This window comes from Vandammella animalimorsus (assembly GCF_002285285.1).
Taxonomy (GTDB): Bacteria; Pseudomonadota; Gammaproteobacteria; order Burkholderiales; family Burkholderiaceae_C; genus Lampropedia; species Lampropedia animalimorsus.
The window spans coordinates 634143-748941 of record NZ_NSJF01000001.1; the positions used below are offsets into that span (position 1 = coordinate 634143).

At 65.7% G+C, this 114799-nt stretch carries 95 protein-coding genes, 1 other RNA gene and 2 pseudogenes (1 of these 98 running past the window's edge); 56 read left to right on the forward strand and 42 right to left on the reverse strand.

Annotated elements, in window-relative coordinates; all coding sequences use genetic code 11:
• From CK620_RS02685 to CK620_RS02715, 8 genes are all read left to right on the forward strand, one after another.
• Positions 1 to 119, forward strand: partial view of a glycosyltransferase family 2 protein gene (locus CK620_RS02685; protein ID WP_095549122.1) — the 3' portion only. 877 nt of this gene lie to the left of the window's left edge; the window shows 119 of its 996 coding nt (coding positions 878-996); the start codon falls outside the window, past its left edge; the stop codon is at positions 117 to 119.
• Positions 120 to 221: 102 nt separating this feature from the next.
• Positions 222 to 395, forward strand: a complete 174-nt coding sequence (locus tag CK620_RS13985; protein ID WP_179290550.1) for a hypothetical protein — start codon at positions 222 to 224, stop codon at positions 393 to 395.
• A 246-nt stretch (positions 396 to 641) separates the two neighbouring features.
• On the forward strand, positions 642 to 2729 hold the full coding sequence (locus CK620_RS02690) for a DUF1800 domain-containing protein (protein WP_095548960.1): 2088 nt from the start codon (positions 642 to 644) through the stop codon (positions 2727 to 2729).
• A gap of 15 nt (positions 2730 to 2744) precedes the next feature.
• Positions 2745 to 4166, forward strand: a complete 1422-nt coding sequence (locus tag CK620_RS02695) for a DUF1501 domain-containing protein (RefSeq protein WP_095548961.1) — start codon at positions 2745 to 2747, stop codon at positions 4164 to 4166.
• Positions 4167 to 4370: 204 nt separating this feature from the next.
• Complete coding sequence (locus tag CK620_RS02700) at positions 4371 to 6524, forward strand: DUF1800 domain-containing protein (RefSeq protein WP_179290551.1); 2154 nt, start codon at positions 4371 to 4373, stop codon at positions 6522 to 6524.
• 19 nt (positions 6525 to 6543) lie between these two features.
• Positions 6544 to 7953 carry a DUF1501 domain-containing protein gene (locus CK620_RS02705; protein WP_095548963.1) on the forward strand — a complete coding sequence of 470 codons (1410 nt, stop codon included), beginning with the start codon at positions 6544 to 6546 and terminating at the stop codon, positions 7951 to 7953.
• Between the two features lie 213 nt (positions 7954 to 8166).
• Entirely contained in the window at positions 8167 to 10326 is a 2160-nt protein-coding gene (locus CK620_RS02710; RefSeq protein ID WP_179290552.1) for a DUF1800 domain-containing protein, read from the forward strand.
• An 11-nt stretch (positions 10327 to 10337) separates the two neighbouring features.
• Complete coding sequence (locus CK620_RS02715) at positions 10338 to 11750, forward strand: DUF1501 domain-containing protein (protein ID WP_095543500.1); 1413 nt, start codon at positions 10338 to 10340, stop codon at positions 11748 to 11750.
• A 248-nt stretch (positions 11751 to 11998) separates the two neighbouring features.
• Here CK620_RS02715 and CK620_RS13990 read toward each other — a convergent pair whose 3' ends face one another.
• Entirely contained in the window at positions 11999 to 12400 is a 402-nt protein-coding gene (locus CK620_RS13990) for a hypothetical protein (protein ID WP_179290553.1), read from the reverse strand.
• Between the two features lie 38 nt (positions 12401 to 12438).
• On the opposite strand from CK620_RS13990, the gene CK620_RS13995 reads away from it, so the two are divergent.
• From CK620_RS13995 to CK620_RS02750, 5 genes are all read left to right on the forward strand, one after another.
• The gene (locus CK620_RS13995; protein ID WP_095548965.1) at positions 12439 to 13701 is read left to right on the forward strand and encodes a WD40 repeat domain-containing protein; all 1263 of its coding nucleotides are present in this window, start codon (positions 12439 to 12441) and stop codon (positions 13699 to 13701) included.
• A gap of 432 nt (positions 13702 to 14133) precedes the next feature.
• Positions 14134 to 15261: an MlaE family ABC transporter permease gene (locus tag CK620_RS02735; protein WP_238945922.1), complete on the forward strand. Its 1128-nt coding sequence runs from the start codon at positions 14134 to 14136 to the stop codon at positions 15259 to 15261.
• An 11-nt stretch (positions 15262 to 15272) separates the two neighbouring features.
• A complete protein-coding gene (locus CK620_RS02740; RefSeq protein WP_095549123.1) occupies positions 15273 to 16121 on the forward strand; it encodes an ABC transporter ATP-binding protein in 849 nt (282 codons plus the stop codon).
• An 11-nt stretch (positions 16122 to 16132) separates the two neighbouring features.
• Entirely contained in the window at positions 16133 to 17101 is a 969-nt protein-coding gene (locus CK620_RS02745) for an MlaD family protein (protein WP_095543498.1), read from the forward strand.
• 96 nt (positions 17102 to 17197) lie between these two features.
• Positions 17198 to 17932 carry an ABC-type transport auxiliary lipoprotein family protein gene (locus CK620_RS02750; protein ID WP_238945921.1) on the forward strand — a complete coding sequence of 245 codons (735 nt, stop codon included), beginning with the start codon at positions 17198 to 17200 and terminating at the stop codon, positions 17930 to 17932.
• Between the two features lie 168 nt (positions 17933 to 18100).
• On the opposite strand, the gene CK620_RS02755 is transcribed toward CK620_RS02750, so the two are convergent.
• Both CK620_RS02755 and CK620_RS02760 read right to left on the reverse strand, forming a co-directional pair.
• Positions 18101 to 20074 (reverse strand): beta-galactosidase, encoded by a 1974-nt coding sequence (locus CK620_RS02755; protein WP_095548966.1) that lies wholly within the window; start codon positions 20072 to 20074, stop codon positions 18101 to 18103.
• A gap of 115 nt (positions 20075 to 20189) precedes the next feature.
• Positions 20190 to 21122, reverse strand: a complete 933-nt coding sequence (locus CK620_RS02760) for a 23S rRNA (adenine(2030)-N(6))-methyltransferase RlmJ (protein WP_095548967.1) — start codon at positions 21120 to 21122, stop codon at positions 20190 to 20192.
• Positions 21123 to 21218: 96 nt separating this feature from the next.
• On the opposite strand from CK620_RS02760, the gene CK620_RS02765 reads away from it, so the two are divergent.
• Positions 21219 to 21557: a hypothetical protein gene (locus tag CK620_RS02765; protein ID WP_095548968.1), complete on the forward strand. Its 339-nt coding sequence runs from the start codon at positions 21219 to 21221 to the stop codon at positions 21555 to 21557.
• On the opposite strand, the gene dusA is transcribed toward CK620_RS02765, so the two are convergent.
• The 3 genes from dusA to CK620_RS02780 form a co-directional block, all read right to left on the reverse strand.
• A complete protein-coding gene (dusA, locus tag CK620_RS02770) occupies positions 21548 to 22585 on the reverse strand; it encodes a tRNA dihydrouridine(20/20a) synthase DusA (RefSeq protein WP_238945985.1) in 1038 nt (345 codons plus the stop codon). The genes CK620_RS02765 and dusA overlap by 10 nt on opposite strands.
• Positions 22586 to 22646: 61 nt before the next feature.
• Complete coding sequence (locus CK620_RS02775; RefSeq protein ID WP_238945986.1) at positions 22647 to 23273, reverse strand: hypothetical protein; 627 nt, start codon at positions 23271 to 23273, stop codon at positions 22647 to 22649.
• Positions 23270 to 25270, reverse strand: coding sequence for a DNA topoisomerase IV subunit B (locus CK620_RS02780; protein WP_238945987.1), 2001 nt, complete (start codon positions 25268 to 25270; stop codon positions 23270 to 23272). Before CK620_RS02780 ends, CK620_RS02775 begins: the two co-directional genes overlap by 4 nt.
• Before the next feature lie 337 nt (positions 25271 to 25607).
• Between CK620_RS02780 and asd the strand changes: the two genes are divergently transcribed.
• Together asd and CK620_RS02795 are read left to right on the forward strand one after the other, a co-directional pair.
• Positions 25608 to 26738, forward strand: a complete 1131-nt coding sequence (asd, locus tag CK620_RS02790) for an aspartate-semialdehyde dehydrogenase (RefSeq protein ID WP_095548973.1) — start codon at positions 25608 to 25610, stop codon at positions 26736 to 26738.
• A gap of 309 nt (positions 26739 to 27047) precedes the next feature.
• Positions 27048 to 27554 carry an outer membrane lipoprotein gene (locus CK620_RS02795; RefSeq protein ID WP_095541966.1) on the forward strand — a complete coding sequence of 169 codons (507 nt, stop codon included), beginning with the start codon at positions 27048 to 27050 and terminating at the stop codon, positions 27552 to 27554.
• 105 nt (positions 27555 to 27659) lie between these two features.
• On the opposite strand, the gene CK620_RS02800 is transcribed toward CK620_RS02795, so the two are convergent.
• The 9 genes from CK620_RS02800 to CK620_RS02840 form a co-directional block, all read right to left on the reverse strand.
• The gene (locus CK620_RS02800) at positions 27660 to 28526 is read right to left on the reverse strand and encodes a uroporphyrinogen-III synthase (RefSeq protein ID WP_179290554.1); all 867 of its coding nucleotides are present in this window, start codon (positions 28524 to 28526) and stop codon (positions 27660 to 27662) included.
• A 252-nt stretch (positions 28527 to 28778) separates the two neighbouring features.
• Positions 28779 to 28874: signal recognition particle sRNA small type (ffs, locus tag CK620_RS02805), an RNA gene on the reverse strand.
• A 101-nt stretch (positions 28875 to 28975) separates the two neighbouring features.
• Positions 28976 to 29770: an ABC transporter ATP-binding protein gene (locus tag CK620_RS02810; protein WP_095541968.1), complete on the reverse strand. Its 795-nt coding sequence runs from the start codon at positions 29768 to 29770 to the stop codon at positions 28976 to 28978.
• 23 nt (positions 29771 to 29793) lie between these two features.
• Complete coding sequence (locus CK620_RS02815; protein WP_095541969.1) at positions 29794 to 30681, reverse strand: ABC transporter permease; 888 nt, start codon at positions 30679 to 30681, stop codon at positions 29794 to 29796.
• 207 nt (positions 30682 to 30888) lie between these two features.
• Entirely contained in the window at positions 30889 to 31890 is a 1002-nt protein-coding gene (locus CK620_RS02820) for an ABC transporter substrate-binding protein (protein WP_238945008.1), read from the reverse strand.
• Between the two features lie 300 nt (positions 31891 to 32190).
• Positions 32191 to 32940, reverse strand: coding sequence for a DUF3108 domain-containing protein (locus CK620_RS02825; protein ID WP_179290555.1), 750 nt, complete (start codon positions 32938 to 32940; stop codon positions 32191 to 32193).
• 110 nt (positions 32941 to 33050) lie between these two features.
• Positions 33051 to 34130: an MlaD family protein gene (locus CK620_RS02830; RefSeq protein WP_143325886.1), complete on the reverse strand. Its 1080-nt coding sequence runs from the start codon at positions 34128 to 34130 to the stop codon at positions 33051 to 33053.
• 111 nt (positions 34131 to 34241) lie between these two features.
• Positions 34242 to 34991, reverse strand: coding sequence for an ABC transporter permease (locus CK620_RS02835; protein ID WP_179290556.1), 750 nt, complete (start codon positions 34989 to 34991; stop codon positions 34242 to 34244).
• Between the two features lie 382 nt (positions 34992 to 35373).
• Positions 35374 to 36060, reverse strand: coding sequence for an RNA pyrophosphohydrolase (locus CK620_RS02840; protein ID WP_420894199.1), 687 nt, complete (start codon positions 36058 to 36060; stop codon positions 35374 to 35376).
• Positions 36061 to 36229: 169 nt separating this feature from the next.
• Here CK620_RS02840 and CK620_RS02845 point away from each other — a divergent pair, with 169 nt between their 5' ends.
• Positions 36230 to 37987, forward strand: a complete 1758-nt coding sequence (locus tag CK620_RS02845; protein ID WP_095548977.1) for a proline--tRNA ligase — start codon at positions 36230 to 36232, stop codon at positions 37985 to 37987.
• 178 nt (positions 37988 to 38165) lie between these two features.
• Complete coding sequence (locus tag CK620_RS02850) at positions 38166 to 38861, forward strand: lytic transglycosylase domain-containing protein (RefSeq protein ID WP_420894200.1); 696 nt, start codon at positions 38166 to 38168, stop codon at positions 38859 to 38861.
• 153 nt (positions 38862 to 39014) lie between these two features.
• Here CK620_RS02850 and paeA read toward each other — a convergent pair whose 3' ends face one another.
• Positions 39015 to 40358: a polyamine export protein PaeA gene (paeA, locus tag CK620_RS02855; RefSeq protein ID WP_095548979.1), complete on the reverse strand. Its 1344-nt coding sequence runs from the start codon at positions 40356 to 40358 to the stop codon at positions 39015 to 39017.
• A 112-nt stretch (positions 40359 to 40470) separates the two neighbouring features.
• A complete protein-coding gene (locus CK620_RS02860; RefSeq protein WP_095548980.1) occupies positions 40471 to 42333 on the reverse strand; it encodes a DEAD/DEAH box helicase in 1863 nt (620 codons plus the stop codon).
• A gap of 335 nt (positions 42334 to 42668) precedes the next feature.
• Here CK620_RS02860 and ettA point away from each other — a divergent pair, with 335 nt between their 5' ends.
• A complete protein-coding gene (gene ettA / locus CK620_RS02865; RefSeq protein WP_095538659.1) occupies positions 42669 to 44330 on the forward strand; it encodes an energy-dependent translational throttle protein EttA in 1662 nt (553 codons plus the stop codon).
• A gap of 167 nt (positions 44331 to 44497) precedes the next feature.
• Positions 44498 to 46606 carry a DUF1631 family protein gene (locus tag CK620_RS02870; protein ID WP_095548981.1) on the forward strand — a complete coding sequence of 703 codons (2109 nt, stop codon included), beginning with the start codon at positions 44498 to 44500 and terminating at the stop codon, positions 46604 to 46606.
• 71 nt (positions 46607 to 46677) lie between these two features.
• On the opposite strand, the gene xth is transcribed toward CK620_RS02870, so the two are convergent.
• The 6 genes from xth to CK620_RS02900 all read right to left on the reverse strand — a co-directional run bounded on the left by xth (position 46678) and on the right by CK620_RS02900 (position 53183).
• A complete protein-coding gene (gene xth, locus CK620_RS02875) occupies positions 46678 to 47478 on the reverse strand; it encodes an exodeoxyribonuclease III (protein ID WP_095549125.1) in 801 nt (266 codons plus the stop codon).
• 88 nt (positions 47479 to 47566) lie between these two features.
• Positions 47567 to 47848: an oxidative damage protection protein gene (locus CK620_RS02880; protein WP_095542026.1), complete on the reverse strand. Its 282-nt coding sequence runs from the start codon at positions 47846 to 47848 to the stop codon at positions 47567 to 47569.
• A 108-nt stretch (positions 47849 to 47956) separates the two neighbouring features.
• Positions 47957 to 48472, reverse strand: coding sequence for a hypothetical protein (locus CK620_RS02885; protein WP_095548982.1), 516 nt, complete (start codon positions 48470 to 48472; stop codon positions 47957 to 47959).
• 493 nt (positions 48473 to 48965) lie between these two features.
• On the reverse strand, positions 48966 to 49826 hold the full coding sequence (gene folD / locus CK620_RS02890) for a bifunctional methylenetetrahydrofolate dehydrogenase/methenyltetrahydrofolate cyclohydrolase FolD (RefSeq protein ID WP_095548983.1): 861 nt from the start codon (positions 49824 to 49826) through the stop codon (positions 48966 to 48968).
• An 87-nt stretch (positions 49827 to 49913) separates the two neighbouring features.
• A complete protein-coding gene (locus tag CK620_RS02895; protein ID WP_095548984.1) occupies positions 49914 to 50534 on the reverse strand; it encodes a response regulator transcription factor in 621 nt (206 codons plus the stop codon).
• A gap of 117 nt (positions 50535 to 50651) precedes the next feature.
• Entirely contained in the window at positions 50652 to 53183 is a 2532-nt protein-coding gene (locus CK620_RS02900; protein WP_143325890.1) for a PAS domain-containing sensor histidine kinase, read from the reverse strand.
• A 390-nt stretch (positions 53184 to 53573) separates the two neighbouring features.
• On the opposite strand from CK620_RS02900, the gene aceE reads away from it, so the two are divergent.
• The 6 genes from aceE (at position 53574) to CK620_RS02930 (ending at position 62675) form a co-directional block, all read left to right on the forward strand.
• Positions 53574 to 56309 carry a pyruvate dehydrogenase (acetyl-transferring), homodimeric type gene (gene aceE, locus CK620_RS02905; protein ID WP_420894195.1) on the forward strand — a complete coding sequence of 912 codons (2736 nt, stop codon included), beginning with the start codon at positions 53574 to 53576 and terminating at the stop codon, positions 56307 to 56309.
• Positions 56310 to 56332: 23 nt separating this feature from the next.
• The gene (gene aceF, locus CK620_RS02910) at positions 56333 to 58033 is read left to right on the forward strand and encodes a dihydrolipoyllysine-residue acetyltransferase (protein WP_095548987.1); all 1701 of its coding nucleotides are present in this window, start codon (positions 56333 to 56335) and stop codon (positions 58031 to 58033) included.
• A gap of 65 nt (positions 58034 to 58098) precedes the next feature.
• The gene (locus CK620_RS02915; protein ID WP_095548988.1) at positions 58099 to 59007 is read left to right on the forward strand and encodes a glutamate racemase; all 909 of its coding nucleotides are present in this window, start codon (positions 58099 to 58101) and stop codon (positions 59005 to 59007) included.
• Between the two features lie 24 nt (positions 59008 to 59031).
• Positions 59032 to 60924 (forward strand): dihydrolipoyl dehydrogenase, encoded by a 1893-nt coding sequence (gene lpdA, locus CK620_RS02920; RefSeq protein WP_095548989.1) that lies wholly within the window; start codon positions 59032 to 59034, stop codon positions 60922 to 60924.
• Positions 60925 to 60998: 74 nt separating this feature from the next.
• Positions 60999 to 62321: a hypothetical protein gene (locus CK620_RS02925; RefSeq protein WP_095548990.1), complete on the forward strand. Its 1323-nt coding sequence runs from the start codon at positions 60999 to 61001 to the stop codon at positions 62319 to 62321.
• 126 nt (positions 62322 to 62447) lie between these two features.
• Positions 62448 to 62675: a YlcI/YnfO family protein gene (locus tag CK620_RS02930; RefSeq protein ID WP_095549126.1), complete on the forward strand. Its 228-nt coding sequence runs from the start codon at positions 62448 to 62450 to the stop codon at positions 62673 to 62675.
• 79 nt (positions 62676 to 62754) lie between these two features.
• Here the strand turns inward: CK620_RS02930 and CK620_RS02935 are convergent, their stop codons facing one another.
• The 5 genes from CK620_RS02935 to hemW all read right to left on the reverse strand — a co-directional run bounded on the left by CK620_RS02935 (position 62755) and on the right by hemW (position 68113).
• Positions 62755 to 63942, reverse strand: coding sequence for a pyridoxal phosphate-dependent aminotransferase (locus CK620_RS02935; RefSeq protein WP_095548991.1), 1188 nt, complete (start codon positions 63940 to 63942; stop codon positions 62755 to 62757).
• Between the two features lie 54 nt (positions 63943 to 63996).
• Positions 63997 to 65322, reverse strand: a complete 1326-nt coding sequence (gene hisD, locus CK620_RS02940; protein WP_095548992.1) for a histidinol dehydrogenase — start codon at positions 65320 to 65322, stop codon at positions 63997 to 63999.
• 138 nt (positions 65323 to 65460) lie between these two features.
• Entirely contained in the window at positions 65461 to 66117 is a 657-nt protein-coding gene (hisG, locus tag CK620_RS02945) for an ATP phosphoribosyltransferase (protein WP_095548993.1), read from the reverse strand.
• 142 nt (positions 66118 to 66259) lie between these two features.
• On the reverse strand, positions 66260 to 66829 hold the full coding sequence (locus CK620_RS02950; RefSeq protein WP_143325892.1) for a hypothetical protein: 570 nt from the start codon (positions 66827 to 66829) through the stop codon (positions 66260 to 66262).
• 63 nt (positions 66830 to 66892) lie between these two features.
• The gene (gene hemW / locus CK620_RS02955; RefSeq protein WP_095548995.1) at positions 66893 to 68113 is read right to left on the reverse strand and encodes a radical SAM family heme chaperone HemW; all 1221 of its coding nucleotides are present in this window, start codon (positions 68111 to 68113) and stop codon (positions 66893 to 66895) included.
• A 335-nt stretch (positions 68114 to 68448) separates the two neighbouring features.
• Between hemW and CK620_RS02960 the strand changes: the two genes are divergently transcribed.
• From CK620_RS02960 to CK620_RS02975, 4 genes are all read left to right on the forward strand, one after another.
• A complete protein-coding gene (locus CK620_RS02960) occupies positions 68449 to 69348 on the forward strand; it encodes a DMT family transporter (RefSeq protein WP_095548996.1) in 900 nt (299 codons plus the stop codon).
• A gap of 472 nt (positions 69349 to 69820) precedes the next feature.
• A complete protein-coding gene (rho, locus tag CK620_RS02965; protein ID WP_095541994.1) occupies positions 69821 to 71083 on the forward strand; it encodes a transcription termination factor Rho in 1263 nt (420 codons plus the stop codon).
• 84 nt (positions 71084 to 71167) lie between these two features.
• Positions 71168 to 72514 carry a uroporphyrinogen-III C-methyltransferase gene (locus CK620_RS02970; protein WP_095548997.1) on the forward strand — a complete coding sequence of 449 codons (1347 nt, stop codon included), beginning with the start codon at positions 71168 to 71170 and terminating at the stop codon, positions 72512 to 72514.
• Positions 72514 to 73125 carry a heme biosynthesis HemY N-terminal domain-containing protein gene (locus CK620_RS02975; protein WP_095548998.1) on the forward strand — a complete coding sequence of 204 codons (612 nt, stop codon included), beginning with the start codon at positions 72514 to 72516 and terminating at the stop codon, positions 73123 to 73125. Before CK620_RS02970 ends, CK620_RS02975 begins: the two co-directional genes overlap by 1 nt.
• Positions 73126 to 73219: 94 nt before the next feature.
• On the opposite strand, the gene rarD is transcribed toward CK620_RS02975, so the two are convergent.
• Positions 73220 to 74086 (reverse strand): EamA family transporter RarD, encoded by an 867-nt coding sequence (rarD, locus tag CK620_RS02980; RefSeq protein WP_095549127.1) that lies wholly within the window; start codon positions 74084 to 74086, stop codon positions 73220 to 73222.
• Positions 74087 to 74370: 284 nt separating this feature from the next.
• Here rarD and CK620_RS02985 point away from each other — a divergent pair, with 284 nt between their 5' ends.
• From CK620_RS02985 to CK620_RS03025, 9 genes are all read left to right on the forward strand, one after another.
• On the forward strand, positions 74371 to 75585 hold the full coding sequence (locus CK620_RS02985; protein ID WP_095548999.1) for an ATP phosphoribosyltransferase regulatory subunit: 1215 nt from the start codon (positions 74371 to 74373) through the stop codon (positions 75583 to 75585).
• Positions 75586 to 75705: 120 nt separating this feature from the next.
• Positions 75706 to 77130 carry an adenylosuccinate synthase gene (locus tag CK620_RS02990; RefSeq protein ID WP_095549000.1) on the forward strand — a complete coding sequence of 475 codons (1425 nt, stop codon included), beginning with the start codon at positions 75706 to 75708 and terminating at the stop codon, positions 77128 to 77130.
• A 50-nt stretch (positions 77131 to 77180) separates the two neighbouring features.
• Complete coding sequence (locus CK620_RS02995; protein WP_095541999.1) at positions 77181 to 77702, forward strand: phosphoribosyltransferase; 522 nt, start codon at positions 77181 to 77183, stop codon at positions 77700 to 77702.
• A 396-nt stretch (positions 77703 to 78098) separates the two neighbouring features.
• Positions 78099 to 79010 carry a LysR family transcriptional regulator gene (locus CK620_RS03000; RefSeq protein ID WP_095549001.1) on the forward strand — a complete coding sequence of 304 codons (912 nt, stop codon included), beginning with the start codon at positions 78099 to 78101 and terminating at the stop codon, positions 79008 to 79010.
• Between the two features lie 296 nt (positions 79011 to 79306).
• Entirely contained in the window at positions 79307 to 80350 is a 1044-nt protein-coding gene (locus CK620_RS03005; protein ID WP_095549002.1) for a TRAP transporter substrate-binding protein, read from the forward strand.
• An 18-nt stretch (positions 80351 to 80368) separates the two neighbouring features.
• Complete coding sequence (locus CK620_RS03010) at positions 80369 to 81016, forward strand: TRAP transporter small permease subunit (protein ID WP_095542002.1); 648 nt, start codon at positions 80369 to 80371, stop codon at positions 81014 to 81016.
• Positions 81013 to 82296 (forward strand): TRAP transporter large permease, encoded by a 1284-nt coding sequence (locus tag CK620_RS03015; protein WP_095542003.1) that lies wholly within the window; start codon positions 81013 to 81015, stop codon positions 82294 to 82296. The genes CK620_RS03010 and CK620_RS03015 overlap by 4 nt, the downstream gene beginning before the upstream one ends.
• Positions 82297 to 82305: 9 nt before the next feature.
• Positions 82306 to 82995: a DUF2848 domain-containing protein gene (locus CK620_RS03020; protein ID WP_095549003.1), complete on the forward strand. Its 690-nt coding sequence runs from the start codon at positions 82306 to 82308 to the stop codon at positions 82993 to 82995.
• Between the two features lie 38 nt (positions 82996 to 83033).
• Positions 83034 to 84404 (forward strand): amidase, encoded by a 1371-nt coding sequence (locus CK620_RS03025; protein WP_095549004.1) that lies wholly within the window; start codon positions 83034 to 83036, stop codon positions 84402 to 84404.
• A gap of 143 nt (positions 84405 to 84547) precedes the next feature.
• On the opposite strand, the gene CK620_RS03030 is transcribed toward CK620_RS03025, so the two are convergent.
• From CK620_RS03030 to CK620_RS03045, 4 genes are read right to left on the reverse strand one after another with little or no spacing between them, the layout of a single operon-like run.
• Positions 84548 to 85000 (reverse strand): GNAT family N-acetyltransferase, encoded by a 453-nt coding sequence (locus tag CK620_RS03030; protein WP_095549005.1) that lies wholly within the window; start codon positions 84998 to 85000, stop codon positions 84548 to 84550.
• Positions 85001 to 85048: 48 nt separating this feature from the next.
• On the reverse strand, positions 85049 to 85936 hold the full coding sequence (rapZ, locus tag CK620_RS03035; protein ID WP_095543525.1) for an RNase adapter RapZ: 888 nt from the start codon (positions 85934 to 85936) through the stop codon (positions 85049 to 85051).
• 48 nt (positions 85937 to 85984) lie between these two features.
• Positions 85985 to 87754 (reverse strand): DNA repair protein RecN, encoded by a 1770-nt coding sequence (gene recN / locus CK620_RS03040; RefSeq protein WP_095549006.1) that lies wholly within the window; start codon positions 87752 to 87754, stop codon positions 85985 to 85987.
• Complete coding sequence (locus CK620_RS03045; protein ID WP_095543523.1) at positions 87754 to 88650, reverse strand: NAD kinase; 897 nt, start codon at positions 88648 to 88650, stop codon at positions 87754 to 87756. Before CK620_RS03045 ends, recN begins: the two co-directional genes overlap by 1 nt.
• 471 nt (positions 88651 to 89121) lie before the next feature.
• Here CK620_RS03045 and CK620_RS03050 point away from each other — a divergent pair, with 471 nt between their 5' ends.
• From CK620_RS03050 to CK620_RS03060, 3 genes are all read left to right on the forward strand, one after another.
• Positions 89122 to 89370: a helix-turn-helix domain-containing protein gene (locus CK620_RS03050; protein ID WP_095543522.1), complete on the forward strand. Its 249-nt coding sequence runs from the start codon at positions 89122 to 89124 to the stop codon at positions 89368 to 89370.
• Between the two features lie 229 nt (positions 89371 to 89599).
• The gene (locus CK620_RS03055; RefSeq protein WP_238945989.1) at positions 89600 to 91165 is read left to right on the forward strand and encodes an acyl-CoA synthetase; all 1566 of its coding nucleotides are present in this window, start codon (positions 89600 to 89602) and stop codon (positions 91163 to 91165) included.
• A gap of 24 nt (positions 91166 to 91189) precedes the next feature.
• Positions 91190 to 91948 (forward strand): metallophosphoesterase family protein, encoded by a 759-nt coding sequence (locus tag CK620_RS03060; protein WP_095549007.1) that lies wholly within the window; start codon positions 91190 to 91192, stop codon positions 91946 to 91948.
• A gap of 163 nt (positions 91949 to 92111) precedes the next feature.
• Here CK620_RS03060 and CK620_RS03065 read toward each other — a convergent pair whose 3' ends face one another.
• Positions 92112 to 92357 (reverse strand): glycine zipper 2TM domain-containing protein, encoded by a 246-nt coding sequence (locus CK620_RS03065; protein WP_095538689.1) that lies wholly within the window; start codon positions 92355 to 92357, stop codon positions 92112 to 92114.
• A 399-nt stretch (positions 92358 to 92756) separates the two neighbouring features.
• Between CK620_RS03065 and CK620_RS03070 the strand changes: the two genes are divergently transcribed.
• The 5 genes from CK620_RS03070 to CK620_RS03090 all read left to right on the forward strand — a co-directional run bounded on the left by CK620_RS03070 (position 92757) and on the right by CK620_RS03090 (position 97336).
• A complete protein-coding gene (locus tag CK620_RS03070; RefSeq protein ID WP_095543528.1) occupies positions 92757 to 93758 on the forward strand; it encodes a TRAP transporter substrate-binding protein in 1002 nt (333 codons plus the stop codon).
• A 183-nt stretch (positions 93759 to 93941) separates the two neighbouring features.
• Entirely contained in the window at positions 93942 to 94442 is a 501-nt protein-coding gene (locus CK620_RS03075; protein WP_095543520.1) for a TRAP transporter small permease, read from the forward strand.
• Positions 94443 to 94495: 53 nt separating this feature from the next.
• The gene (locus CK620_RS03080; RefSeq protein ID WP_095543519.1) at positions 94496 to 95767 is read left to right on the forward strand and encodes a TRAP transporter large permease; all 1272 of its coding nucleotides are present in this window, start codon (positions 94496 to 94498) and stop codon (positions 95765 to 95767) included.
• A 62-nt stretch (positions 95768 to 95829) separates the two neighbouring features.
• Positions 95830 to 96582: a leucyl/phenylalanyl-tRNA--protein transferase gene (aat, locus tag CK620_RS03085; RefSeq protein WP_095549008.1), complete on the forward strand. Its 753-nt coding sequence runs from the start codon at positions 95830 to 95832 to the stop codon at positions 96580 to 96582.
• Between the two features lie 22 nt (positions 96583 to 96604).
• Positions 96605 to 97336 carry an arginyltransferase gene (locus CK620_RS03090; protein ID WP_095549009.1) on the forward strand — a complete coding sequence of 244 codons (732 nt, stop codon included), beginning with the start codon at positions 96605 to 96607 and terminating at the stop codon, positions 97334 to 97336.
• Positions 97337 to 97396: 60 nt separating this feature from the next.
• Here the strand turns inward: CK620_RS03090 and CK620_RS03095 are convergent, their stop codons facing one another.
• Positions 97397 to 98221 carry an alpha/beta fold hydrolase gene (locus CK620_RS03095; protein ID WP_095549010.1) on the reverse strand — a complete coding sequence of 275 codons (825 nt, stop codon included), beginning with the start codon at positions 98219 to 98221 and terminating at the stop codon, positions 97397 to 97399.
• Between the two features lie 27 nt (positions 98222 to 98248).
• On the reverse strand, positions 98249 to 99550 hold the full coding sequence (locus tag CK620_RS03100) for an O-acetylhomoserine aminocarboxypropyltransferase (protein ID WP_095549011.1): 1302 nt from the start codon (positions 99548 to 99550) through the stop codon (positions 98249 to 98251).
• A gap of 217 nt (positions 99551 to 99767) precedes the next feature.
• Between CK620_RS03100 and CK620_RS03105 the strand changes: the two genes are divergently transcribed.
• From CK620_RS03105 to CK620_RS03130, 6 genes are all read left to right on the forward strand, one after another.
• On the forward strand, positions 99768 to 100217 hold the full coding sequence (locus tag CK620_RS03105) for a CBS domain-containing protein (protein ID WP_095539047.1): 450 nt from the start codon (positions 99768 to 99770) through the stop codon (positions 100215 to 100217).
• 103 nt (positions 100218 to 100320) lie between these two features.
• Positions 100321 to 101202 carry a sn-glycerol-3-phosphate ABC transporter permease UgpA gene (ugpA, locus tag CK620_RS03110; RefSeq protein WP_095543514.1) on the forward strand — a complete coding sequence of 294 codons (882 nt, stop codon included), beginning with the start codon at positions 100321 to 100323 and terminating at the stop codon, positions 101200 to 101202.
• A 10-nt stretch (positions 101203 to 101212) separates the two neighbouring features.
• Positions 101213 to 102064, forward strand: a complete 852-nt coding sequence (ugpE, locus tag CK620_RS03115) for a sn-glycerol-3-phosphate ABC transporter permease UgpE (RefSeq protein ID WP_095543526.1) — start codon at positions 101213 to 101215, stop codon at positions 102062 to 102064.
• 58 nt (positions 102065 to 102122) lie between these two features.
• A complete protein-coding gene (locus tag CK620_RS03120) occupies positions 102123 to 102773 on the forward strand; it encodes a glutathione S-transferase family protein (RefSeq protein WP_095538699.1) in 651 nt (216 codons plus the stop codon).
• 32 nt (positions 102774 to 102805) lie between these two features.
• Positions 102806 to 103504 carry a fumarylacetoacetate hydrolase family protein gene (locus CK620_RS03125; protein WP_095549012.1) on the forward strand — a complete coding sequence of 233 codons (699 nt, stop codon included), beginning with the start codon at positions 102806 to 102808 and terminating at the stop codon, positions 103502 to 103504.
• Between the two features lie 8 nt (positions 103505 to 103512).
• Positions 103513 to 104064: an NUDIX hydrolase gene (locus CK620_RS03130; protein WP_095549013.1), complete on the forward strand. Its 552-nt coding sequence runs from the start codon at positions 103513 to 103515 to the stop codon at positions 104062 to 104064.
• A 72-nt stretch (positions 104065 to 104136) separates the two neighbouring features.
• Here CK620_RS03130 and CK620_RS03135 read toward each other — a convergent pair whose 3' ends face one another.
• From CK620_RS03135 to CK620_RS03150, 4 genes and pseudogenes are all read right to left on the reverse strand, one after another.
• Positions 104137 to 104748: a DUF4130 domain-containing protein gene (locus CK620_RS03135; RefSeq protein ID WP_095549014.1), complete on the reverse strand. Its 612-nt coding sequence runs from the start codon at positions 104746 to 104748 to the stop codon at positions 104137 to 104139.
• Positions 104745 to 105650, reverse strand: a pseudogene (locus tag CK620_RS03140) (putative DNA modification/repair radical SAM protein); the annotation flags it as partial. The pseudogene CK620_RS03140 and the gene CK620_RS03135, both read right to left, overlap by 4 nt.
• A 271-nt stretch (positions 105651 to 105921) precedes the next feature.
• A pseudogene (locus CK620_RS03145) lies at positions 105922 to 106274 on the reverse strand (putative DNA modification/repair radical SAM protein); the annotation flags it as partial.
• A gap of 192 nt (positions 106275 to 106466) precedes the next feature.
• Positions 106467 to 106967, reverse strand: coding sequence for a flavodoxin domain-containing protein (locus tag CK620_RS03150; RefSeq protein WP_095549015.1), 501 nt, complete (start codon positions 106965 to 106967; stop codon positions 106467 to 106469).
• 180 nt (positions 106968 to 107147) lie between these two features.
• Between CK620_RS03150 and CK620_RS03155 the strand changes: the two genes are divergently transcribed.
• Both CK620_RS03155 and CK620_RS03160 read left to right on the forward strand, forming a co-directional pair.
• Entirely contained in the window at positions 107148 to 107399 is a 252-nt protein-coding gene (locus CK620_RS03155) for a phosphopantetheine-binding protein (RefSeq protein WP_095543507.1), read from the forward strand.
• Between the two features lie 12 nt (positions 107400 to 107411).
• Entirely contained in the window at positions 107412 to 111599 is a 4188-nt protein-coding gene (locus CK620_RS03160; protein ID WP_095549016.1) for a non-ribosomal peptide synthetase, read from the forward strand.
• 103 nt (positions 111600 to 111702) lie between these two features.
• Here the strand turns inward: CK620_RS03160 and CK620_RS03165 are convergent, their stop codons facing one another.
• Together CK620_RS03165 and CK620_RS03170 are read right to left on the reverse strand one after the other, a co-directional pair.
• The gene (locus CK620_RS03165; RefSeq protein ID WP_095549129.1) at positions 111703 to 112242 is read right to left on the reverse strand and encodes an HIT family protein; all 540 of its coding nucleotides are present in this window, start codon (positions 112240 to 112242) and stop codon (positions 111703 to 111705) included.
• Complete coding sequence (locus CK620_RS03170; protein WP_095549017.1) at positions 112235 to 113698, reverse strand: AlbA family DNA-binding domain-containing protein; 1464 nt, start codon at positions 113696 to 113698, stop codon at positions 112235 to 112237. The genes CK620_RS03165 and CK620_RS03170 overlap by 8 nt, the downstream gene beginning before the upstream one ends.
• A gap of 213 nt (positions 113699 to 113911) precedes the next feature.
• Here CK620_RS03170 and CK620_RS03175 point away from each other — a divergent pair, with 213 nt between their 5' ends.
• Entirely contained in the window at positions 113912 to 114691 is a 780-nt protein-coding gene (locus tag CK620_RS03175) for an IclR family transcriptional regulator (protein WP_095549130.1), read from the forward strand.
• Positions 114692 to 114799 lie beyond the last annotated feature (108 nt).

Consider the following 114799-nt stretch of genomic DNA (forward strand, 5'->3'; position numbering starts at 1 on the left):
GCGGCACGGTGATGCTGGCCGGCTTGACGGTGATGGTTGGCGTGCAATGCCTGATTGCCTTCTTGCACTACGACGTCAGCAACGTGCCCACGCAACCCATTGCCGACGCGCTGGAGTGAGCGCTCGGTTGAGAAGCTCTCCAAAGTCTCGGCGCGAGCGGGCAAGAAACGGTCTGGGGTGTGCTGCAAGGCACCACAGCATCTTGAACACATTTCGCAGTCATGGCTTGGGGCCATGGCGAGGTTGGCAAGGCCACAAGCCGCCCAAACCCGATTGACTGCCCGCGGTACAGAGTTTTTGAACAGGTTCTGAGGGGGGCGCTGCCTGCCCAGCAGGCGCTGCACGACAAAGAAACAAAGAAAAAAGCTCAAATTCAACCTTTAATTGACATTTGACTTGCTTGCTTCTGTTACAAATCCATTGGGCTGTTCAGAGAGAAATGTGGATGAGGTCGTCGGCGTGAGGCGCTGCACCAAACCCCGAAAAAGAATCCGGCAGCCCAAGGTCGGGCTTGATGGCAAGGCGGTTGCGCTTTGCAATCTTTGTGTACCTGCCGTGCCTGCCAGCCTGTTGAGGAGTGGGTGGTTTGCAAGCGATGTCCAAGGCTTGCGGCCATACCGTTAAGAAGAAGAGGGTTTGTCATGACCATTGCATCATCCCCACCGCCGGAGAAAGGGGCGCAAGCCGCGCCTGCCGCGCCGCAAAGCGCGCCCAATGCCACAGCGGCACAGGCCACGGCATTGCCACCGGCGCCACAGCCCCCATCCCAAACCCTGCCTTCGCTGGGCATGCTGCTGGGCCTGGGCTCGGCCATGGCTTCGCACACCCTGCGCAGCTCCAGCGGGCTGGCTGCCATGGTGGCCTTTACGCTGGCCGCCTGCGGCGGCGGTGGCGACGATGCGGCCCCGCCCGCGCCAGGCATACCGCCTGCGCCTGGCCCCAACCCTGGGCCCACGCCCGCTCCGGCACCAGGCGGCTCGCCGCAAAACCCGCCGGTGCCCGGCCCGCCGCCAGACCCGAACCGCCCGCCCGCACCCATTCCCCCGGCCCCGGCACCCACGCCTTCGCCCGCGCCTACGCCATCGCCAACTCCAGGCCCAGCGCCCGCACCAGCGCCGACCCCTGGCCCGGCTCCAGCCCCAGGCCCGGTGCCTTCGCCAGCGCCATCTCCGTCACCATCCGTGCAGCGGCCCCAGACGCCTGCCCAGGCGGCCTCGTTCATTCTGCGCTGCCAGCACTACGTGACGGAAAAGGACATCGAGGACGTGCAGCGCATGGGCTACGAGCCTTGGCTGGATGCGCAGCTGGCTGCGCCGCAAAAAGAAGTCACCGGCTGGCAGTGGAGCATCAACGAGAAGCTCAACACCCTGGAGACCATCAACTACCAGGATGTGCCCTACATGATGTGGTACATGCTGATGAACCCCATCGACGGGGTGCGCAAGCGGGTGGCGCTGGCCTTGTCGGAGATCTTCGTGGTTTCCACGGTCGAGTTGCGGGGCGAGTCGTCCCAGTTCAAGGTGGCGGCGTATTGGGACTTGCTGATGCGCAATGCCTTTGGCAGCTACCGCACGCTGTTGACCGATGTTTCGCTCAGCCCGGCCATGGGCGTGTACCTGAGCAGCCGCGGCAACCGCCGCGCCAATCCGCGCACGGGCCGCATCCCCGATGAGAACTACGCGCGCGAGGTGATGCAGTTGTTCTCCATCGGCCTGTACGAGCTCAACCAGGACGGCAGCCTGAAGCTGGCAGGCGGCAAGCCGATTGAGACCTACACGCAGGAGACCGTGAGCAACATGGCGCGCGTCTTCACCGGCTGGGACTACGACATGACGGGCCACATAAAGGGCACGAACCCGCTGCGCGAGCGCAACCCCATGGCCCTCAGGCCTGAATTGCACTCGCCCGAGGACGTGACGCTGTTTGGCCAGACCATGGCCGGCTCCGAGCCGGCGCGGCGCAAGCTCGACTGGGCGCTGGATTTGCTGTTCAACCACCCCAACGTTGGCCCCTTCATCGGCCGGCAGCTGATCCAGCGCCTGGTGACCAGCCATCCCAGCCCGCAGTACGTCTCGCGCGTGGCGGCGGCCTTTGCCAACAACGGCCGCGGCGTGCGCGGCGACATGAAGGCCGTGCTCAAGGCCGTGCTGTTGGACCCGGAAGTCATGGCTGTCACGCAAGGGCAGGCGTTGCCCAATGACTTTGGCAAGCTGCGCGAGCCCATGCTGCGCATCGCCCAATGGGGCGCGACCTTCAAGGCGCGCAAGAAGGCCGGCTCGACCTCGCGGCTGTCTTTCCCATTGCCTCTTTTCATGCAGGAGATTGGTCAGCACCCGCTCAACAGCCCGTCGGTGTTCAATTTCTTCCGCCCCGGCTATGTGCCGCCGCAAACGGCCATGGCCGCACGGGGCATGACGGCGCCGGAGTTCCAGATCCTGGACGAATACACCGTGGCCAGCTACATCAATGTGGTCTCGGAATTGGTGCGCGATTTCAGGCAGGTGGTGGGCGATTACAGCCGCGAGATGCCCATGGCCGACGAACCCTCGCGCCTGGTGGCGCACCTGAACCTCATGCTCACGGGCGGCCAGCTCTCGCAGCGCAATTTCGACCGCATCGTCCGGGCCGCCGAGGCCATTGCCGTCAAGGATGAAGCAAGCCGCAAAAACCGCGTGCGCACAGCCATCTTCATGGTGATGTGCAGCCCCGAGTACATCGTGCAGAAATAAGAAAGGGTGTCAGTCATGAATGATTTCAACAAGACTTCGCGCCGTGCCTTTCTGCGTCGGCTGGGGCACCTGGGGGTGGCTGGCAGTGCTGCGCCCTGGGCCTTGAACCTGGCGGCCATCGGCGAGGCGGCCGCCTTCAATGCCCCCAACGGCGATTACAAGGCCCTGGTGTGCGTATTCCTGACCGGCGGCAACGACAACGGCAATACGCTGATTCGTGTTGATGCGGACGGCTATGCGTCCTACGAGACCATGCGCACGCAGGCGTTTGCCTTCCCACTGGCCGATCTGCGCGCCACCACATTGGCTGCCGACTCGGGGCAACCCAGCGGCCAGCGCTTTGCGCTGGCGCCGCAGCTGGGCGATCTGAAAAAGCTCTACGACCAGGGGGTAATGGCCATTCAGCAAAACGTCGGCCCGCTGATCGTGCCCACCACGCTGCCCGATTACATGGTGCGCAGGGTGCCGCTGCCACCCAAGCTGTTCTCGCACAACGACCAGGAGTCGATCTGGCAGGCCTCCCACCCCGAAGGGGCTGTCAAGGGCTGGGGCGGGGCGCTGGGTGATCTGGCGCTCTCCAGCGGCGCCACCAATGCCACCTTTGCCTGCATTTCGGCTGCGGGCAAGGCCGTGTTCCTCTCCGGCCAGGCGGCGCTGACTTACCGCGTCAGCATCGACGGCGCGGCGCAGGTCAGGGACTTGGTTGGCAGCCGCGCTGGCGGTTGCATGAACGTGCAGGAATGCACGGACATCTTGCGCGAAATGATCACCGAGACGCGCGCGCACCTGCTCGAAGATGAGGTCAACCGCATGATGCGCCGCTCGATCGCCGCCAGCGACAAGATCGATGCCGCCTTGCAGCAAAACAGCGTCGATGGGTTTGCCGGCATGCCCAATACCACCCTGGGCAAGCAATTGAAGATCGTGGCCCGCCTGATTGCCGGCAACACCTCTCTTGGCGTGCGCCGGCAGGTGTTTTTTGTTTCCCTGGGCGGCTTTGACCAGCACGTGGGCCTGGACACCACGCACCGCGACAAGCTCAAGGAAGTCAACGATGCGCTTTTCCAGTTCTACGAACAGATGCGCAAGCTGAACATGGCCGACAAGGTCACGGCCTTCACGGCTTCGGAGTTCGGGCGCTGCATGGTCACCAACGGCAATGGCTCCGACCACGGCTGGGCGGGCACGCACTTCGTCATCGGCGGCGCGGTCAAGGGCGGCAAGATCTATGGCACGACGCCCAGCTATCGCACCGACAAGGACTTCGACGAGAACACCGGCCACGACGTGGGCCAGGGCCGCGCCATTCCCACCACCTCGGTGGACGAATACGCCGCCACCCTGGCGCGCTGGTTCGGCGTGACGGACTCGGAGATGCGCCTGGTCGTGCCCAATATCGGCAATTTCGCCAGCCCCAACCTGGGCTTTTTCCGGTGAAGACGCGCTGAAAAGCCGGTGTGATTTGGCCTCGGGCTGTGGCGTTCATTCCCAGAGCCCAGGCCGCCTTGCTGCCTGCCCAAGGCACTCAAGCTGCAAGGACGAAAGGATTGGCTGTCCTCAAGCCCGTAACGCGCGTGGGCGATGCGCACGGCATGCAGCGCGGCTGCGGGCGTTGAATTGATAGTGAAAAGGCTGTTTGTTATGAAGATTGAATCAACTCAAACCGAGCAAGAGTCACGGCCTGAGCAGCCTGGCCAGCCGATGCCGCAACGCGAGTCTGCGGCGACTGCGGCGAACACGGCCCAGGCCGTGCCTGCGCCGCCTGCCGATGCCGCGCAGATTTCGCTGGGCAGCCTGCTGGGCCTGGGGTCTGCCCTGGCTGGATCGACGCTGCGCAGCTCCAGCGGGCTGGCTGCCATGGTGGCCTTTACGCTGGCCGCCTGCGGCGGCGGTGGCGACGATGCGGCCCCGCCCGCGCCAGGCATACCGCCTGCGCCTGGCCCCAACCCTGGACCCACGCCCGCTCCGGTGCCAGGCGGCTCTCCGCAAAACCCGCCGGTGGCCGGCCCGCCGCCAGACCCGAACCGCCCGCCCGCACCCATTCCCCCGGCTCCGGCGCCCACGCCTTCGCCCGCGCCTACGCCATCGCCAACCCCAGGCCCGGCACCCACGCCGGCGCCACAGCCTGCGCCGCCTGGCGCGACGCCATCGCCCACGCCGGCCCCAAGCCCAACGCCCGCGCCCAGCCCAACACCGGCCCCGGCGCCCACGCCATCGCCATCGCCATCGCCATCGCCATCGCCATCCGTGCGGCGGCCGAAAACGCCCGAGCAGGCGGCCTCGTTCATCCTGCGTTGCCAGCATTTCGTGACGCCAAAGGACATCGAGGACATCCAGCGCATGGGCTATGAGCCCTGGCTGGATGCGCAGCTGGCCGCGCCGCAGCGCGAGATGACCGGCTGGCAATGGGCCATGCGCGAAGGCCTGAACACCGAGGAGCACCTCAACACGCAGTACACGGGCTACATGTCGTGGTACCTGCTGATGAACCCCGTCGATGGCGTGCGCAAGCGGGTGGCGCTGGCCTTGTCGGAAATCCTCGTGGTGGCCAGCCGTGAGGTATTGATCGACTTTCCCACTTTTGCCATGGCGGCGTATTGGGACTTGCTGATGCGCAATGCCTTTGGCAACTACCGCACGCTGCTGGGCGAGATCTCGCTCAACCCCGCCATGGGCGCTTACCTGAGCAGCCGCGGCAACCGCCGCGCCAATCCGCGCACGGGCCGCATCCCCGATGAGAACTACGCGCGCGAGGTGATGCAGCTGTTCTCCATCGGCCTGTATGAGCTCAACCAGGACGGCAGCCTGAAGATGGCTGGCGGCAAGCCCATTGAGACCTACACGCAGGAGACCGTGACCAACATGGCGCGCATCTTCACCGGCTGGGATTACGACGAGCGTGGCCACGTGCGCGCCACGAACCCGCTGCGCGTGCGCAACCCCATGGCCCTCAAGCCCGATTGGCACGCCACCGAGGACGTGACGCTGTTTGGCCAGACCATGGCCGGCTCCGAGCCGGCGCGGCGCAAGCTGGACTGGGCGCTGGATTTGCTGTTCAACCACCCCAACGTTGGCCCCTTCATTGGCCGGCAGCTGATCCAGCGCCTGGTGACCAGCCACCCCAGCGCGCAGTACGTCTCGCGCGTGGCAGCGGCCTTTGCCAACAATGGCCGCGGCGAGCGCGGCGACATGAAGGCCGTGATCAAGGCCGTGCTGTTGGACCCGGAAGTCATGGCCGCCACCGAGGGCCAGGCACCCAACGACTTCGGCAAGCTGCGCGAGCCCATGCTGCGCATTGCTCAATGGGGCGCAACCTTCAAGGCGCGCAAAAGGCCCGGCGCGCCCAACAAGGCCTCATTTCCCATGTACGACTTGACGGAATACGTAGGCCAGACGCCGCTCAACAGCATGTCGGTGTTCAACTTCTTCCGCCCTGGCTACATCCCGCCGCAAACGGCCATGGCGGCCAAGGGGGCCACAGCACCGGAATTCCAGATCCTTGATGAATACACGGTCGTGGGCTACATCAACACCATGAATGCCTTGTTGCGCAGCTGGCATCAGGTGGAGGGCGACTACCGCCATGAGCTGACGATGGTGGAGGACCCCTTGCGGCTGGTGCGCTACCTCAATCTGATACTGGCTGGCGGCCAGCTGTCGCAGCGTACGGTCGAGCGCATTGCCCAGGCGACCGAATCCGTCCGCATTGGAGGCAGCGATGAGTCACGCATGAACCGCGTGCGCGCAGCCATCTTCATGGTGATGTGCTGCCCCGAGTACATCGTGCAGAAATAACAAAGAAAAGGTATCAGCCATGGACGATTTCAATACCACCTCGCGCCGCGCCTTCCTGCGCCGTTTTGGGCAACTGGGCCTGGCCGGCGCGGCTGCGCCCTGGGCGATGAACCTGGCGACCATCAGCGAAGCTGCGGCCTTCAACGCCGGCAATGACTACAAGGCGCTGGTGTGCGTGTTCCTCTACGGCGGCAATGACAATGGCAACACGCTGGTCCGTGTGGACGACGCCGGCTATGCCTCGTATGCGCAGATGCGCGCGGGCTTTGCCACCCCGCGCGCCGATCTGGCTGCCACCACGCTGGCGGCCAGCGCAGGCCAGCCCAGCGGCCAACGCTTTGCTCTGGCGCCGCAGCTGAGCGGTCTGAAAAGGCTCTACGACCAGGGGGCGCTGGCCATCCAGCAAAACGTGGGCCCGCTGATCGTGCCCACCACGCTGGAGCAATACCACAGACGCTCGGTGCCACTGCCGCCCAAGCTGTTCTCGCACAACGACCAGCAATCGGTCTGGCAAAGCTCCCACGCCGAAGGCTCGGTCAAGGGCTGGGGTGGGGCCATGGGCGATCTGGCGCTCTCCAGTGGCGCAACCAATTCCACCTTTGCCTGCATCTCGGCTGCAGGCCAGGCGGTGTTCATCTCCGGCCAAAGCGCGCTGACCTACCGCATCAGCACCCAGGGCGCGGCGCGGGTGCGCGACTTCAACAACCAGACTGGCGGCTGCGCCAGAACCCAGCAGTGCGTGGACGTGCTGCGCGAGCTGGTGACCGAGGCGCGCCCGCACATGCTCGAAGAAGAACTCAACCGCATGATGCGCCGCTCCATGGCCGCCAGCGACCAGGTCGATGCCATGCTGGCCATTGGCACAGAAGACAGGGTGTCGGACATCCCCAATACCAGATTGGGCAGGCAGCTGGCCATCGTGGCGCGGCTCATTGCCGGCAACAGCGCCATTGGCGTGCGCCGCCAGGTGTTCTTCGTCTCGATGACGGGCTTTGACGACCATGCCCTGCTGGCCACGCGCCACCCGGAAAAGCTCACCGAGCTCAACGACGCGCTTGTGGGCTTTTACGAAAGCATGCGCAAGCTGAACATGGCCGACAAGGTCACTGCTTTCACCGCCTCGGAGTTCGGGCGCTGCATGGTCACCAACGGCAATGGCTCCGACCACGGCTGGGGCAGCACCCACATGGTCCTGGGCGGTGCGGTCAAGGGCGGCATTTACGGCAAGACACCGATCTACCGCGTCGATGCGGACTACGACCCCAGCACGGGCCTGGACGTGGGCCAGGGGCGCATGATCCCCACCGCCTCGGTGGACGAATACGCCGCCACGCTGGCGCGCTGGTTCGGCGTGAGCGATTCCGAGATGCGCTTGGTCGTGCCCAACATCGGCAACTTTGCCAGCAGCAACCTGGGGTTCTTGGGCTGAAGTCAGAGCCTTTCAAGCCCTTGTGGGCTTGAAGGGTTTGAGCATCGCGCCTGTGACCGGCGCCCTGCAGGCCGGGCCAGGCCGCGCAGGTGGCGGTATGCTGGCGCGGTGTGACTGCCCGGCACCCAAGCCTTTGGGCCGCGGGCTGGGCCCGGTTAAGTCGCATTGCCTGTCCGTGGCCTGTGCCACGCCGATTCGTCATAAGGGTTCACGATGTCGAGTTCATCCTCTCGCCAGTTGGGCGATGCTTCAGGCCCGCTGCCTGCGCAAGCTGAGTCAGAGCAGACCCTGGAGGCATCCGCAACGCCAGCTGCGGCGCTGCAAGGCAAGCACTTGCTGGGCAGCCTGCTGGGCATTGGTGCGGCGCTGGGTTCGCCAGCGCTGCGCAGTGCTGGCAGCCTGTCCACCATGTTGGCTTTTACCCTGGCCGCCTGTGGCGGCGGGGGGGATGATGCAGCCCCGCCCGCGCCGGGCGTGCCGCCTGTGCCCGGCCCCAACCCCGGCCCAACACCGGCGCCCGCGCCGGGCGGTGCGCCGCAAAACCCGCCAGTGGCCGGCCCGTCGCCAGACCCGAACCGCCCGCCTGCGCCCATTCCGACCCCGGCACCCGCGCCCGTGCCCACACCGCCGCCGGCACCTACGCCATCGCCCACGCCATCGCCAACCCCCGGCCCTGCACCAACGCCCGCGCCACAGCCTGCGCCGCCTGGCCCGACGCCATCGCCCACGCCGGCGCCCAGCCCGACACCCGCACCCAGCCCAACGCCAGCGCCATCTCCCTCGCCAGCGCCGACCCCAGCCCCAGGCCCGGCACCAGCGCCGGGTGTGCCCCGGCCACAAACGCCTGCCGAGGCGGCGGCCTTCATCCTGCGCGCGCAGTACTACGTCACCGAGCAGGACATTGCCGATGTCATGCGCCTGGGCTATGAGCCCTGGCTGGATGGCAAGCTGGGGGCTGCGCAGTCGGAGATGACGGGCTGGGACTGGCTGCTGCGCGAGAGGGCCAATCGCATGTCGGCCCTGTACTCGCATGAGTTTGCGACCCACATGATGTGGGCGCTGCTGATGAACCCCGTCGATGGGTTGCGCAAGCGGGTGGCGCTGGCGCTGTCGGAGATTTTCGTCATCTCCAACGCCGGGCTGCCCATCGAATCGCCTTCGTTTGCCGTGGCCGCCTATTGGGACATGCTGATGCGCAATGCCTTGGGCAACTACCGCACGCTGTTGACCGATGTCTCGCTCAGCCCGGCCATGGGCGTGTGCCTGAGCAGCCGCGGCAACCGCCGTGGCGATCCGCAAACCGGCCGCATTCCCGACGAAAACTACGCGCGCGAGGTGATGCAGCTGTTCTCCATCGGCCTGTATGAGCTCAATCAGGATGGCAGCCTGAAGATGGCAGGTGGCAAGCCCATCGAGACCTACACGCAGGAGACCGTCACCAACCTGGCGCAGGTGTTCACCGGCTGGGATTTCGATCCGCGCAATCACGTCCAGGCCACGCGGCCGGAGAACGTGCGCAACCCCATGGCCGTCAAGCCCGAATGGCATTCGAGCGAGGACGTGCGCATCTTCGGCCAGACCATTGCCGGGGCCACGCCGCCACGGCAAAAGCTCGACCGGGCGCTGGATGTGCTGTTTCAGCACCCCAACGTTGGCCCCTTCATCGGCCGGCAGCTGATCCAGCGGCTGGTCACCAGCCACCCCAGCGGGCAGTACGTGGCGCGTGTGGCCGCAGCCTTTGCCAACAATGGCGCGGGCGAGCGCGGCGACATGAAGGCGGTGCTCAAGGCCATCTTCCTTGACCCTGAGGCCATGGCTGCCGGGCAGGGCAGAGCAGGGCGCACCTTTGGCAAGCTGCGCGAGCCCATGCTGCGCGTGGCGCAATGGGGCGCGACCTTCAAGGCGCGCAAAAATCCCAAGGTCGCCGCCAGCGGCACGTTCCCGCTGTGGAGCCTGGCCGAAGATCTGGGGCAAAGCCCGTTCGACAGCGCCTCGGTGTTCAACTTCTTCCGGCCTGGCTTCGTGCCGCCTCACACCGAAATGGCCGCGCAAGGCATCACCGCGCCGGAGTTCCAGATCATGGACGAGTACACGGTGGTGCGCTACATCAACCTGATGACGGCGCTGGTGCGCGACTGGTATCCCGTGGCCGGGGTGTACACCGCAGAGCTGGCGCTGGCCACCAAACCGCAACAGCTGGTCGAGCGCATGAATCTGCTGCTGGCCGGCGGCCAGCTCTCGCCAGAGACGATGAACACCATCACCCAGGCCGTGCAGGCCGTGCCGCTGGACTGGGAGGAGGGCGACAAGAACCGGGTTTGCGCAGCCATCTTGCTGGTGATGAGCTGCCCTGAATACATTGTTCAGAAGTGAGAGGCCCAGTCATGGATGATTTCAACACCACTTCGCGGCGCGCTTTTCTGCAGCGCTTTGGCCAGCTGGGCCTGGCCGGTGTGGCCGCGCCCTGGGCAGTGAACCTGGCGGCCATGGGCGAGGCTGCGGCCTTCAATGCCGGCAATGACTACAAGGCGCTGGTGTGCGTCTTCCTCTACGGTGGCAACGACCACGGCAACACCTTGATCCGCGTGGACCAGGCCGGCTATGCCGCCTACGCCAAGATGCGCCAATCGCTGGCGCTGGAGCGCGCCAGCCTGGAGGCCAGCACGCTGGCGCCGGCCAGCGCGCAGGCCGAAGGCCGGCAGTTTGCCCTGGCGCCGCAGCTGGCCGGGCTGGGGAGGCTGTTCGATGCCGGGGCCCTGGCCATTCAACAAAACGTCGGCCCGCTGCTGCGGCCGATGAGCCTGCCGCAGTACAAGCAAGGGGCCATGCCGCTGCCGCCCAAGCTGTTCTCGCACAACGATCAGCAGTCCGTCTGGCAAAGCTCCAAGCCCGAAGGCTCGGTCAAGGGCTGGGGCGGCGCGCTGGGGGATCTGGCGCTGTCCAGCGGCGCAAGCAACGCCACCTTTGCCTGCATCAACGCATCGGGCAATGCGGTTTTTCTCTCGGGCGACAGCGCACTGGCCTATCGCATCGGCGTGGACGGCAGCGAGCAGCTGCGCGATTTCAACAACCTATGGGGCGCCTGCAGCAACAATGCCACCTGCATCAACGCCTTGCGCACGCTGATCACCCAATCGCGCCAGCACATGCTGGAAAACGAACTCAACCGCTTGATGAGTCGCTCGCTGCAGGCCAGCAATGTGGTCCAGAGTGCGCTGGCCACTGCGCCTGAGAGCCTGGCTGCGAGCATCCCCAAAAGCACGCTGGGCAAACAGCTGGCGATGGTGGCCAGGTTGATTGCCGGCCGCAACACCATTGGCGTGCGCCGCCAGGTGTTCCTCGTCTCCCTGGGGGGATTTGACAACCACAGCGACCTGCGCAAGCTGCACCCGCCGCTGCTGACCGAGCTTAACAACGCGCTGGTGGGCTTTTACGAGACCATGAAACAGCTCGGCCTGGGCCAGAGCGTGACAGCCTTCACAGCCTCGGAGTTTGGCCGCTGCATGGTGGCCAATGGCGATGGCTCCGACCATGGCTGGGGCGGAACGCACTTCATCATTGGCGATGCCGTCAAGGGCAAGGACTTGTACGGCAGCACACCCGTGTACGAGCAGGACGCCGAGTTTGACCCGGCCACGGGCCATGACATTGGCCAGGGGCGCCTGCTGCCCACCACCTCGGTGGACCAGTACGCAGCCACCCTGGCCAAATGGTTTGGCGTGCCCGATTCGGATTTGCCGCTGGTGGTGCCCAATATCGGCAGCTTCTCGCAACGCGATCTGGGCTTTTTCCGCTGAGGGCCTGTGCAAAATCCCGGTGCGAGTGGGCAACAAGTGGTTTGGGATGGGCCGCAAGGCTCAAAACAGGAGGTTTTTCATGAAGCGCCACCAACAACTGATGCGCATCTGCGCGCTGTGCACGGCCGTGGCCCTGTCCGTCTCCGCCTGTGGCGGCGGCGATGGCGACGGGCCATTGCCCCCGCCACCGCCGCCCCCAGCGGGCTCGCCGTCGCCGGTCCCGGCGCCTGGAACACCGGGCGGGCCTATCACGCCCCCGGCACCAGGGCCAGCTCCGCAGCCGCCAGCGCCTCAACCACCGGCACCTCAACCACCGGCACCTCAACCACCGGCACCTCAACCGCCTGCGCCTCAACCGCCTGCGCCTGAGCCCCCTGCACCGGCGCCGCAGCCACCAGCTCCGCAACCGCCCGCGCCACCATCGCCAGCGCCGCAGCCCCCTGCGCCGGCTCCGCAACCGCCCGCGCCTCAACCTCCCGCACCGGCACCTCAGCCCCCTGCGCCTGCGCCGCAACCGCCTGCACCACCGACTCCAGCCCCGCAACCGCCCGCGCCTCAACCTCCGGCGCCGGCTCCGCAGCCACCTGCACCTCAACCGCCTGCGCCGCAGCCGCCAGCTCCGGCCCCTGCGCCCGTTGCACAAAATCCATTCGACGCGCTGTACGCGCGCGACTTCCGTCTGCGCCCCTTGTCGCTCGATCCGATCGCGCCGGCGCCCAGGCCGCCGCGCGCCCAGGGGCTGGGCGATGCCTTTGTCGATCCAGCCTATGGCGTGCGCATTTACCGGGCCACGGCCTCCAGCGAGGCAGAGCCCGATGGCAACGGGCTGCGCCGTGTGCGCCATTTCTACAGCCGCCGCCAGGCCTTCAATGCCGACAACAGCCGTTATCTGGCCTGGGGCGGCAATGGCGCCTGGTATTTGTACGACGCCAAAACGTTCCAGAAAATCAAGAAGATCGGCGCGCTGGGCGGCGCGGCCGAGCCGATCTGGCACCCCAGCGATCCGCGCAAGCTGTTCATGACCTCCAACGGCGGGCGCATGGTCTGGTGGGTGTTGGATGTGGAGACCGAGAACAAGCAGGTGCTGTTCGACTTCACGGGCAAGACCCCCTGGCCAGAGGCCAGCGATTACTGGACCTACAACGAGGGCACGACCAGCGCCGATGGCCGCTACCTGGGGCTGATGGCCACGCGCTACGACAGCGCCAGCCAGCGCGTCAAGGTCTATGGGCTGCTGACGCTGGACTTGGTGGAAAAGAAGATCGTCGGCACGCTCGATGCCGAGCGTTTTCCTGTGCCGGGTGCGCGGCCCGATCACGTCAGCATTTCCGCCAGCGGCAAATATGTGGTGCCCTCATGGGGCAGCGCCTATGCCTATACGCGCGACTTCAGCCAGGTCAAGCTGCTGGCCAAGCACTCCGGGCACTCGGATCTGGCTTTTGGCCCCGGCGGCGAGGACTTCTTCGTTTGGGCCGATGACGGCAGCGATCCGGCCACGCTGGGCCACGTGCAGGCCATCAACATCGACACCATGCAGCGCTTCCCGCTGCTGGACATTTATCCGGCGCGCGGCGAGTTCTACGCCCTGCACATCAGCGGGCAGGCCTTTGACAAGCCCGGCTGGGTCGTGATCTCCACCTACAAGGATGGCCGCAGGTACGAGGATCCGCCCGGCTCGGGCAACGAGGCCACTGAGTTTCCATCGCGCCACCGGCGCGCGCAGTACCAGAAGGTGATATTGGCCGAGCTCAAGCCCGGTGGCAGGGTGCTGAACGTGGCGCACATCCGCAACTCCAACAACTTCCACCAGCTGCCGGGCGAGCAGGCCTACTTCCTGGAGCCGCAGGCCAGCGCCGCGCGGGATTTGAGCCGCATCATCTTTGCCACCAACTTTGGCAGCGGCCAGCCCGAGAGCTACGTCATCGGTTTGCCCAGCTGGTTCGACAAGTAGGGTCTGCGTGTAGCGGGCAAAGGAAAAGGCGCCTTGCGGCGCCTTTTCGTCGGCTTGCTTCGATTGTGTTGCTTGTGGCTGCTGGCGCTGCTTGGGCGCTGCCGCCTGTTTGTCTCCTCGGCCTCTCATGCAGCGGGGCTTGGTGGTCAAAGGCTTTTGCCAAGGCCTGCGGGCCCGCGCTGTGAGTGGCTGCACTATAGGGGCGGCTGGCCAGCGGGGGTATTGGGGCTTTCCCTTTCGGGGCTTTCCCTGCCAGCGTGCAGGCAGGCAGGTAGCGGAGCTGCGTGCAGCCTTGGCAGGCTTTTGACAGCCGCTGGCTGCAGGGCTGGCATTTGCAGGGCACAATGCGGCGGTTTTTGCGCGTTGCGAGCCCCGTTGGCCCACCTCGCCCCCTTGTCCTTTCGTTCTTTGCTTCCTCGCTCTGCACCTGCTGTGACGCACCCCCAGCTCCATATCCAATCGACGGCTGAGCATCAGCCAGCCCAGGCCTTGCTGCAGGGCCGCTGGGGGGCTGCGGCATTGTCCGAGCGCCGCCGCACCAAGGCTTTGATTGGCCAGTTGCAGCGGGCGCAGCGCCAGGGCGTGGCGCACTGGGATCTGCGCGAAATGCAGGGCTTTGATTACGTCACGGCCCAATTGCTGTGGGACAGCTGGGGCCGGCAAATGCCTGCGCAGTTGCAGGCGCTGCCGCAGCAGCGCGCCATTCTGGAGCGTGTGGCTGAGCTCAGCGCCGTGCCCGCAGCGCCAGCGCAGGGCGAGGGCTGGCTGGCGGGCTTTGAGCACATCGGCCAAATCAGCCTGGGCGCTTGGGGCCATGCCGTGGGCATGGTGCAGCTGGTGGGGCAGTTGCTGCTCGATGGACTGCGCCTGCTGCGCCGGCCTTTGCGTGGGCCCTGGCACGATGTCTCGGCCCATTTGTTCCGCATGGGCGCCCAGGCCCTGCCGATCACGGCGCTGGTGGGCTTTTTGATCGGCGTGGTGATTGCTTACCTGCTGGCCTTGCAGCTGCGGCAGTTTGGCGCCGATGCCTTCATCGTCAACATCCTGGGCATCTCGCTGACGCGCGAGCTGGGCCCCTTGCTGGCGGCCATTTTGGTGGCCGGGCGTTCGGGCTCGGCCATCACGGCGCAGATTGGCGTGATGCGCGTCAATGAGGAGCTTGACGCCATGCGCGTGATGGGCATCTCGCACGGCTTCAGGCTGGTGCTGCCGCGCGCCATGGCGCTGGCGCTGGCCATGCCGCTGGTCAGCCTGTGGACGACTCTGGCGGCCTTGCTGGGCGGCATCTGGGCTTCGGATTTTTCGCTGGGCGTCTCACCGGCCTATTTCTTCCAGACACTGCCCAGCGCCGTGCCCATTGCCAACCTGTGGCTGGGGCTGAGCAAATCGGTGGTGTTCGGCCTGGCGATCGCCCTGATCGGCTGCCACTGGGGCCTGTGGGTCAAGCCCAATACCGAAAGCCTGGGCAATGGCACGACGGCCTCGGTGGTCACGGCCATCACGGCGGTCATCGTCATCGATGCGGTGTTCGCCATCATCTTCCGCAACGTGGGGTTCTGATGGGCACTGGCATGCAAGCTGTCACCAAGGCCGACACCGGCGCTGGCGCCGACGCCAAGGCACTGGTGCAGATCGATAAGCTGTGGACGGTGTTCGGCCAGGGCGCCAATGCCTTTTCCGTGCACCAGGATCTGGATCTGCAGGTGCGGCGTGGCGAAATCCTGACCATCGTCGGCGGCTCGGGAACGGGCAAGACGGTGCTGTTGCGCCACATCCTGGGCCTGACGCGGCCGAGCAAGGGCACGGTGAAAATCGACGGCACGGCCGCAGCCGAGCTGCCCGCGCAGGGCGCCTCGGCGCGCATGGGCATGCTGTTCCAGCACGGGGCGCTGTTCTCGGCCTTCAGCGTACTGGACAACATCGCCTTCCCGCTGCGTGAGCAGGGCAGCCTGCCCGAGCAGGTGGTGCGCGATGCAGCGCTGGTCAAGCTGCAAATGGTGGGCCTCAAGCCCGAGCACGCCACGCGCATGCCTTCTGACCTCTCCGGCGGCATGATCAAGCGCGTGGCGCTGGCGCGCGCCCTCATCATGGATCCGCCGCTGCTGCTGCTGGACGAGCCCACGGCCGGGCTGGATCCGCGCGGCTCGGACGAGTTTTGCGAGCTGCTGCTGCGCCTGCACCAGGAGCTGGGCCTGACGGTGGTGATGGTCACGCACGACCTGGACACGCTCTACGCCCTGAGCACGCGCGTGGCCGTGCTGGCGGAAAAGCGCGTCATCATTGCCGGCACGCCGCAGCAGGTGGTGGCCTTCAAACACCCCTTCATCGAACAATTTTTTCTTGGCGAACGCGGCCGCCGCGCCCTGGAGCCTGCGCCCGCCGGCGCGGCCGCAGGCGCTGACGCAGCCGCCAAGGCGTAGAAGACATCGTTATGGAAAACAAATCACATGCCATTGCCGCTGGGGTATTCGTGCTGGCGCTGCTGGCGCTGCTGGCCGGCCTGGCGCTGTGGCTTACGCGCGACCAGGGCAGCTACGAGACCTATGAGCTTTCCACTCCCCAGGCCGTCACCGGCCTGCAGCCCCAGGCGGCGGTGCGCTACAAGGGCGTGTCCGTGGGCAAGGTGGCCTACATCGGCTTTGACCGCGAGGTCGAAGGCAATGTGCTCATCCGCATCGAGGTGGACGAAAACGCCCCTGTGACGCAAAACACCTTTGCCTCTCTGGGCTACCAGGGCGTGACGGGCCTGGCCTACATCGACTTGGACGATGCGGTCACCCCCTTCGCTGCTGAGCCGCTGGTGTCTTCCAGAGGGTACAAGCGCCTGCCCATGCGCCCCTCCAACCTGAGCCAGCTGGCGGCCATGGGGCCTGAAGTGATCGGCGACGTGCGCGAGACCATGGCGCGCATCAACAGCCTGCTCAGCGACGAGAACCAGCGCGTGCTGATTGGCACCATCGCCCAATTCGGCCAGGCCGCGCAGGGTACGACGCAGTTGCTGGCGCAATTGGAGAGCAGCTGGTCCAAAGACATCGGCCCCACGGTGGCCAGCCTGAGCCAGGGCATGGGCAGCAACATGCAGGCGCTGAACAAGACGGCCGCCAGCATCAACGCCATGAGCCAGGAGATCACCAAGGCCGTGGCCAGCCTGGGCCGCAAGGGCGGGGTGCTCGACCAGCTGGGGCAGTCCATGCAGTCCTTCGCTGGCGTGGCCGATGAGGTCAACAGCGCCACGTTGCCGCGCATTCTGCGCACGCTGGGCGAGGTCAGCGCGGCCATGCGCGAGATCAGCCTGCTGGCGCGCGAAGTGGCCGACAACCCCCAGGCCCTGATCTATGGCCCCAACATGGCCCAGCCAGGCCCGGGCGAGCAAGGCCACGTGGCGCCGCGCCGCCGTTGATGGCAGCCCGCCGCCTGGCGCAGCATTAACACCGTGCGCAGCAAGCAGCCGCCGCGCGCGGCCTGTTTCCCCGCATTTCAAGCAGGATTGCAATCCATGACTTCTTCCACCATGCCCCTCCATGCACAGCCCCGCCGCCTGGGCCTGGCGGCGCTGGGCCTGGCCGCAGCGCTGCTGAGCGCCTGCGCCGCCTTGCCCACGCCGACGGCTGCGCCCGCGCTGTACGACTTCAGTGCGGCCACCGATCAGCAGGTCGATGGCGCCAAGGGCGCCGCCATGGCCGCCAGCGCGCAAGCGGCACAATCTGGCACGCAACCGTCGGCCCCATCGGCTGCGCCGCTGCTGCTGGGCAAGGTCAGCGCGCATGGCCTGCCGGCCAACAGCCAGGCGGTGCTCTACCGCTATGCCTATGCCGATGCCCAGCAGCTGCGCGCCTACCAGCAGGCGCGCTGGAGCCAGCCTGTGCCGCAGCTGCTGAGCCAGCAGCTGCGCCAGCAACTGGAGCTGCACCGCCCCGTGCTGGAGGATGGCTTCAGCCCGGCGCGCTTGCGTCAGGAGCAGCAAGCGCCGCTGGCTTTGCAGGTCGATGTGCTGCAGTTCGAGCAGGTCTTCACCAGCGAGACGCAAAGCCATGCACAGGTGCGCCTGCGCGCCACGCTGTGGGCGCCGCAGCCGCAGGGCGACCGCCTGCTGGGGCAACGCACCTTTGAATACCAGCGCCCGGCGCCCACGCCCGATGCGGCAGGCGGTGCCTGGGCGCTGGCACAGGCGGCGCAGGCGGCAGTGGCCGCCATCGACAGCTGGCTGAGTCAAATGCCGCAAACGCCCTGAGGGCGGCAGGGGCCGCGCCTGCGTTGCCTGCCGCCGCTGGCTTGCTGCGCCCTGCGCCGTAGTGCGCAGCAAGGCAGGAGCGCCAAGGGGTGAAGGGGTGACAGGCTTGGTTTGGGCTGCGCAACGCGCTCGACAGAGCGCCTAGCGCCTTCTTCCTAAGCCCCTTCCTTATTGCGCGGCAAACTGCAGCAGCGCCTCGTAGAACAGGTCCGAACCATCGGCGCTGTTGCCGGGCTCCAGCCGCATGCGGCTCACGGCGTTGGATTCAGGCGCTTGCAGATGCTTTTGCGGCGCGATGGAGAAGTAATAGGGGCTGATGAAGTGCGCGCCGGCGTTGTAGTGCCCGGCCAGGGCCTGCGCGATGGCGCGGCGGTCCTTCCACTGCTGGGGGTGGAACTCGGGCACGCCATAGCCCGATGGGCCGGCCTGCAGCTGGCCGATCAGGGCCTGGGTCGGCGCCGACCAGACGCCACCGCCGTAGAGGTTGAAGCCTGGCTTCCAGGGCAGGCCGGGCGCCACGCTGCGCTGCGTGGCAAACAAATTCGCATTCCAGCTGGAGTTGAGCTGCGGCAGGATCTGGTGTGAGAACAGCAGCTCGGGCGCAAAGCCAATCTCCACGGCCCAGTCGAACAAGGCCTGCATGTAGCGCAGCACCTGGGTCTGGCGGAATTCGTTCCAGTCGCGCGCCAGCGGGTTGTAGCCCAGCGGCAGGTCCCAGCTTGGGGCGTCGAGGTGAAAGCGCAGCGCCTGCGGCCCTTGGCCTTTGCTCACGCAGCGCGGCAGCTTGCCCTGCAGGCTGGTGAAGACGCGGTGCTGGTCGCGCCAGTCGAAGCGCGCGCCATCGCGCCCGAGGATGTTGACCACGCGCTCGTCCAGCAGGCATTCGCGTTGGCCGCGCACAGCGCTGACGCTGACCATGTGCCGTCCGGCGGGCAGGGCGTCAAAGGGCAGCTCCAGGCGAAAGCCGCTGGCTGGCGTGCCCACCTCATCGAGCTGGCGGTACACGTCCAGCCGGTTCAGGCCCTGCTGGGCCGGGCCGATGAGCTGGCCGTCCAGGTACACGCGCAGGGCCTGGGTTTTCTGCAGCGCGTCCCAGTACCAGCCGTGCACGGCCAGCTGGCCGTGGCTGTGGCCGTCGTAGTGCTGCAGGTAGGGCGTTTGCGGGTCGTTGCGGAAGTTGCCCGCAGGCGGCTCGATCTGATCGAAGTCCGTGTAGCCGGGCAGGGCGCTGCCGTTTTGAGCCTGCCTGCCCCAATAGGCGGCATTGAGCGCCGCAATGCTGCCGTAGCGCTGCTGCAGCCAGTGGCGAAAGGCCTGCACCGAAGCCGGGCTGTGGTCGGTGACGGCCGGGCGCTCGAACTCGCCCATGCCGTCGGCGAAGTTTTGGTAGAAGTGGTGCGTCTCCCCGCCCAGGAAGATGGCGACGATTTTCTTGCGGTGCTGCGGCGCCATGGCCGCCAGCATGGCGTGCACCTGCTGCAGCGCCTGGCGCTTGTAGCGGTTGACGGGCAGCTCGGGGTTGGGGTCGAGCGTGTAGGGCACGATGGGGTAGCTGAAATAGTCCAGCGTGCGCGGCTGCCGGTCGGCAAACAGGGCCAGGTTGGCCGCATCCTTGGCCAGCTCGCCCGGCAGCGGCCCCAGCGTGTCGAAGTGGGTCGAGGACAGGTACAGCGCCACGGGCCGATCGAGCTTTTCCACCAGCCGCAGCTCGCGCGCCAGCGGCGCGGGGTCAAACTGCCACTGGCCATCGGCCGCGCGCTGGAACTGGCTCAGCAGCTTGGTGGTGATGACGTAGCCGACCTGGATTTTCCCGGCTGCGCCGCCGGGCTCGATGCGTTCGAGCAACTCGCCCAGGCGCCGGGCATTGTCCAGGCCGTGGCGCTCGCAGTAGCGCTCCAGCGTGGCGTTGTCCACCACCTCGGGTGCGCCCTCGCCCTCGGCGCAATAGGCCAGGCCCTCGACCGTGAGCAGCAAATACATGGGTTGCGTGCGCGGCGCGCGCAGCAGCTCGCGCACGGGCTGCTGCAGCCGGGGCAGGGCAGCTTGTGGTTCGGCCTCGGGCCAGTGCCGGGGCAGGCCTTGCAGGCCCCAAAACAGGCTGAGCGCAGACAGGGCGAGGGCAGCGGGGAGGGCAGCGCGCATGGTCGGAAAGCAGGTAAGGAAAGGTCGTGGGGCAGGCGGCTTTGCGGCGGGCGCTCGCTGAGCGATGACGGCGGGGCGGCGGGGCAGTTCAGGGAAACAGGCGGCGCGTCGATGCTCAGCGCGCGCTGCTCTCCAGCGTGTAGGCCGCGTGGGAATCCTGCGCCAGCAGGCGCGTGAGCACCGGCAGGGCCTGCTGCAATTGCGGCTGCAGCGTGTAGGGCGGGTTGACGATCAGCACCCCGCTGCAGACCATGCCCGGGCGCTGGGCCTGCTGGCCGGGCAGGCGCAGGCCGCTGCCTTGGCCGCTGCGCACCGCCAGCGTGGCATGCAGCCAGGGCTTGCCGGCCTGCTGGGCCAGGGCCTTGAGCTTGCGCGGCAGAGCGTGCGCCTCGGGGCGCGGGATGACGGGATACCAGACGATGTAGCAGCCGGTGGCAAATTTGCGCAGCGCCTGGCCCAGCCATTGCGCGGCCTGGGCGTAGTCGCTCTTCATCTCGTAGCTCGGGTCGCACAGCAGCAGCGCGCGCCGCGAAGGCGGCGGCAGCAGGCGCAGGCTGCCTTGCCAGCCGTCCTCGTGCCAGACGTGGCAGCGCGCCGCATGCGGGCCTTGCTGCAGATTGCCCTGCAGCGCGCGCATGTCGGCCGGTTGCAGCTCGAACACGTGCAGCTGGTCTTGCGCGCGCATGTGCTGCTGCAGCAACGCAGGCGAGCCTGGATACACCAGGCGCTGGCCGCCAGCGCCTGCAGCGGCGTTGTGCGCCAGCACGGCCTGTACATAGCGCTGCAGTGCCTCGGGCCAGTCGGCTGCGCCTTCGCCAGCCTCCCCGTGCTGGTAGGCCCAGAGCAGCTTTTGGATGCCGTGCTGGCTTTCGCCGCTGGTCTGGGCAAAATCCCCATCAAGCCGGTACAGCCCGTTGCCGGCATGGGTGTCCAATAAGGCCAACGCCGTGTCTTTCTGCAGGAGGTGGTCGAGCGCGGCCAGCAGCACGGTGTGCTTGAGCACATCGGCATGGTTGCCGGCATGGAAGGCGTGGCGGTAGCTGAACATGGGCGGCGATTATGGCAAAAAGCGGCCTGCTCCCAAGAGCCAGGCCGAGCGTTTGGAAAGGGCAAGACGATGAGATGGCAATGGAGATGGCAGGGTGTGCTGTGGCTGGCCCTGCTGGCCGCCCAGGCGGGGCAGGGCCTGCAGGCACAGCCCGCGCCGCTGGCCAGCGGGCCGGCGCTGCAGCAGGGCAATGACGCCAACCGGCACTGGCAGGGCGCGCCACGCGCAAGCGCAGAGCGCAAACGGCAGCTGCGCCAGCAAAGGGCCAGTCAGCCATCGCAGCGCCAAGCCGGCAGCGCCCGGCGCAGCGGCCGGCAGAAAAACCAGCAGGCCTGCGACATGGCCCGGCGCAGCCTGCGCATCCAGCAAGACAGCGCCCGGCCCGACAAGGACAGGCTCCAGCAGCTGCGCCAGCAAGTGCGGCGCTATTGCTGAGAGCTGGCCGTGACAGCGGCGCTGTTCAGCCGGGCCTGCCTGGCCTGCGCCGCGATGGCTGCGGCGGGCAGATCCTTGAGGCGGTGGTCGCTCCAGACCTGGCGCCAGGCCTTGGCGCCAGGCTGCCCATTGCGCAGGCCGAGCATGTGACGCGCGATGTGCGGCGGCGAGACGCCTGCGGCCTGCTGGCGGGCCATGTAGCGCACCATCTCTTCTTCCACGGCGTCGCGCTGCAGTTCGCTGGGCGAGTGGCCGAACAGGGCGGCGTCCCATTGCGTGAGAAACCAGGGGTTGTGGTAGGCCTCGCGGCCGACCATCACGCCATCGAGGCGCAGGCCCTCAGCCCCCTGCAAATGCGCCTGCATTTGCGCCAGCGTGGCGATGCCGCCGTTGACGACGATGCCCAGCTGCGGGAAGTCGGCCTTGAGCTGGCGCACCACCTCGTAGCGCAGCGGCGGGATTTCGCGGTTTTCCTTCGGGCTCAGCCCCTTGAGCCAGGCATTGCGCGCATGGACGATGAACACCCGGCAGCCGGCCTCGGCCACCTGGCCGACGAAATCGCGCAGCGGGCCATAGCTTTGCTGCTGATCCAGGCCGATGCGGTGCTTGACGGTCACGGGGATGCTGCAGGCATCGACCATGGCCTTGACGCAATCGCTCACCAAGGCCGGCTCGGCCATCAGGCAGGCGCCAAAGCTGCCGCGCTGCACCCGCTCGCTGGGGCAGCCGCAGTTGAGGTTGACCTCGTCGTAGCCGGCCTCTTGCGCCAGTTGCGCACAGCGCGCCAGGTCGGCCGGCTCGCTGCCGCCCAGCTGCAGCGCCAGCGGATGCTCTTCTTCATTGAACTGCAAAAAACGCTGGCGCTGGCCGTGCAGGATGGCGCCGGTGTGCACCATCTCGGTATAGAGCCGCGCGTGCCGGCTGAGCAGGCGATGGAAATACCGGCAGTGGCGGTCGGTCCAATCGAGCATCGGCGCCACGCAGGCCGTCCAATGGCTGTAATTGATTGATTTTTCAGGGGGTGTCATTGCATTTGAAATCATCGCCTGGGCAGCGCCTGCGTGCTCCAGGAGGGCGCAGCTCAGGTGCTCAGCCCCGCTGCAGCCATTGGCGGTAGGCTTGGCCGGTGGCGGCAGAGACCGAGTCCAGCACTTTCTGGTGCGTGACCTGGTGGCGCGCCTGCAGGCGCGCGTCGGCCACCAGGCGCGATTTGCAGAACCAGTGGCAGCTGTGTTGCAACAGCAGCAGCTCGGCCATCAACTGGTAGGCGCGGGCCTTGGGCGGCAGGCCCTGGGTGTTGTCCACCACCGCGCGCACGCCCTGGGCATGCAGGCGCAGCAGGGCCTTGAAGTCGCGCGTGGCCGATGGCAGCAGCTGCTCCACATAGGGCAGGCACAGGGCCCAGCGGCCGATGCGGGTGCGCTCTGCCGGGGCCTGGGCGATGGCGGCGCTGAGGCGCTCGATGTGCTCGGCCACGCTGCGCTCGCTGTGGGCGAAGGTGTCCCAGATTTGCGCCTGACGCTGCGGGTCGTCCTCATGGATGGCGCGCAGATAGCCCTGGGTGAGCAGGCCCATGTGGTGTTCGATCTTCAGCCCTGCCAGGTATTGGCCCAGAAAGGCGATGCGCTGGCGCTGGTAGCGCAGGCACAGCACCCAGCCGAGCACGGCCAGCAGCAGCAAGAGGGAGAGCCAGTCCGTCATGGCGGGCGCCGTCACACGTCAATGTCCACGGCGTCGCCGTGCAGCTCCATCAGCTCACGGCGCGCGCCGGCCTCGCCCTTGCCCATGAGTTGGGTGAAAAAGCCCTCGGTCTGGGCAAAGCTGAAGTGGCCCAGCTGCACGGGCAGCAGGCGGCGGGTGTCGGGGTTGAGGGTGGTTTCCCACAGCTGTTCGGCGTTCATCTCGCCCAGGCCTTTGAAGCGGCCAATGCTCCAGGCGCCTTCGCGCACGCCGTCTTTGCGCAGCTTGTCCAGCGCGCGTTGCAGCTCTTGCTCGCTGAGCACGTAGAGCTTGGCGGCGGGCTTTTTGCCTCGCGCCGGCACGGCAACGCTGTAGAGCGGCGGCTGGGCCACGAAAACGTGCCCGGCTTCGATCAGCTTGGGGAAGTGGCGGAAGAACAGCGTCAGCAGCAGCACCTGGATGTGCGCGCCGTCCACGTCGGCGTCGCTCAGGATGCAGATCTTGCCGTAGCGCAGGCCGGAGAGGTCGACCTCATCGCCCGGCCCGTGTGGATCGACGCCGATGGCCACGGCGATGTCGTGCACTTCGGTGTTGGCAAACAGGCGCTCGCGCTCGACCTCCCAGGTGTTGAGCACTTTGCCGCGCAGCGGCAGCACGGCCTGGGTTTCCTTGTCGCGGCCCATCTTGGCGCTGCCGCCGGCCGAGTCGCCCTCGACCAGAAAGACCTCGTTGTAGGCCAGGTCGCGGCTTTCGCAATCGGTGAGCTTGCCCGGCAGCACGGCCACGCCCGAGCCTTTGCGCTTTTCCACCTTTTGCCCAGCGCGCTGGCGCGTTTGCGCGGCTCGGATGGCCAGCTCGGCAATGCGGCGGCCGTAGTCCACGTGCTGGTTCAGCCACAGCTCCATGGCCGGCTTGACGTAGCCCGAAACCAGGCGCACGGCATCGCGGGAGTTGAGCTTTTCCTTGATCTGGCCCTGGAATTGCGGATCGAGGATCTTGGCCGAGAGCACGTAGCTGGCGCGCGAGAACACGTCCTCGGGCATGAGCTTGACGCCCTTGGGCAGCAGCGCGTGCATGTCGATGAAGCTCTTGACGGCCTGGAACAGCCCGTCGCGCAGGCCGTTGTCGTGCGTGCCGCCGGCCGTGGTGGGGATGAGGTTGACGTAGCTCTCGCGCAGCGGCTGGCCTTCCTCGGTGAAGGCCACGCACCAGGCGGCGCCTTCGCCCACGGCAAAGCTGTCGCTGTGCCGGTCGGCATAGCCCTGGCCTTCGAACAGCGGGATGACCGGCTCGGCCGGCAGCGCCTGGCTCAGGTAGTCGGCCAGGCCGCCCTTGTACTGCCAGCTTTGCTGCTGGCCGGTTTTTTCGTTGCGCAGCGTCACGGCCACGCCGGGCATCAGCACCGCCTTGCTGCGCAGCAGGTGCAGCAGCTCGGGCATGGGCAAGGCCTTGGATTCGAAGTAGCGCGCATCGGGCCAGACGCGCACCGTGGTGCCCTGGCGGCGCTCGCCGGGCTCGGCCTTGCGCACCGTCAGCGGCTCGATCACCTCGCCGCCGTTGCCGAACACCAGCCGCGCCACCTGGCCGTCGCGGTGGATGTCCACCTCCAGGCGCGTGGCCAGCGCATTGGTGACGGACACGCCCACACCGTGCAGGCCACCGGAGAAGCTGTAGGCGCCGCCTGAGTCCTTGTCGAACTTGCCGCCCGCGTGCAGGCGCGTGAAGACCAGCTCCACCACTGGCGCGTTTTCTTCCGGGTGCAGGCCGAAGGGGATGCCGCGGCCCTCATCCTCGACGCTGACCGAGCCGTCCTCGTGCAGAGTAAAACGGATTTTCTTACCGTGGCCAGCCAGGGCCTCGTCGGCAGCGTTGTCCAGCACCTCCTGGATGATGTGCAGCGGGTTGTCGGTGCGGGTGTACATGCCCGGGCGCTGCTTGACCGGCTCCAGACCTTTGAGGACCTTGATCGAGCTCTCGGAGTAGCCATTGCCGCTGCTGGCGGCCATCGGGGCGGAAGGTGCTTGTTTTGCCATAGGGCGGCGATTGTAGATCGTGCCCCATGAGTGCCGCTGCGTGCTGCCAGGCGCTACAGGCCGGCAGCGGCGCAAACTCGCTATACTGCGCGCCATCATGCTGCAGCACCGCTTTTCCGATTGCGCACCACGCCAGGCCCTGGGCCTGGCGTTGGCATGTGCGCAGCCTGCGCGCCCTGCACCGGCAGCGCGCTCTGCTGTGGCTGTGATCATTACCAAGACGACGAAGGGCTGAAGCAGCTGCGGTTCGTCGCGCCCGTCTTTCAAGCCGGCCAGACGAGCCGGAGCAGAGAGTTCCGATATTTCTGCAATCTCCATTGAAAGAAGGGTTATCCACATGGCACAACGTACAGGTTTGGTCGGCTGGCGCGGCATGGTCGGCTCCGTGCTGCTCGAACGCATGCAGGCCGAGGGCGATTTCGACTGCATCGAGCCGGTGTTTTTCTCGACCTCCAACGCAGGCGGCCAGGCCCCGGCCCAGGCCAAAAACGAAACACGCCTGCAGGACGCCTACGACATCGAGGCGCTCAAGCGCTGCGACATCATCCTGACCGCCCAGGGCGGCGATTACACCAAGGCGGTCTATCCCAAGTTGCGCGCTGCCGGTTGGAATGGGCACTGGATCGATGCCGCATCGACGCTGCGCATGGACAGTGAATCGGTCATCGTGCTCGACCCGGTCAACCTGCCGGTGATCCAGAACGCCTTGAGCAAGGGCGGCAAGACCTGGGTAGGCGGCAACTGCACCGTCAGCTGCATGCTCATGGGCGTTGGCGCGCTGTACAAGGCCGGGCTGGTCGAATGGATGAGCACCCAGACCTACCAGGCCGCATCGGGCGGCGGCGCGCAGCACATGCGCGAGCTGCTGACGCAGTTCGGCACGCTGCACGCCGAGGTGCGCGATCTGCTGGCCGACCCGCACAGCGCCATCCTGGAGATCGACCGCAAGATCATCGCCAAGCAGCGCGGCCTGAGCGAGGCGGAGACGGCCCACTTCCTGGCGCCACTGGGCGGCTCGCTGATCCCCTGGATCGACGCCGACTTGGGCAACGGCGTCAGCCGCGAGGAATGGAAGGGCATGGCCGAGACCAACAAAATCCTGGGTATGGGTGAAGGCTTTGGCACGCCGGCCATCCCGGTCGACGGCTTTTGCGTGCGCATCGGCGCCATGCGCTGCCACAGCCAGGCGCTGACCTTCAAGCTGAAAAAGGACGTGCCGCTCGATGAGATCGAGGCCATGATTGCTGCCGACAACCCCTGGGTGAAGCTGGTGCCCAACACCAAGGAGGCCACCCTGGCAGAGCTCACGCCAGTCTCTGTCACCGGCACCATGCGCATCCCTGTCGGGCGCGTGCGCAAGCTGGCCATGGGCCCGCAGTACCTGGGCGCCTTCACCATCGGCGACCAGCTGCTGTGGGGTGCAGCCGAGCCGCTGCGCCGCATGCTGCGCATTCTGGTTGAGGCCTGAGTACCTGCTCAAACCTGGCTCTTGCAAGTTGCCCGTTGTGTGCTGCTGCTCAGATGCCTGCACAAAAACCGCCATGGCCTGCGCGTCAAACCCTGCTGGCGTGAAAGGTCAGGTTGGATGTGCAGGGATTTTTCTGGGTGGCAGAGCCAGTAGCAATTCACCAGACGTTTACCGGCTTTTACACTTAGCGTACTGTGGCCACTAGGCAGCGGCGCTACGATGGCGCCGCCGTGCAGCTGCCGCCCTTTGGCGGCACGAGCTGCATCCAGCGATTGAACTCTCAACAGTCCTGAAGAAAGGGAGGAAATCATGTCCTCATCCCGCATCGCCTATCTGGCCTCGACCACCGCGCTGGCCCTGACCCTGGCGGCCTGCCAAAGCACGCCGCTGTACCCTGCCGACCCCTACCGCGGCGGCGGTGGCCACGTGGGCACCGCACCCAGCCGAGCCCCGGCCAACATGCTGGAGTACGGCTACGTGACCGACATCCAGGCACTGCAAAACACCCATCGTGGCAGCACTGGCGCGGGCATTCTGCTCGGTGCCGTCGTCGGCGGCTTGGCGGCCAACCACGTTGGTGGCGGCAGTGGCCGCACGGCAGCCACCATTGCTGGCGCCGTTGGCGGCGCCGTAGCGGGCAACGCCATTGAAGGCCGCATGAACAATGGCGGCGCGCAAGGGCAGGTCTACGGTTACCGCATCACCATCCGCGTGGATAACGGCCAGTACCGCATGTACGACGTCAGCGATCCGGGTGGCCTGCGCATCAATGATCGCGTCCAGGTGCAAAATGGTCAGATTGCCCGTATTCAGTAAACAGGCCAACAGGGCCCAAGCCCTCATGCTTCATTCATGCCCTGATTGGGCACACTGAGAAAAGCCAGTGTCCGCAAAGGCACTGGCTTTTTGCTTTTCTGAGCCTTATCGCTCCAAGCCTTGCAGACACAGGGCGATGGCCTGCACAGTGGGGGCGCTGGCATGGATTTGGCCAAAGCCAATGCGCTGCGCTGCTTGGGCGATGCGCGGGTGCGTGACAATGGCCGATTGCGCGCGCCAGAAGGCCTCGCCTTGCCCGGGCAGCAGCTGCGGCAGGTGTTGCACGCCTTCCGAACTACTCAGCAGCCAGATGCGCCGCGCTGCGGCAGTGCCCATTGCCAGGTCGCGTTGCCCGGCGTCCCAGGTGGGCGGGCTGCGCCGGTAGACGGGCAGGAAATGCAGTTGTGCGTCGCGTTGCTGCAGTTGGCGCGCCAGCCAATCGCGCCCATGGCCTTCGTCCTGCACTTGGCGAGGGGCTGCCGGGATTGCAGTGCCTGCAACGGCGCGGCTGCCGCGCAGAATCAGCACCTGGGCGCCGGGAGAGATCTGCGTTTGCACTTGTTGCCACAGCGCTTCGGAATCGAATTGCTCGGCATCGGCTGCCGGCTGGTCGATCCATTCAAGCGCAAAGCCCTGGGCCTGAAGGGCTTGAGCCGTCCCCGGCCCGGGCGCCCACAGGCGCGGCAGGTTGGCGCCAGTGGCCAGCAGCTGCCGCCAGAGTTGCATGGCCTGGGCATCCCAGAAGCCCTGCACGGCGTTGGGGCTGACGTGCATGATGGCGGCCCATTGATCCAGTTTTGCCAGCGCGCTGAGGCGGCGTTGCACGCTGGTGGCGTCGTCAAGGAACTGGATGTGGATCAGCGGCAAGGCAATGCAATCAATGCCCAGGGCAGCAAACTGCGCTGCCCAGGCCGCGTTCTGCGTCGCTGGGCGAGTCAGTATCAGGGAGGGGAGGGGGGCGGGCCGGGACACTGCGCGACAGATCGGATGGGCAGATGGCCCTTGGCATGTGCTGTGCTGAGAGCCAGTTCAAAATCTTTGCACAGCGGTCAAGAGAGCGGATTTGGGCGCTCTGCTGCGTTGCAAAGCCTCGCCATAGCCCCAGCTATGGCTGCGTTTTGCGCCTTGCAGCCCACCCCAAACCGCTTCTTGCCCACTCGCGCCGAGATTTTGAACAGGCTCTAAGGCAGGAGTTGCCAGCCAGACGGCGGCAAGAGAGAAGAAGGTGACGAGCCTGACCCCGGCACTGGCTACACAGTTAGGGCTGCTTGGTTCCCCACCTGACCCGGTTGGCTGCTTCACCATGCGGGAAGGCCCGTCGGCGGCGATTGTATGCGATCTGTAGCTGCCCGAAGGGCAATTGCCGGGCACCCTTTGCACAAGTGGACTTGGGCTTGCTGAAGAACAAGCCGAGGAAGGCATCAACTCAGCAGCAGGGCGTCGTCGGCCAGTTTTTCGCCCCGGGTACGCTCGAACATCTGCAGCAAATCGGGCACGTCCATGCCTGCACGCTCGCTGCCGCTGACGTCCAGCACAACCTTGCCCTGGTGCAGCATGACTGTGCGGCTGCCGTAATCCAATGCCTGGCGCATGCTGTGCGTGACCATCATGGCTGTGAGCTGGTTGTCTTCGATGATGCGGGCTGTCAAATCCATCACGAAGGCCGCTGTCTTCGGATCGAGCGCGGCCGTGTGTTCGTCCAGCAACAGGATGCGCGAGGGCTGCAGCGACGCCATCAGCAAGCTGACGGCCTGGCGCTGGCCGCCAGAGAGCAGGCCGATGCGATCCGTCAGGCGTTTTTCCAGGCCCAGGTTCAGGATGGCGAGCTTTTCGCGGAACAGCTCGCGGTTTTGTTTGTTCAGCGCAAAGCCAAAGCGGCGCTTGCGCCCGCGCGCCATGGCCAGGGCCATGTTTTCCTCAATGGTCAGGGCCTCGCAGGTGCCGGCCATGGGATCCTGGAACACCCGCGCCACCAGGTCTGCGCGCTGCCAGGCCTGTTTCTTCGTGACGTCGACGCCATCGATCTCGATGCGCCCCGAATCCATGATCAGGTCGCCGGAGATGGCGTTGAGAAATGTGGACTTGCCTGCGCCGTTGGAGCCGATCACGGACACGAACTGACCAGTGGGGATTTCCAGGCTGGCGCCGCGCAGCGCCGGGTTTTCAATAGGCGTTCCGGGGTTGAAGGTGATGCGCAAATCAGTGGCTTTGAGCATGGAGCAACTCCTAGGGGCTGTGCTTATTGGGCCAGCGATTTGAGGCGGCGCTTGAGCAGCGGAAACACCAGCACCAGGATGACCAGCACGGAGGCAATCAGGTTCAAATCTTGCGATTGCAGGCCGATCCAGCTGCTGTTGAGCGCCAGCGCGATGAAGAAGCGATAGAGCACGGCGCCGATGATGACGGCCAGCGTGGCCCACAGAATGCGCCGTGAGGGCAGCACGCTCTCGCCAATGATGACTGCGGCCAGGCCAATCACGATGGTGCCGATGCCCATGGAAATGTCCGAGCCGCCCTGGCTTTGTGCAAACAGTGCTCCGCCCAGGGCCACCAGCGCGTTGGAGATGGCCAGGCCCACGAGCTTGGCCCAGCTGGTGGCTACCCCTTGGGCGCTGGCCATGCGCGGATTGGCGCCGGTGGCGCGCATGGCCAGGCCGCGCTCGGAGGCGAAATACCAATCCAGGATGAATTTGGCGATCAGCACGACGACCAACAGAATCAGCGGCTTTTCGATGTAGTCGGCCCAGATACCAGGCATCAGTACGGTAAACACCGTGGGCTCCAGAATCAGCGGCACATTGGGTTTGCCCATGATGCGCAGATTGATGGAATACAGCGCGGTCATCATCAAAATGCCCGCCAGCAAATCCATGATTTTCAGGCGCACATTGAGCCAGCCAGTGGCAAAGCCAGACAACGCGCCAGCCAAGGTGGCGATGAAGGTGGCCAGGAAAGGATCTTTGCCTGTGGAGATCAGTGTGGCTGCGACGGCGCCACCCAATGGGAATGAGCCATCGACCGTCAGGTCTGGGAAGTTCAGGATGCGAAAGGAGATCAGCACCCCCAGGGCAACCAGGCCGAAAATCAGGCCGATTTCCAGTGCCCCCATGAAGGAATAAAAGGTCATCGCAGCAAACGGTTTTGGGTATTTGTCACAGGCCTTGGCTGCCGGTGCAAGCCAGGCGCGGGCCAGGTGCAGGTCATATGGCGCAGCATGGCCTTAGGTGGCCTGAACATCAGCGGGGCAGGCCCATTGCCTGCCCCGCTGTGATTGCCATGCTCAAGGGCTGACCCGTATGTGAACGGGCTGCCCATGTCGGTTCAAGGCTCTGCGTTATTCAATCACTTCCTTGGCGGACTGGATCAGTTCCTGCGACAAGCTCACGCCCTGGGCCGCAGCGGCCTTGGGGTTGACGTAGAGCTCCAGATTGGTGCTGCGCTCGGAAGCGATGGCGCCAGGCTTTTCGCCATTGAGGATGCGCACAACGATCTTGCCAGTCTGACGGCCCAGATCGCGGTAGTCTACGCCCAGGGCAGCGATGGCGCCGCGCTTGACGCTGTCGGTGTCCGACGCAACCAGGGGCAGCTTAGCATCGGTGGCCACTTTGACCAGCGACTCGTAGGCCGAGACCACGTTGTTGTCGGTGTTGGTGTAGATCACGTCCACCTTGCCCACCAAATTGCGGGCTGCGGCCGTGATGTCCACGGTGCGCGGGGCTGTGGCCTCGACCAGCTCGATGCCCATCGGGGGCAGGATGCGCTTGAGCTCGTTGACGACCACGACGGAATTGGCCTCGCCGGGGTTGTAGACCATGCCGATGCGCTTGACGTTGGGCAGAATTTTCTTGATCAGGTTGACCTGGTCTTCCAGCGCCAGGGCGTCAGACACGCCGGTGACGTTGGTGCCGCTGGGCTCCATGTTCTTGACCAACTGCGCTGCCACTGGATCGGTGACTGCCGAATACACGGTGGGGATGCTCTTGCTGGCAGCGACCACGGCCTGGGCCGATGGCGTGGCAATGGCCACGATCACATCCGGGTTCTGGCCGATGTAGTTGCGTGCGATCTGCGCAGCGGTGCCGGGATTGCCTTGCGCACTTTGGTATTGCCACTTGAGCTTGTCGCCCTTGAAGCCGCTGGCTTCAAGTTCCTCCTTGATCCCATCGCGCACGGCGTCGAGCGCCGGATGTTCGACGATGGCTGTGACGGCCACGGACTTGGCTTGCGCATATACGCTGGTGCTGGTCAGGGCGCTCAGGCCCAGCAGGGCTGCGGCAGCGGCCTGCAGCAACTGACGGCGGCCAGCGCCGCGCGCGATCATGGGAATGCGGTTCATGCAATCTCCTCGGGGGAATGGATGGGGACAGTGCGTCATTCAGACGAAGGCAGCCATCAAGATCCAGGCCCACCGGGGCCATGGCGCTGGCTGCCAAGCGGCGGCAATCGTAACTGAAAAAAGATTCTTGCAAGGGCCCTGTCAGGGGCTTTGGCATCAGGGCTATCACTGATATTGATGCGCCCGCAGCGGCCTCGCTGGCATACGCAAGCGCCACCCTATGGCAGGCAGCGTCGCATGGAGCGCTGGTCGGCTCCAAAAACGTTAAGGCCTGTTCAAAGGCTCAGCGCGAGCAGGCTCTTACTGCTGGGCTTTGGTGGGGGTGTAGCGCTTCATTTGTAAGTCAACGGCGTCGCCATCGTCTTGCAACAGAATGCGCACAGGCAAATAACCTGTGGATGCGGCCAGCCAGATTTCGGCCTGCTGATCGTCGGCCTTGCGTGGCAGGCGGCGCAGCTTGATGCTGGGCAGCGTGCCTGCAGGCAGGGGCAGGGATTGTTGACCATCAACCTCGAAGACCCAGCTTTCCTGTTTGTTGCTGGCCACAGTCCAGATGGCAATGCGCTGGCCCTTGACACGCAGACCGGGATCAGCGGCAACGCGAGCGGCCAGTTGGAAGAATACGCTCAGACGATCCTGAGCATCTGGGGGAACGCTTTCAGTCTGCCCACTGGCCACCACGGTGACTTTGCCCGTGGCTGGGTCGAAGCGCAGGTTGCGTTTTTTGCGTGCCGAGTCTGTGAATTGCAGAGGCTGCAAATGCCCGGCCCGGATGTGCCCACTGCTGACTTGCGAGCGCGTGCCCATCAGTGGCGCTTTGATGCTTTGCTCTGCCCGGTAGCTGTGCCCATCGTGCTGCCAATGCAACTGAGCGCTGGCACTGTAGGAAAAGCCGCTGATCTTGCCTTTGGCATCGAATTGCAAATGGGCCGCAGGCGGTATGCGTATGCGCTGCTGCGTGGCGGCAGGCGCTGTATCGGCCGCCAGGGCCTGATGCGTCACGACCAGTGGGACGGAGGACAGCAACAGTGCTGCGCAAGCGCGTGCCATGGCAGGCCATGGGCTGCTGCTGTTGGCGTCTCGGTCATTGCCATTTTCACGCTGGCAGGCCGTGCCTTGGTTGGATGCGCTGCTGGAGGGAAAAAAAGGAGTGCGAAAACTCATGGCAAGGTCATTTGATGCTCTTTGGCGAACGGCCAGGTGTTTTGCAGCTGGCCCATCAAGGCATCGATTTGTCGCAAATTGCTCTCGATGCTGGCGCGCAGTGTTTGCAGATCCTGCGTGTTGCTGCTCACGTGACCAGTGATGGTTTTGGTGTCACCCAGGATGGCGTCAATCTGCTTGAGGCTTTGGCGGCTGGCTTGCAGCAATTGTGTCAGCTGCTGAGTGGCGCTTTGGGCATCGCGCAGCAGACCACGTTGCCCGAACACTTGGCTGTCTGCATGGTTGACTGTGCGGTTGAGCGATTGCAGCAAGGTGTTGATTTGGGTAAGGGCTTTTTGCAGCTGCTGCAGCTCCTGGCCCTCGCCCAGCAGAATCTTGAGAGCCCCGCCCTGGCTGGCCGCCTGGCTGAGGCTGCCGCCCAGCTCATTGATGCGGGCCATGCTTTGCGCCAGGTCTGAGTCGCTGGCGGTCAGGCCGGTGAGGTTGTTGACCAGGTTGCGCACCGAGGCCATGAGCTGGGGGATTTCCGCCGAAGCGTCACCATAGAGTACAGGCCTGACGGCCCGGTCGGGCAGGGGCGGGTCGTCCCAATCGCTGGTGTAGGCCTTGAGGCTTGTGACACCCAGAATATTGCGCACCATGGTGAAGATGCTGGACTCGCGCAGGCGATGGGCGTTTTTTTCAGGCACTTCAATCTGGATGCGCACGCTGCCATCGTCGGCCAGCTCGATGCGCCTGACCCTGCCGATGGGAAAGCCAGAGAAGGTCAAATCCATCCCCAGCGAGACACCTTCTGAGTCATCTGCGGTGAGTATCAGAATCTGCTTGTTCTCAAATGCGCCACGCGCATACAGCAGATACCCCAGGGCGCCAATGCTCAGCGCGATGGTGATGAGCATCAGCAGAATCGACTTGAAATGCAGATGCGGCACGGGCGCCAGCGGCGCCAGACCCAGCGATGGGCTGGGCGCGGTGGGCTGCTGCGTGGCGCGCTGTTTGCTTTGGCCATCGGCTGGCGCCCCGGTCTGAGTATTGGGGGCAGACGGGGCAGGGGGCTGGTGCGGCGCTTGGCTCATGAACAAATGCAGTCAGGGCGGGGTCGCACAGGCACAAAACGGTGGGGGCAGAAAGGCCCGGTCAGGCAGAGCATATGGATTTGAGCGCCCGATACAGGGCTTGCAGGGCGCTCAGTAGTAATTGGCGACCAAGGATAACACTTCCACCAGAATGAGCAGGGCGAGCATGCGCGCCAGCGTAGCCAGCTCCGAATCGCGCCGCAGGCCGTAGCGGGGATCGGTAAAGGCCGCCGTCAGCGGGATCAAAGCCACGATGTAGCCAAACGCCACGGCCTTGGCCGCAAAGATGAAGGTGAACAGCGGCGTCATGGTGCGCCCGAAGGCGTGTGTAAACACCTCCAAGCCCGCCAGCGTATACCCATAGATACTGAGATACAGCGTGACCATGACTGTGGCACTGCCTATGGCCGCGAACATGATGGAGGCATACACCCCCATCAACAAGCGGGGAAGAAGCTCGGTCTGCAAGGCATCAATGCCTGCTGCCTCCAATCGCGCTAGGTGCTTGCGGTGCCGCAACATGGCCAACTCGGCCCCCAGCGGGATCGTCAGCTTGATGGCCGCCACCAAAGCAGCAGCCAGAGGCACAACTTCCACCAACAGAATGCGCACCATCAGGCTGGGCGTGAAATGGGCCAGGCCAAAGCCGTGCAGGGTTTGTTGCGTGATTTGCGTTGCCACACTGCCCAGAATGTAGGCGATGAGCAAAAAGCCCAGCAATGACCAGCGCAAGCGGGCATAGACCTGAGCTGTAACGACTTGCCAGATTCGCCACCAATGCCGGCCTGGCCGGCACAGCAGCACCAGCATGGAGCTGCCCAGGTACAGATTGCTCCACCACAACAGCCACCATTCGTGCATGTGCTGGCCGAAACTGCCTGAGTCTGCACCATGGGTGGAAAGGCGAGGGCCTGCAGGCGGCGAGGCAGGTGCGGGGCGACGCATGTTCACGATTCAGAACGGGATCACGACTTTTAGAGCCTATTCACCAGGGGGCGAGTGCGCAAAAAGCGCTTTGAAATGAGCAGTGAAAGCGCAGCGCACAACCAAGCCCAGTGACGTTACTCCCCCAGGCTTGGCTGCTTTGCAGGCCGCTAGGGCCTGATTTTTTGCCAACCAACTGGGCAGCGATCGTACTCAATTTATGAGGCCGCATGGCTTTGCCATTGCGAGCGATCTGAACGGCGCCAAGCACTCAGGTGCGCTTGGCGCATGCACGTCGGCGCGAAGGCCTGCGAAGCGTTCAACTGCTGCGCGAGGGGTCAGGATCAAAGCTGGCGCCTGGCGGCAAAGGTGCATTGGCGCCCACGAGCATGTGGGCCATGCGCGGCGCAACAGGCCGCGGCAGAGGGGCCGCTTGCATGCCCGCAGCATTGCGTTGACGCTCGTCACGGCCTGCATTGATGCCGCTGCGTTGACTGCGCGCTCCGTTGCGCAAATAGCGGTTGCGCGCGTCGTAGCGAGGCACAAAGCGAGAGAGCTCCGTCAAGGCCATTTCATAAACGCCGCGCTTGAACTCCACAACCACGTCCAATGGCACCCAGTAATCGTTCCAGCGCCAAGCATCGAACTCTGGGTGATCGGTGGCGCGCAAGTTCAGATCCCAGTCATTGCCCAGCAATTGCAGCAAATACCAAATCTGCTTTTGGCCTCTGTAATGACCACGAGCGTCACGGCGAATAAAGCGATCGGGCACCTCATAGCGCAACCAGTCACGGGTACGGGCAATGATGCGCACATGATGGGGATGCAGGCCGACTTCTTCATGCAGTTCCCGATACATGGCCTGCTCGGGCTTTTCACCACGATCAATCCCCCCTTGAGGGAATTGCCAACTGTGCGTCTTGATTCGCTTGCCCCAGAAAACCTGGTTTTTCTGGTTGAGCAATATGATGCCGACGTTCGGTCTGAAACCTTCCCTGTCCAGCATAATTGCACCTTTTTTGTAACTGGGCCGTATTATGCCTTGCGCGCCCGCTGGCGCAATCGGCGCATACCCGAACACGCGCTCGGTGGGCTGTTTGTGGAGCCTCTGCCCCCAACCGCCTGCCAAGCATGGGCAGCGGCAAGCAGTGTGCCCGGCCCCAAGAGCATCTGCGATGAAAGCATCGACGTTTTTTATTTCCACCTACAAAGAAGCGCCCGCCGACGCCGAAGTCATCAGCCATCAGCTCATGATGCGTGCTGGGCTGATTCGGCGCGTCAGTGCGGGGATCTACACCTACATGCCCATGGGCTTGCGCGTGCTGCACAAGGTGCAGGCCATTGTGCGTGAAGAGATGAACCGCGCAGGAGCCGTGGAGATGAGCATGCCCATGGTGCAGCCCGGCGAGCTCTGGCAAGAGACTGGACGCTTCGAAAAAATGGGGCCGGAGCTGCTGCGCGTGCTCGACCGCCATGGGCGGGACTTCGTTATTCAGCCCACCAGCGAAGAAGTCGTCACCGATGTGGCGCGCAATGAGCTGCGCAGCTACAAGCAGCTGCCGGTGAACTTCTACCAGATCCAGACCAAGTTCCGTGATGAGCGCAGGCCACGCTTTGGGCTGATGCGCGGGCGCGAATTCATCATGAAGGACGCCTACAGCTTCGACAAGGATGTGGCGGGCGCGCAGCGCAGCTACGAAAGCATGCGCCAGGCGTACCGCAGCATCTTCGATCGCTTTGGCCTGCGCTACCGTGCCGTGGCGGCTGACAGCGGCGCCATCGGCGGGGATTTGAGCGAGGAATTCCAGGTCATTGCCGCCACGGGCGAAGACGCCATCATCTACGCACCCGAGAGCGACTACGCCGCCAATCTGGAAAAGGCGGAGGCTCTGGCGCCACAGCAGCCGCGCGCGGCTGCCAGCGCCGCGCTGCAGAAAACGCCCACGCCTGGCAAGAGCACCTGCGCCGATGTGGCCCAGCTGCTGGGCGTGCCGCTGCAGCGCACGGTCAAATCGTTGGTGCTGGCCACCGATGAGCTCGATGAGCAGGGCGCTGTGGTCGGCACGCAGATCTGGCTGCTGCTGCTGCGCGGCGACCATGACATGAATGAGATCAAGGTCGGCAAGGTGCCTGGCCTGGATGCAGGCTTTCGCTTTGCCAGCGAGGCCGAAATCGCAGCGCACTTTGGCAGCAAACCCGGCTATCTGGGCCCTGTCGGCCTGGACCGCGAAGGCGTGCGCGCTGTGAAGATCGTGGCCGATCGCGAGGTGGCTGTCATGGGCGATTGGATCTGCGGCGCCAACGAGCCCGACTTTCACTACACCGGTGTGAACTGGGGCCGCGACTTGCCCGAGCCCGATCAGGTGGCTGATCTGCGCAACGTCGTGGCTGGGGATTTGTCGCCCGATGGCAAAGGGGTGCTGGCGGTCGAGCGCGGCATCGAGGTGGGGCACATCTTTTATCTGGGCACCAAATACAGCCAAGCCATGGGGGCCACCTTCCTGGATGAGGACGGCAAGCCACGCTGCTTTGAAATGGGCTGCTATGGCATTGGCATCTCGCGCTTGCCTGCGGCAGCCATCGAACAGAACCATGATGAGCGCGGCATCATCTGGCCTGACGCCATCGCGCCATTCACGCTGGTGATTTGCCCGATCGGCATGGACCGCAGCGAGGCCGTGCGAGAGGCGGCAGAGCAGCTGCACGCCGAGCTGCTGGCCAGCGGCGTAGACGTGATCCTGGACGATCGTGGCGAACGCCCCGGCGCCATGTTTGCCGACTGGGAGCTGATTGGCGTGCCGCACCGTGTCGTGATTTCGGAACGGAATTTGAAAGAAGGTCAGGTTGAATACCAGCACCGTCGCCAAACCAACGCAGAAAGGGTAACATTGGGTAACGTTACAGCCTTTCTGCAAGAGCGTGGCGTGTTGTAGAAACCGGCCTCAAGTCCTGTGCGCTGCCCCTCGTGTGGTGCTGCTGGAGAAGGGGCAGCAACTGGCGCCAGCCGCTTTTTCATGAGGCACGGCGGCGCGCAAGACTTTCTCGACGATGGTGACGAACAACAGCAAGCACAAACATGATGCGGCAGACAGGGCAGAGGAGAGGGCCCATCTGCCAGCAAGCCAAGCGGCCCACATCACCCGGCGGCGCCTGCTCAGCCTGGGTACAGGGGTCTTGGCAGCGCCGGCCGCGTTTTTGTGGCCGTGGCAAGAGACAGTGGCCCAGCAACTGGAAGAGCCCTTGGTCGATTCCGTGCGCTCGGCATTGCAGGCGGCCATTGCCAATGCCACCCCGCCAGAGCCCGTGTTCGCGGACACTGCCAGCCGTCTGGCCTATCTGCGCTGGCTGACGGCTACCAGCGACAAGCTGGCGCGGCGCATGCCCAGCGTGGCGGTGCGCCACGAGTTCCTTCAAACGGTTTGGTACGAAAGCAAACGCGCCGGCCTTGACACGGCGATGATTCTGGGCCTGATCCAGGTCGAGAGCGGCTTTCGCAAGCATGTGGTTTCACACGCCGGGGCTTTGGGCTACATGCAGATCATGCCGTTTTGGACGCGTGTGATTGGCGATGGCGATCCCGCCAAGCTGTTTCACATGCAGACCAATCTGCGCTTTGGCAATGTCATCATGCGCCACTACCTGGACATTGAAAAAGGCAATCTGTTCATGGCCCTTGGGCGCTACAACGGCAGCAGGGGACGAGCCACCTACCCCAATGCAGTGTTTGCCGCCCAGCGCCAATGGGAGTTTGAGGATCGGCACAGCCAGTCACCGGCAACAAAGACTGAGACTGCTGCGGCAGGGTGAAATTTTCCCGCGATTGCGATATTCTTGAGGTCCAGGGTTGAGAGAAGCACGACACATTTTCTTGGTGGGAGTTTGCAGCGGCTTAAGGCCGCTGCTTTTTCTTGGCCTGCCTTGTTGGCCCGCGCCATCCCATCGAAAATGTGCTTGTGCCCATCAGTGCGCTGGCGCGCTCAGGTTGGCGGCTTCCTGGTCCTTGGGCTCCTGCCCTTCGGCGCACAAGCGGGTGACCAACACCTGATCAATGCGGTAGCTGTCCACGTCCATGACTTCGAACTTGTAGCCGCCCCAGTTGACCGAGTCCGTGCGGCGCGGGATGCGACGCAGCATCACCATCAAAAAGCCCGCCATGGTGTCGTAGTCCTCGAAGTGCGGGAATTCAGCGATATGCAGCGCATGGACCACATCCTCAATGGGTGTGATGCCATCGATGAGCCACGAGTGTTCGTCGCGCTGCACGATCAGCTCCTCATCGTCTGGCCCGATCAGGTCGCCCATGACTGTGCTCATGACATCGTTGAGGGTGACCACGCCCACCACCAGGCTGTATTCGTTGACCACCACGGCAAAATCTTCGCCAGCCTGGCGGAACTGCTCCAGAGTTTCGGCCAGCGACAGCCGGTCGGGAATCACCAGCGCCTTTTGCAGCAAGCTGTCATCGCTCAAGGAAATGGGCTGGTTGTTCAGCGCTCGCTGCAGCAGATCCTGGGCATCGACATAGCCGATCACGTGGTCGATGTCGCGGTCGCACACCGGATAGGTGGAGTAGGGCTCAGCCCCGATTCGGGCCCGGATCAGCGCATCGCTGTCGTTTTGCAGGAAAAATGCAATGCGATCCCGGGCCGTCATAGCGCTGGTCACTAGGCGGTTGTCCAGGTCGAAGAGATTGGCGATGACGCGCTGCTCGTTCTGGGCAAGTACCCCGGCCTGGGTGCCGGCCTCGGTCATGGCCAGAATGTCCTCGGAGGTGATGCGCTCGTCACGCAACATGGGCAAGCCCAATACCTTGAAGACCAAATCGCTGATCTTGCTGTAGAACCACACCAAGGGCTTGAGCAGCGTGATCACCAGCAGCATGGGCCGGTAAACCCGCATGGCCACGCGCTCGGGCTCAACCATGCTCAGGCGCTTGGGCAGGATGTCGGAAAACAGAATGAACAGCGACGTGATCAACAGGAATGAAATCCAAAACCCCAATGTGCTGGCATGGTTGCTATCCAGCCAATGCGCCAGCACGCTGCTGATGAAGGGGCTGAAAGCACCTTCGCCGATGATGCCGCCGAGGATGGCAATGCCGTTCTGCGCCACCTGCACGACGGTAAAGTAGTCGCCCGGCTGCTCCTGCATCTGCAATACCTTGGGCGCGCGCTGGTCGCCATCTGCGGCCAACTGGCGCAGGCGAATGCGCCGCGAGGCTGCCAGGGCAATTTCCGCCATCGAGAAAAAGCCGCTGGCGACGATGAGCACGACGATCAAGAACAGGCTTTGCTGGGTGGACATAAAGACAAGGGCCTCATCCCATGATTGAGCGCCCGCAGCAAAATCGTCAACGGGCACTCAGCACAGCAGACAGCAGGCGGCACGCTTTTGGGGCCTGCGCGCCATGTGACTTTCAGGGACGTCGGCGCCCGCCAATAGCCAAGCCGCTGTGCTGCAACGGCGATATACCACCTTTGTGCCCGGATTTGTTGCGGTTGCCGGCATTGCCACTGCGGCGGCGTGTGCGTTCGGCCATGCTGTCCACGCTGGTGCGCATAGGGTCTGGTTGGCGACCGCTGTCACCGCGATAGGCTGGGGCCAGAGACATTCCCGCCTGCGTGCCCAGGTGCGCATCGGCGCGCAGCATAGGATCTCGCGGCGAGCGCTGTTGGCCCGAGGCGTTGCCCGTACCTCGCGGCTTATTGGCGCTGCGCTGCGACTTGTTGGACGGCGCACGGGCCCGCGCTGGAGCGTTCGTTGCCCCTACTGCCTCATCTTTGGTGGCCGGCGTGCTGCGCGCTGGGCGATTGCTGCGACCTCCAGCGCGGAAGCGGTTGCGCCGCTTGATGGGCTTGCCGTTGGCATCCAGCGGGCGCTGGGATGTAGGCGCGCTGTGCTCCGCATCTGCATTGCTTTGCGCTTGCTGCGCGTGCGGGTCTTGCGATGGGCCCGATGGCTCGGCTGCAGGCTGTGCTTTCTTGCGGCTGGGGGCGGTGTTCTTCTTGGCGCTGATGCGTTCGAGCATTTCGCGCCGTGCGGCCTTGGCGGCGGCCTGCATGACTTCGCGGCTGGGCGGCTTGCCGGCTCCGCCCCAAAGGGTTTGGCGCCCCATTGCGATGGGCTCTGCCACTTCGCCTTCTGCGGGGCCGAACTCGGGCATGGGCTCGACGGGGATCTCCTGCTTGGTGAAGCGCTCAATCTCCATCATGAAGCCTTCTTCGTCGAGGCAAACCAGGCTGACGGCATGGCCCTCGTTGCCTGCGCGGCCCGTGCGTCCGATGCGGTGCACGTAGTCCTCAGGTACGTTGGGGATTTCGTAGTTGACGACGTGCGGCAGCTCGTCGATGTCGATGCCGCGCGCGGCGATGTCTGTGGCCACCAGCACGCGCAGCTCGCCGGACTTGAAGCGCGACAGCGCCTGCGTACGCGCCGACTGGCTCTTGTTGCCATGCAATGCCATGGCGGAAACGCCATTCTTGTTGAGGAATTCGGCCACATGGTTGGCGCCGAACTTGGTGCGGGTGAAGACCAGCACCTGGCTCCAGTCGCGCGAGGTAATGATGTGCAGCAGGGCGGCCTTTTTCTGCTGGCGCCCAACAGGGCAAATCACCTGGCTGATGCGCTGCACGGTGGTGTTGGGCGGCGTGACCTGAATGTGCTGCGGATTGCGCAGCAAGCCCTGCGCCAGCTGTTTGATCTCATTGCTGAACGTGGCTGAGAACAGCAGCGATTGCTTTTGCGCCGGCAACAGCGCCAGCACCTTGCGCACGTCGTGGATGAAGCCCATGTCGAGCATGCGGTCGGCTTCGTCAAGCACGAGGTACTGCACCCCGCTCAAATCCACATGGCCCTGGGCATGCAAGTCCAGCAGGCGGCCGGGCGTGGCCACCAAAATGTCCACGCCCTTTTGGATGCGCTGGATCTGCGGCGTCATGCCAACTCCGCCAAAAATCACGGTGGACTGGATGTCCAGGTACTTGCTGTAGGCGCGGATGTTGTCTTCGATCTGCGCGGCCAGCTCACGGGTGGGGGTGAGGATCAGGGCGCGGATGGCTCGGGCCTGGCCTGCGGGCGCCGGGGCCTGGCGCAGGCGCTCAAGCAAGGGCAGGGTGAAGGCGGCTGTCTTGCCAGTGCCGGTCTGGGCGCCTGCGAGCAGGTCGTGCCCGGCAAGAATCAAAGGAATGGATTGGGCTTGAATGGGAGTGGGCTGGGTGTAGCCCAACTCTGTCACGGCCGCGATGATGTCGGCCGACAGCGTCAAGGATTCAAATGTCACAGCAAAGGGCACTCAAGGGTGCTCGGGGTTGGGTTATTGCCCGCAGCCAGCAAGGGCTGCTGGGCTGCGCAGTACAGGGCGGTAGGCGTTGTTGATTAGAATTGTGCGGCTGTGGAAAGCGCGGTCCAGCCAGCCGGGGCAACGCAACGAGGGTCTGTGGTTTTGGTCGACTGCAATCCAAAACGCGCGCATTCTCTCATAAGTAGCGCCGCTGTGCGGATTTTTATGTATCCGTATGAAATCTTCCCTGCAATGGGCCCTGTACCCGAACTGGGCCGATCCCATGCCCACGGCCAGCCCGCGCGGCGTTTGTTTTTTTAGGAATTGATTTTTCAATGGCACAGTATGTGTATTCGATGAACCGTGTGAGCAAGACGGTTCCGCCCAAGCGGCAGATTCTCAAAGACATTTCCCTGAGTTTTTTTCCGGGGGCGAAGATTGGCGTACTGGGCCTGAACGGTTCGGGCAAGTCCAGCCTGCTGAAGATCATGGCCGGGCTGGACAAGGAGATCGAGGGCGAAGCCATCCCCATGCCGGGCCTGAAAATCGGCTATCTGCCGCAGGAGCCTCAGCTCAACCCTGAGCAAACCGTGCGCGAATGCGTGGAGGAGGCCATGGGCGAAGTGCTGGCCGCGCGCGCCGAGCTGGAAAAGGTGTATGCCGCCTATGCCGAGCCCGATGCGGATTTCGATGCGCTGGCCGCCGAGCAGGCGCGCCTGGAGGGCATCATTGCCGCGGCAGGCACGGACTCTGAGCACCAGCTGGAAATTGCCGCCGATGCCTTGCGCCTGCCCCCTTGGGATGCTGTCATTGGCCACCTCTCGGGCGGGGAAAAGCGCCGCGTGGCCCTGTGCCGTCTGCTGCTGTCCAAGCCCGACATGCTGCTGCTCGATGAGCCGACCAACCACCTGGATGCCGAAAGCGTGGATTGGCTGGAGCAGTTCCTGCAGCGCTTTCCGGGCACTGTCGTGGCCATTACGCACGACCGTTATTTCCTTGACAACGCGGCCGAGTGGATCCTGGAGCTCGACCGCGGCCATGGAATCCCCTACAAGGGCAACTACAGCGAATGGCTGACGCAAAAACAGGCGCGCCTGGAGGCCGAGCAAAAGGGCGAGGAAGCCCGCGCCAAGGCGCTGAAGAAAGAGCTGGAGTGGGTGCGGCAGAACGCCAAGGGCCGCCAGGCCAAGAGCAAGGCTCGCATTGCCCGCTTCGAGGAGCTGTCGGACTACGAATACCAAAAGCGCAACGAGACGCAGGAGATCTTTATCCCGGTGGCCGAGCGCCTGGGCACCAAGGTGATCGAGTTCAAGAACGTGAGCAAGTCCTTTGGCGACCGCCTGCTGATCGACAACCTCAGCTTCAACATCCCGGCTGGCGCCATCGTGGGCATCATTGGCCCCAACGGCGCGGGCAAGTCCACGCTGTTCAAGCTCATTGCCGGGCGCGAGCAGCCCGACAGCGGTACGGTGGAGATTGGGCCGACCGTGCAAATGGCCTATGTGGACCAAGCGCGCGATGACCTGGCCAACGACAAAACCGTCTGGGAGGACATCTCTGGCGGGCTGGACATCATCACTGTGGGCAAATTCCAGATGCCCAGCCGGGCCTATGCCGGCCGCTTCAACTTCAATGGCGGCGACCAGCAGAAAAAGGTCGGCAACCTCTCCGGCGGGGAGCGCGGCCGCCTGCACTTGGCCAAGACCTTGCTTACTGGTGGCAATGTGCTGCTGCTGGACGAACCTTCGAACGATTTGGACGTAGAAACGCTGCGCGCGCTGGAAGACGCCTTGCTCGAATACGCGGGCACGGTGTTGGTCATCAGCCACGACCGCTGGTTCCTTGACCGCATTGCCACGCACATTTTGGCTGCTGAGGGCGACAGCCAGTGGGTATTCTTCGACGGAAACTACCAAGAATACGAAGCCGACAAGAAAAAGCGTCTGGGTGAAGAAGCTGCACAACCCAAGCGGGTGCGCTTCAAGGCGCTGAAATAACCGGCGTGCGCCTTTGTTGCGCCGGGCTCTTGGTTCTCGTCGACTTCGGACGAAAGCAAAGGGCCCGCGCCAGACGCTGAGTGAGGCGGCTGCCGGGGGCGGCCAGCGAGTCGGCAGCATGGCATGGACAGGCACAGACCCATGCCGACGTAGAGGAGGAATGACCCATGGTGCAAAACCAGGCCAACTGGCCAATATTCAGAAACGGGGTGGTTGCGGCTTTGCGCGAGAGCTCGGGCCTGATTCGCCGTGTGCTGCGCGACACTGGTGCGCGGGTGGCCCAAAATCAGGAGGGCGGCGCCGGCCCTGCCAATCCACAGCTGATTTCCAAGGCATTGCGCTGGATGGATTTGCATCATGAGCAATGGGTGCAGGCCTACCCGGGCTATTTGTTGCAGGCCTTCTCGGAGGTGCTGGAGTTCGATCCTTACAGCCAAGATGATGAAGTCATCTCGGGTCTTGGGGATATCGACCTGCACACCACGTTTTCGATCCGGTCCAAATCTGACCTGATGCATGTACACCGCACTTTGGAAGCGGCGGTGGAAAACGCTCTGGAGCGCCTGGATGGCCTGGTCAGCGCGGCGCGGGGCTACGACTACATCCGCAGCAACCGCAACCCTCTGCGGCCGGAGAACTACCTGCATGCCATGCAGAAAATGCTCGAAGCCAGCGAAGGAGAGGAAATCGTCAGGGTTTTGATCCTGAAAAGCTTTGCCGCCGCGTTGGCGCCGGTGCTCAACCGCACCTATTTCCTGCTGACCAATCAAATGTCCGAGGCTGGCATTGAGTCGGTGCAAAAACGGGCCACAGGCTTTGGCGCCATGACCACTGGCTTTGGTGATGTGTCCTATTTGCAGGCCAACGCCATCGATCCAGCTGCAGAGCGGCTGCTTACCAGAGAGGAGCTCCTCGAAGGCCTGGGGGCGGATGCTGCGCACTACATGCTCAAAAGCAAAAAGCTGCTTCAGGCGGGGGCACAAGAGCGCGCCGATTCCGACGCTGTTGCTCCGCCAGCTCCACCGCAGAGTTCGGCGCGCCCCATGCCGCCCCAGCAAGCCCCAAGCCCAACATCGACAACAGTGTCAATGGGTGACGAGGTGGGCGAAGGCAAGCTCAGCAGCCTGCAGGATTTGCTGCTTGCCGTGGTGAGGGACGTGGCCCACCTGCAGCCTTTGAAGGAAATCGTGGCGCAGCTGCAGCCCTGCCTGCGTCGCCTGGTGCAAAACGACCCGGCGTTCCTGCGAGATGCCCATCATCCGGCGCGCTTGTTCTTGAGCAAAGTCCAGGCAGTTGCCAAACAGTTCCCCCATGTGGACAGCCCTGGATGCCAGGATTTTCTGCGCCGCGTGGCCAGCATCAGCGCCACCGGTCGCCTGGCGCAAGCTCGCTCGGCAGAGCCTTTCAAACTGGCCTACGCCCAGTTGCAAGCGGGCGAGATGGGAACAGCAGCGGTGACGACGGCGCAGGCATCGCAGGCTGCGGCGCGCACGCATCACTCAGGCCAACCAGCCGCAGCAAAGCCTGCGCCCTCGCCCCAGGCTCAGGCCTTGTTCGATGCCGTCGTGACACGGGCCCAGGCTTTGCCATTTTTTGCTGCTGCCGACCCTTGGGTGCAGAAGTTCATTGCAGGGCCCTGGGCCAAGGTCATCGTGCGTGCGATTTTGCGACAGGAACCGCAGCAGGGAGCTGACCTGGATGTACAAACCCTGCTGGCCAAAGATCCCAAGGGCTATGCGGCTCTGGTGCCGTTGCTGCTCACCAGTGTGCAAAAGCAGTATTTGCAGCAGGCCGAACCAGGTTTGCTGCACTCCATTGCCGAAATGCACCAAAAGCTGCATGTGGGTTTGCTGAGTGTGGGGGTTGATCGCAATCAGGCCGAATCGGTCATTGCCAAGATCAAAAAGCTGCACCAGCAAGCCTTGGCAGCGGCTGCAGCAGCTGCCCCAGCAGGAGCCACCGCCGCAGCTCAATCCCATGGCAGCACCCTGCCCAAGTTGACGCATGAGCACATGGCAGACCAACAAGCCCCATCGTCTGAGGCGCTACCAGCTGAAGGCACAGGCCAGCTGCCCGACGCCTTGCAGCAAATGCAGGTAGGCCAGTGGTACATGATCGGCGAGACAGGGCAGCCATTGCGCACTCAGCTGACCTGGGCCAACCCCGAGCGGGGGCTGATGATGTTCACGTCTGCCGATGGCAGCAACCAAACCATGACCTATCGCCGCCTGGTGCAGCTGTACCAGCAGGGGCACTTTACGGCTCTGAACGAATAAAAGAGCCTGCCGCTGAGTGCCCGAAAGGCCTTTGAACAAGCTTTGGGCTTGACGCAGGAAGGACGGCGCCCCTATGCCCTGGCCTGCGTTTTGGCCTCCCCCAGCTCGATCAAGACAGGCGCATGGTCGCTGGGCTTTGGCCACTTGCGCGGAGTGCGGTCAATCCAGCAGCGCTGCAGCTTTCGGCGCAGCGCAGTGCTGACGAGGATGTAGTCGATGCGCAGCCCACGGTTTTTCTGAAAACCCAGCATGCGGTAATCCCACCACGAGAAGCTTTTCTCGGGCTGCTCAAAGCAGCGGAAGGCATCCACCAGGCCCATATCCAGCAAATCCTGAAAGGCCTGGCGCTCCTGCTGCGTGTGATGAATGCTGCCGCGCAAGCCTTCCGGATCCCAGGAGTCGCAGTCCTGTGCAGTGATGTTGAAGTCGCCCATCAACACCAAATACTCGTATTGCTGCAGCTGCGCCTGCACGAACTGCTTGAGGTGCGCCAGCCAGTGCATCTTGTAGGCAAACTTCTCGCTGTCAGGCTCCTGGCCATTGACGAAATAGGCATTGATGACCCGCAGCTGGCCCCATTCCGAGTCCACGCTGGCGCTGATGACGCGCGACTGCGGATCGTCCAGGCCCGGCAGATTGCGCACCACTTCATGCGCCGGGCTGCGGTGCAGCAGCGCCACACCGTTGTATGTGGGCTGGCCCAGCACCGTGGCGCAGTAGCCCGATTCCTGCAACTGGGCGTGGGGAAAGCGCTCGTCGGTCAGCTTGAGCTCTTGCATGCCCAGCACATCCACCGGATTGGCCTGAAGCCACTGCTGTACCTGTGGCAGGCGCACATTGAGTGAATTCACATTCCATGAAGCAAGGGTCAGTGCCATGGGTTTGGAGAGCAAAGGAAAAGAAAATGGCCGTGCCGCAGACGAGCCGGGCAAGGCCATGCAAAGACTTTGAAAATAGCGCTCAAGTAGCGGAGCTGCTCGGCGGAACGTAGCCAGCCGCCTGATCGGCGCCCGTGCCGAAAAAGTGCTGCTCCATCTGGCGCGCCAGGTACTGGCGTGCGCGTGCATCGGCCAGGTTCAGGCGGTTTTCATTGACCAGCATGGTCTGGTGGCGCAGCCAGGCGTCCCAGGCCTCCTTGCTGACGTTGTTGAAAATGCGTTGGCCAAGTTCCCCAGGGTAGGGGGGGAAGTCCAGACCGGGGGCTTGGGTGCCCAGCTTGATGCACTGAACCATGCGGGTCATTGCGCGATGCTCCTTGGGGTGTTGGGGTAAGAGATGATGCTGCGAAATGCCTGCGCCGCCGGATAGGCGGCGCAGGTCAAAGGTCCTTAGGTTGGTGGCCCAGCGGTCTCAGCGCAGACGACTGATCTCGCGCTGAATGCCCTCGATGTCAGCCTGCACGCGCTCGATATTGGCCTTGAGTTCTGCCGTGCGCTCAATGTAGCCCTGGGGGTTGCGCAACTCCAACGCCGTGCGCACAGGAGCGCCGTTGTTGTATTCAGCCTCCAGCGTGGCCAGACGCTCTTTGGATTTGCGCAATTCGGCTTCCAGGATGGTGCGGGCATCGGCATCGCGGTTGCGCTGCGTGGATTGATCGACCCTGGGCGCATTGACCGGTGCGGGGGCGCTGCTTTGTCGTTGGCTGCCGCCTGAGGAGGATGAGACCGTGCTGCGCCGCGCTGCCGGGGCTCTTCCAGAGCTTTGGATGACGGTGACATTGCCACCCTCGACAAGCCTGCACCCCTGGCGCTTGGATGCGCCCGAGGCATTGGTGTACTCATTGCCGCAGCGGTAGACGCGCTCTTGCGCGAAGGCAGCAGTCCCCAGGACTGCGAGCACCAAAGCGATCACGCTGGATTTTTTCATGACGACACTCTCTCATTGATTGGAATCATCGGCTGCCAATGCTGCATGCCGTGGGTCTGTACAGGCCAAGGCATGGGGCGATGCGGCCCTGACGCCAATTGCTGCGCCTCGTCTGGAGAGGCGCATTTTCGGCATCGATTCTAAACCAAGCCCCTTTGCAGAGGCCCTGCGGCAGACTGTGCTGGACAAGACAAGAGGGTTGGAAAAACGCGTCTGATCAGGCGCTTAGAGCGTGTTATGCACTTTTCGTCCCCCGCGAGAGCCCCCCGGCGTGTGCAGTGCAAGGCGCCGTTGCCGCCGCAGCCCGGTGGGCTGCAAGGCGACGGCAACGCCGCAATGCGCATGCCGGGGCGCTCTCCCTTCGGGCTGACCCCAAAACCATGCACTCGCCGCGTTGGCCCGCTTGCCAAGGCAGCCAGCCTTGGCAAGCGCGCCGCCTTGCGATTACACGGTTTTGGGGCCAGCGCGGGGGGCGAAAAATGCATAACACGCTCTAATTTTTGCCTGCGGCGCGTTGGGCCGATTCGATGGTGTTGGCCAGCAGCATGGTGATGGTCATGGGGCCGACGCCACCGGGCACAGGGGTGATCCAGGAGACCACTTGCTGCACTTGCTCAAAGTCCACATCGCCGCAGAGTTTGCCCTGAGCGTTGCGGTTCATGCCCACGTCGATGACCACGGCCCCGGGCTTGACCATCTCGCGCGTGATCAGCTTTTCCTTGCCTACGGCCGCAACCAGTACATCCGCCTGGCGCGTGATGGCCCCCAGATCGGCTGTGGCGCTGTGGCAGATGGTGACGGTTGCACTGCGCGCCAGCAGCATCATGGCCATGGGCTTGCCAACGATGTTGCTGCGCCCGACGACCACGGCGTGCTTGCCGCGCAGCTCATAGCCGATGGCGTCCAGCATTTGCAGGCAGCCGTGCGGCGTACAGGGCCAGAAGCCACCTGGCAGGCCGGTCATCAGCGCGCCGGCGCTGGCGACGTGAAAGCCATCGACGTCCTTTTCCGGGGCAATGGCTTCGATCACGGCATCGGCATCCAGATGCTTGGGCAGGGGCAGCTGTACCAGGATGCCGTGAATGCTGGCATCCGCATTGAGCGTTGCGATGTGCCCAAGCAGCTCTTCCTGGCTGGTCTGGGCCGGCAGCTTTTGCAGCACGGAGTGGATGCCTGTTTCCTCACAGGCCTTGATCTTGTTGCGCACGTAGACCTGCGAGGCCGGGTCCTCGCCCACCAGCACCACAGCCAGCCCGGGGCGAAGCCCCTGATCGTTCAGGGCCTGGGCTTGCTGGGCGATTTGCAGTCGCAGTTTTTTTGAAAGGGCAAGGCCGTCGATGAGTTGGGCGGGCATGGTGTCAAGTCGTCACGAAGGAGGGCGCGGCAAAGTCCGCAGAAAAAGTTTCAGAACCCGTTTTGCACAGGCTCTCATCGCCTGTTTTCAGGCCACTGGGCCGCCCAGAGCCACCTTGAGCAGGTCGGCCACGGTATTGGCGCCGAGCTTTTCCATGATGTTGGCGCGGTGCGCTTCCACCGTCTTGATGCTGATGTTCAGATCATCGGCAATTTGCTTGTTCAGGCGCCCGGCAACGATGCGCTCAAGCACTTGGGATTCGCGCGCCGTCAGCTTGGCGAGCAGGGCTTCGCGCGTGGCCGCTTGCTGCTGGTTGGCGAAACTGCTCTCGGCTTGCTTGAGCATGCGCGCCACCAAGCCTGTGATGGCCTGTTCTTCAAAAGGTTTTTGGATGAAATCGACCGCGCCCTTTTTCATGGTTTCCACGGCCATGGGCACGTCGCCGTGGCCAGTGATGATGGCCACGGGCAGGGCAGGGCAGCGCTCGACCAGCGATTCCTGCAGTTCCAGCCCGGACATGCCGCCCATGCGGATGTCGGTGATCAGGCAGGCGACCTCGCGCGGGTCGTAGTGGCTCAGAAAGGATTCGGCGCTGTCAAAGCAGCGCACATGGAAGTCGCGCCCCTCCAGCAGCCACTGCAGAGAGTCGCGGATGGCCTCATCGTCATCCACGATATAAACCGTGCCTTTTTTATTGCCAATCGTCATGCCATCGTCCTGTCATGGTGTGGGGTGCATTGCCGCAGCCCCCCTGCTTGTATGGGACGCTGGGGCAGGCCACAGCGGGGCCTGTGCGGGGGCTTGGGCTCAGGGCTGCACCGTCCTTCAGCCCAAAATGGGATCGGCTGGTCCATCCTCGGGCGCATGTGGGTTCTGCGCGGCCGGCAGCCAGAAGGAAAATTCACAGCCTGTTACCAGGGCGCCATTGTAGAGGTTGCGCACTTGCATTTTTCCTTGGTGGGATTCGATGATGCTGCGGCACAGATTCAGGCCGATGCCCATGCCATCTTGCTTGGTGGAATAAAACGCATCAAAGAGGTGCTGCAAGACTTCTTCGGGCAAGCCGGGGCCTTGGTCTGCAATGCGAAACCGCAGGCCTGTGCCGTCGCGGTGCACGATCAGCTCGATGCCGCGCCGCTGCGGCGGCAGATCAGCGCCATCAATGGCCTCGGCGGCATTTTTCAACAGGTTGATCAGCACCTGCTCAATCAGGATGGCATCGGCATGCAGTGGCGGCAAATGGGCTTCGGTTTGCACGCTCAGACGCACATTGCGCCGACGGATTTCGATGTTGGCCAGCTCAACGGCCTCGCCAACCAGGCGCTGGGCCTGGCAGGGCTCGCGCTGCGACTGGCTGCGTTGCACGAAGGAACGAATGCGGTGGATGACTTGACCGGCGCGCACAGCCTGGTGGGCGGTTTTTTCCAGCGGCAGCAGCAGTTGCTCCTTTTCGATGGAATTGCTCTGAATGCGCGCAATCATGCCGCCCACGTAGTTGCTGATGGCTGCCAAGGGTTGGTTGAGCTCGTGCGCCACGCTGGAGGCCATCTCCCCCATGGTCATCAGGCGGTTGACGCTTTCCATTTTCTGCATCTGACGTGAGGCCTGTTCCTCGGCCTGCTTGCGCTTGCTGATGTCCGTGGCAATCAGCATCTGCGCCAGTCGGCCATCGACCCATTCGAGGTAGCGAGAGCGCACCTCCAGCCATTTGCCCAAGGATTCGACGTAAATTTCGGCGCGCTCGGAACTGGCGCTGGTGAGCATGTCCGCCGGCAGGCCCATCAGCAAATCCTCGGGCTCCGCATCGCTTTGGCCCTCCGCACTGCCTTGCTGAGCTTGGCTGGCGCTGCGCTCGCCAGCTTGGGCCAGCATTTGCAAATGCCCGGCACTGTGCGTGCCAAACCATTGGCGGTAAAGGCGGTTGGCAAACAGCAGCTCTTTGCTGCCCAGCGGGGTGATGCTGATGGAGGCATCGAGCGATTCGAGCACCAGCGTGAAGCGCTCGTGCGCGGTGGCCAGCTGCTGGCGGATGCGGTTGGGTTCGGTGATGTCGTTGATGGTGGTCAGCCAGCCGACCTGCGTGCCGCTCTCGTCGCGCAGCGGCGTCAAAAAAACCCGGGCATCGAACGAGGTGCCATTCTTGCGCCGCATCCTCAGCTGCAAACCACCCGGATAGTGCCTGCCATCGAGCTCGGCCTGGAAGCGCTGCTGCAAAATCTCCCGATCCTGGCGCGGCCAGTAGGGGAAGGGCGCCTTCATGCCCACCATTTCGTCCTGGCTCCAGCCCACCATGCGGCTGAAGGCCGCGTTGGTGTAGGTCGTCGTGCCCTGCATGTCCAGTGCGCGGATGCCGGTGGTCAAGGCGTTTTCGATTGCCAGGCGGAAGTTGTACTCCTGGCGTAGATGGCGCTGCGTTTGCAAGCGCCTGCGGCTCAAGCGCCAGTTCATCCACAGCATGCCCACTGTGCTCAAACCCAGCAGCAGCAGCAGCAGTGACAGCGCGCGCGTGGTCATGTCCCGGTCGGAGCGATACAGAGCCACGTTCAGGCGCCATTGCCCGCCCAGCGCCTGCACAGGCACGGCCAGTTGCGTCGGGGCCTGCTGCGCAGGATCCCAAGCGAAGCCGGCTTTGGCATCAGCAGCTTGTGCCGGCGCTGCGCCAGCAATGAGCTGGCCTTGCGCATCGAGCAATGACACAGCCAGGCCATTGGTCAGGCGCGCCTCGTTCAACGCAGCATTGAGCAGCAGGTGCGGCGCGTACTCCGCCATCACCGCACCAAGCGGGTGGCCGTTGATCGCGATGGGGATGAAAAACTGCAGCACGGCCGGATGGACTTCCTGGCTTTGCTGCTCTTGCCCGGCTACGCTGCGCCAATGGCTTTGCAGCGCATCCTCGGGCGCGATGCCATGCACCACTTGCCCCAGATTGCGGCGCAGGCTGCTGGGGACCATGGCCGAATGGTGGCTGCTGACCACGCGCTGGCTGGCATCGAACCAGGTCAGCGCGTACAGCGCCCGGTCACGCCCAATGAGCGTGCGTGCGCCCTGGTCAAAACCAGTGTTGGAGTTGGGCGAGAGCATGTCCAACACCAGGCGCTGGATCTGGTCCTGCCGCGAGAGCAGCTGCTCGTTCAAGCGCAGCAGCAGAAACTGCGTGTGCTGCTGCAGCAGTTGCTTCTCACGGGCCTGCTCCTCGCTGCGCAAAAAACCATACGCCCCGACCATGACGACGATGAACAGCACGACGGACAGCAGCGGAATCAGCACGCTGAGCCGCTCCAGGCGCAGCCAAGTGGGCGTTTTCTTGCCATTGGCAGCGCGGATGGGGTTGTGCAGCGGGGAGGCGGTTTCGGGCATGCGCAGGGCGGGCAAGGGGGAAATGCCCGTGCCCAAGTCGTCAAAGAAAAGGGGCTTATTGTGCCGGCCCGTTGCAATGGCCTGGCCAAACCTCTCAAGAAGCCTTTGCGGCCGCAGAAATCCATTTAATTTTCTTGATGCGAAAAACACTGTCTCAATTTGAAAAACCCTCCCGGCAAACGTGCGACACTTCAGCCGTTGCCACCCCTGTGATGGGCGCCCCGCCCGGTCGCTTTGTGTGAAGGCGGGCGGGCCGGTGGTAGGTAAAGATTCCGCGTTTCCCCTAGGTATTGCCGCTGCCTTTCTGGCTGCTGAGCCCGGTGGACTCGGGTAGATTTCCAGCGGTGTGCTGCAAAGCATCGTGATTTCATGAAATGGAGACTGGACGATATGAGCGATCAGACAAGCATGACGGGCAAGGCACTGGCGACCACGGACGCCGTGGACACCGACGCCCAGGAAACCCGCGAGTGGCTGGATGCGCTGTCCGCCGTGATCGACCGCGAGGGCGCCGAGCGGGCGCATTTTCTGATCGAGGAGCTGCTGGAGCACGCGCGCCAGCACAGCATCGACCTGCCGTTTTCGGCCACCACGGGCTACGTCAACACCATTGAGCCTGAGCAGGAGGCGCGCTGCCCCGGCAACATCGCCATCGAGAAGCGCCTGCGCGCCTACATGCGCTGGAACGCCATGGCCATGGTGGTGCGCGCCAACCGCCTCAACCCCGACGACGGGGGCGATCTGGGCGGGCACATTGGCTCCTTTGCCTCGCTGGCCTCCATGCTGGGCGCGGGCTTCAACCACTTCTGGCACGCCGAGAGCGAAAACCACGGCGGCGACTGCCTCTACATCCAGGGCCACAGCGCGCCGGGCATCTACGCGCGCGCCTATCTGGAAGGGCGCATCACCGAGGCGCAGATGGACAGCTTCCGCCAGGAGGTCGATGGCAAGGGCCTGTCCAGCTACCCGCACCCCAAGCTGATGCCCGAGTTCTGGCAGTTCCCCACCGTCAGCATGGGCCTGGGGCCGCTGATGGCCATTTACCAGGCGCGCTTTCTGAAGTACTTGCAGGCGCGCGGCATCGCCAACACCGAGGGGCGCAAGGTCTGGGCCTTCATGGGCGATGGCGAGATGGACGAGCCCGAGAGCCTGGGCGCCATTGGCCTGGCTGCGCGCGAAAACCTGGACAACCTGATCTTCGTCATCAACTGCAACCTGCAGCGCCTGGACGGCCCGGTGCGCGGCAACGGCAAGATCATCCAGGAGCTGGAGGGCGAGTTCCGCGGCAGCGGCTGGAACGTGATCAAGCTGATCTGGGGCAAGGGCTGGGACGAGTTGCTGGCGCGCGACAAGAGCGGCAAGCTCAAGCAGCTGATGATGGAGACGCTGGACGGCGACTACCAGGCGCTGAAGGCCAACGACGGCGCCTACGTGCGCAAGCACTTCTTCGGCAAGTATCCGGAGACGGCCAAGCTGGTCGAGCACATGAGCGACGACGAGATCTGGGAGCTGCGCCGCGGCGGCCACGAGCCGAGCAAGGTGTACGCGGCCTTCCACGCCGCGCACCACCACAAGGGCCAGCCCACGGTGCTGCTGGTCAAGACGGTGAAAGGCTACGGCATGGGCAAGGCCGGCGAGGGCAAGAACACCGTGCACCAGACCAAAAAGCTCAGCGACGAGGACGTGCGCTACATCCGCGACCGCTTCGGCATCCCCGTGCCCGACAGCGAGCTGGACAAGCTGCCCTACTACAAGCCGGCCGACGACACGCCGGAGATGAAGTACCTGCACGAGCGCCGCCAGGCCCTGGGCGGCTACCTGCCCAAGCGTCGCACCAAGGCCGACGAGAGCTTCACCATCCCCAGCCTGGAGACCTTCAAGGCCGTGCTGGAGCCCACGGCCGAGGGCCGCGAGATCAGCACCACCCAGGCCTTCGTGCGCTTTCTCACGCAGCTGCTGCGCGACAAGGCCTTTGGCCCGCGCGTGGTGCCCATTCTGGTGGACGAGGCGCGCACCTTCGGCATGGAGGGGCTGTTCCGCCAGATCGGCATCTACAACCCGCGCGGCCAGCAGTACACCCCGGTCGATAAGGACCAGGTGATGTACTACAAGGAGGCCACCGACGGCCAGATCCTGCAAGAAGGCATCAACGAGGCCGGCGGCATGGCCAGCTGGATCGCTGCGGCCACCAGCTACAGCACATCCAACCGCATCATGATGCCGTTCTACGTGTTCTATTCCATGTTCGGCTTCCAGCGCGTGGGCGACCTGGCCTGGGCCGCGGGCGACATGCAGGCGCGCGGCTTCTTGCTGGGCGGCACCAGCGGGCGCACCACGCTCAACGGCGAGGGCCTGCAGCACGAGGATGGGCATAGCCACATCCTGGCCGGCACCATCCCCAACTGCATCAGCTACGACCCCACCTTCGCGCACGAAGTGGCCGTCATCCTGCACCACGGCCTCAAGCGCATGGTGGAAAAGCAGGACAACGTGTTCTATTACCTGACCCTGCTCAACGAGAACTACGCCATGCCCGGCCTCACGCCCGGCACCGAGGAGCAGATCATCCGCGGCATGTACCTGTGTCAGCGCGGCGCGCAGGCGCCTGTGCAGCGCGTGCAGCTGCTGGGCAGCGGCACCATCTTGCGCGAGAGCATCGCCGCCCAGGCCCTGCTGGCGCAGGACTGGGGCATTGCCGCCGACGTGTGGAGCTGCCCCAGCTTCAACGAACTGGCGCGCGACGGCCAGGACTGCGCGCGCTGGAACCTGCTGCACCCCACCGAGACGCCGCGCCAGCCCTTCGTGGCGCAGCAGCTGGCCGGGCACGAGGGGCCGGTGATCGCCGCCACCGACTACATGAAGAACTACGCCGAGCAAATCCGCCCCTTCATGCCCAAGAACGAGCAAGGCGCGGCCCGCAGCTACACCGTGCTGGGCACCGACGGCTTTGGCCGCTCGGACTTCCGACGCAAGCTGCGCGAGCACTTCGAGGTGGACCGCCACTACATCGTGCTGGCCGCGCTCAAGGCACTGGCCGACGAGGGCAAGCTGCCCGCCGCGCGCGTGGCCGAGGCCATCGCCAAATACGGCATCCAGGCCGACAAGATCAACCCGCTGCACGCCTGAGGCGGCCAGGAAGGAGACAACACATGGCATTGGTTGAAGTCAAGGTCCCCGACATTGGCGACTTCTCGGACGTGGCCGTCATCGAGCTGCTGGTGCAGCCCGGCGACGCGGTGAAGGCCGAGCAAAGCCTGATCACCGTGGAGAGCGACAAGGCCAGCATGGAAATCCCCAGCAGCCACGCCGGCGTGGTCAAAGAGCTGAAAGTCAAGCTGGGCGACAAGGTCAGCGAAGGCGCCGTCGTGCTGCTGCTGGAGGCCGAGGGGGCGGAAGAAAAAACGGCCCCAGCGCCCGCTGCGCCAGCGCAAGCAGCTATCAAAAACGAAGCGGTTGCCGCGCCCGCAGCCCCGGCAGCGGCAGCCCCCGCCGCCAGCGGCCCGGTCGAAGTGCGCGTGCCCGACATTGGCGACTTCAAGGACGTGGCCGTGATCGAGGTGTTCGTGCAGCCCGGCGACACGGTGAAGGTGGAGCAATCGCTCATCACCGTGGAGAGCGACAAGGCCAGCATGGAAATCCCCAGCAACCATGCGGGCGTGGTCAAGGAAATGAAGGTCAAGCTGGGCGACAAGCTCAACATGGGCGACGTGATCGCCGTGCTGGAAGGCGCGGCGGATTCAGCAGCGCCGGTTCAGCGTTCAGCGTCCGGCGTTGAGCGTGAAAACGTCCCGGCTCCTGCGCCCGCTGCGGCCTCTGCCGCCGCCTCTTCTCCCTCTCCCGCCCAGGCGGGAGAGGGCCGGGGTGAGGGTGGGGCGGCCGCCCCCGCCCACGACCCCACCCAGCCCCCGCTGGGCCTGCCCCACGCCAGCCCCAGCGTGCGCAAGTTCGCGCGCGAGCTGGGCGTGCCGCTGGCCGAAGTCAAGGGCAGCGGCCCCAAGGGCCGCATCACGCAGCAGGACGTGCAGCAATTCACCCAGGCCGTCATGGCCGGCAGCCTGCAAACCCAGGCCCAGGCCGCCCGCGCGCCCGCCAGCAGTGCAGGCGGTGGCGGCGCCGGGCTGGACCTGCTGCCCTGGCCCAAGGTGGACTTCGCCAAGTTCGGCCCTGTCGAGGCCAAGCCGCTGTCACGCATCAAGAAAATCAGCGGCGCCAACCTGGCGCGCAACTGGGTGATGATCCCCCACGTCACCAACCACGACGACGCCGACATCACCGAGCTGGAAGCCCTGCGCGTGCAGCTCAACAAGGAGAATGAGAAGAGCGGCGTCAAAGTCACCATGCTCGCCTTCCTCATCAAAGCCTGCGTGGCCGCGCTGAAGAAATTCCCCGAATTCAACGCCAGTCTGGACGGCGACAACCTGGTCTACAAGCAGTACTGGAACATTGGCTTCGCCGCCGATACCCCCAATGGCCTGGTCGTGCCCGTCATCAAGCAGGCCGACGCCAAGGGCGTGATGCAAATCAGCCAGGAGCTGGCCGAACTCAGCAAGAAAGCCCGCGACGGCAAGGCCAGCCCGGCCGACATGCAAGGCGCCACCTTCACCATCAGCAGCCTGGGCGGCATTGGCGGCACCTACTTCACGCCCATCATCAACGCGCCCGAAGTGGCCATCCTCGGCGTGTGCCGCAGCGAAATGCGCCCGCGCTGGAACGGCGAGAAATTCAAGCCCCGCCTGATGCTGCCGCTGTCCTTGAGCTACGACCACCGCGTCATTGACGGCGCGGCCGCCGCGCGCTTCAACGCCTATCTGGCCCAGGTGCTGGCGGACTTCCGCCGGGTCATGCTGTGAGCTTGGTTTCTGCCGCTGCCGCCACGGCCGGGTCAGCCGCGCCAGCCGCGTCTGGCGTGCCTGACATGCCTGATGCGCCGGCCGTGCAAGCTGTGCAAGAGGCCCTGCGCGGCCTGCGCGCGCCCGTGGGCGTGTTCGACGCGGGCATTGGCAGCTACGCGCTGGTGCGGCTCATCCAGCAGCGCTGCCCGTGGCAGGACGTGATTTACCTGGCCGACCGCGCCAGCTTCCCCTACGGCGGCAAAACGCCTGCTGAGCTGGCCCATGCCGTGGAAGCGGCCATCGCCGCCCTGGCGCGCTGGGGCGCGGCGGCGGCGGTGCTGGCTTCCAACGCGCCCTCCGTCATAGTGCTGGACGCCGTGCGCCCGCGCAGCCCCGTGCCCGTGCTGGGTGTGCTGCCGCCCGTGCGCGAAGCATTGGCGCGCTCGCGCAGCGGCCAGGTGGCGCTGCTGGGCGTGGCCTCGTTGGCTGGCAGCCCGCAAATCGCCGATTACGTGGCGCGCCAGGCCCAGGGCCGCCCGGTGCGGGTGGTCAATGCCTCGCCCTTGGTCGAGTTGGTGGAAAGCGGCGCTTTCTTGTCCGACCCGGCTGGCACGCAAGCGCAGGTCAGCGCCTTCATGCAGGCGCTGCGCCAGCAGCAGCCGGGGCTGGACGTGTGCACGCTCTCGTCCACCCATCTGCCCTGGCTGCGCCCCTTTTTCGAGCAGGCCGCGCCCGGCCTGGCCTTTCTGGACCCGGCGCAGACCGTGGTGGACGAGCTGGCCGCGCGCCTGCCCGCACCGCCGCCGGAGGGCGCGGCGGCGCACGCTGGCCCTGCTGATGGCACTGATGGCGTGGGCCGCGTGGTCTGCCTGGCCACCGCCTCGCCCGCCTACCCGCTGGCGGGCCTGCAAGACATGCTGGCGCGGCTGGGCGTGAGCTTACCCGTGCACGCCGTGCAAGTTCTGCCCGCGCCGCTGCCTGCCCAACTTTGAATTGACAAAAACAGGAGACTTTCCATGTCCACCATCGACATCCAAGTGCCCGACATCGGCGACTTTGCCGACGTGGCCGTCATCGAGCTGCTGGTGCAGCCGGGCGACACGGTGAAGGTGGAGCAGTCGCTCATCACCGTGGAAAGCGACAAGGCCAGCATGGAAATTCCCAGCAGCCACGCGGGCGTGGTGAAAGAGATGAAAGTCAAGCTGGGCGACAAGGTGAGCGAAGGCACGGTCATCCTGACGCTGGAGGCCAGCGAGGCCAGTGCTGCGGCGAACCCTCCCCCGCTGGGGGAGGGTAGGGTGGGGGCAAGCGCCTCCACCCCAGCGGCGGTGGCCGCGCCCTCACCCCAACCCTCACCCCAACCCTCACCCCAACCCTCACCCCAACCCTCACCCCAACCCTCACCCCAACCCGCGCCCCAACCCGCACCCCAGGCCGCCAGCTACCAAGGCAGCGCCGATGTGCAATGCGACGTGCTCGTGCTCGGCGGCGGCCCCGGCGGCTACAGCGCGGCCTTCCGCGCCGCCGATCTGGGCCTGAACGTGGTGCTCATCGAGCGCTACGCCACGCTGGGCGGCGTGTGCCTGAACGTGGGCTGCATCCCCTCCAAGGCGCTGCTGCACGTGGCCGCCGTGATGGACGAAGTGGGCCATCTGGCCGCGCTGGGCGTGGACTACGGCGCGCCCAAACTCGACATCGACAAACTGCGCGCCCACAAGGAAAAAGTCATCGCCAAGCTCACCGGCGGCCTGGGGGCCATGGCCAAGATGCGCAAGGTGAAAGTGCTGCGCGGCTACGGCAGCTTCGTCGGCGCCAACCATGTGCAGGTGGAAGAAACCAGCGGCAGCGGCCAGGAGAAAACCGGCGGCAAGCAAGTGGTGCAATTCCAGCGCGCCATCATCGCCGCGGGCAGCCAGGCCGTGCGCCTGCCCTTCATGCCCGAAGATCCGCGCGTGGTTGATTCCACCGGCGCGCTGGCCCTCAAGGGCGTGCCCAAACGCATGCTGGTGCTGGGCGGCGGCATCATCGGGCTGGAGATGGGCACCGTTTACAGCACCCTGGGCGCACGCCTTGACGTGGTGGAAATGATGGACGGCCTGATGCAAGGCGCCGACCGCGATCTGGTCAAGGTCTGGCAGAAGATGAATGCGCCGCGCTTTGACCACATCATGCTGGGCACAAAAACTGTGGCCGCCCGCGCCACCGACGCGGGCATCGAAGTCACCTTCGAGGGCGAAGGCGCGCCGCCGCCGCAAACCTACGACCTGGTGCTGCAAGCCGTGGGCCGCAGCCCCAACGGCAAGAAAATCGGCGCCGAAAACGCCGGCGTGGCTGTCACCGAGCGCGGCTTCATCCCTGTGGACGTGCAAATGCGCACCAACGCGCCGCACATCTTCGCCATTGGCGACATCGTCGGCCAGCCCATGCTGGCGCACAAGGCCGTGCACGAGGCGCACGTGGCCGCCGAAGTCATCGCCGGTGAACTCAAGGGCGACGAAAAGCTGGCCCGCGCCGCCTTCAACGCCCGCGTCATCCCCAGCGTGGCCTACACCGACCCCGAAGTCGCCTGGGTCGGCCTGACCGAAGACCAGGCCAAGGCCCAGGGCGTGAAGGTGAAAAAAGGCCTGTTCCCCTGGAGCGCCTCCGGCCGCGCCATCGCCAACGGCCGCGACGAAGGCTTTACCAAGCTGCTGTTTGACGAAGCCACCCACCAGATCGTGGGCGGCGGCATCGTCGGCACCCACGCGGGCGACATGATTGGCGAAATCGCCCTGGCCATCGAAATGGGCGCGGACGCCATCGACATCGGCAAGACCATCCACCCCCACCCCACGCTGGGCGAAAGCATCGGCATGGCCGCCGAAGTGGCGCACGGCAGCTGTACCGATTTGCCGCCACAGAAGCGCTGAGCGCTCAAGCCCCCAAAGAAGGGGCCAGCGGCGCAGCCAGCACATGGCGTTATTACGAGGGAGGAGGGCGCAACATGCACGCACCAGCATTCACGACGGCCAATGCCGCCAGCGCAGCCCAGGCGGCTTGGCTCATTGCGTTGATAGGCCTGGCAACTGCCTGGCCAGCCCTGGCGCAAGGGGGCGGCGAGGGGGCCAGCGATGCCCAAATCATGGCCCAGGCCATGCGCGAAGCCAAGGCTTACCAGCGCGGGGCCAGCGGGCCAATGGGCGCGTCGCCACCGTCAGGCCAGCCGCTGCAGCCCGCCTTGCTGGCCCCGGTCTTTCAAAGCGCGGCGCAGGCGCGCAGCCAAGCGGGCGTGACGCTGCGCTTTACTGCCCAGGCGCCAGCACGCTTTGCCGGCCGGCGTCTGGCGCTGGAGAAAGCGACCAGGGACCAGTGTTACACCGATGCGCTCTTGCGCCCCGGCGCGGCCTGTCGCAGCGTCACGCCCGAGGCCATGGATCGCATCGTGCAAGGCCAGCAGTGGTACGCCCGCAACCAGGCCAGCGCCGACGAGCAGCAGCGCATCTACAAGCAGCGCAGCGCGCAAAGCGACGCCCCTTGCCAGGAGTGGATGGCGGCGCTGCCGCCGGACTTCACGGTGCTGCACATCGACCAGCCCGCCCGCATCGGCCAGGGCAAGCGCTTGCAGGGCATCCAGCTCAAGGGCGACGACAGCGGCGGCGGCGTGGTTTACCACGTGCAGGCGCGCATCAATCAGCCGGAAAAGCCCGTCGTTCTGCTGCTGACCAGCTACTACCCCACCATCTGGCAGATCTCGCGCAGCCCGCAGACGCGCATCGCCGCCGTCTGGGCCAGCGGCTACCACCGCCAATACCCCATCGGCACCGATGAGCAAGTGCCCGTGCTCACCACCTCCCACGACGAACCGCGCTGCAAAAGCCACCGCCCCCAGGGCCTGCCGCCTTTTGCCAGCCAGGCGCAGAAGTTCAGCAGCGACCGCACGGGCGAAGTGCTCATTGGCAACCCCAGCGCCCGGTGGATATCGCACGGCCACATCGCCAGCCTGCAAAAAGGCAGCGATGAGCTGCACTCGGGCCAGGGCGGCATGGCGCAATTGCTGCAGCGCGGCATCGTGCGCCAGGTCACCGAGCGTGAATACGCGGCCAACCGCGAGCAGCGCGGCCAGCGCGCCTATCTGCGCAACCAACCTGATGCTCCCGTCCAAGACCACTACCGCATCCTGCAAGGCATGCGCTTTCCCAGCGGCATGTACGGCGGCTATTCGGCCCACTTCTATGTGCCCGAGGGCGTGCCTTTGCCCGAAGGCGACGTGGGGCACAACAGCATCTACCTGCTGCCCAGCGGCTATTGCCTGGGGATTTGCCCCTGAGCCTGCCGTATGGGGCAACATGGCAATCGTCTTTACAGGCAAGGCTGTTCAATGCCGCAATCCCCTTGGCCAAGCGCTCTCGTACTTGACTTGAGCTTGCCCGACAAGCCATCGAAGGAGATTGAAATGGGAACCTCCAGCAACTATGCCCTGCGCCTGCCGCGCTCCTTGAAAGCCGGCGCCGAACAAGTCGCCCGCGAGGACGGCAGCACGCTGAACCAGTTCATCGTCAGCGCGGAGGCCGAAAAGCTGGCGGCGCTGAAAACGGCCGACTATTTCATGCAGCGCGCAGAGCGCGGCGACATGGCCGCGGCCCTGGCCACGCTGGGCCGCGTTGGCGGCCAGCGCCCCTAAGGTGAGGAGGCGCCCTGATCGCGCCTTGATAAGCGCCCCTTGAACACGCTTTGAGCGGGTGGCGCGAGCTGGCGCGCTGCTACAGCCGTGCCAGTCGCTGCAATGCGGCGTGCAGCGTCTCATCCTGCTTGGCGAAGCAAAAGCGGATCACCTTCTGGTCAAACCCATCGCCATAAAAGGCCGAGAGCGGGATGGCGGCCACGCCGATCTCGCGCGTGAGCCATTGGCAGAACTGGTCTTCCGGCAGGTCGCGTTCGGGCACGGCCAGTTGCTCGATGCCTACGCACTGAAAGTAGCTGCCCTCACAGGGCAGCAGGCGAAAGCGCGTTTGCGCCAGCCCTTGGCGGAACAGGTCGCGCTTGGCCTGGTAGAAGGCGGGCAACCCCAGGTAGGGCGCGGCATCTTGCATGTAGGCGGCCAGGCCGTGCTGCATGGGGGTGTTGACGGTGAACACGTTGAATTGGTGCACCTTGCGGAACTCGGCGCTGAGCGCGGCAGGGGCGGCCACGTAGCCCACCTTCCAGCCCGTGACGTGGTAGGTCTTGCCAAAGCTGCTGACGATGAAGGCGCGCGCGGCCAGGCCGGGGTAGCGCGCGGCGCTTTCGTGGCACAGCGGGGCGTAGACCATGTGCTCGTACACCTCGTCGGAAATGAGGAGAACATTGGTGGGCGCCAGCAGCTCCTGCAGGCGCAGCATGTCCTGGCGCGACCACACGGTGGCGCTGGGGTTGTGCGGGGTGTTGATGATGAGCGCGCGGGTTTTGGGGCCGATGGCGGCGGCGATCTTGTCGAAGTCGGGCCGGAAGCTGCCGGGCATCAGCGGCACGCGCACGGCCGTGGCGCCGGCCAGGGCGATGCCGGGCAGGTAGCTGTCGTAGCAGGGTTCGAGCACGATCACCTCGTCGCCCGGCCCGGCGCAGCACATCAGCGCGGTGAAGATGGCCTGCGTGGCCCCGGCGGTGACGGTGATCTCGCGCTCGGCGCAATAGGCGCGGCCGTACAGCGCCTCGGTCTTGGCGGCGATGGCCTGGCGCAGCGCGGGCACGCCAGCCATGGGCGGGTACTGGTTGTGGCCCTGCTGCATGGCGGCGCCGACGGCCTCCGGCAGGCGCGGGTCGCAGCCAAAATCAGGGAAGCCCTGGCCCAGGTTGATGGCCTGGTGCTCGGCCGCCAGCGCAGACATGACGCTGAAAATGGTGGTGCCCACGCCTGGCAGGCGCGAGGCGATGGCGGGCGTGGCCGAAGCCAGAGAGAGGGCGGCAGACATGGCAGCACAAAGAGAAGAGGCTTGAGCGGGCTCGCCAGGGCCAAGTGAAGAAGCTCAGTCGCCCGCCTGCATGCGCATGGCTGCCGCCTGGGCGTGGGCTTGCAGGCCCTCGCCTTCGGCCAGCACCTGGGCGATGGCACCGAGCTGACGCGCGCCGGCCGGGCTGACTTCAATCAGCGAGCTGCGCTTTTGGAAATCCATGACCGACAGCGGCGAGGAAAAACGCGCCGTGCCGCTGGTGGGCAGCACGTGGTTGGGGCCGGCGCAGTAATCGCCCAGCGACTCGCTGGTGTAGGCGCCCAGGAAGATGGCGCCGGCGTGGCGCAGCAGCGGCTCCCAGCGCTGGGGCTCGCGGCTGGAGATTTCCAGGTGCTCGGGCGCAATGCGGTTGCTGATGGCGCAGGCCTCGTCCATGTCGCGGGTCTGGATCAGCGCGCCGCGGCCGTTCAGGCTCTGGGCGATGATGGCCGCGCGCGGCAGCGTGGGCAGCAGGCGGTCGATGGCCTGCTGCACGGCGTCGATGTAGGCCGCATCCGGGCACAGCAGAATGCTTTGCGCCAGCTCATCGTGCTCGGCCTGGGAGAACAAATCCATGGCCACCCAGTCCGGCGGGGTGCTGCCGTCGGCCAGCACCAGGATTTCGCTGGGCCCGGCGATCATGTCGATGCCCACCTGGCCGAAGACGTGCTTCTTGGCGCTGGCCACGTAGGCGTTGCCTGGGCCGGTGATTTTGTCGACCTTGGGCACGGTCTGTGTGCCATAGGCCAGCGCGGCAATGGCCTGGGCGCCGCCGATGGTGAAGAGCCGGTGCACGCCGGCCACGTGGGCTGCGGCCAGCACCAGCGGGTTTTTCTCGCCCCTGGGGGTGGGGGCGACCATGATGATTTGCCCCACGCCAGCGACCTGTGCGGGAATGGCGTTCATCAGCACGCTGGAGGGGTAGGCGGCCTTGCCGCCGGGCACGTAGATGCCGGCGCGATCCAGCGGCGTGACTTTCTGGCCCAGCAGGCTGCCGTCCTCGTCGCGGTAGCTCCAGCTCTGGCCGGCGGCCTTTTTCTGTGCCTCGTGGTAGCTGCGGATGCGCGCGGCGGCCTGTTGCAGCGCCTGGCGCTGGGCTTGGGGCAGGCCGTCGAAGGCGGCCTGCAGCTCACTGGCGGGGATTTCCAGCTCGGCCACGCTGGCCGCCTGCAGGCCGTCGAGCTGCTGGCTCAGGCGCAGCACGGCGGCGTCGCCCTCTTGGCGCACAGCCTGCAGGATGTCGGCCACGCGCTGCTCGATGGCCGCGTCGGTATCGGCGCTCCAATGCAGGCGCTGCTGGAACTGGGCCTCGAAATCGGGCGACTGGGTGGACAGGCGCAGAGGGCTGGCTTTGAGGGTCATGGCAAAAAGGGCGGGCAATGAAGGCGCTGGGGCACTGGGGCACTTGGTCGCTGGCGCTGCGACAATCCGGTATGGCGGCGGGCGGCGCAGCTCAGCGGCGGGACTTGGAGTGGATGGCGGCGGCCAGGGGTGCAAACCTCAGGCCGCTGCCGCGCTGCGTGCGGCGGTGGCCTGGGCAAAGACCTCGATCAACTGCCGCAGCGGCGCTTGCTTGAGCCGCAGCGCGGCCTGGTTGACGATGAGCTGGGAGCTGATGTCCATGATTTGCTCGACTTCCACGAGCTGGTTGGCGCGCAGCGTGCTGCCGGTGGAGATCAAGTCCACGATGGCATCGGCCATGCCCGTCAGCGGCGCCAATTCCATGCTGCCGTAGAGCTTGACCAGATCGACGTGCACGCCCTTGCGGGCGAAAAACTCGCGCGCGATGGTGGTGTACTTGGTGGCCACGCGCAGGCGCGCGCCCTGGCGCACAGCGCTGGCGTAGTCAAAACCGGCAGGCACGGCCACGCCCATGCGGCAGCGGGCAATGTGCAGATCCAGCGGCTGGTACAGGCCTTCGCCGCCGTGCTCGATGAGCACGTCCTTGCCGGCCACGCCAATGTCGGCACCGCCAAACTGCACGTAGGTGGGCACGTCGCTGGCGCGCACCAGCACCACGCGCAGGCCTTCGCGGTTGCAGGGCAGGATCAGCTTGCGCGATGTCTCTGGGTCATCGAGCACGGCAATGCCTGCGCTGGCCAGCAGCGGCAGGGTTTCATCGAAGATGCGCCCTTTGGACAGGGCCAGCGTAATCATGGTTGTTCGATCGCTTGGGTGGTGCGGGGCGCGCTCTGCAACCCCGATGGCCGGTTGAAAACAGGGCGCGATTTTAGAGCGTGTTCAAAGCCATGGCCTGCGCCAATGCAGTGCGATTGGGGGCGCAAAGTGCATCACACGCTCAAGGCTTGCAACCGCCCTTGCCCTGGATGCAGGGCAGCTCGGCCATGCTGTCGCTCCGGTGGGCGCCCCGGTAGAGCGCCCAGCGCCGGCTGCGGTCCGCGTGAAGCATCAGCACCAGATTGGCCACGGCGTGCTGTTTGAACCATTGGGCGGGAAAGTCACCGAGATCGCCTTGCTCGATCTTGGGCAGGCTGTCCAGCAACTGCTGGAACTGGCTGTCGTCGTCGAGCAGCCACAGCCAGGCATCGGGCTCGCGCTGGTGCCACTGCTGCGCCAGCGCAATGATGCGGGCATCGTCCAGCCCGGCAGGCACCCGCACGTACAAGTGCCGAAAGCCATAGCGGTTGACGAACTCACCCAACCGCCGGCCTTCGGCCAGATCCTGCCGGGCGGCGGCGGCCTCTGCCTGGGGCGGCGTGGCCTGCGCTGCGGCCTGGGCGCTGGCGGGCTGGGCCGCCACTGGCAGCGCAGCCAACAGCAGCGCAGCCAACAGCAGCGCAGCCTGCAGCAGGGCGGGCAACAGGCCCAGCAGGGCGGAGGATGCGATGGGGGGCAGGGTGCTTTTCATGGGCGGCATTGTCACGGTGTGGGCCGCGCCGGAGTGGTATCAAGGTGTATCGGCCCGCGCTGCTCAGCCGGGCATGAACAGCTGCTGCAAATCGCTGAGGAAATCAAAGCCGCGCTCGGTGGGACGCAGCAGATCGGGGCCGGGCTGCTCCAGCAGGCCGCGCTGCAACGCCTGCTGCAAGGCCGGCTCGATGCTCGACAGCGGCATGCCGGTGCGGCGCTGGTAATCGGAGAGCAAAAAGCCCGAGCGCAGCCGCAGCGCATTGAGCATGAACTCGAAGGGCAGATCCTGGCGGGCCACCTCGTGCTCCTGCGCGATGGCCTGGCTGGCCAGCGCGGCCTGCATGTAGCGCTGCGGATCGCGCACGCGCACCTGGCGCACGATGCGGTGCGCGAAGCTGAGCTTGCTGTGCGCGCCCGCGCCCAGACCCAGGTAATCGCCAAATTGCCAATAGTTCAGGTTGTGGCGGCACTGATGGCCAGGCTGGGCATAGGCCGAGACCTCGTAGCGCTCAAGGCCAGCCTGCGCAGTGCCGGCCGTGATGTGGTCGAGCATGTCGTAGGCCAGGTCCTCATCGGGCAGGCGCGGCGGATACTTGGCAAACAAGGTGTTGGGCTCGATGCTCAGGTGATAGACGGACAGGTGCGGCGGCTGCAGCGCCAGCGCCGTGGCCAGGTCCTCGCGCAGCAGCGCCAGATCCTGGCCGGGCAGGGCGTACATCAGATCGAGGTTGAAGGTCTCGAAGGCCTCGCGCGCTTCCTGCACGGCCGCCAGGGCCTGGGCGCGGCTGTGCACGCGGCCCAGGGCCTGCAGCTGCGCATCGCCAAAGCTTTGCACGCCGATGGACAGGCGCGTCACGCCCGCATCGCGGTAGGCGGCAAAGCGGTCGGTCTCGAAGGTGCCGGGGTTGGCCTCCAGCGTGATCTCACAGCCGGGCACCAGTCGCAGGCGCGCCCGCACGCTGGCCAGCAGGCGGTCGATGTGCTCGGCATCGAACAGGCTGGGCGTGCCGCCGCCCATGAAGATGCTGATGACGCTGCGCCCCCAGACCAGCGGCAGCGCCGCGTCCAGGTCGGCCTCCAGCGCCTGCAGATAGCGCAGCTTTTGCTCCGCCCCCAGGCCCGCGCCCGGCGCCGCGCCTCGCACGGCGTGCGAGTTGAAGTCGCAATAAGGGCATTTGCGCAGGCACCAGGGCAGGTGCAGATACAGCGACAGGGGTGGCAGTTCCTGCAATTGCAGCAGGCCAGGGCGCTGGTAATGCGCGATGTCGGCGGGGGAGGGCATGGGGCGACTGGGGCGGCGGGCAAAGCATAGAATCTTAGAGCCTGTTCAAAATCTCGGCGCGAGTGGGCAAGAAGCGGTTTGGGATGGGCTGCAAGGCGCAAAACGCAGCCATAGCTGGGGCTATGGCGAGGCTTTGCAACGCAGCAGAGCGCCCAAATCCGCGCTCTTGACCGCCGTGCAAAGATTTTGAACACGCTCTGGAGCCTGTTCACGATCTCTGGCCTGCGCCAAGATCATGAACAGGCTTTGAATCGCTGCGGCCGAGCAAACATGGCCCGCAGCCCGATGAAGCCGCATGCCATGCTGGCCTTGCGTGCGAATGGCAGGGGTAGGGCATGCATGCACTGTGGATGGTTTTGGGCGCGTTCCTGTTTGCGACGATGGGAGTGTGCGTCAAATATGCGTCGGCACATTTTTCACCGGCGGAGATGGTGTTCTACCGCAGCGCCATTGGCGTGCTGCTGTTGGCGGCGCTGGCGCGCCGGCAAGGTGTGGGCCTGGCCACGCAGTACCCAGGCATGCACGCCTGGCGCAGCATCGTCGGCGTGGCGGCGCTGGGGGCGTGGTTCTACGCCATCGGCAAGCTGCCGTTGGCCACGGCCATGACGCTCAATTACATGAGCAGCGTCTGGATCGGCGTGTTCGTGCTCGCCGGCACGCTGCTGCACTGGCGCCCCGATGCGCGCCACGGCAAGCCGCCCCTGCATGGGCCTTTGATGCTGACGATTCTGGTGGGCTTTGCCGGCGTGGTGCTGATGCTGCGCCCGAGCTTTGCCGCTGAGCAGAGCTTTGCGGCCATCGTCGGCTTGCTCTCGGGCATGATGGCCGCGCTGGCCTACATGCAGGTGGCGGCGCTGGGCCGCCTGGGCGAGCCCGAGACGCGCGTGGTGTTTTATTTCGCGCTGGGCGGCACGCTCGCCGGAGGCGCCGTCATGGCCGCCACAGGCGCGCACAGCCTGGCCACGCCAGCGGCGCTGTGGCTGCTGCCCATCGGCCTGCTGGCCACGCTGGGCCAGCTGTGCATGACCCATGCCTATTCCACCGCATCGAGCGCGCGCAACACGCTGATGGTGGCCAGCCTGCAGTATTCGGGCATCGTGTTTGCCTCCCTGTACGGGCTGCTGCTGTTCCAGAGCGAGCGCATCGGCGCCTGGGGCTGGCTGGGCATGGCGCTGATCGTGCTCAGCGGCCTGGCCGCCACCGTACTGCGCGCGCGCGCCGCCAAGCCGGCCTGACTCCTGCTGCGGAGCCAATCCAGCCGAACAGGGCTGCGCGCAGTATTTTTTGCGCCATGCCGGGCGCAGGCGGGCGGGCAGCTGGCTTTTGCTGTCATAATTCGCGCGCTTCGAGAAACGGCGGCGTGCGCCGCGTGCTGCCCGCCTTGTTTCTCCGCAGGGCTTGGCTTGCGCAATGGCTGCCGTTGTTGACGCGCCGCGCCAGTCCATGGCGTCAGGCGCAGCAGCTGCTCATCGCAGAGCAGTCTCTTGCCCCGGCGCTGCGCCACGCCTGTATATGCCAGCCAGGCGTGCTGCGTTTGCTCCCTCATTAGCCCCTGCGGCCCCGTTGGCCGCCTTGCTTATTTGTTCCTGTCTTGCCAAACGCGCCAATACGGCGGGCAAGCCCAGGCCTGGGCCGCATCGCGCGCATGCGCGGCAGCGACATCTTCCCCATTCCCCACACACTCTCTTAGTTCTGGAGACCGTATTCATGCACTTGAATGAGCTCAAGGCACTGCATGTGTCCGAGGTATTGAAGCAGGCCGAGGCCCTGGGCATCGAAAACACCGGCCGCATGCGCAAGCAGGAGCTGATGTTCGCCATCATCAAAAAACGCGCCAAGGAGGGCGAGCAGGTCTTTGCCGATGGCGTGCTGGAAATCCTGCCCGATGGCTTTGGCTTTTTGCGCAGCCCGGACACGAGCTTCACCGCCAGCACGGACGACATCTACATCTCGCCCAGCCAGGTGCGGCGCTTCAACCTGCACACGGGCGACATGATCGAGGGCGAGGTGCGCATCCCCAAGGATGGCGAGCGTTACTTTGCGCTGACCAAGCTCGACCGCATCAACGACGGCCCGCCCGAACAGAACAAGCACAAGGTGATGTTCGAGAACCTCACGCCGCTGTTCCCCAAGCAGCAGATGAAGCTCGAGCGCGACATCAAGGCCGAGGAGAACATCACCGGCCGCATCATCGACATCGTTGCCCCGCTGGGCCGCGGCCAGCGCGCGCTGATCGTCGCGCCGCCCAAGAGCGGCAAGACCATGATGATGCAGCACATCGCCCACGCCATCACGGCCAACAACCCGGACGTGCACCTGATGGTGCTGCTGGTCGATGAGCGCCCCGAAGAAGTGACCGAGATGCAGCGCACCGTCAAGGGCGAGATCATCGCCTCGACCTTCGACGAGCCGGCCGCGCGCCACGTGCACGTGGCCGAGATGGTGATCGAGCGCGCCAAGCGCCTGGTGGAGCTGAAAAAGGACGTGGTGATCCTGCTGGACTCCATCACCCGCCTGGCGCGCGCCTACAACAACGTCGTGCCCACCAGCGGCAAGATTCTTTCCGGCGGTGTGGATGCCAATGCCCTGCACCGGCCCAAGCGCTTTTTTGGCGCCGCGCGCAATGTGGAGGAGGGCGGCAGCCTGACCATCATCGCCACCGCGCTGGTGGACACGGGCAGCCGCATGGACGAGGTGATCTTTGAGGAATTCAAGGGCACGGGCAACAGCGAAATCCACCTCAGCCGCCGCCTGTACGAAAAGCGCGTGTTCCCGGCCATCGAGCTGTCCAAGAGCGGCACGCGCCGCGAGGAGCTGCTGCTGGCGCCCGAGGTGCTGCAGAAAACGCGCATCCTGCGCCAGTTCCTGTTCAACATGGACGAGATCGAATCCATGGAGCTGATGCTCAAGAACATGAAGGCCACCAAGAACAACCACGAGTTCTTCGACATGATGCGCCGTGGCGGTTGAGCCACGGCCCCACGCGCCTGCTTGCCGGCCCCCCCTGTCGGCCTGTGGAACAATCGCGCCTTTGACCTGCTGTAGCTTTTTGCCGTGGACGCTCCGCCAACGCCCCCCGCACCGCCACCAGCCGCTGCTCCATTGCCCCAGCTGCTGGCGCGCTGGCGCAAGCCCCTGACGCTGCCGGCCTGGGGCATCTGGCTGCTGTCACTGACGGCGGCGCTGGCCTTGTGGCTGGCCCATGGGCAGTGGAAGCGCCTGAACCACCTGCAGGAGCGCCTGGCCCAGCAATCGGCTGCAACCCAGGCCCAGGCCATCGAGGCGCGCAGCCTCTCGCAGCAGGCTCAGGCCCTGGCGCAGCAGGCCGCCACGCGCGCCAGCCTGAGCGAGGCGCGCATCAATGAATACACGCTGCAGCGCTCGCACCTGGAGCAGCTGGCCTTCGAACTCTCGCGCACGCGCGACGAGGCCATGCTGATCGACATCGAGGCCTCGCTGCGGCTGGCGCAGCAGCAGGCCCAGCTGACCGGCCTGGCCGATCCGCTCATCGCCGCGCTGCGCAATGCCAGCCACCGCCTGCAGCGCGCCGAGCAGCCGCGCCTGACGCCCATTGTGGCCGCCATCGACCGCGATCTGGCGCGCCTGACGGGCGCGGCCGTGACGGACACGGCCGGTCTGCTCGGCCGCATGGATGCGCTGCTGCTGCAACTGGAAAGTCTGCCACTGGGCAACGCCGTGGGCAGGGGCAACCGCAAGCGGGCCGTGCGCGCGCCGGTGGCCATCTCCGACCACGAGGCCCAGGCCCTGGGCGTGCTGCCCGGCAGCACCATTGCCCCGCAGGCCAGCACCCCAGCCCAGCCGCCAGCCGAGCCAGCGCCTGCACAGCCGCCACAAACGCCGCCCCCGCAAACAAGGCTTGACGCAACAGAGGCCCCGGCGGCAATGGAAGAAGCCCAGCATGCCGAAACGCAAGACGACGAGGGCGGCTTCTGGGCCGGATTGCGCCAGGCCTTTCACGGCCTGGTGCGCGTGCAGCGCATCGAGCACCCGGACGCGGCATTGCTGACACAGGAGCAGGCCTTCTTCCTGCGCGAAAACCTGCGCCTGCAACTGATGAATGCCCGCATGGCCCTGCTGGCCCGGCAAAGTGCCTCGGCGCGCACCGATCTGGCCGGTGTGCAGGCCTTGCTGCGCAAGTACTACGATCTGGACGCGCCGCGTACCCGTCAGGCGCTGCGCACCCTGCAGCAATTGCAGGAGCACATCCAGGCCGTGCAGCCGCCGGCCATCACGGACACGCTGCTGGCCATCGCTGCCGCACAAGATACCCTGCGCCCGGCCGGCGGCCAGGGCGGCGCAGCCCATGCAGCAGGCGAGGAGGAGGGCGGCAACGCTACCGCTGCGCCGGCTGCAGCCAGCCATCCGCAGGGGCGGCAGTGATGCGCAGCGCGCTGTGGGTGCTGATGCTGTTTGCCTCCGCCGTGGCGGCAGCTTTGTTCCTGAGCAACAATGGCGCCACCGTCACGCTGTTCTGGTTCCCCTACCGGGTGGACATGTCGCTGAACCTGCTGCTGCTGCTGCTGGCCCTGGTCTTCATGCTGGGCTTGCTGCTGCTTTACGCGCTGGTATCGGTCTGGCGCATGCCGGCCGAAGCCCGCCTCTGGCGCGAATACCGACACGATGCGGCCGCCCATCACGCATTCGTGCGCGCTGCCGAGCATTTTGCGCAAGCCCGCTGGCAGCAGGCCGCCGAGGAGGCTGCCGCCGTGCCACCGCTGCTGGCGCAGTGGGAAGCGCAGCATGCGCAAAGCAAGGCTGCCAGTGCCGACGTGCAGGCCCATGCACGCCTGCTGGCCGTCAGCCAGCAGCTGCAACAGGCGGCGCAGCAGCGCCTGCAGGGCAGCGCCAGCGCCGATTCAGCGCCGATCGCGCCGGCCACGCCCACGCCGGCATTGCTGCAAGCGCCCCGAGCTCAGCGTGCGGCGGCCCCGGCCAGCCCGGCAGCGCAAGGGCAGGGCGACTGGGCAGTCCCGCCCGAACAGTCAGAGTAATCGCCTGTTCAAAGCTTCTTCAAAGTTTCAGGCTGCCCGCCCGTCCCGCCGAGACTGTGCGCTGACACCTGTGCGCCGGGGCTTTGAGCAGGCCTCATGCAACGCGCTGCCGCGTGGCGCGCAGCGCATCGGCGCAATACAACGCCAGCCCCAGCCAGATCAACACGAAGGCGACCCAGTGCGTGCGCGTGAAGGCCTCGTGATAGAGCAGTACCGCCAGGGCCAGCTGAATCGACGGCGCCAGGTACTGCACCAGCCCCAGGGTCGACAGCGGCAGGCGCTGCGCGGCATTGGCAAACCACAACAACGGCAAGGCGGTGACGATGCCCGAGGCGGCAATGGCCAGCGCCCCTGGCCAGCCGTGGCGCCAGAACATCGGCTCGGGCAGACTCCAGGCACACCAAGCCATATAGACCAGCGCAAATGGCAGCATCAGCAGCGTTTCCACAGCCAACCCGACAGTGGCCGAGACGGGCGTGAATTTGCGCAGCAGCCCGTACAACGCAAAGCTCGTGGCCAGGAACAGCGACACCCATGGCCACTGGCCCAGGCCACGCGCCATCCAGCCCACGCCCAGCGCCACTACCAGCACGGCAGCCCATTGCAAAGGCCGCAGGCGCTCGCGCAGCAGCAGCACGCCCAGGAGCAAACTCAGCAGCGGGTTGATGAAGTAGGCCAGGCTGACCTCGGTCACCCGCGCCTGTGCAATGGCCCAGACGAAGATCAGCCAGTTGGCCGTGATCAAGGCTCCGCTCAGGCCCAGCATGGCCAGCACCCGGGGCTGGCGCAACAGGCGCAGCAAGGCAGGCCACTGGCCCAGCCACAGCAGCAGCGGCAGCAGGAACACCACAGACCACAGCACGCGCTGCGCAATCAGCAGGCTATGGGGCACCCAGGGCAACAGCTTCCAATACATGACGCTAAAGCCCCACACGCCATAGGCCAGCAGGGCATAGGACATGCCTGCGCGCCAAGTGGCATCAAGGGGGCCGGCGGCCTGGGGCGATGGGGCAGGGGGCATGGGCAGGAAAGCTGGAACTGGTTCTTGGGCAAGGGCGCGGGGCCGGTAGAATACGCTTTTTAACTGCGGAGGCCAGCGCAAAGCAGGGCGCACAGCAGCTCATTGGTCCCATGGGGTTTGGATCGGCCCCGGGGCCTTTTTGCTGAACAGCGCGCCCACTGTGCCCGCTCTCGCCCGCATGTCTGCATGCGAGCCAGGCCCCCGCCAGCCCTTTGCCTTTTGCCATGTCCGCCTGGGTACTGCCCGACCACATTGCCGATGTCCTGCCTTGCGAGGCGCGCCACCTGGAAGGGCTGCGACGCAGTTTGCTGGACGTGGCCGCCAGCTTCGGCTATGAGCTGATCGTGCCGCCATTGATGGAATATCTGGAGTCGCTGCTGACCGGCAGCGGCCAGGCCTTGGATCTGCAGATCGTCAAAAGTGTGGATCAGCTCTCGGGCCGCACCGTGGGCATCCGCGCCGACAGCACGCCCCAGGTGGCGCGCATCGACGCCCATCTGCTCAACCGCACGGGCGTGGCGCGGCTGTGTTATTGCGGCCCGGTACTGCATGCCCGCCCCGAGCGCCCAGGGGCCTCGCGCGAGCTGCTGCAATTCGGCGCTGAAATCTACGGCCACGCAGGCCCCGAAGCCGACCTGGAAATCGTGCAACTGGCCCTGGCCTGCACGCGCCAGCCGGGCATTGCCGCGCCAGTGCTGGTGCTGGGCGACGTGCGCATTGTGCGCAGCCTGCTGGCCGGCGTGATGGCCAGCATGGATACCTTGGCTGCTGTGCACACCGCATTGGCCGCCAAGGATGCCAGCGCGCTGCAGGTGGCCACGGCCGATTTCCCCCAGGCCCAACGCGAAGGCCTGGCCGCCTTGCTGGACCTGTACGGCGAGCCCGGGCCCGTCATGGCCCAGGCCAGGCAGCGGCTGGCCTCATTCCCCGCTGCGCTGAAGGTGCTCGATGGCCTGCAGTGGCTGACGCAGCAATTGCAAGCCGAAGATCAGGCCCTGCCTTTGAGCTACGACCTGGCCGACGTGCGCGGCTACGGTTATTACAGCGGCGTGCGCTTCTCGCTCTACGTGCCCGGTTGCAACGATGCGCTGGTGCGCGGTGGCCGCTACGACGAAGCCGGCGCCGTTTTTGGGCGCAACCGCCCGGCAGCAGGCTTCAGCCTGGACGTCAAGCAACTGGCCCGCGTGGCCAGCCAAGGCCCCCAGGCCATGGCCATTCGCGCCCCCTGGGTAGAGGGCGACGCCGCGTTGCGCAACGCCATCGCCCGCCTGCGCAGCCAGGGCGAAGTGGTGCTGCAAACCCTGCCCGGCAGCGAGGCTGCGGACGACGCGCAGCGCTGCGACCGCGAATTGCGGCTGAGCAATGGGCAGTGGCAGGTGCATCAGGCCGCCCTACAGCCCGCAGCCGCCCAAGAGGGCTTGTTGGAAACATCCCGCTGAGTACACGGCCACAGCCCCTGCGCCGCAGCAAGCGCCGTGCACGAATGACCTGGCCCACACAGCCTGCCAGCGCAGCCGCCAAACCTTTGAATGATTTTTGACGTCTCCACAGGAAACCGTATGAACACACAGGCAAGTTTTGCAAGCTCCGCTGCCACCCCCGCCACAGCACGCCCAGGGCGCAATGTCGTCGTGGTCGGCACCCAATGGGGTGACGAAGGCAAAGGCAAGCTGGTGGACTGGTTGACCGAAAGCGCCCAAGGTGTGGTGCGCTTTCACGGTGGCCACAATGCGGGCCATACGCTGGTGGTCAATGGCGTCAAGACCGCGCTGCATCTGGTGCCCAGCGGCATTCTTCGCCCAGGCGTGATCTGCTACATCGGCAATGGCGTGGTGGTGTCCGTGGCCAAACTGATGGAGGAGGTCGCCGGCCTGGAGGCCGCCGGCGTGCCAGTGCGCGAGCGCTTGCGCGTCAGCGAGGCCTGCCCGCTGATCCTGCCGCAACATGCCTATCTGGACATCGTGCGCGAACACCACCGAGAGCGTGGCGGCAGCGAAAAGATCGGCACCACTGGTCGCGGCATTGGCCCAGCCTATGAGGACAAGGTCGCGCGCCGGGCGCTGCGCGTACAGGATCTGCGCCATCCCGAACGTTTGGCCGACAAGCTCAAGGAGCAGCTCGATCTCTACAACCACGTGCTGGTGCAGTATCTGCGCTCGCCCGAAGTGCAAACCCCTGAGGCGTTGCAGCCCTTCGTCAAGGACGGGCGCCTGCTGCTCGAACCCATCCTGCAGGAAGTCCAGCGTCAAGCCCAATGGCTGCTGCCGATGGTGGCCGACGTCTCGGCCGAGCTCAACGCCGCGCACCAACGCGGCGACAACCTGCTGTTCGAAGGCGCGCAAGGCACATTGTTGGACATCGACCACGGCACCTACCCGTTCGTCACTTCCAGCAACTGCGTGGCCGGCAACGCTGCCGCAGGCGCAGGGGTAGGGCCATCATTGCTGCATTACGTGCTGGGCATCACCAAGGCCTATTGCACCCGCGTGGGCAGCGGACCATTCCCCACCGAGCTGGACTGGCAGACCCCAGGCACCCCCGGCTACCACATGAGCACCGTAGGCGCCGAAAAGGGCGTGACCACGGGCAGGGCGCGCCGCTGTGGCTGGTTCGATGCCGCGCTGCTCAAGCGCAGCGCGCAAGTCAATGGCCTGAGCGGGCTGTGCATCACCAAGCTCGATGTGCTCGACGGTCTGCAAACGCTGCAAATCTGCGTGGGCTACGAACTCGAGGACGGCCGACGCATCGACCTGTTGCCGTTGGGAGCCGACGAAATCGCCGCCTGCCGCCCCATCTACGAAAGCCTGCCAGGCTGGAGCGAATCCACCGTCGGCGTGACCGACTATGCCCAGCTGCCGGAGAACGCACGTCGCTATTTGGAGCGCATCGAAGCCCTGTGTGGCGTCCCCATTGCCGTGATCTCCACCAGCCCCGACCGCGAGCACACCATCCTGCGCCACCGGCCCTTCGAGCACCGGGGCTGAGCGCCCCAGCCTCAGTTCCCAGCACCAACACCCTCAGGAGACCTCGCCCCATGCTCACCGAAGACGGCAAGCACCTGTACGTCAGCTACCACGAATACCACAACCTGATCGAAAAGCTGGCGCTGCAAATCCACCGCTCAGGCTGGGAGTTCGACAACGTGCTGTGCCTGGCGCGCGGCGGTCTGCGTCCGGGCGACATCATCAGCCGCATCTTCGACCGGCCGCTGGCCATCATGTCCACCAGCTCTTACCGCGCTGGCGCAGGCACCATCCAGGGCAAATTGGATCTGGCCAAATACATCACTACGCCCAAGGGCGAGCTCTCGGGGCGGGTGCTGCTGGTCGATGACCTGGCCGACACTGGCCACACGCTGCACGCCGTGGTCGAGATGCTGCGTCGAGACTATCCGCCCATCACCGAATTGCGCAGCGCCGTGATTTGGACCAAAGGCATTTCGACATTCCGCGCCGATTATTCTGCCGAGGAACTGCCCACCAATCCCTGGATCCACCAGCCCTTCGAACAATACGACAGTACACGCCCGCAGGATCTGCTGAGCAAATGGGGCTGAGATTCTGAATCCAAACGCGCGCCTGCAGGCATCCGCATGGCCGCTTGGGTGCAAGGACGGGCTGGCGGCAATGGCTTGAATTGCTGCCAGCATCCTCGAGAGTGCGGGACCGGCGCAAAACACATCTTGCTGCACATTTCAGCCTCCCCGTCTGATATTTGATACGATGTATATTATGTCAAATATCAAATGGATGAATCCCAGCTCCGTGCAAAGCCAGCGCCCCGGCCTGCCGTCCCCGTTGCCGTTATTTTTCGGCGGCATTGCCTGCTTTGCTGACCATCCTGCGAAGCATTCAAGCATCAAGCTTGCACGGCGCACGGATGCTTGCTTGCCCTGTGTGCAGCACAAGCGCCTTGCTTTGCTGTCACTACAAACCACACCTGATCCCACTCCATGATTGACTTGCGCGGCATCGAGACTTTTTATTGGGTAGCCACGCTGGGAGGCTTTCGCGCGGCTGCCGAGCAGCTGCATGCCAGCCAGCCAGCGATATCCCAGCGCATTCAGCAGCTTGAGGAAGCCCTGGGCGTGCGTTTGTTTGATCGTGATACGCGCGGCGTGCGGCTGACGGTGCGCGGCCAGGCTTTGCTCACCCATGCCGAGCGCATGTTGCAGTTGCGCCAGGACATGCTGCGCGCAGCGCGTGAGCAAGATGGCATTGCCGGGCGGCTGACCCTTGGCGTGGCCGAAACCATCGTCCAAACCTGGCTGCCCGCATTGCTGGAGCGGGTGCACAGCACTTTTCCCAATTTGGTGCTGGAAATTGAGGTGGACACCACGGCTGTGATGCGCGCCCATCTGTTGGCGCGGCAGGTTGACCTGGCCTTTCTGATGGGCCCGTTGGACGACGCGCAGGTGGAAAACCTGCCACTGTGCCAGTACCCGCTGACGTGGGTGGCCAGCCCCAGGCTGGCGCAAACACTGGGGCCAGAGCCCATGCCGCTGGCGCGAATTGGTGAGCACCCCATCATCACCTACCCAGCCAGCAGCAAGCCACACCAGGCCTTGCGGCAGATGCTGCTTCGCGCGGGAGTGCCAGCGCCGCAGATGTATGGCTCGGCATCGCTCAGCACCACGGTGCACATGGTGCAGGCCGGCATGGGCGTGGGGGTCGTGGCCCCGGCGATCCTCGCGCGGGAACTGGCCGAAGGGCAATTGCAACTGCTTGAGGTGACGGGCCAGGCATTGCCGGAGCTGGTATTCACTGCATCATGGCGGCGCGGCAGCGACAGCCATGTGGCCGCAGCCATTGCGCGGCTGGCTGTGCAGGTAGCCAATGGGTTGACCACTGATTCAAATTTTTGATTAATCAGCATCGAAACATGGAATTGGACAGCGACAGGCATTTCGGCTGAAATCCGCCAGCCTTCGGGAGCACGGCGCGCGCCTTGCACTCAGGCCTGTTCAAAACCTCGGTGTGAATGGGCAAGAAGCGGTTTAGGCTGGGCGGCAAGGCATTTGCCATGCCGCAGACCAGCGATCTCCGCGCTCTTGCCCGCCGTCCAAAGGTTTTGAGCAGGCTCTCGCTGCCAAGCGGCTGCCTTGCCAGCCAGGCTGCGCCCGCCCTGCCCTTGCTTTTTCCATCGAACAGGAGACCTGCCATGAAATCCTTTGCCCTGCTGGCCGCCGCTGCCGCTTTGAGTGCCGCCCCTGTCTTGGCCCAAGAGCTGCCCAAGACCCATTTGAAAGTGACCGGTGGCCTGTCCAACCTGTCGGCCTACCAGGATTACGAGCTGCCGTTCTGGAGCAAGAGCATTCCTGAAAAAAGCGCCGGCCGCATCACCGCGGACATCAAGGGCTATAACGAGATGGGCCTCAAGGGCCCAGAGATGCTGCGCCTGATGGGCAACGGCGTGGTCGAGTTTGGCACGGCCACGCTGGCTTATTTCGCCAGCGATAACCCGATCAACGAAGCCATCGACCTGGCCGGCCTGGCCCCTGATCTGAAAACGGCGCGCGAGGTCACTGCTGCATTCGAGCCGGTTTACGCCAAGTTCTACGGCCAGGGCAACAACGTCAAGCTGTTGGGCATTTCCACCTATCCGGCCCAGGTGCTGTTCTGCAATGCGCCCATCAGCGGCCTGGCCGACATCAAGGGCAAGAAGGTGCGCACTTCCAGCCGCACGCAGGCCGATTTCATCGAAGCATTGGGTGGCGCCAGCGTGACCATGGCCTTTGGCGAGGTGGTGCCGGCGCTGCAGAACAAAGTGGTGGACTGCGCCATCACTGGCTCGCTGTCGGGCTATTCGGCCAAGTGGTATGAGGTGTCCACCCACCTGGTGGCGTTGCCCATCAACTGGAATCAGCAAATCCACGCCGTCAATGCCAAGGCCTGGGCCAAGCTCGACCCCAAGGTGCAGCAATTCCTGCAGACTGAAATCAATGGCCTGGTGAACAGCATCTGGGATGCGGCCGGTCGCCAGACCCAGCAGGGCTACGACTGCAATACCGGCGCAGACGCTTGCACCCAGCCCGTCAAGGGCAAGATGGTGCTGGTCCAACCCTCCGAGGCCGATCAGGCCTTGCTCAAAGACATTCGCGGCCAGGTCATCGCCAAATGGGCCCAGCGCTGCAACGCCCAGTGTGTCAGTGACTTCAACGACACCGTGGGCAAGCTGCTGGGCCTGAGCGCCGAGAAGAAATAACCGCCTGGCCTTTCGCACATGAACACCACCGGTGATTTTTCCTGGCTGGGCCGCGCGCTGGCCTGGGCGCGGCGCCTGTCGCGGGCGGCAGTCTGGGTCGGCGGCGCGCTGACGCTGCTGAGCGTGGCCTTGATCTGCGCCGATGTGCTGGCCCGGCGCTTGCTGGGCGTGAGCATGGGCGGCGCCGATGAACTGTCTGGCTATGCCTTTGCCATCAGCGTGAGCTGGGCCCTGGCCTTCACAGCCCTGGAGAGGGCCAATGTACGCGTTGACGTGCTCTACCAGCGCCTGCCATTGCGCGTGGCTGCCGTGGCCGATTGGCTCTCGCTGGTGGCGCTGAGCGTCTTTGCCGTGGTGCTGTGCTGGTATGCCGCCCAGGTGGCGCTGGCTTCGTTCGAAATGCGCTCCAGCGCCAATACGCCATTGGGCACGCCGCTGGTGCTGCCCCAGGCCCTGTGGGCCGCTGGGCTGCTGTGGTTTGTCATCGTGCTGGCGCTGATGCTGCTGCGTGCTTCGCTGGCGCTGGTAACGGGTGATCTGGCTTTGCTGCGTGCGGTCTGCGGCATCAAGTCCGCCGTTGAGGAAGCCGGCGAAGAGGCTGCCGCTGGCGAGCGCCTGGTGCAGGCCGAGCTTGCCGCCGCAGCGCAGAAAGGCCCGCAGCCATGATTGCCGTCGCCTTGATCCTGCTGCTGGTGCTGATCGGCATCAGCATTCCTGTTGCGGCAGCGCTGGGCGTGCTCGGGCTGGTGCTCGATCCGCTGTATTCCGCCCTGCCCCTGACCCGCGCCATGGGCGAGATGGCCTGGAGCTCCAGCAACGAATTTTTGCTGGTGGCCATTCCGCTGTTCATCCTGCTGGGCGAGATCCTGCTGCGCTCGGGCTTTGCCCAGCGCATGTACGATGCCATGGCGCTGTGGCTGTCCTGGCTGCCCGGCGGGCTGATGCACGCCAACATCGGCGCATCAACACTGTTCTCGGCCACCTCCGGCTCCAGTGTTGCCACCGCCGCCACGGTGGGTACGGTCGCCCTGCCGCAGATTCGCCGCCGCGGCTACCACGAGCCCTTGTTCCTGGGCAGTATCGCGGCTGGGGGGACTTTGGGCATTCTGATTCCGCCCTCGATCAACCTGGTGATCTACGGCGTGTTGACCAATACCTCGGTGCCCAAGCTCTACCTGGCAGGCATCATCCCGGGCGTGCTGATGGCGCTGCTGTTCATGGCCGTGATTGTTGGCGCCTGCCTGCTGCGCCCCGGCTGGGGCGGGCAGCGCATCAGCGCCAGCTGGGGCCAGCGCATTCGCAGCTTGGTTCACCTGCTGCCGCCTTTGGGCATCTTCCTGTTGGTGGTGGGCAGCATTTACGCAGGTTTGGCCACCCCGACCGAGGCTGCCGCCTTGGGCGTGGCCGGCGCATTGCTGCTGGCGGCGCTGTCCGGGCGGATGTCGCTGGCCATGCTGCGCGAGGCCTCGGAAAACACCATGCGCGCCACGGCCATGATCATGCTCATCGTCATTGCCGCGGCCTTTCTGAACTTCATCATGTCGGCCATCGGCCTGACCACGGCGCTGACCGATGCCATCACCGGCCTGGGGCTTTCGCCCATGTGGATGCTGCTGGCGCTGGTGCTGTTCTATATCGTGCTGGGCTGCTTCATGGAAACCCTGTCGATGATGATCACCACCGTGCCCATCGTCGCGCCGGTGATGATGGCCCTGGGCTTCGATCCGGTCTGGCTGGGCATCGTCATCATCGTGCTGGTGGAAACGGCGCTCATCACGCCGCCAGTGGGCCTGAACCTGTTCGTGGTGCAAAGCCTGCGCCCCGAAGGCTCGATGCAAGCCGTCATCTACGGCGCCCTGCCCTTCGTGCTGGCGCTGTTTGCCATGGTCGCCCTGTTGGCGCTATTCCCCCAGATGGCGCTGTGGCTGCCCACTCTTTTTGGATGATCTCCTGCCATGCTGCTGCATTTCGAACTCCACACCGATGAAGGCATTCGCCCGATCGAGGTCGAACTGGACCAACTGGTCATTGCCGGCTGGGCCGGGCGCGATCTGGCCGCCATCGAACACCACATCGAGGAGCTGGCCGCATTGGGCGTGCCGCGCCCGTCCAAGGTGCCGCTGTATTACCGCGTCTCGGCCCAGCAGCTGACGCAGCAAGCCAGCGTGCAAGTGGTCGGCCCGCACAGCTCGGGCGAGGTCGAGGCCTTTGTCTTCGCGGCCGCTGACGGGCAGCTGCTCGTCAGCCTGCTCTCGGACCACACCGATCGCAAGCTCGAGGCCGCCAGCGTCGCGCTCTCCAAGCAGGTCTGCCCCAAGCCTGTGGCGCGCAGCGCATGGCGCCTGGCCGATGTGGCCGGCCATTGGGACAGCCTGCGCCTGCAGGCCCACATCGTTGAAAACGGCAGCCAAGTGCTGTATCAAGACGGCGCGCTGGCCAGCCTGCGCAGCCCGCAAGAACTGATTGCCGGTTACACCGGCGGCGCCCTGGCCCTGCCCCCGGGCACGGGCATGAGCTGTGGCACCGTGGCCGCCCTGGGCGGCATCCGCCCTGCCAGCCGCTTTTCCATGGCCTTGCTGGATCCGCAGCGCGACCGCCGCATCGAGCACAGCTACGCCATCGATGTGTTGCCCGAGGTGGCCTGAGCCGGCCCGACATTTCACCTGGTTCGACAGTCACGCCCATGAACTGCCCCATCCCCACGCTGGCCGCACTGGCCGATGAGCTGGCCGCTGGCCGCACCACGGCCCTGCAACTGGCCGAGGCCGCACTGGCGCGCGCCGAAGATCCGGCCGGCGAAGGCGCGCGCGTGTTCACCCGCATCGACCGCGAGCGCGCTCTGGCGCTGGCGCGCGCCAGCGATGGCTTGCGCGCCGCCGGCATCGTGCGCTCGCCGCTGGAGGGCGTGCCCGTGTCGGTCAAGGACTTGTTCGACGTGGCCGGCCAGGCCACCACGGCTGGCTCGGCCGTGCTGCGCCAGGCCCCGGTGGCCACGCACAACGCGCCAGTGATCGAGCGCCTGCTGGCCGCCGGCGCCGTCATCGTCGGGCGCACCAACATGACGGAGTTCGCCTTTTCCGGCCTGGGGCTGAACCCGCACTACGGCACGCCGAAAAACCCTTGGGATCGCGCCACCGGGCGCATCCCGGGGGGCTCTTCCAGCGGCGCGGCCGTCTCCGTCACCGATGGCATGGCCGCGCTGGCCATTGGCTCGGACACCGGCGGCTCGGTGCGCATTCCCTCGGCGTTGTGCGGGCTGACGGGCTTCAAGCCCACCCAGCGGCGCGTGCCCACGGCCGGCACGCTGCCGCTGTCCACCTCGCTCGATTCCGTCGGCCCGCTGGCCGCCAGCGTGCACTGCTGCGCCCTGGCCGATGCCGTGCTGGCCGGCGCCGATGCGCAGGCCATGCCCACGCCGTTGCCGCTGGCCGGTGCGCGCCTGGCCGTGCCCGCGCAAGTGGCGCTCGATGACCTGGATGAGGCCGTGGCCGCCGCCTTCGAACGCGCCCTGGCTTGCCTGCGCGAGGCCGGCGCGCGCATCCACAGCCTGCCCGTGCCCGAATTTGCCGAATTGGCCGCGCTGCATGCGCGCGGCACCCTGGCCGGCGCCGAAGCCTGGGCCTGGCACCGCCGCCTGCTGGCCGAGCAAGCCAGCGGCTACGACCCGCGCGTGCGCGTGCGCATCGAGGCGGGCGCGCGCATGGACGCGGCCGATTACATCGAGCTGCGCGCCGCGCGCCAGCGCTGGATCGCCCAGGTGCAGGCGCGGCTGGCGCCCTTCGATGCGCTGCTGATGCCCACCGTGCCGCACATTGCACCGCCCATTGCCGCGCTGCAAGCCGACGACGCGCTGTACGGCCAGACCAATCTGCTGATGCTGCGCAACCCCACGCTGATCAATTTTCTGGATGGCTGCGCCCTGTCCCTGCCCTGCCATGCGCCTGGTGACGCGCCCGTGGGCCTGATGCTGGCCGGGCCAGCGCTGGCCGATGCGCGCATCCTGGGCCTGGGGCTGAGCGTGGAGGCTGCGCTGGCGCGCCTGCGCGGCAGTTGAGGCCAGCTAAGCCTTCACCAAGGGTTGTTGGATTTGGTTTGCAGCCACTGCAGTCTCAACAGCCCTAAACCGCTTCCTGCCCACTTGCACTCAGTTCGCGGGCTGGGTTCTTGACCCACACGCTGCCATGTGGGCCAGGGCCATCACAGCGCACGGCGGTAGTGCAAGAACTGCACATCGCGCTGCCAGCCATCGGCTTCGTACAAGGCTTGCGCCTGGGTGTTGTCCTGCGCCGTGGCCAGGGACAGGGCTGCAGCGCCGATGGCTTGGCCATATTCGCGCGCGGCTGCCAGTAATTGCCTACCCACGCCTTGCCCGCGTGCGTCAGGGGTGACGAACAAGTCATTGAGCACCAGGGCGCGGCGCATGGAGATGGACGAAAACGTCGGGTAAAGCTGGGTGAAGCCCAAGGCCCGGCCACTGGCTTCGTGCGCAATGAACATGACGGATTGGCCGTGCTCAAAGCGCGCCTGCAGGAATGCGCATGCGCCAGCCACATCGCTGCTTTGCCCATAAAACTGGCGATAGCTGTCAAACAGTATCGCCAATGCCGGCAGGTCTGCCAGCACGGCTTGCCGGATGGTGATCGTGTCCATGTTGAAGCCCCTCTTCGAGCGAGTGTTCAAAACGCAAAACCTGCGCTGTCATGACTGGCCCGCGGCGGCGTTGGCGCGGCGTTCGATCTCGCGGTGGCGGCGCAGGGTTTGCCATTCCTCCTGCGCGAATTGCTCGGCCAGCTGCTCGACCAGATAGACCGAGCGGTGCTGGCCGCCCGTGCAGCCGATGGCCACGCTGACGTAGCTGCGGTGGTTTTGCGCGTGCTGCGGCAGCCATTTGTGCAAGAAGGCCGTCACGTCGTGCTGCATGACGTGCACCAGCGGCTCGCGCGCGAGGAATTCGGCCACGGGCGCGTCCAGCCCGGTCAGCGGGCGCAGCGCCGGGTCGTAGTGCGGGTTGGGCAGCATGCGCACGTCGAACACGTAGTCCGCATCGCGCGGGATGCCCCGCTTGTAGGAGAAGGACTGGAAGATCAGCACCAGATGGCCCGGGCCCAGGCGCAGGATTTGCTTGAGCTGGCTTTGCAACTCGGCCGAGCGGGTCAGGCTGGTGTCGATGACCAGCGACATGTCGCGCAGCGACCCCATCAGCCCCCTCTCGCGCAGAATGATTTGCACCAGCGCGTCGTCGCCGTGCGCATCGGCATCGGCGGCCAGCGGGTGCTTGCGGCGCGTTTCTGAAAAGCGCCGCACCAACGCATCGGTCGAGGCGTCGAGGAACAGCACGCGCACGTTCACGCCCTGGTCGCGCACGTTCTGCAGAATGGGCGGCACCAGCGGCAGCGAGGCGGCGCTGCGCACGTCAATGACGATGGCCATGCGCGAGATCTGCTGGTTGCGCTCCAGCGTCAGGCTGGGCAGCAGCAGCTCGGGCGGCAGGTTGTCGATGCAGTAATAGCCCGCGTCCTCCAAGGCGCTCAAGGCCACGGATTTGCCCGAACCGGACATTCCGGTAATCACCACCAGTTCACGCATTGCGTCTTGCTCCAGAAATTCCAGCCAGGGTCTGTGCTTCCATTGCCCTCAGCGCCGCCGGCTGCCAGTCGCCCGGCCGGCCTCCGCCTTGGCATGCGCTGCGCGGCCCGCGCGTGCGGCGGCGGGCTGCGCGGGCGTTTCAGCCTGCGCCTGGGCTGCGGCCTGCAGCATCTCCGTGGCGTGCTCCAACGTGGCTTGGCTGGGCGCGTCGCTGCCGAGCATGCGGGCAATCTCGGCCACGCGCTGCGCGCCCTGCACGGGCTGCACGCTGCTGCTGATGCTTGCGCCCTGGCGCTGCTTGCGCACCTGCAGGTGCTGGTTTGCGCAAGCAGCCACCTGGGGCAGATGGGTCACGGCCAGCACCTGGCGATCGCGCCCGAGCTGGGTCAGCAGCGCCCCCACGCGGTGCGCTACGGCGCCGCCAATGCCCGTGTCCACTTCGTCGAACACCAGCGTGCCGGCCTGGCCCAAGCGGCTGGTTTGCACGGCAATGGCCAGGCTGATGCGCGAGAGCTCCCCGCCGGAGGCCACCTTGGCCAGCGCGCGCGGCGCGCCCTGGTCATGGCTGGCGATCTGAAATTGCACATCGTCCAGGCCGTGGGCCTGGGGCTGCTCCAACGCTTGCAAGGCAATGCCAAAGCGGCTGCCGGCCATGCCCAGCTCTTGCAGGCTGTCGGTGACGGCCTGGGCCAGTCTCGGCGCGGCCTGCTGGCGCTGGTGCGAGAGCTGCTGCGCCAGCGCCATGAAGTGTTCGCGCGCCTGCTGCTCGGCGGCCTGCAGGGCCTGCAGGTCAATGCCTGCATCCAGCGCCTGCAGGGCCTGTTGCCATTGCTGCCACAACGCTGGCAAATCTTCAGGCGGTTGGCGGTGGCGGCGCGCCAGGGCCAGCCATTGGCCCACGCGGGCGTCGAGCTGCTCCAGCTCGGCCGCATCCCACTCCTGGGCTTGGGCGTAGTCGCGCAGCTGGCGTGCCGCGTCCTGAAGCTGATCGGCCAGTGGCTGCAACTGCTCCTGCAATTGGGCAAATTGCGGCTCGATGTGGCCGTGCTGCTCCAGCGCCTGCAGGGCCTGGGCAAGCGCAGGCAGCGCGCCGCCCTCGCCCCCCGCATCGCCGCCGTCCAGCGCCTGCCAGGCCTGGGCCGCGGCCTGCTGCAGGTCTTGCATGTGCGTCAGGCGCGTGTGCTGCTGGTTGAGCTGCTCCCATTCGCCTTGGCCTGGCGCAAGTTTTTCGATGCTGTCGAGCTGCCACTGCAAGCGCTCGCGCTCTTGCTGCCATTGGGCCTGGTTGTCCTGCGCCTGTTGCAGCGCCTGCTGGGCCTGGCGCCACTGCGCCCAGGCCGCTTGCACGGGCGCTTCGTCGGCGCCGGCAAAGGCGTCGAGCAGGCCGCGCACCGAGTGCGGGCGCATCAGGCTTTGCCAGGCGTGCTGGCCGTGGATGTCCACCAGCGCCTCGCCCAGGATGCGCAGCTGGCTGGCCGTGGCGGCCGAGCCATTGATCCAGGCGCGGCTCTTGCCCTGCAAATCCACGGTGCGGCGCAACAGCAGCGAGCTGCCGGGCTCGAAGCCGTGCTCGTCCAGCCAGGCCAGCAGTGCCGGCTGGGTTGGCAGGTCAAATTCGGCCACCACTTCGGCGCGCTGCGCGCCTTCGCGCACCAGCGAAGCATCGGCGCGTGCGCCCAGCGCGATCTGCATGGCATCGATCAGGATGGACTTGCCCGCGCCAGTCTCGCCACTGAGCACCGTAAAGCCCGGCTGCAACTCCAGCTCCAGCGCCTGCACCAGCACGAAATCGCGCAGCGCCATGCGTTGCAATGCCATCAGCTGCCCCCTTCGGTCCAGCCCAACTTGTTGCGCAGCATGGCGAAATAGCTCCAGCCCTTGGGGTGCAAAAAGCAGGCGCTGTGCGCCGAGCGGCGCACGTGCAGGCAGTCGCCCACCAGCAGGTCGGGCATGGTCAGCATGTCGAATTTGGCGCTCATGTCGCGCCCGGCCAGCACTTTGACGGCGATTTCGGCATCGCCTGGCAGCACGATGGGCCGGTTCGAGAGCTTGTGCGGCGCAATCGGCGCGACCACCCAGCCGGAGGTGGCCGGATGCACAATGGGCCCGCCCACCGACAGCGAATAGGCCGTCGAGCCCGTGGGCGTGGCGATGATCAGCCCATCGGCGCGCTGGTTGGAGACGAACTGCTCATTGACCTCCACGCGCAGCTCCAGCATGCCTGAGAGCGCGCCGCGCGAGATCACCACGTCGTTGACGGCATCGCCTTCGAACACGCGCAGGCCGCCGCGCTCGACCCAGGCGTGAATCAAGGGGCGCTGATCCTGCTCGTAGATGCCGTGCAGCATGGGGCCGAGCTGGTCTTTGTAGTGGTTGAGCGGCAGATCGGTGACAAACCCCACCCGCCCCTGGTTGATGCCGATCAGCGGCGTGCCGTAGGGGGCCAGCTCACGCGCAATGCCCAGCATGGTGCCATCGCCGCCGATGGCAATGCACAAATCGCACTGCTGGCCAATCTGCGCCGGGCTCAGCCGCGGGTAGTGTTCGATTTCCAGGTGCTGCGCCGAGTCTTGCTCCAGCGCCACATCGCAGCCGTAGCGCAACAAAAACTGCACCACGTCTTCAACGACGATGCGGGCGGCGTGGCGTGCGTCGCGCGAGGGCGTGATCTGGTGCTTGCCCAGCACCGCCACCTTGTGAAAGCGCGTTTGCATGGTGTATTGGCAATCGGAGGCAATCGAATGGGGGAGTCTCGGCGCGCGCCGGGTGCAGCCAGCAAAGAAAAGCGCGCTAGGGGTTGTTGAGATGGCGTTTGCGAAGCGCTTTTTCGAGGCAAAAGCCGCAGATGCAAGGCGAAAATGCGCGCAAGCTTGGCTACCTTGCAAGCATTTGACCGAAAACAGCGCCGCAACACTCCATCTCAACAACCCCCAGGACCTTCACCCTTCATTTGGCGCGGCAAGTATAGCGGTAGAAACTGAGCGCCCGGCGCGCATGGCCAGCGGTGTCAACGCTAAGGCGCACGCGCTCCATCCGCCCTTGCCGGCGGCTGCGGCAAGCTGCGGTATAGTCCCGCCTCCGTAAAAACTGGCCCCTTGTCTTTTTCAACACAAGGCGCCGGTGCGCTTGGCCGCAATGCCTACTTTTTGTGCATGGCCAGGCACCGCCTTAGTACCACGCCCAATATGAAATCCCCTCTGGAAGCCAGCGTGCAGGCCAGCCTGCAGCAGTACTTCAAAGACCTCGATGGGCAAGAGCCCAGCAATGTGTACGACATGGTGATTCACCTGGTCGAGCGGCCCGTGCTGCGCGAGGTCATGGCGCGCGCGGGCCACAACCAATCGCGCGCTGCGCTGTGGCTGGGGCTCAACCGCAATACCTTGCGCAAAAAGCTCAAGATGCACGGCATGCTCGATGATGGCAGTGCAACTTGAAGCACTTCGCCCTTATTTCTCTTTTCCGCTCCTGAGCGCCCCGCTGCCGCCCGCTGCCACACTTGGCAGCGGGCGGCAGCGTTTTTGGGCTTTCTGGCCGGGCAGGTCGGGGCCTGTGGCCATAATCGCCAGGCCCGGTGCGCAATCGCACGCATGACCTGCCTGCAATCTGCAGCCCCGGCTTTTGTCGTGAGCCCAAACATTCCAAACTGCCAAGGAGATCCCATTCATGACCACCCTGTCCCCCATCGTGCGCCGTCAAAGCGTGGCCGATGTGCTGCGCCGCACCGCGCAGCGCCTGCCCGAGAAAACCGCCGTGATCTGCGGCGATGTGCGCTGGAGCTATGCCGAGTTCGACGCGCTGGTCACGCGCGTGGCCGCGGGCCTGGCGCAGCGCGGCGTGGCCGCGGGCGACAGGGTGGCCGTGCTGGCGCGCAACTCGCACGGCTTTGCCGCGCTGCGCTTTGCGCTGGCGCGCCTGGGCGCGGTGCTGGTGCCCATCAACTTCATGCTCACCGCCGATGAGGTGGCCTACATCCTGCGCCATGCCCAGGCGCGCTGGCTGGCCACCGACAGCGGCCTGGCCAGCCTGGCCCAGGCGGCGGCCAAGCTCGATACCCAGGTGGCGCATTTCATCTGGCTGCCTGCCGAGGAGCCGGGCGAGCCTGTGGCCGGCATGACCACGCTGGACGAGCTGGCCGCCTGCACCGCGCCCCTGCCTGAAGCCGCCGGCCCCAGCAGCGACGGGCTGCTGCAAATCGTCTACACCAGCGGCACCGAGAGCCTGCCCAAGGGCGCCATGCTCACGCACGACGCCGTGCTGTGGCAATACGTCAGCTGCGTGGTCAACGCCGCCATTGCCGAGGATGACGTGCTGCTGCACGCGCTGCCGCTGTACCACTGCGCGCAGCTGGACGTGTTCCTCGGCCCGGCCATCTACATGGGCTGCACCAACCTCATCACCGCCAAGCCCACGCCCGACAACCTGCTGCCCATGATGGCGCGCCACGGCATCACCAGCTTCTTCGCGCCGCCCACGGTGTGGATTGCGCTGCTGCGCTCGCCGCTGTTTGACCAGACCGACCTGTCCAAGCTGGCCAAGGGCTATTACGGCGCTTCCATCATGCCGGTGGAGGTGATGAAGGAAATGGCGCGCCGCCTGCCCGATGTGCGGCTGTGGAACCTGTACGGCCAGACCGAGATCGCGCCGCTGGCCACCATCCTCGGCCCCGATGACCAGCTGCGCAAACCCGGCTCCTGCGGCCGCCCGGTGCTGAATGTGGAAACCCGCGTGGTCGATGACGACATGCAGGACGTGGCCGTGGGCGAAGTGGGCGAGATCGTGCACCGCTCGCCGCACCTGATGCTGGGCTACTTCAAGGACGAGGAGCGCACCGCCGCCGCGTTCGAGGGCGGCTGGTTCCACTCGGGCGATCTGGCCACCATTGATGAAGAAGGCTACATCAGCGTCGTTGACCGCAAGAAGGACATGATCAAGACCGGCGGCGAAAACGTCGCCAGCCGCGAGGTGGAGGAAATGATCTACCGCATGCCCGAAGTCAGCGAAGTGGCCGTGATCGGCCTGCCCGACCCGAAGTGGGTGGAGGCCGTCACCGCCGTGGTGGTGCGCAAGGACGGCGCCGAGCTGAGCGAGCAGCAGGTCATCGACTTCTGCAACGCCCACATGGCGCACTTCAAGGCGCCCAAGCGCGTGGTCTTTGCCGACAGCCTGCCCAAGAACCCCAGCGGCAAGCTGCTCAAGCGCCAGCTGCGCCAGACGATCAAAGCCGATTGAGCGCGGCTGCTGCATGGCCCTGCGATGAAGTTCGCCCTGCTTTCCGACATTCACGGCAATTTGCCGGCGCTGCAAGCCGTGCTGACGTGCTTGCGCGCGCAAGGCATCGCGCAGGTGGTCAATCTGGGCGACAGCCTCTCCGGCCCCCTCTGGCCGCTGGAGACGGCGCAATGCCTCATGCAGCAAGGCTGGCCCACGCTGGCGGGTAATCACGAGCGGCAACTGCTCAGCCTGCCGCCTGAGCGCATGGGCGCATCGGACGCATACGCGCACGCACAGCTCAGCCCGGCCGTGTTCGACTGGCTGCGCCAACTGCCCGCCACCTTGCGCCCCGCGCCCGATGTCTTGCTCTGCCACGGCACGCCTGGCAGCGATCGGCATTACTTCTTGCACAGCATAGTGGCAGGCCGCCTGTGCCTGGCCACAGCGCAAGAGATCGACGAACGGCTGGGCGGCGAACGCGCGCGCCTTGTGGCCTGCGGCCACACCCATTTGCCCGGCGTGCTGCAAACAGCCCGCGGCCAGACCCTCGTCAACCCCGGCAGCGTGGGCCTGCCCGCCTATGACGATGACCGGCCCGAGCCGCATGTGGTCGAAAACGGCTCGCCCCATGCCCGCTACGCCGTGGCAGAGCGCCTGCCTGCCGCATCGGGCAGCGCCTGGGCCGTGACGCTGCATGCCGTGCCTTACGACCACGAAGCCGCCGCCCGCCAGGCCGAACGCAACGCCCGCCCTGACTGGGCCCATGCGCTGCGCACCGGGCGCATGCCGGCGGGGGCGTAGGCCGCCAGCGGCAAGGCCGATCCGGCCAGACGTGCGCTGCGCCCTGTTCAGCCGGGGGCTGAATCAGATCTGAAAAAGCAGGCAATAGAGCCATAGGCAATGACGGTGTGCGGCCACTGCGCGCACCGGCTTTTCGGCTTCTGGCAGGCTGTGGCGGGCCCGCTCAGCGCCGGCGGCGCTGGCGGTCGCGGCCGAGTTGGTCGCCGACCACGCCGCCAATGGCTGCGCCGCCTACGGTGCCCAGCACGCCGCCATTGCTGATGGCTGCGCCGGCTACGCCGCCGATGGCCGCGCCGCCCACGGCGCTGCGTTCGCGCGAGCTCATGTTGTCCCAGGTCGCGCAGGCCGACAGGCCAAAGGCCAGGCTGGTGACGGCGATGACTTGGATGGCTTTTTCCTTGGGTTGCATGACTGCCTCCTGATGCAGATGACTCTGCCAATCGATTCAAGGCCAGGGCCTTGAATCTCTCTGCGGAAAAGGGCTGCGCAGGTTTTGCGACACAGCCCCAGCGGAATGGGCGCAGCCTAACGGCCCAGCTGGCGCGGCCGCGCAAGCATGGCGTTGCGGCTGTATCCAAGCGCTTCGGCACTGAGGGGCCCAATGGCATTTGGTAACACCGCTTGCTTCGTTGCTGGGGGCATGAATCGGCAGTAAAGTCGCGCCTTTTTGCAAGGCTGCCCCGAATCCGCTGGCGCACACGATGCTGCGATTCGCGTCGCCTCTTCATCGCTTGCGCTGCGGCGCGCCGTGCGCACTGGCCACAGCGCCCATGCGCTTTTCCCCCTGGTGTTTTTCTGGAGATCCATCATGCACACCACACTTCGCCCCCTGCTGCGCTGGCTGGCCCCCGCGTTGATCGGCACGGCTGCCGCTGCAGCCAGCGTGCTGCCCGGCGCTGCACTGGCGCAAACCACTTACAAAATGGCCTACGCGCTCTCGCAGCAATCGCACTACGGCGCAGCGGGCAATGCCTTTGCCAAGACCCTTGAGGAAGGCAGCAGCGGCAAGTACAAGATCCAGCAGTTCGCCAACAGCGCATTGGGCGGCGAGCGCGAGGTCATCGAGGGCCTGCAACTGGGCACCATCGACATGGCCGTGCTTTCCACCGGCGCGACCATGAACTTCGTGCCTGCCGCTGCAGTGTTCGACGTGCCCTTCTTGCTGCGCGATCTGGAGCACGCCCGCAAGGTGCTCGACGGCCCGATTGGCCAGGAGATGCTGGCCGAGTTCAACAAACGCGGCCTGGTGGCCCTGGCCTGGGGCGAGCAAGGCTTTCGCCACCTGACCAACAACGTGCGCGCCGTGGCCTCGCCGGCCGATGCCAAGGGCCTGAAGATCCGCACCACCGAAAATCAACTGCACATTGCCGCGTTCCGCGCCATCGGCATCCTGCCCACGCCCATGGCCTGGCCGGAGGTTTCCACCGCGTTGCAGCAGGGCACCATTGACGGGCAGGAAAATCCGCTGTCGGTCATCACCTCGGCCAAGCTCTCGCAGGTGCAAAAGCACCTCTCGCTGACGGGCCACGTCTATGCGCCGGCGGTGATCATCGTCTCGCCTTCGGTGTATGAAAAGCTCTCCGATGCGGACAAGGCCTTGTTCAAGAAGGCAGCGGAAAACGCCGGCCAGGCGATGCGCGATTTCGTCTCCAACATTGAGAAGTCGGGCGTGCAGCAGCTCAAGGACGAGGGCATGCAAATCACCGAGGTGGACCGCAGCGCCTTCGAGAAAGCCGTGGAGCCGGCCTACAAGGACTACAACAAGCGCTTTGGCGCCGATCTGCTGCAGCGCATCCGCGACACCAAGTAATCTTGCTCCTGTCGGCAGCGCTCCATTGATGGCGTGATATTGCTTGATGCCATGGCGCGGGCCACCGCTGCCCGCGCCATGGCCCGCCGCTGCCGCACGCAGGCTGGGGCGCGTGCCCAGCCAAACCCATCGTCTGCCCCCTACCCCTGCTTGCCTTGCGCAATGCCCGCATCCCCTGCTGCCATGCCTGCCCTTCAAGCCATTGACCGCGCGCTATTCGGTCTTGTTTCTTTTCTGGCCCAGCTGCTGCTCTGGCTGGCCGTGGCCATGGGATTTTTCCAGGTCGTGGCGCGCTTTGTGCTGCATTCGCCGCTGGACTGGAGCGAGGTGCTCACGCGCGCGGCCATCATCTGGGTGGTGATGCTGGGCACGGCGCTGGCCTTTCGCAGCGGCACGGCCATTGCCGTGCAATTCCTGCACAGCCGCCTGCGCGGCCCAGCGCGCCGCTGGCTGGAGCACTTCATCGGCGCCACCTGCGTGGGCTTTTTGCTGTTTCTGGCCTGGATCGGCGCGCAAATCACCTACCGCGTGCGTTTTCAGAGCCTGGCCGGGCTGGAGATTTCCATCTCCTGGGTGTATCTGGCCATCCCGGTGGGCGCAGCGCTCTCGGCCCTGGCGGTGCTGCTGCACTGGCTGATGGCGCCGCAGGCCAGCGCAACGCCTGCCGAGCCCGCCCCGCTCTGAGCGCCTCCAAAGCATCCCCTATATCCCCAAGCCTCCAATCCCGAAAGCGCGCCATGTCGCAGTTGATGATCGTCACGATGCTGATTTTCTTTGCCCTGTCCCTGCCGGTGGCAGTGGCCATTGGGTTGTCCAGCATCACCGGCATTGCTTACGCCGGGGTCAATTGGCTGGTCATGCCGCAGCAAATCTTTGCCGCGCTGGACAAATTCCCGCTGATGGCCATCCCGTTCTTCATCCTGGCTGGCAATCTGATGGAGGCCGGCGGCATCTCGCAGCGGCTGGTGGACTTCGCCAAAAGCCTGGTGGGCCGCGTGCAAGGCGGCATGGCCATCACCTGCGTGCTGACCTGCATGATCTTTGCCGCCGTGGCCGGCTCCAGCGTCGCCACCACCTTTGCCGTGGGCAGCATCCTGATTCCTGCGCTGGTGCGCCATGGCTACCCGGCGCCGTTTGCCGCCTCGCTGCAGGCCACCTCGGCCGAGCTGGGCGTGATCATCCCGCCTTCGGTGCCGATGATTCTGTACGCCGTCTCCACCGAAACCTCCACCGGCGAGGTTTTCATCGCCGGCATCCTGCCCGGCCTGCTGCTGGGCGCGGCGCTGATTGCCTACGCCTGGTTCTACGCCCGCCGCACCGGCCTGGGTCGCAACGACGGCCAAGGCAGCATGCCCGTCTGGGCCGCGCTGCGCCGCGCCTGGCTGGCGCTGCTGATGCCCACCATCATCCTTGGCGGCATCTACGGCGGCGTATTCACCCCTACGGAGGCCTCGGTCGTGGCCGTGGTCTATGCGCTGGTGCTCAGCTTGTTCGTCTACCGCAGCATCGGCCTGCGAGCGCTGGGGCCGGTGTTTCACCGCGCCGTCACCGGCACGGCCGTGATCATGTTCATCATCGCCAACGCCGGCGTGTTCAGCTTCTTGCTCAACCGCGCCGGCGTGCCCGACATGCTGGGCCAGTGGCTGGGCGGCCTGTTCGAAAGCAAATACCTGTTCCTGCTGGGCATCAACCTGGCGCTGTTCGTGATCGGCATGTTCATCGAGACCTCGGCCTCCATCGTCGTGCTCGCGCCGCTGCTGCTGCCCGTGGCAGTGCAGTTCGGCGTCGATCCGGTGCATTTCGGCATCATCATGATCGTCAACCTGGCGCTGGGCATGGTCACGCCGCCCATGGGCGTGAACCTGTTTGCCGCCTGCGCCATCGCCCGCGTCTCGCTGGAGCAGATCGTGCGTCCGCTGCTGCCGCTGGTGGGCGTGGTGCTGGCCTGCCTGGCCATCATCACCTACGTGCCACAGCTGTCGCTACTGCTGCGCGACCTGGCTTATTGAGCGCCGAGCCACCCGCCGCCAGGCCCAGGCGCTTGCCCAATTCCGTTCAGCCCTCTTTCTCTATGACCCAGCGCCAAGCCTTTGCCTTTTTGCAGCCGGGCGATCCCTTCCCCGCCTATGGCTCGGTCAGCGAGGAGCTGGGCCCGCTGGCCGTGGGCGGGGATTTGCAGCCCCAGACGCTGCAGGCCGCCTACCGCCAGGGCATCTTCCCGTGGTTTTCCGCGCCGCCCATCCTGTGGTGGTCGCCCGATCCGCGCATGGTGCTGCAGGTGCAGGACTTTCGGCTGCACACCTCGCTGCGCAAAAGCATTGCCCGGCTGCTGCGCGCGCAGTGCCTGCAAGTGCGTGTGGACAGCGCCTTTGGCACGGTGCTGCGCTGCTGCGCCAATGTGGCGCGGCCCGGCCAGAGCGGCACCTGGATCGTGCCCCAGATGCAGCAGGCCTATGAGCGGCTGCACCAGGCCGGGCTGGTGCACAGCGTGGAGACCTGGCTGGACGGCGAGCTCGCCGGCGGGCTGTACTTCGTCAACATCGGCCAGGCGGTGTTTGGCGAATCCATGTTCGCGCTGCGCAGCGATGCCTCGAAAATCGCCCTGGCCGCGCTGGTGGCCATGTGCCGCGCGCACGGCCTGCCGATGATCGACTGCCAGCAAAACACTGCCCACCTGGCCTCGCTGGGCGCGCGCGAGATGCGCCGCGCGCAGTTTCTTGAGCAGCTCGCGCCCCTGGTGCAGCAGCCCGCGCCGCGCTGGCAGTTCAGCGATGCGCTCTGGGCGCAGCTGCCGCAGTGGCCCCAGCGCGATCTTCTTGCATAGCGTGAACAAGCCCTAGAAGCAGATGAACCAGCGCCGCCCTGCCCTGCAGCTGTACGCCACGGCACCCTACCCGTGCAGCTATCTGCCTGGGCAGATGGCGCGCTCGCAGGTCGTCAGCCCGGGGGAGCTGGTCGGCGCGCCGGTGTACGACCAGTTGATCGCCCAGGGCTTTCGCCGCAGCGGCCTGTTCACCTACCGCCCGCATTGCGACCATTGTCAGGCCTGCCAGACGCTGCGCATCCCCGTGGCGCAGTTCCGCCCCAATCGCAGCCAGCGCCGCACCTGGCAGCAGCACCGCCAGCTGTCGGTGCGCGTCATGCCGCCGCTGCTGCAGCCCGAGCACTTCGCGCTCTACCAGCGCTATCTGCAGCAGCGCCACGGCGACGGCCAGATGGAACACGACAGCCCAGCGGACTATGAGCAGTTCCTGCTGCGCAGCCACGTACACACGCGCTTGCTGGAGTTCTCCAGCATCGATCCATCCGGGCAAGAGCCGCCGCAACTGCGCATGGTCAGCGTGGTCGATCTGCTCGGGCACGGCATCTCCGCCGTTTACACCTTCTACGACGCGGCCAGCGCCAAGGGCCTGGGCACCTGGGCCATCCTCTGGCAAATCCAGTGGGCGCGCCAGCTGGGCCTGCCCTATCTCTACCTGGGCTATTGGATTGCCGCCTGCCCCAAGATGGCCTACAAGGCGCGCTTTATGCCCCATGAAGTGCTCATCGCTGGGCGCTGGCAGCAGGTCGATCGATGAAGAGCGCAGGCGCTGGTGCGGCAGCGCCTGCGCGCCCGAAAGCGCGCACCAACGGCCGGTTCAGGGCGCTTGCAGAAAGCTGCGCATGGCCTGCAGCGTGGCCTCTGGCGCCTCGGTCATCAGGTTGTGGCCCACGTCGATGCTGGCCGTTTGCAGCGCCACGCCCGCTTGCTGCGCGGACTGCACCAAGGGCTTGGCCGCGCGCGCCGGGGTCATCTGGTCTTGGCTGCCGCTGAGGATCAGCACCTGGGCCTTGACCTGGGCCATGGCCTCAGGCCCTCCTTCGTAGCTGTCGCAGGCCACGAAGCCTTTGTGGAAGATGTTCTCGCGCGGGTTGCTGCGCAGCACGCGGCGGCCCAGCGCCATGCCCATGCCGTAGGGCCAGGTGCCCGGCCCCAGCGCCGAGGGCGGCGGCGCCAGCGTGCTGCGCGAGAACACGTTGACCAGGTGCATGGCTTTCTCCGGCGCGTTCTGCGACAGCTCCAGCAGCGCGGACGAGACGCGCATGGGCGCGGCCGTGCCCAGCAGCAGCAGTTTGCTCACCCGCGCGCCCAGCTGGGCCGCAGCCTGCAGCGCGATCAGCGAGCCAAAACTGTGCCCAGCCAGCGCCAGTGGCGCATCGTCCAGCGTTTTCACCAGGGCGGCGATGGCGTCGGCGGCTTGCTGTACGCTGGCGGGCGCCTCGCTGGCGGCGCTGCGGCCATGGCCGGGCAGGTCGATGGCCAGCACGTTCCAGCCGTGGTGTGCAAACCAGCGACTTTGCAGCGCCCAGACGCTGTGGTCATTGAGCACGCCGTGGATCAGGATCAGCCAAGGCTGGCCCGGCTTGTGGGCCGTGCCGCCGGTGTAGGCATAGAGCGGGTGGCCATTGAGGGAAATCTGCATTTGTATCGCTCCTTGTCCTGGTTTTTCTTATGCAGCGGCTTTCTCCGCCGCTTTCAGGGCGCGCTTGAGGTCGTCGATCAGGTCATCGGCCTCCTCCAGCCCGATGGACAGGCGGATGGTGCCCTGGGCGATGCCCGCGCCGGCCAGGGCGGCATCGTCCATGCGGAAGTGGGTGGTGCTGGCCGGGTGGATGACCAGCGAGCGGCAATCGCCCACGTTGGCCAGGTGGCTGAAGATTTTGAGCGCATCGACGAACGCCTTGCCCTGGGCGCGGCTGCCTTTGAGGTCGAAGCTGAACACCGAGGCCACGCCACGGGGCAGCAGCTTTTGCGCCAGCGCATGGCTGGGGTGGCTCTCCAGCAGCGGGTGGCCCACGCGCTCGACCATGGGGTGGCTGGCCAGGAACTGCACCACCTTTTCCGTGTTGGCGATGTGGCGCTGCATGCGCAGCGACAGGGTTTCGATGCCTTGCAGAATCGTCCAGGCGCTGTGCGGGCTGAGCGCCGCACCAAAGTCGCGCAGGCCCTCGCGGCGCGCGCGCAGCAAAAAGGCGCCGGCGGTGGCCTCCTCGCTGAAGACCATGCCGTGAAAGCCCTCGTAGGGCTGGGTCAGCTCAGGGAACAGGCCGCTGCCATCCCAATCGAAAGCGCCGCCATCGACGATCACGCCGCCCACCACGGTGCCGTGGCCGCAGAGGAATTTGGTGGCCGAGTGGTAAACCAGATCGGCCCCCAGCGCCAGCGGCTGCATCAGATACGGCGTGGTGAAGGTCGAATCCACCAGCAGCGGCAGGCGCGCGGCGCGGGCGATCTCGGCCACGGCGGGCACGTCCAACACGTCCAGACCGGGGTTGCCCACGGTTTCGCCAAACAGCAGCCGGGTGTTGGGGCGGATGGCGGCGCGCCAGGCGTCCAGATCGCCCGGATGCACGAAGGTGGTTTCGATGCCAAAACGGCGCAGCGTGTAATTCAGCAGGTTTTGCGAGCCGCCGTAGATGGCGCTGCTGGCCACGATGTGCCCGCCCGCGCCCATCAGCGTGGCAATGGCCAGGTGCAGCGCGGCCTGGCCGCTGGCCGTGGCGATGGCGCCCGCGCCGCCTTCGAGCGCGGCCATGCGCTGCTCCAGCACTGCCGTGGTGGGGTTGCTGATGCGCGAATAGACGTGGCCGGCGCGCTCCATGTTGAACAGCGAGGCCGCGTGCTCGGAAGATTCAAAGACGAACGAGGTGCTCAGGTGCAGAGGCACGGCGCGCGCGCCAGTGCTCGCATCGGGCGCGGCGCCTGCATGCAATGCCAGGGTGTCAAAGCCGGGATCGCTGTAGCCAGCCATGGGGTTGGTCTCCTGTTATTGGTTAAGAACCTGTTCAAAGGAAGGTTTGCGGGCAGCGCACCAGAAGCGCCCGCCAAGGGCGGTCCTTGGGCTGCGAGGGCGCTATTGTGGGCTATATTCCACGCCTGATTGGCGCAGGCCGGGCGCTTGTTGTCGCCCATGCCGCAGCTTGGCAGGCCGCAGCGCCCAGCACGACAAAACCCAGGAGACCCCGCGCATGAAAGTCAGCGATATTCTCAGAGTCAAAGGCAATACCCTGTACACCGTGCGCGCCGATGAAGCCTTGAGCGTGGCCGTCGAGACCATGGCCGAGCGCGACATCGGCTCCCTGGTAGTGGTCGAGCACGGCGAGGTGGTCGGCATTCTGACCTTCCGGGAGGTCATCCTGGCCATGGTGCAACACCGTGGCGCGCTGGACAAGGTGACGGTGCGCGCGCACATGGACGAGTCGCCCATGAGCTGCACGCAACAGACTTCACTGGACGAAGTGCGGCGCATGATGCTTGATCGCCATGCGCGCTATATGCCGGTGATCGACAACCGCATGCTGATGGGCGTGATCAGCCTCTACGACGTGGCCAAGACCGTGGTCGACAGCCAGAACCTGGAGAACAAGCTGCTCAAGGCCTATATCCGCGATTGGCCTGAGGAGGACGCCAGCGCCTGATCGACTGCATTGCCTACACGCCTTGCCCGCTGCGGCAAGCACCTTTTGCCCCATACCCGCGCCATGAGCAGCGCGGGTTTTTTTGAACGTTTGATCGCTTCGCATGGAAAAACGGGTTTTGTTCCGCTCGACCTGGTTGCCCTGGGTCCTGCTGGCGCCGCAGATGGCGGTGATTCTGATCTTTTTCTTCTGGCCTGCCGGGCAGGCGCTGGTGCAGTCCTTCCAGATGGAGGACGCCTTTGGCTTCTCGCGCGAATGGGTCGGGCTGGAGAACTTCCGCCGCCTGTTCAATGATTCGAACTACCTGGCCTCGTTCCGCATCACGGCGGTGTTTTCTGTGTTGGTGGCCGTCACTGGCATCGGCCTGTCGCTGCTGCTGGCCGTTTTTGCCGACCGCATCATCAAAGGCGCACTGGTTTACAAAACAGCGCTGTTGCTGCCCTACGCCGTCGCGCCGGCCGTGGCCGGCGTGCTGTGGCTGTTCATGTTCTCGCCCAGCCTGGGGGTGGTGGCCTACCTGCTGGAGCAGGCCGGCATGCGCTGGAACCACCTGCTCAATGCCAACCACGCCATGGCGCTGATCGTCATGGCCGCAGTCTGGAAGCAAATCTCCTACAACTTCCTGTTCTTCCTGGCCGGGCTGCAGGCCATCCCCAAATCGTTGCTCGAAGCGGCCGCCATCGACGGCGCCGGCCCGCTCAAGCGTTTTCTGTCCGTGCAGTTCCCGCTGCTCTCGCCCACCACCTTCTTCCTGTTGGTGATCAATGTGGTCTATGCCTTCTTTGACACCTTCGCCATTGTCGACGCCACCACAGAGGGCGGCCCCGGGCGCGAAACCGCCATCCTGGTCTACAAGGTCTATTACGACGGCTTCAAGGCGCTGGACATGGGCAGCTCGGCTGCGCAATCGGTGGTGCTGATGGTCATCGTCATCGCGCTGACCGTGATCCAGTTCCGCTACGTCGAGAAAAAAGTGCAGTACTGATATGTTGACCATCGTTGAACGCCGCCCGATGCTGACCATCCTGGCCCATGCAGTGATGCTGCTGGGCATTGCCGTGGTGGGCTTTCCGCTGTATCTGGCCTTCGTCGCCTCCACCCACACGGCGCAAGACATCGTGCAAGCCCCCATGCCGCTGCTGCCCGGCAGCAACTTCTGGGAAACCTACAAAACCGCCCTGCTCGGCGGCGGCGAGGGCGCAGGCTCGACCGCGCCGGTAGCGCGCATGATGTGGATCAGCTTCGTCACCGCCATGGTCATCGCCGTGGGCAAGATCGCCATCTCGCTGCTCTCGGCCTTTGCCATCGTGTATTTCCGCTTCCCGCTCAAGGGGCTGTTCTTCTGGCTGATCTTCGTCACGCTGATGCTGCCGGTGGAAGTGCGCATTGGCCCGACCTACCAGGTCATCTCCGACCTGGGCATGCTCAACAGCTACGCTGGCCTGACCATCCCGCTGATTGCCTCGGCCACGGCCACCTTCCTGTTCCGCCAGTTCTTCCTGACCGTGCCCGACGAGCTGGTCGAAGCCGCGCGCGTCGATGGCGCCGGGCCGATGCGCTTTTTCAAGGACGTGCTGCTGCCGCTGTCCAAGACCAGCATTGCCGCGCTGTTCGTGATCCAGTTCATCTACGGTTGGAACCAATACCTCTGGCCCCTGCTGGTGACCACCTCCGAAGACATGTACCCCGTGGTCATTGGCATCAAGCGCATGATCGCTGGCGGCGATTCGGGCAACCAGTGGAACGTGGTCATGGCCACCGCCATTCTGGCCATGCTGCCGCCTGCGCTGGTGGTGGTGCTGATGCAGCGCTGGTTCGTCAAAGGCCTGGTGGACACGGAAAAATAACGCGCAAAAATAACGCGCGCCCACGGCCTTGCCGCCCCCCATTCTTGCTGGAGCCCCCATGAGCACCCTGACCCTGTACTCCGCCCCTGGCACCTGCGCTCAGGCCACGCACATCGCCTTGCTCGAGGCGGGCGCGCCCTTTGAGCTGGTGCAACTGGACTTCACCCAGCAAGCCCAGCGCAGCGCTGCCTATCTGGCCCTCAACCCCAAAGGCCGCGTGCCCGCGCTGCAAACCGAGCAAGGCCTGCTGACCGAAACCCCGGCGCTGCTGGCCTACATCGCGCAGCGCTTTCCCGCCGCGCGTCTGGCGCCGCTGGGCGATGCCTTCGCCTTTGCCCGGCTGCAGGAGTTCAACAGCTACCTGGCCTCCACCGTGCACGTGGCCCACGCCCACGGCCGACGCGGCGCGCGCTGGAGCGACGATGCCGCCGCCCACGACAGCATGCGCGCCAAGGTGCCGCAGAACATGCGCGAGGCCTTTGCCTACATCGAGGCGCACTACCTGCCAGAGGGCAGCGACTGGGCGCTGGGGCAGGACTACAGCGTGGCCGATGCCTACCTTTACACCGTCACCGGCTGGCTGCCCAGCGACGACGTGGCCATCGAGGAATTTCCCAAAGTCGCCGCCCACTACGCGCGCATGAGCGCCCGCCCGGCCGTGCAGCAAGCCCTGGCCCAAGCCAAGGCCTGCACGCCCCGGCTGCTTTGAGCCTTTCGTCCCTGCCCTGCCCCAAAGCCACCATGAGCTTTCTCTTCCCCGCCCCGGCCACCCCCAGCGTGGCCATCCTCGGCCAGGCCGAGCGCTTTCCCGTGCACCGCATCTACTGCGTAGGCCAGAACTACGCCAAGCACGCCCAGGAGATGGGCGCCAGCGGCCGCGAGCCACCGTTCTTCTTCCTCAAGCCCGCCGATGCCATCCTCAGCGTGCCCGAAGGCGGCCTGGTGGGCCAGATGCCCTACCCCAGCCTGACCGAAGACCTGCACCACGAGGTCGAGCTGGTCGCCGCCCTGCACCGCGGCGGGAGCGACATCCCCGTGGCCCAGGCGCTGGAGCACGTCTGGGGCTACGCCGTGGGCCTGGACATGACGCGCCGCGACCTGCAGGCGCAGCAGAAAAAAGCCGGCCGCGCCTGGTCCATCGCCAAGGGCTTCGAGCACAGCGCGCCCATCGGCCCCATCGTGCCCAAGGCCCAGGTCGGCGCCATCGAGCAGGCCAGCATCGAACTGGACGTGGACGGCCAGCTGCGCCAAAGCGGCAACACCGCCGAGCTGATCTGGAGCGTGGCCGAAGTCATCGCCACCCTCTCCAAGGCCTGGGAGCTGCAACCGGGCGACCTGATCTTCACCGGCACGCCCGCCGGCGTCGGCCCCGTGCTGCCTGGCCAGCAGATGCAGGCGCGCATCGCCGGCCTGCCCGAGCTGCGCGTGATGGTGCTTTAAATACCGCCATGACGACACCGCGCCACCTGATCCGCTTCTGCCGCGCCTGCGGCCAGCCTGTAGAGCACCGCGTGCCCGACGATGGCGACACCCGGGTGCGCGCCGTCTGCCCGGCGTGCCACACCATCCACTACCTGAATCCGCTGAACGTGGTCGGCACCATCCCCGTCTGGCAGGGCAAGGTGTTGCTGTGCCTGCGCAATATCGAGCCGCGCCGTGGCAAGTGGACGCTGCCGGCCGGCTTCATGGAGCTGGACGAAACCACCGCCCAGGGCGCGGCGCGCGAAACCCGCGAGGAAGCGGGTATTGAAGTCGCGCTGGGCCCACTGTTTTCCATCATCAGCGTGCCACGCGTGGGGCAGGTACACCTGTTCTACCAGGCCAGCATGCACGGGCCCGAAGTCGCCCCCGGCCCGGAAACCCAGCAAGCGCAGCTGTTCGCCGAAGACGAAATCCCCTGGGACGAGCTGGCCTTCCACACCACGCGCCTGACCCTGCAGCGCTTCTTCGCCGACCGCCAGGCCGGCCGCTTCAGCCTGCACGACCTGGTGATCGAATAGCCCGCGCCTTGCAGCGCTCAACCGCCCGAGCCTGCAGATGCACTGGGCGCGGCGATTCGTGCAGGGCATCCATCAGGCTGGCGGCTTGCCAATGCGGCGCTTGGGCGGCTGCCATTCGCGCTCGGTCATGGCCTGCACCCGCGCGCCGGCCTCGCCCATCAGCTGGGGCAAGAGCTGCGCCTCGGGCAGCAAATGCCAGTACTTCTGCGGCATCTCCTGGCGCATCATGCGCGGGTTCAGGCGCGCGGGGTTGAAGATGTGTGCGTAATAGGTCTGCCCAGGCAGCTCGCGAAAGCGCACGAAGGCTTTCATCTTGTGCGTATCGCGGCGCACGGCCTGCGCCAGGCGCATGGCGTGATGCACATCCGGGTCGGTCACTCTGTCGAGCAACCCACGCTCGCCCGAGGCCAGCCGCCACAGCAGCCGGTACAGCAGGGCAAAGCGCTGCGGCTCGCGGTGGCACAGCGCCTGCATGGCCAGCGCCAGGAAATTCTTGGGCACATGGGGCGCAGGCCGCTGCACAGGCGCTTGGGCCACTGCCGCAGCGGCGATCAAAGTGCGTTCATCGCCGGCCAGCCAGTCCAGCGCCTCGGGCGCAATGGCCGCGCACCAGGCCTGGCGGGCCTGGTCGCGCCAGGCCTCGAGCGACCATGGCAGCGCCACCCGTGCCTGCCAGTGGCTCATGCGAACAAATCCCCCTGCCGTGGCTTGGGCGTGAGCCACTGCCGCAGTGCGGCCGGATCATCGAGCTGGCGTTGCGGGTGGTGGTCGGGCAGCAGGATGAAGGGCAGCATTTTCTTCATCGGCGCACGCAGACGTGCGATGTCGGCCAGCCGCAAGGCGCCACTGCGGCGGCTGGCGATGATGCGCTGCACATTGCGCACGCCCAGGCCAGGCACACGCAGCAGCATCTCCTTGGGCGCGCGGTTCAGATCGACCGGAAAGCGCTCGGGATGGCGCAGCGCCCAGGCCAGCTTGGGGTCGATGTCCAGATCGAGCATGCCATCGCTGCGGGCATCGGCGATTTCCTCGACCTCGTACTGGTAAAAGCGCAGCAGCCAATCGGCCTGGTACAGGCGGTGCTCGCGCAGCAAGGGCGGAGCCTTGGCTGGCAGGCGGCGCGAGGCATCCGGGATGGGGCTGAAGGCCGAGTAATACACCCGGCGCAGGTGGTAATCGCCATACAGCCGTGCGCTGGTGCGCAGGATCTGCGCATCGTTGGCCGCATCGGCGCCCACGATCATCTGCGTGCTCTGCCCGCCGGGGGCAAAACGCGGCGCGCGCACCCCGGCCGGGCGGCCCGCCATGGCCCGCACTTTGGGCGAGCGCGCCTCGCGCGCCTCGTCGATGCGCCACTTCACGGCACCCATGGCCTCGTGGATGCCGGCATGGGTTTTCTCCGGCGCCAGCTCAGCCAAGCCAGCCTCCGTGGGCAACTCAATGTTGACGCTGAGGCGATCGGCATAGCGGCCCGCCTCGGCCAGCAACGCATCGCTGCATCCAGGGATGGTCTTGAGATGGATGTAGCCGGCAAAACGATGCTGCTCGCGCAGCCGCCGCGCCACCTCGATCATCTGCTCCATGGTGCAGGGCCTGTTCACCTTATGCAAGGAGTCGCGAAGGCATGAAAAATCGCTCCGATCAAGGCGCACGTCGCAGGGCGTATGTCGATACGCTCAAGACGGGCAACGCCGAGCGGGGGGATTTTTCATGCCTTCCCCAAGGGTTGGGGTCTGTAGGGGCCGACCACGGCGTTGGCAATCCTCGCAAGGCATCCAGCCTTGTTGCGGTTGCCGCCTTGTGCTCGGCCCCTACAGGCCCCAACGCGATCTCCTTTCATAGGGTGAACAGGCCCTAATCGCCCGAGCGGATGATGCCGCTGGAGAGAAACAGCCCTTCGATGTAGTTGCGCTTGTAGAAATCCAGCGTCAGCTTCACCAGCTCGTCGATGGCAAAACGCGCCCTGGGCACATGCTGGAAATGCGGTTGACGCAGTAGGCGCAGTCGTAGATGCAAAAATTGGTCAGCAGCAGCTTGAGCAACGACACGCAGCGCCCGTCCGGCGTGTAGCTGTGGCAGATGCCCATGCCCTCGGTGCTGCCAATGCCACCGCTTTTGGCCGAATTGCGCTTGCCTGCCCCACTGGATGCGCAGGAGGCGTCGTATTTGGCCGCATCGGCAAGGATGGCGATTTTTTTGATGGTCTCCATGCGGGGATGTTAGGACTTGTTGAAATTTAGTGTTGCGGCGGTGTTTTTGGTCAAAAAACCGTAACTGCTGCGTTTCGCCTTGCATTTGCGACTTTTGCCTCACAAAACCGCTTCGCCAACCTCATCTCAACAACACGCTCTAAGCGCACGAACTGCAGCGCCGTGTGCCTCTGCGGATTTGCCCCAAGCTCCTCAAGCCAAACCATCCCCAAAGGCCTCACGGGCCTGCTGCAGCCAGCCCGGCGCCCAGGCGGCGGCCTGTTCTTCGGGGTCGGCCGGGTCGCTGGCGTCGAGCACCAGCAGCTGGCCGATGCGCTGCGCGCCCAGGTCCTGCAGGCGGGCATCAAACAGACGCCCGCCTGCGGCAAAGGTCTCGCCGTAAAACTGATCGCCCAGCGCGATGACGCCATAGCGCAAGGCCCCCAGGTAGCGTGGCCGCATGTCCAGATCGGCGTACAGCGGCTGCAGGTTCTCCGGCACCTCGCCACTGCCGTGGGTGGAGGTGCACACCAGCAGCAGCCCTTGGGCGCTGATTTGCTCCAGCAGCTCGCCCGTGCATTGCGCGTCGGCCAGCAGCAGCTCGATCTCCAGCGCCTGGCCAGGGGCGGCCGTACTGCGCAGGGCCTGCTCCACGGCCTGGGCCACGTACCAGGCCGTGTCGCTGACCGTGCCTACGAGGATGGTGAGTTTCATAGATCGTGTATGTGTGTCGTGCAAAGCCTGTGGATGCTGTGCGGGGCTAGGGCAGAGGCAAGCGTCTGTGCCAGTGGGCAGGCTTCAAGAACGATTTTCATTCCCCAGGCTCTGGCACAATCGCGGATTGTCCCTTGTTTTCGGCCTGGCAAGCGCTGCACAGGCCTTGTTACCTCTCCCATGCCCCAAGAACTGCTCACCCTGGAGCGCATGCGCGCCGACATTGCCCGCATGCTGCACGAAAGCCCAGACGCCATCGCGCTGGACGACAACCTGATTGACTGGGGCCTGGACTCCATGCGCGTGCTCAACCTGTTGCTGGCCTGGAACGAAACCGGCATTGGCCTGGATTTCTCCGAGATCGCCGAACACACCACGCTGCGCGGCTGGTGGCAAGTGGTACAGCAGCGCCTGGCGCAAATGGGCCACTGAAGCCCCCGCGCCATGTCCGCCCAGACGTCTTCCGATGCGGCGCAAGCCGACATTGCATCCAGTGGTCCCTGGCCGCTGACGCCCGCCCAAACCGGGCTGTGGTATGCCCAGCAGCTCGACCCTGGCAACCCCAGCTTCAACACCGGCCATGCACTGTGGCTGCAAGGCTCGCTGGACGTAGCGGCCTTTGCAGAGGCGGCCAACCAGGCCGCGCGCGAGGCCCAGGCGCTGTGCCTGCGCTTTGGCCTGCGCGCAGATGGCCAGGGCGTGCAGCAGTGGCTGGATGCGGCGCACGTGCCCGAGCTGGAAATCATTGACCTGAGAACCTGTCCAAAGTCCCAGCCAGACTCCAGCCAGTGCGCAGAGCACGCAGAGCACGCAGAGCACGCAGAGCACGCAGAGCACGCAGAGCAGACCAAGCAGGTCGCACAAGAGGCCATGCAAGCCGACATGGCCCGCCCGCTCGATCCCACGCGCGACCGACTGGCGCGCCAGTGCCTGTTCGTACTCGGCCCCGGACGTTACTGCTGGTACCAGCGCGCCCACCACCTGTTGTGCGACGGCTATGGCATGGCGCTGTGGGAAGGCCGCGTCACTGCGCTGTACAGCGCCGCTCTGGAGGCCCGGCAAGCCCTGCCGGATGCGGATGCGACAGCGGGTGCCTCCTCGCAGCGCCCGCTGGGGCCGCTGCAGCCCGTCATCGACGAGGCCCTTGCCTATCCGGCCAGTAGCACCTGCCAGGCCGATGCAGCCTATTGGCGCGAGCTGTTCACACCCGCGATCGAGGTGGCCAGCCTCTCGGCCCAGCCGCACGCCAAGGCCCAGGCCGCGCACCACTGCCTGCGCCTGAGCATCGCACTGCCGCAGGCCTGGCGCGAGGCCCTGCTGGCCTTTGCCCAGCAGCAGGCCATCCCCTGGCCCGATGTGCTCACGGCATTGGCGGCGCTGTACTGCCAGCGCATGGCTGCAGCCGCGCAAACCGTGGTGGGCATCCCCTTCATGGGGCGGCTGGGCAGCGCCAGCGCCCGCGTGCCGGCCATGGTGATGAACGTGCTGCCGCTGCCCGTGGCCGCCAGCGACGAGCAGGCCATGGCCCCCTGGCTGCAGACCATGGCCCGCGCGCAACTGCAGGCGCGCCGCCATGGCCGCTACCGCAGCGAGCAGCTGCGCCGCGACCTGGGTCTGCTGGGCGGGCAGCGCCGCTTGTATGGCGCGCTGATCAACGTCCAACCCTTTTACCAGCCCGTGCGCCTGCCAGGCCTGCAGACGGAGCTGGAAATCCTGGGCACCGGCCCCATCGACGATCTGACCATCGGCTTTCGCGGCGATGCCCGCCAGATGCTGGAGCTGGAGCTGGAGGCCAACCCCAATCTCTACACGCCAGAACAATTGCAGGCCCACTTGCTGCGCCTGCCCGAGTTCATCGCTCAGGCGTGGCTGGCCAATACCCTGGGCGAGCTGCGCCTGGCCAGCCAGGCCGAGGCCCAGCGCTGCCTGTTCGACTTCAACGCCACCGCGCACCCGGTGCCGCAAACCACGCTGGCTGCGTTGATCGAAGCGCAAATGCAGCGCAGCCCCCAGGCCACGGCCTTGGAGTACGAAGGCCAAAGCCTGAGCTACGCCGAGCTGGATGCGCGCACCAGCGCCCTGGCCCAGGCGCTGGTTGCCCAGGGCGTGGGGCCCGACGCCCTGGTGGCCGTGGCGCTGCCGCGCTCGCTGGAGCTGCTCATCGCCCTGGTGGCCGTGCTGCGCGCCGGCGGCGCGTATCTGCCGCTGGATTTACAACACCCCAGCGAGCGGCTGGCGCGCATCGTGCAATTGGCCCGCCCCATCTGCGCCTTGGCGCAACAGGCCGATGCCGCGCGGCTGCCCGCCGGGCTGCCTTGCCTGCCGCCAGCGGCCTGGCCCACTGCGCCGGCCGAGCCCGATGCAGCCCAGCCGCTGCCCGCGCCCCAGCCCCAGCACCTGGCCTACGTGATCTACACCTCCGGCTCCACCGGCGAGCCCAAGGGCGTGATGATCGAGCACCAGGCCATCGTCAACCGGCTGGAATGGATGCGCCAGCACTACGGCTTCGACGCCAGCGACCGCATCCTGCAAAAAACCCCGGCGACCTTCGATGTCTCCGTCTGGGAGTTCTTCCTGCCGCTGCTGTGCGGCGGCACGCTGGTGATCGCCCCGCCAGAGACGCACCGCGACCCGGCCTGGCTGGCGCGCATCATCCGCCAGCAGCGCATCGGCACCTGCCACTTCGTGCCCTCCATGCTGGCGGCCTTTCTGGCCGAGCCGCAAGCGCGCGGCATCCAGATGCGGCGCATCTTCACCAGCGGCGAAGAGCTGCCCGCTTCGCTGCGCCAGCGCCTGCACGCCACGCTGCACAGCCAGCTGCACAACCTCTACGGCCCCACCGAGGCCGCCGTGGACGTGAGCTACTGGGACGCCGGGCCGGACGACCACGCCCAGCCCGTGCCCATTGGCCGCCCGGTCTGGAACACCTGGCTGTACGTGCTCGACGCCCAACTGCGCCCACTGCCGCCGGGCGTGGCCGGCGATCTCTACCTGGGCGGCGTGCAACTGGCGCGCGGCTATCTGGGGCGCGAGGACCTCACAAGCGCAGCCTTTGTGCCTGACCCGCACCGCCCTGGCCAGCGCATCTACAAAAGCGGCGATCTGGCGCGCTGGCGCGCCGACGGCGCGCTCGAATACCTGGGCCGCAGCGACCAGCAAATCAAGTTGCGCGGCCTGCGCATCGAACTGGGCGAGATCGACGCCACCCTGCTGCGCAGCGGCATGCTCGAACGCGCCAGCGTCATCGTCCACACGGACGAGCGCGGCGATAAAAAACTCGTGGCCTACGTGCAGCCCAAGGCCGAGCACAGCCCACTGAACAGCGCCGCGCTGCTGCGCTGCGTGGCCAGCCAACTGCCCGACTACATGGTGCCGAGCACCGCCGTGGCGCTGCAACGCTGGCCCGTCACGGCCAACGGCAAGCTCGACCGCCGCGCCCTGCCCGCGCCAGACTTTGGCCGCCCTGGCCAGGGGGCTGCGCCGCAGCCGCTGCAAACGGCCACGCAGCGCCAGCTGGCCCAGATATTTGCCGAGGTCCTGCAGCAACCGCTGGCGCACATCGGCGCCGACAGCGACTTCTTCAGCCTGGGCGGCGATTCTCTGAGCGCCGTGCAGCTGCTGCTGGCTGTGCAACAGCACTGGCAGCGCAACCCGGGGCTGGGCGGCGTCTTCGCCCAGCCCAGCGTGCAAGGTCTGGCGGCGCTGATCGACGACGAGCGCGTGTCCTTCGACGACGGCCTGGCGCCGCTGATCGCCCTGGCCACGCCCAACGCCGCCGAGACGGCTGAAGCCGCCGCAACCGCCGCAGCCACCGCAGCCGCTGCGCCCCAGCAGGCCCAGCCCAGCGGCAGCCTGGGCAGCGATGCCGCGCCATTGTTCGTCATCCACCCCGCTGGCGGCATCGGCTGGGGCTATCGGCACCTGGCGCGCGCCCTGGCGCACCCGCAACGCACGCCGGGCATGCCGGCCCAGGCCCGGCCACGCGCCGTCTATGCGCTGCAATCGCCCGCGCTGGCGCCCGATCAACCGCTGCCGCACAGCATCGACGCACTGGCCGCGCAGTACGTGCAGCGCGCGCGCCAGATCCAGCCCCAGGGGCCGCTGCACCTGCTGGGCTGGTCGGTGGGCGGCATCATCGCCCAAGCCATGGCCGTGCACGTGCAGGCCAACGGCGGCAGCGTCGGCCTGCTGGCGCTCTTGGACGCCTACCCTGCCGATGCCTGGCGCGCCGAGCCCGAGCCCAGCCCCATTCAGGCCTTGCGCGCCCTGCTGGCCGTGGCCGGCTACGACCCCGAAGGCCACCCCGAGCTGGACACCCAGGACAAAGTCATTGCCTTTTTGCGCCAGGGCGACACCGCCCTGGGCCACCTGCCCGATGCCGCGCTGGCCGGCGTGGTGCGCGTAGTCACCGACACCAACCGCCTCATCCGCCAGCACCACCACCGCCGCTACGAGGGCCTGCTCACCCATGTGCGCGCCGGGCGCGACCACCAGCACAAGCCGCATCTGCAGGCCCAGCTCTGGGCCCCCTACGCCGCGCAGCTGCGCACGTTGCAAGTGCCTTTTTTGCACGCCGAGCTCACCGGCCCCGAGGCCACGGCCGCCATCGCGCCGCAGCTGTTCTCGCCCTGAAAGCTGCCGACGGCCAGTTCCCAAATCGCTGCCCAGCGGGCAATGAAGCGGATCGGGCGGTCTGCAGCGCATGCGGCAAGCACTGCTGGTCCGGCACAGACTTTCAACTGCGCAGCAACACCGCCTGCAGGCCGGCGCACATGGCCGCCTCGAGCGCCGGGCGGCGCTCGCGCAGCCATTGCAGGCGCTGCGGCGGCAGATCCTGCGGCGCGGTGTGCGCCGGCGCCCAGACCGGCGCGGGGAAATGCCCATCCCACTCATAGCGGGCAATGATGTGCCAGTGCAGGTGCGGCACCACATTGCCCAGCGAGGCCAGGTTCACCTTGTGCGGCGCAATCACCTCGCGCATGGCCCGCTCCACCGCCGCCACGGCCTGCATGCACAGCCACTGCTGCGGCACGGGCAGCTCGCTCCATTCGCGCACGTGCGCCGTCCAGATGATGCGGTAGAAGGCCTCCAGCCCCGGCTCCTGGGCGTGCACCAGGCGCAGCAGGGGATGGGCAAACACCACGCGCCCGCCGCCTTCCTGGCACAGCGCGCAACCGGGCGCGCGCTCGCCGGGCGGCGGCAGCTGCAGCAGTTGCGGCTCAAGGCCCCCAGGGCAAGGGGAAGCAGGCTCTCGGGACTCTCGGGTATCACGCATGGTCATCTTTCAATGAAGCGGCAGGGGTCAGGCGTGCCAAGGCTTTCCGGCCTGCTTCGGTCAAACGGTACTGCTGCAGGCGGCTGTCGGGCTTGTTCGGCACCGTGTAGGCGATCAGGCCCTGCTCGACCAAAGCCTTGATCGTGCGTTTGAGCGCCCCGGTCTTGGTCTTCAGGCCCAGTCCCAGAGCCAAGGCATTGGCAGATGAGGGGCCGGCAGTCAGCAACTGCAATACCCTATCTGACTGGGCCTCTGACTGGGCCTCTGACTGGGCCCCCAGGGGCTCTGGGCCCTGGCGATCGATCTGCATAGGCTCTCGCAGGTAAATGCTCAGACGCAGCCCCGTTGCGATCTCGGTGATGACGGGTTCGGGCAGGCCCTGTTCGGCGGCATCGGCAAAGATGCGGCGCACACCACTGCCCCATTGCTCGATCAGCTGCAACTCACGGAACACGCGGGCAATGACTGGGTTGCGAATCCGGGAGACGCCGTTTTTCATGTCCTCCACCGTCATGCCCGGCAGCAGCAGGCCCGGACTTTCGATGTCGATGCGGTCGTCGAAGAACGCCACACGGATGGGCGTGCCCCGCTGGGAGTAGTCGCTGTGCACGAGCGCGTTGACGATGGCCTCGCGCAACATGCCCAGCGGGATGCTCCAAACGTCCTTGCGGCGCATGGCCCCGAACTGGGCGCTCTTGAAGGCATGTTTTTTCAGAAACAGCTCGATCGCCGTCACCGCATCGGGCAAGTGTTCGTGGATCTCCGTTTGATCGAAAATTTCCACCTTGTCGCGGCCTCGAAAGCGACCACACTGCACCCAGGCATCGGGGAAGTACTGCGCACGTGTTTTGCCGAACAACAGCACTGCCCCTTGCGTGGGCACCAGTCGGCCTTGCTCGTGGCGCAGCAGCTTGAGCGTCGTCAACGCCTTCTCATCCAATATGCGACGAGGCCCGAACCAGCGCTGCGCCGCTTGCAGATCCAGATCCTGCGGGCCCAACTCGGGCATGGGCAACTCGTCGAATACAACGCCTTGCGCAGCTCGGCCCAACTCAGCCACCAGCTCTGGCCCCGCCTGGCGGCTGCTGGAGCCCAGCCGCACATACACACCCTGCTGCGGGCCCAGTGACTTCAAATAATGCGGACGAGAGTTGCTGGGAAAGACCTCGACCACCAGCACCGTTCGCCCGTCAATGCTGGCCAGCTCCACCTGGGGCACCAGACGCGGAGCGATCGAGTCTGCAATCAGATTGCAGATCCGCTCTTCCTCATCGAGCGGCTCGGCCACACCAGTCACCTGGCGCGCGTCATCCACCCCAATCACCAAACGCCCACCGGCCGAATTGGCGAATGCCACCAGTGTCTTGAGCGCATTGCGCGGTGAGCTCAGGTCGCGCTTGAACTCCAGTGTCTTGCCTTCAGGCTGCAGCAGGAGTTGCTCAATGGCCGTGCTCATGCCCGTTGTCCTCGCCCTTGGCCTTCAGCCCGAGGTTTCAACATCGCGAAAGATCTGGGGAAGTTCATCTGTATTTCAGGCCTTGGATGCTGTGCTGGAGGCAGACTGTAATGGATTGGCCTGATTGGATGCGCTTCACAGGCTCTAAGATTGCCCATTTCACACCGAGCATTGTTTTTTGAGCAGGTGCCTGCCGCCACGCCACTTTCTGCCATGCGCCTTCACGACACACCCCCACGGCAAACGCCCAGCATCCAGGTCTTCGAGCGCATGTACGCCATCCTGGATTTTCTGGCCAGCCACGCCCAGGCCATCTCCCTGAAAGAGATCAGCGAGGCCACTGGGCTGCACCCTTCGACCGCGCACCGCATCCTCAACGATCTGGTCATCGGGCGGCTGGTGGAGCGGCCCGAGGCCGGCAGCTACCGCCTGGGGCTGCGCCTGCTGGAGCTGGGCAATCTGGTCAAGGCGCGGCTGAGCGTGCGCGACGTGGCCTTGCCGCTGATGCGCGAGCTGCACCGCAGCACGCAGCAGGCCATCAACCTGTCCATCCACCAGGGCGATGAGATCGTCTACATCGAGCGCGCTTTCAGCGAGCGCTCGGGCATGCAGGTGGTGCGCGCCATTGGCGGCCATGCGCCGCTGCACCTGACATCTACCGGCAAGCTGTTCCTGGCCGCGCAGGAGCCGCACTGGGTGCGCGCCTACGCTGCACGCACCGGCCTGGCAGGCAATACGCGCAACAGCATCACCAAGCTGGACGTGCTCGAGCGCGAGCTGCACCGCGTGCGCCAAAGCGGTCTGGCGCAAGACCGCGAGGAGCTGGAGCTGGGCGTGAACTGCATTGCTGCGGGCATCTACGATGACCAGGGCAAGCTGGTGGCCGGCCTGTCCATCTCCGCGCCCAGCGGCCGACTGGAAGAAAGCTGGGTGCCCAGGCTGCAGACCACGGCCAGCAAAATCTCCGCTGCGCTGGGCCAGCCCGGCCACTGAGTCAGCGCCCGTCAAAACCCCTGCACGGCGGGCAAGCGCGCGGATCGGGGCGATCTGCTTGCGTTGCAAAGCCTCGCCATAGCCGCTGTACTCTGCGCCTTGCGGCCC

Excerpts from the sequence above, each read along its gene's own strand:
- CK620_RS13985 (WP_179290550.1), top strand. The coding sequence starts at position 222 with ATGGCTTGGGGCCATGGCGAGGTTGGCAAGGCCACAAGCCGCCCAAAC.
- CK620_RS02690 (WP_095548960.1), top strand. The coding sequence starts at position 642 with ATGACCATTGCATCATCCCCACCGCCGGAGAAAGGGGCGCAAGCCGCG.
- CK620_RS02695 (WP_095548961.1), top strand. The coding sequence starts at position 2,745 with ATGAATGATTTCAACAAGACTTCGCGCCGTGCCTTTCTGCGTCGGCTG.
- CK620_RS02700 (WP_179290551.1), top strand. The coding sequence starts at position 4,371 with ATGAAGATTGAATCAACTCAAACCGAGCAAGAGTCACGGCCTGAGCAG.
- CK620_RS02705 (WP_095548963.1), top strand. The coding sequence starts at position 6,544 with ATGGACGATTTCAATACCACCTCGCGCCGCGCCTTCCTGCGCCGTTTT.
- CK620_RS02710 (WP_179290552.1), top strand. The coding sequence starts at position 8,167 with ATGTCGAGTTCATCCTCTCGCCAGTTGGGCGATGCTTCAGGCCCGCTG.
- CK620_RS02715 (WP_095543500.1), top strand. The coding sequence starts at position 10,338 with ATGGATGATTTCAACACCACTTCGCGGCGCGCTTTTCTGCAGCGCTTT.
- CK620_RS13990 (WP_179290553.1), bottom strand. The coding sequence starts at position 12,400 with ATGGATTTTGTGCAACGGGCGCAGGGGCCGGAGCTGGCGGCTGCGGCG.
- CK620_RS02740 (WP_095549123.1), top strand. The coding sequence starts at position 15,273 with ATGCAAGCTGTCACCAAGGCCGACACCGGCGCTGGCGCCGACGCCAAG.
- CK620_RS02745 (WP_095543498.1), top strand. The coding sequence starts at position 16,133 with ATGGAAAACAAATCACATGCCATTGCCGCTGGGGTATTCGTGCTGGCG.
- CK620_RS02750 (WP_238945921.1), top strand. The coding sequence starts at position 17,198 with ATGACTTCTTCCACCATGCCCCTCCATGCACAGCCCCGCCGCCTGGGC.
- CK620_RS02755 (WP_095548966.1), bottom strand. The coding sequence starts at position 20,074 with ATGCGCGCTGCCCTCCCCGCTGCCCTCGCCCTGTCTGCGCTCAGCCTG.
- CK620_RS02760 (WP_095548967.1), bottom strand. The coding sequence starts at position 21,122 with ATGTTCAGCTACCGCCACGCCTTCCATGCCGGCAACCATGCCGATGTG.
- dusA (WP_238945985.1), bottom strand. The coding sequence starts at position 22,585 with ATGACACCCCCTGAAAAATCAATCAATTACAGCCATTGGACGGCCTGC.
- CK620_RS02780 (WP_238945987.1), bottom strand. The coding sequence starts at position 25,270 with ATGGCAAAACAAGCACCTTCCGCCCCGATGGCCGCCAGCAGCGGCAAT.
- asd (WP_095548973.1), top strand. The coding sequence starts at position 25,608 with ATGGCACAACGTACAGGTTTGGTCGGCTGGCGCGGCATGGTCGGCTCC.
- CK620_RS02795 (WP_095541966.1), top strand. The coding sequence starts at position 27,048 with ATGTCCTCATCCCGCATCGCCTATCTGGCCTCGACCACCGCGCTGGCC.
- CK620_RS02810 (WP_095541968.1), bottom strand. The coding sequence starts at position 29,770 with ATGCTCAAAGCCACTGATTTGCGCATCACCTTCAACCCCGGAACGCCT.
- CK620_RS02815 (WP_095541969.1), bottom strand. The coding sequence starts at position 30,681 with ATGACCTTTTATTCCTTCATGGGGGCACTGGAAATCGGCCTGATTTTC.
- CK620_RS02820 (WP_238945008.1), bottom strand. The coding sequence starts at position 31,890 with ATGAACCGCATTCCCATGATCGCGCGCGGCGCTGGCCGCCGTCAGTTG.
- CK620_RS02825 (WP_179290555.1), bottom strand. The coding sequence starts at position 32,940 with ATGGCACGCGCTTGCGCAGCACTGTTGCTGTCCTCCGTCCCACTGGTC.
- CK620_RS02830 (WP_143325886.1), bottom strand. The coding sequence starts at position 34,130 with ATGAGCCAAGCGCCGCACCAGCCCCCTGCCCCGTCTGCCCCCAATACT.
- CK620_RS02835 (WP_179290556.1), bottom strand. The coding sequence starts at position 34,991 with ATGCACGAATGGTGGCTGTTGTGGTGGAGCAATCTGTACCTGGGCAGC.
- CK620_RS02840 (WP_420894199.1), bottom strand. The coding sequence starts at position 36,060 with ATGCTGGACAGGGAAGGTTTCAGACCGAACGTCGGCATCATATTGCTC.
- CK620_RS02845 (WP_095548977.1), top strand. The coding sequence starts at position 36,230 with ATGAAAGCATCGACGTTTTTTATTTCCACCTACAAAGAAGCGCCCGCC.
- paeA (WP_095548979.1), bottom strand. The coding sequence starts at position 40,358 with ATGTCCACCCAGCAAAGCCTGTTCTTGATCGTCGTGCTCATCGTCGCC.
- ettA (WP_095538659.1), top strand. The coding sequence starts at position 42,669 with ATGGCACAGTATGTGTATTCGATGAACCGTGTGAGCAAGACGGTTCCG.
- CK620_RS02870 (WP_095548981.1), top strand. The coding sequence starts at position 44,498 with ATGGTGCAAAACCAGGCCAACTGGCCAATATTCAGAAACGGGGTGGTT.
- CK620_RS02880 (WP_095542026.1), bottom strand. The coding sequence starts at position 47,848 with ATGACCCGCATGGTTCAGTGCATCAAGCTGGGCACCCAAGCCCCCGGT.
- CK620_RS02885 (WP_095548982.1), bottom strand. The coding sequence starts at position 48,472 with ATGAAAAAATCCAGCGTGATCGCTTTGGTGCTCGCAGTCCTGGGGACT.
- folD (WP_095548983.1), bottom strand. The coding sequence starts at position 49,826 with ATGCCCGCCCAACTCATCGACGGCCTTGCCCTTTCAAAAAAACTGCGA.
- CK620_RS02895 (WP_095548984.1), bottom strand. The coding sequence starts at position 50,534 with ATGACGATTGGCAATAAAAAAGGCACGGTTTATATCGTGGATGACGAT.
- CK620_RS02900 (WP_143325890.1), bottom strand. The coding sequence starts at position 53,183 with ATGCCCGAAACCGCCTCCCCGCTGCACAACCCCATCCGCGCTGCCAAT.
- aceE (WP_420894195.1), top strand. The coding sequence starts at position 53,574 with ATGAGCGATCAGACAAGCATGACGGGCAAGGCACTGGCGACCACGGAC.
- aceF (WP_095548987.1), top strand. The coding sequence starts at position 56,333 with ATGGCATTGGTTGAAGTCAAGGTCCCCGACATTGGCGACTTCTCGGAC.
- CK620_RS02915 (WP_095548988.1), top strand. The coding sequence starts at position 58,099 with ATGCCTGATGCGCCGGCCGTGCAAGCTGTGCAAGAGGCCCTGCGCGGC.
- lpdA (WP_095548989.1), top strand. The coding sequence starts at position 59,032 with ATGTCCACCATCGACATCCAAGTGCCCGACATCGGCGACTTTGCCGAC.
- CK620_RS02925 (WP_095548990.1), top strand. The coding sequence starts at position 60,999 with ATGCACGCACCAGCATTCACGACGGCCAATGCCGCCAGCGCAGCCCAG.
- CK620_RS02930 (WP_095549126.1), top strand. The coding sequence starts at position 62,448 with ATGGGAACCTCCAGCAACTATGCCCTGCGCCTGCCGCGCTCCTTGAAA.
- CK620_RS02935 (WP_095548991.1), bottom strand. The coding sequence starts at position 63,942 with ATGTCTGCCGCCCTCTCTCTGGCTTCGGCCACGCCCGCCATCGCCTCG.
- hisD (WP_095548992.1), bottom strand. The coding sequence starts at position 65,322 with ATGACCCTCAAAGCCAGCCCTCTGCGCCTGTCCACCCAGTCGCCCGAT.
- hisG (WP_095548993.1), bottom strand. The coding sequence starts at position 66,117 with ATGATTACGCTGGCCCTGTCCAAAGGGCGCATCTTCGATGAAACCCTG.
- CK620_RS02950 (WP_143325892.1), bottom strand. The coding sequence starts at position 66,829 with ATGAAAAGCACCCTGCCCCCCATCGCATCCTCCGCCCTGCTGGGCCTG.
- hemW (WP_095548995.1), bottom strand. The coding sequence starts at position 68,113 with ATGCCCTCCCCCGCCGACATCGCGCATTACCAGCGCCCTGGCCTGCTG.
- CK620_RS02960 (WP_095548996.1), top strand. The coding sequence starts at position 68,449 with ATGCATGCACTGTGGATGGTTTTGGGCGCGTTCCTGTTTGCGACGATG.
- rho (WP_095541994.1), top strand. The coding sequence starts at position 69,821 with ATGCACTTGAATGAGCTCAAGGCACTGCATGTGTCCGAGGTATTGAAG.
- CK620_RS02975 (WP_095548998.1), top strand. The coding sequence starts at position 72,514 with ATGCGCAGCGCGCTGTGGGTGCTGATGCTGTTTGCCTCCGCCGTGGCG.
- rarD (WP_095549127.1), bottom strand. The coding sequence starts at position 74,086 with ATGTCCTATGCCCTGCTGGCCTATGGCGTGTGGGGCTTTAGCGTCATG.
- CK620_RS02985 (WP_095548999.1), top strand. The coding sequence starts at position 74,371 with ATGTCCGCCTGGGTACTGCCCGACCACATTGCCGATGTCCTGCCTTGC.
- CK620_RS02990 (WP_095549000.1), top strand. The coding sequence starts at position 75,706 with ATGAACACACAGGCAAGTTTTGCAAGCTCCGCTGCCACCCCCGCCACA.
- CK620_RS02995 (WP_095541999.1), top strand. The coding sequence starts at position 77,181 with ATGCTCACCGAAGACGGCAAGCACCTGTACGTCAGCTACCACGAATAC.
- CK620_RS03000 (WP_095549001.1), top strand. The coding sequence starts at position 78,099 with ATGATTGACTTGCGCGGCATCGAGACTTTTTATTGGGTAGCCACGCTG.
- CK620_RS03005 (WP_095549002.1), top strand. The coding sequence starts at position 79,307 with ATGAAATCCTTTGCCCTGCTGGCCGCCGCTGCCGCTTTGAGTGCCGCC.
- CK620_RS03010 (WP_095542002.1), top strand. The coding sequence starts at position 80,369 with ATGAACACCACCGGTGATTTTTCCTGGCTGGGCCGCGCGCTGGCCTGG.
- CK620_RS03015 (WP_095542003.1), top strand. The coding sequence starts at position 81,013 with ATGATTGCCGTCGCCTTGATCCTGCTGCTGGTGCTGATCGGCATCAGC.
- CK620_RS03020 (WP_095549003.1), top strand. The coding sequence starts at position 82,306 with ATGCTGCTGCATTTCGAACTCCACACCGATGAAGGCATTCGCCCGATC.
- CK620_RS03025 (WP_095549004.1), top strand. The coding sequence starts at position 83,034 with ATGAACTGCCCCATCCCCACGCTGGCCGCACTGGCCGATGAGCTGGCC.
- CK620_RS03030 (WP_095549005.1), bottom strand. The coding sequence starts at position 85,000 with ATGGACACGATCACCATCCGGCAAGCCGTGCTGGCAGACCTGCCGGCA.
- rapZ (WP_095543525.1), bottom strand. The coding sequence starts at position 85,936 with ATGCGTGAACTGGTGGTGATTACCGGAATGTCCGGTTCGGGCAAATCC.
- recN (WP_095549006.1), bottom strand. The coding sequence starts at position 87,754 with ATGGCATTGCAACGCATGGCGCTGCGCGATTTCGTGCTGGTGCAGGCG.
- CK620_RS03045 (WP_095543523.1), bottom strand. The coding sequence starts at position 88,650 with ATGCAAACGCGCTTTCACAAGGTGGCGGTGCTGGGCAAGCACCAGATC.
- CK620_RS03050 (WP_095543522.1), top strand. The coding sequence starts at position 89,122 with ATGAAATCCCCTCTGGAAGCCAGCGTGCAGGCCAGCCTGCAGCAGTAC.
- CK620_RS03055 (WP_238945989.1), top strand. The coding sequence starts at position 89,600 with ATGACCACCCTGTCCCCCATCGTGCGCCGTCAAAGCGTGGCCGATGTG.
- CK620_RS03060 (WP_095549007.1), top strand. The coding sequence starts at position 91,190 with ATGAAGTTCGCCCTGCTTTCCGACATTCACGGCAATTTGCCGGCGCTG.
- CK620_RS03065 (WP_095538689.1), bottom strand. The coding sequence starts at position 92,357 with ATGCAACCCAAGGAAAAAGCCATCCAAGTCATCGCCGTCACCAGCCTG.
- CK620_RS03070 (WP_095543528.1), top strand. The coding sequence starts at position 92,757 with ATGCACACCACACTTCGCCCCCTGCTGCGCTGGCTGGCCCCCGCGTTG.
- CK620_RS03075 (WP_095543520.1), top strand. The coding sequence starts at position 93,942 with ATGCCTGCCCTTCAAGCCATTGACCGCGCGCTATTCGGTCTTGTTTCT.
- CK620_RS03080 (WP_095543519.1), top strand. The coding sequence starts at position 94,496 with ATGTCGCAGTTGATGATCGTCACGATGCTGATTTTCTTTGCCCTGTCC.
- aat (WP_095549008.1), top strand. The coding sequence starts at position 95,830 with ATGACCCAGCGCCAAGCCTTTGCCTTTTTGCAGCCGGGCGATCCCTTC.
- CK620_RS03090 (WP_095549009.1), top strand. The coding sequence starts at position 96,605 with ATGAACCAGCGCCGCCCTGCCCTGCAGCTGTACGCCACGGCACCCTAC.
- CK620_RS03095 (WP_095549010.1), bottom strand. The coding sequence starts at position 98,221 with ATGCAGATTTCCCTCAATGGCCACCCGCTCTATGCCTACACCGGCGGC.
- CK620_RS03100 (WP_095549011.1), bottom strand. The coding sequence starts at position 99,550 with ATGGCTGGCTACAGCGATCCCGGCTTTGACACCCTGGCATTGCATGCA.
- CK620_RS03105 (WP_095539047.1), top strand. The coding sequence starts at position 99,768 with ATGAAAGTCAGCGATATTCTCAGAGTCAAAGGCAATACCCTGTACACC.
- ugpA (WP_095543514.1), top strand. The coding sequence starts at position 100,321 with ATGGAAAAACGGGTTTTGTTCCGCTCGACCTGGTTGCCCTGGGTCCTG.
- CK620_RS03120 (WP_095538699.1), top strand. The coding sequence starts at position 102,123 with ATGAGCACCCTGACCCTGTACTCCGCCCCTGGCACCTGCGCTCAGGCC.
- CK620_RS03125 (WP_095549012.1), top strand. The coding sequence starts at position 102,806 with ATGAGCTTTCTCTTCCCCGCCCCGGCCACCCCCAGCGTGGCCATCCTC.
- CK620_RS03130 (WP_095549013.1), top strand. The coding sequence starts at position 103,513 with ATGACGACACCGCGCCACCTGATCCGCTTCTGCCGCGCCTGCGGCCAG.
- CK620_RS03135 (WP_095549014.1), bottom strand. The coding sequence starts at position 104,748 with ATGAGCCACTGGCAGGCACGGGTGGCGCTGCCATGGTCGCTCGAGGCC.
- CK620_RS03150 (WP_095549015.1), bottom strand. The coding sequence starts at position 106,967 with ATGAAACTCACCATCCTCGTAGGCACGGTCAGCGACACGGCCTGGTAC.
- CK620_RS03155 (WP_095543507.1), top strand. The coding sequence starts at position 107,148 with ATGCCCCAAGAACTGCTCACCCTGGAGCGCATGCGCGCCGACATTGCC.
- CK620_RS03160 (WP_095549016.1), top strand. The coding sequence starts at position 107,412 with ATGTCCGCCCAGACGTCTTCCGATGCGGCGCAAGCCGACATTGCATCC.
- CK620_RS03165 (WP_095549129.1), bottom strand. The coding sequence starts at position 112,242 with ATGCGTGATACCCGAGAGTCCCGAGAGCCTGCTTCCCCTTGCCCTGGG.
- CK620_RS03170 (WP_095549017.1), bottom strand. The coding sequence starts at position 113,698 with ATGAGCACGGCCATTGAGCAACTCCTGCTGCAGCCTGAAGGCAAGACA.
- CK620_RS03175 (WP_095549130.1), top strand. The coding sequence starts at position 113,912 with ATGCGCCTTCACGACACACCCCCACGGCAAACGCCCAGCATCCAGGTC.